The organism is Spirillospora sp. CA-108201 (assembly GCF_050936235.1).
Lineage (GTDB): Bacteria > Actinomycetota > Actinomycetes > Streptosporangiales > Streptosporangiaceae > Spirillospora.
Window position 1 is genome coordinate 4,199,804 of record NZ_JBNJNE010000001.1, and the last position, 114,598, is coordinate 4,314,401.

Consider the following 114,598-nt stretch of genomic DNA (forward strand, 5'->3'; position numbering starts at 1 on the left):
CTGCTCGGTCTGGGTCTCGCATCGCCAGGCCGTGCTCGTCAGGGCCTACGTCGAGCACCGCCACGTCGATCCCCGTCGTCTGCTCGATGACCGTCACCAGGTCCCCGAGCGGCTGCACCCCGAGATGATGCTCGTGACGGAACCGCTGCGCAGCTGCTCGACCTTCGGCTTCGACGTTCACCTCGCTCCGGCCTCCAGCTCAGACCGTCGCGGGAACGGCCTGATCGTCCAGGTAGTCGTTCAGTTCGAGGAAGCCGAGGAGCGCATCGCGCATCTCCTCCATGCCGGAGCCGTTCGTCGCGCGCGCCGCGTACTGCACGCGGTCCGCCACGGTCCCGGTTCCGGTCAGCTGCGGGATGGTGTGCCCGGTCGCCTGGGCGATCAGCACGATCTCCGGCATCTTCGCCACCCGGCCACCGGAGATGATCCGCGACAGGGTGGACTGGGAGATGCCGGTTGCCTCCGAGAGCCCTCGCTGGCTGAGCCCGGCCGCCACGCGGGCGCGTTCGATGAGCGCGCCGACTTTTGCCATGACCACTCCTGAATCACTATGTCGATCTGTGATTCAGAATAGGCGCGGCCGACATGACCGGTCAACTGTGGGGCCACTTCTGAGGTCCGAGTCTGGTGGCCGACGTCGGTCATCGTGCGTACGCTGGCGCGTCAAGATCGAGATGGGGGGGCGCGGGGCGTATGGGGTGGCGGATCGAGGCCGGTGGGTATACGGCGGAGTTCACGGACGGTCTGGAGGTCGTCTACCGCAATCCTCATGGGCGGAGACTCAAGCAGGCTCCGGAGCAGCTGGGGGGCGCGCCCGGCCTGGCCGCCATGTACACGGTGCGGCGGTACCTGAAGCGCCACGAGGAGCAGTGCGACGAAGCGGCACGCTCCTGGGCGGCCAAGGGTGTGAGTGTTCCACGCGCGCTGGCGGACGCCGACCCGTTCTGGGCGGCGGCGCTCGACGAAGCGGGTGTCGCCCTCACCACGGAGCCGGTCGAAGGCGGGCTGTGCGCGCGGACCTACGTCGGCCCCGACGACCGCAGGCTCACCCAGGTGCTCGGCGAGTCGACCGTCCGCTACCGCGACATGCTGATGGCGGTGGACGGGTGGGAGCCGGAGGGCCTGTTCGAGACCGGCCTGCCCGCCCCCTACGCCAGCGTGGTCCCCTTCCCCGAGCGCGTCGTCGAGGCGCACCCCGAGGCGGAGCGGCTCGCGGTGGAGAAGGTCCACACCCTGGAGGTCCGGACCGGTCGCTGGCGCTCCTTCTACAAGCCGGCCGTGGAGGAGATCCTGTCGGGCCTGGAGGAGTCGGCCCCCGGACTCCTGATCACACTTCTGGACGAGGTGGCCGATGCCGCCCTCACCCACGAGCCGAACCTGGCCGCCGCCTGGTTCGGCCGCGCACGCAAGCTCGAACGGACGCTGGCGCGTCATCCCGATCCGGAGTGGCTGGCCGACCGCTACGAGGAGCACGCGGAGGTGGTGTCGGCGACGATCCTGCGGGCCTGGGCGCGCGACCTCGGCGCCAAGGGCGCGGCCACGCCGGAGGGCCTCGCCCGCTTCCGCGAGGTGATGGTGTGGCGGGTCGAGGCCGGCGGCGACGTCTACCCCCGGCTCGCCTCCGACCTCCGGAAGATCGCCAAGGCCGCGGGGCTGGATCCCGAGGAGGAGCTCGCGGAGTTCCTGCGGTCCCCCTTCGCCGCGGACGAGGTGTCGCTGAGCGACGACGCGTTCTGGAACGACGCGCTGAAGGGCCGCGCCATGGACCTGGTGTCCGGGCCGGAGACGGCGCGGCGGGCGCTGGAACTGCGTCCGAGATATCCGGCCCATGGGCCGCTGTGGCTGAAGCTGCTCGACCGCAGCGGCGCCCTGGCGATGCTGGCCGGGGAGGCCCCCGGCCTCCAGCGCGGGGACGCCGCCGCCTGGCTGGTCGCCTGCGTGCAGCGACGTCAGTGGAGGGATCCGTTCGGCGAGCTGTACGAGGTGGCCGAGCGGATCGCCCCGCGGCTCGCGTCCGACGGGGTGCCGGTGGCGTTCCGTTTCTGGCGGCTCGACGAGACCGGCCGCAGTCGGACGCCCCTGGACATGATCGACATGTTGCTGGAGCACGGTGTCCCCGTCGCCGACCCGCCGGAGCGGCTCGGCCCCGCGTTCCTGCCCGACCTGGTGATCGACCGCCGCCCCGAGCTGCGGCACGTGCTGGCGGACGAGCGGTTCGCGCGGGAACTGCGCGCCCGGGCGCGGGGCGACCTCGACATGACCGTCGGGGACCAGGCGTCCAACACCTGGTACGAGCCGCACGAGACCAAGGGCTGGGGCAAGCTCCCGGTGCTGTTCGACAACCCGATCGGGCACGAGGAGGTGCGCGCGTGGTGCGCCCGCGAGCGCGCCCTGCTGCGCGAGGGCGTCGACCTGTACGGGCTGCGGATGCTCCTGGCCCGGTTCGTGCACGTGGGCGCGGCCGTGGATCTGCTGCTCAAGGACGCCGAGGCCGCGCGGGAGTTCGCGGCGGTGGACGTCATGGCGCTGCTCATGGCCGACCTGCCGGAGGAGTTCACCCGCGAACGGGTCGAGGAGCTGATGAAGCTCCTGGAGCCCCACTACATCAACCGCTCGGTGTCGGGGCCGAACTTCGCGGCCCTCTCCGAGGCGCTGCCGGAGCTGAAGGAGCAGGACAGGGGCACCTTCGACAGGGTCGCGTTCTCGCTGGTCACGGCGGTCAACTGCCGGGTGGGGCTGGAACGCCTCGTCCGCCGCCTCACTCCGGGAGAGGAGGCGAAGGAGGCGGCCCCGGCGCGGACCGTCGACCCGGTCGTGCGGCAGTGCGGCTGGCTCATGGACCTGGCGGGCTCCGGCACGCCCGTCTGGGACGGCGACATGGGCACGCCGAGCGGCAAGTTCGACGGCAACCTGATCGGCCTGGAACTCCGGCCGAACCACGTCAACACCACCGTGCACACCGGCGTCGCCTCAAGGTCGAGGGCGCGTTCGTACCAGAGGCCGGCCGCCTACGCGTCCTACCCCTTCGTGTCGGGCGAGCCAGGCCGCTGGCGGGTGGTGCGCTGCGAACTGCCCGAGGACACGAAGGGCGGCATGGCCACCCCTGGGATGGCGTTCCGCACGACCGCGTCCGTCGCCCTGGTGGTGAGCGCCAAGTACGGGGTGCCCCCGGAACGGCTGCTCCTGGAGTACGCCCCCGAGGGGAAGTTCGCCGAGGAGGGCCCGCTGGCGGCGGCCGGTGCGCGCCTGCTCGACGCCTGCGTGCTGGAGCCGGTGCGCTCCCGCGACTGGTTCGCGCGTTTCAGCGAGCTCTGGCGCGAACGGGACCGCCCCCGGATCAGGCCTGAACTGGCGGCCGCGTTCGCGGAGAAGACGGGCCTGTCGGAGACCGAGGCGGCCGTCGTGCTCCAGGGGGCGGTCTCGTCCGCGCCGTACCAGCTGGGCGAGGACGACCCCGTCCGGCTGGTCCACTTCGGTTCGGGGTGGCACTCGGGGACGGACCAGGTGAAGGAGGGCCTCAGGGCCCTGCAGCCGGCCGAGTTCTACACCAGGCTCTACGAACGGCTCCTGCCGGACGACCCGGAGGAGCTGTGGACGTCGGGCCCGGCGGTCGACCGCGCGCTCGCGTGGTGCTCGGAGCGGTCGGGAGCCCCGTTCCCCGTGCCCGCCGGGCTGCTGCCCCGCGCGCTCAAGGAGATCACCCGGCCCAAGGGCGAGGTTCCGCTGACACGCGCGGACCCGAAGGCCCCGTGGCCCTGGCGGAGCGGCCGGGCGCCGCTGCGGCCGTGGGTGCTCATCGGCCGTGTCGCCGCCGGCGCGGACTGCCTCGCGGACGCCTCGGCCTTCTCCGGCGAACCGGACCCGCTCGCCCTGCCGCGCGTCGCCGCCTGGCTCGCCTACCGGACCCCGGCCGGCGATCCGCTGCGCCCCGCGATCGGCGCCGCGATCTCCCGGCTGCGCGAGGCCTCCGGTCCGCGCACCCTGTTCTCGCTGCAAAGCAACCACCTCATGGGCGACCCGCCGCCCACCGACGTGCTCACCGCCCATCCGGCGGTGACGCTCGTCGAGGACGACCTCCTGCGCCTCCGCCACCTGCGGGTGGATCCGGCCGCGGTGAAGGGGCCGGACGACCCGCTGCTCGACATCCTCGACGACTACTACGACGCGACCCTGCCGTCCCAGGTGGTGCCCGGCGGTTCCGGGCTTCCCGCACTGGCCGACCTGCGTCTTCTGCTCAGCGACGACTTCGCCGCGCTCGGTGCGCACCTGGCCGGCGGCGCGGACCTTGCGCCGGGCTGGGAGCAGCACCCGGCACGCTCGGTGCCGCACCTGGTGGAGGAATGCGCGGAGACCCACCGGCTGGGCGAGGACGCGGCGGCCCTCTACCTGATGCTGCTCGCCCTGCCCGACCCGTCCGACCGGAACGTGAAGGAGTGGACCGGCTGGAAGCCCGCCCGGTTCAAGGCGGCGGTGGCCGAACTCGGCGGTACGGGCCTCGTGCTGAGCGCCACCAGGGCGCGTGCGGGACGTTCGCTGTTCGTGCACGGCGCCTGGCGGGAGCACAAGGCGCCGCGCCTCCCCATCGAGGCGCCGAAGATCCGTCTGCTGCCGTTGGCGGACGAGCGCCGCTCCCTGGCGAACATGGCCGCCGTCCCGTCCGGCCCCGTCCCCGTCCTGTTCGACCGCGCGTGGAGGGACGCGCAGCCCCGCGGGCCGCGGTAGGCCGGTTCAGCCGCCTGAGCCGGGGTCGGGCTCCGCGCCGGTGACGGCCTTCATCTCCTGGCCCATGACGTCCACCAGTGAGCCGCCGTCGACGTCCCGGTTGGTGAGGATGACCCCGACCCAGCCGGTGTCCGGGTAGATGCTCCAGTTGGCGCCGACACCGGGGTTGCCTCCTGCGCGCTGGTACATCCACTGGCCCTCGACGATGCTGATCGGGATCCCGTACGCGCCGAACGACGCCGGCCCGTGAGGGATCTTGGCCGAGGTGAGCACGTCGGCCCAGGGCCGCTCCAGCACCGTGCCGTCGGTCAGGCCGCGCGCGAACCGGGCCAGGTCCGGCGCGGTGGCGAAACCGCCGTCGCCGGGGGCGTCGATGAAGGCGCGGCCCGGGTTCTTGCCGAGCACGTACGGGTTCGGGCTGCCCTTGTCCAGGTTGTGGAGTGCGTCCACGATGCCGCCGCCGTCCACCTTCATGTACGGGTGCGCGATGTGCCTGTCGGTCGTCCACTGCGGACGGGTGTAGAAGCCCGAGCCGGTCATGCCGCAGCGCTTGAAGATGTTCTCCTGGACGTAGTCCCAGTACGTCATGCCGGCGACGGCCTCCACGATCAGCGCGGAGATGGTGACCTCCGGTTCCGCGTGGGCGGTGTTCGGAACGCCTGGGACGCCCACCGGCCTCGCCTGCCGGGCGCGCCGCTCGTAGTGCTCGTGGACCTCGTCGCGGCTCTGGAAGACGTGCCGCACGTCCTCGTCCGGCGCGTCCAGCCCGGAGGTGCCGGACAGCAGGTGGTGGATGTTCACCTTTTCGGCGACGTACTCGGCGAAGCCGGTCAGGTGGGCTCCCACGGTGTCCGTCAGGCGCAGCTTGCCCTGCTGGGCCAGTTGCAGCATGGCCACCGCGAAGAACGGCTTGCCCGCCGAGCTGAGGGTGAACGCCGTGCCCTCCTGGTTGCGGATCCCCCTCGCCTCGTCGGCCATGCCGTAGCTGCGGGACATCACCGTCCGCCCCCGGTGCGCGAGCAGCACCCGGCCGGAGAACTTGCCCTCGGCGGCGAGCTTCGCCACATACCGGTCGTAGGCCCCGCCGGGCAGGGTGTCCGGCGGGATCTCGTCGCGCCTGGACGGGGGCGGAGCGGCGTGGCCGGTCCCGGCGCTCGCCAGCGGAAGCCCGGCCGCCGTCCCGGCGGCGGCCAGACCGCCCCAGGTGACCAGCCGCCGCCGTCCGATACCGCGTCCCGGATTCGAGTCCATGCCCACAGTCCTTTCCAGGTTCGAGATCTGCGCCGTGAGGGATGCGCCGCCGTGGCGGCGCGGAGCTCACCAGTCGATTTCCGTCGCCACCGGAAGGTGGTCGCTGCCGGTGGCCGGCAGGACCGACGCGCTTCTCGGCTCCACGCCGCGGACCAGGATCTGGTCGATGCGCGCCATGGGGAACGCCGCCGGCCAGCTGAAGCCGAAGCCGTCCCCGGCCTCGTCCTGGACCGGGCGAAGCCGCGAGGTGACGCCGGCGAACGCGCGGTCGTCCATGGTGCCGTTCAGGTCGCCGAGCAGGACCACTCGCTCGTTCCGTTCGGCGGCGACCGCCTGGCCGAGCGCCTGCGCGCCCCGGTCCCGGTGGGTCGTCCAGAAGCCCGCCCTGGGATTGACGCGGACGGACCCCAGGTGGGCCACGTACACCGCCAGAGGCCCGTGTTCCGTGGCCACCGTGGTGCGCAGCGCCCGGTTGTATCCCATCTTGACCGCGGCAGGCTTGGTGTCCCCCAGCGGCCCGGTGTCGGTCTTGATGTCGACCGGCCGGGTGTCCGACAGCGGCAGCCTGCTCCACAGCCCGACCGTGCCCTGCACCGTGTGGTACAGGTACGCCTCGGCCAGCTCCTTCTCGTAGGCGCCCTTGGCCTGCTCGCTCAGCTCCTCCAGCGCCAGCACGTCCGCGCCGGAGGCGACGAGGGCGCGGGCGGTGCCGGCCGGGTCGGGATTGTCGGCGCCGACGTTGTGACTGACCATGATCAACTCGCCGCCCGCGTGGGACTTGTCGCCGAGCAGCCCGCCGAAGAGGTTCAGCCACACCAGGACCGGCAGCAGCAGCGCGGCGACCGCGGAGGCGGAGCGGCGCCACAGCGCCCCGGCCAGCAGCACCGGGACGAACAGGCCGAACCACGGCAGGAAGGTCTCCACCAGGCTGCCGGCGTTCCCGATCCGGTTCGGGATCTTCGCGTGGAGCAGCATGAGCAGGCCGAGCAGCAGCGCCAGTGCCGCGAGCACCAGGCCGCGCCTCCAGGGCCCCGGCCCGGAGCAGGCACGGATCGCCCGGTCGACGCCCGAGCGCCGGGTTCCGGCATCGGCGACCCGGGGCACGTCGGCGGCGTGCGAGGTCACGAGATCGGTGGGCAGGGGCATGGCGTCGGCGTGCCCGTCGGCGCCGTCCCGTCCGGTCTCCGCCGGGTCCGCCGGCGCCATCGTCGGTCCTCGCTCGCTGCCGGTCACCGCCGCGTCCTCGGGTCCTGGGCGGGGCCGGCGTCCGTGCGCGGGCGGGCACGTGGATTTCGAGTCACACCGCGAGTCAACGCGGCGCGATGTTGCGGGCGCGTATGAAGTTTCCGATATGCCGACGATATGGAGCGGTCCGTACCATCGAGAGCATGCGTGCGTGCACCGTCGAGCCCGTCCACCCCGGCGGCACCCGTGGATAGGCGCCCGGGGCTCAGCGCCCGGCTGAAGCTCACCATCAGCTACGCCGGATTCGTCCTGCTGGGCGGCGCCCTCCTGCTGGTCGTGGTCTGGGTGTTCGTCCTGCGCTGGATGCGCGACATCGACGCCGGAGCCATCCAGAGGGGCCACGGCATCGTGATCGTGGTCGGGCCCGACCGCTCCGACCTCCTGCGCGGCTTCTATCCCGCCGCCACCGTGGCGATGGCCCTCCTCCTGGTGTTCGGCCTCCTCGGCGGATGGTTCCTCTCCGGCCGGATGCTCGCCCCCCTCAACCGGATCGCGGACGCGGCGCGGATGGCCTCCGGCGGATCCCTGTCCCACCGGATCCGGCTGGGGGGCCGCACGGACGAGTTCCGCGAGCTCGCCGACGTGTTCGACGCCATGCTCGAACAACTCGAATCCCATGTCGCCGAGCAGCAGAGGTTCGCCGCGAACGCCTCCCACGAACTGCGGACGCCGCTGGCCATCTCCCAGACCCTCCTGGACGCCGCCCGCGACGACCCCGCGCGGGACCAGGGCGAACTCATCGAACGCCTCCAGACCGTCAACACGCGGGCGATCGACCTCACCGAGGCCCTGCTGCTGCTCAGCCGCACCGACCGGGGGAGCTTCACCCGCGAGGTGGTCGACCTGTCCCTCGTCGCCGAGGAAGCCGCCGAGACGCTGCTCCCCTTCGCCGAGGAGCGCCGGATCACGATCGAAGTCACCGGCGAGGAGGCGCCGGCCCTCGGCTCCGGGGAACTCCTCCTGCGGCTGGTGACCAACCTCGTCCAGAACGCCATCGTCCACAACCTCCCGGACGGCGGCACCGTCACCGTCCACACCGAGACGCGGCACGACGCGAGCGTGCTGCGGGTCGAGAACACCGGCCGGACGGTCCCGCCGGACCTGGTCCCGACCCTGACCGAGCCCTTCCAGCGCGGAACGCAGCGCACCCGCACCAGCGGGCACGCCGGCGTCGGCCTCGGGCTGGCCATCGTGCACAGCATCGTCCGGGCTCACGACGGGACCCTCGACCTCGCCGCCCGCCCCGCCGGCGGCCTCCTCGTCACGATCCGCCTTCCCGGCGGGCGCGCGGCGGCGACCCGGCGGGAGGCGTCCGCCAGCGGGCCCTACAAGATCCGCTGAGGGGGACCCGCTCGCCGGGCTCCGGGCCTCACTCCGGTGTTCCGTTCGCCGGCGGAGGGCGGGTGAAGGCTCCGGCGGCCGCGGCCAGGGCGGCGGTTCTGGCCGCGTGGGCGGGGAGGTCCGGGTCGTGGGGCGTGCGCAGAAGCACCAGGTGGTGGTACACGGGCGCCGTGGCCGCGACGAGCAGGCGCCGGGCGTCGGTGTGCGGCGGGAGCTCGCCGCGGTGGACGGACCGGCCGACGACGACCTCGCACCGGGCGTAGCGGTCCTCCCAGAGTCGCCGCTGGGCCTCGGCGGCCTTCTCGGAACGGAACGAGGCGGCGATGAGGGCCGCCATGATCGGCGGCTCCGCGGCCATGGCCGTCTGGATCTCCTGGTTGAGGGCCGCCAGGTCGCCTTCCAGCGAGCCGGTGTCCGGGGGGCGCCAGTCGTCGTCGCCGGCCGCGTCGAGGACGTCGGCCAGCAGTCCGCCGACGTCGGTCCAGCGCCGGTAGACGGTGGCGCGGTGCACGCCCGCGCGGGCGGCGACGGCCTCCATGGTGAGCCCGTCGTAACCGTGCTCGCCGAGCTCCGCGAGGACCGCGTCGAGCACCTGCGCACGGGTGCGGGCGGTCCGGCCGCCGGGGCGGCGCCGGGGCGCGGACCCGTCCCGCGGCGGGGGCGCCCCGGGAGTCGTCGCTGGTGAGCCGGTTGCTCGGCGGGACGAAGTCATGGCAGTATCCTAACGTAACACTTGTCGCATTAAGAAGGCGCTCCGTCATGCCGCTCGTTCCCGCCGACCCGACCGCCCTGCACCCGATGCCCGGCCAGCCGCGGGTGGTGCTGCTGAAACCGCTGGTCACCTCGCCGCTGATCGAGGTCGGCGAGTTCTCCTACTACGACGACCCGGACGACCCGACCGCGTTCGAGACGCGCAACGTGCTGTACCACTACGGGCCGGAACGGCTGGTGATCGGGAGGTTCTGCGCGCTGGGCGAGGGCGTGCGGTTCATCATGAACGGCGCCAACCACCGCATGGACGGGCCCTCGACCTTCCCCTTCCCGATCATGGGCGGCTCCTGGGCCGAGCACGTCGACCTCATCGCCGGCCTGCCCGGACGGGGCGACACCGTGGTCGGCCACGACGTCTGGTTCGGCTACCGGGCCACGGTCATGCCCGGCGTCCGGATCGGTCACGGAGCGATCATCGCCTCCGGCTCCGTCGTCGTCGACGACGTCCCCGACTACGGCATCGTCGGCGGCAACCCGGCCAAGCTCATCCGCCGCCGCTACGACGACGCCGACGTGGCCCGCCTCCTGGCCGCCGCCTGGTGGGACTGGCCGCTCCAGCACATCACCGAGCACGTCCGCACGATCATGTCCGGCGGCGTCGACGACCTGGAGGCGGCGGCCCGCCTGGAGTAGCGCCGCCCGCTCGGGGTAACGCCGCCCCTTCCCCCTCCGACCTGGAATCGAGCCGTCGGCATGCCTTCCCGGTCTCAGCACGCCTCGTTCGCCGACTGGCTCGGCGCCCATGCCGTCCCGCTCGCCCATCTCGACCGTGATGCGCCGCTGGACGACCTGGAGCCGCTGCGCGACGTCGTCGGCGACGCGCGCGTCGTCGCGATCGGCGAGAACTCCCACTTCATCACCGAGTTCTCGCTCATGCGCCAGCGCATCCTGCGGTTCCTGGTCGAGCGCTGCGGATTCGGCGTCCTGGCCTTCGAGTACGGCTTCAGCGAAGGCTTCCCGCTGGACGCCTGGGCCCAGGGCAAGGGGGCGGACGAGGACCTGTCCGCCCTTCTCGCGGCGGCGATCCCGGTGGGCGTCGACGAGCCGCTGCGCTGGATGCGCCGGCGCAACGCCACGCGCGAGACGCCGGTGCGCTTCGCCGGGATCGACATCCCGGCGGCCGGTGGGTCGCTGCTGCCGGCCCTGGCCCCGGTCGCCGACTACCTGCGCCAGGTCGACCCCGAGATCGTCCCGGCGGTCCAGGAGGCCGTGCGGATCGCCGGGACGTTCGCCGGGCCCTCGGCGGCCGCGGCCGCACCGGCCTGGACGCGTCTGGACGCCGCCGAGCAGGACGCTCTCAGCGCGATCCTGATGCGCCTGCTCATCCGGTTCCGTGCCGTCGCGCCGCTGTACCTGTCGCGCGGCGGCCGGCACGGCTACGACGTCGCCCTGCGTCGCCTGGAGGCCGCCTGCCACGCCGACTACGGCTTCCGCGCCATGGCCGGCCTGTACGCGGGCAACGGCCTGACCGCCGACACCTCGGCCCGGGACGTCTACATGGCCGGGTCGGTCCAGTGGCACCTGGAGCACTGCGAGCCCGGGACCCGCATCGTGCTGGCGGCCCACAACGCCCACATCCAGAAGACGCCGGTCTCCTTCAACGGTCATCTCACAGGGCTTCCCATGGGGCAGCATCTGCACGACGCCCTGGGCGACGACTATGTCGCCCTCGCCCTGACCAGCGTCACCGGACACACCGCCGACATGCGTCCGGACGAGGAGGCGCGCTTCGGCTTCACCGTCCACGCCACCGCGCTGCAACCGCCCGAGCAGGGCAGCATCGAGGCCGCCTTCGCCGACGCCGGGCTCGGGCCGAGCATCACCGACCTCCGGCAGGCGCGCGCCCAGGGCCCCGGCCCGGACCGCATCCGGATCCAGAGCGCCTACGTGGAGACCCCCGTCCTCGACGCGTTCGACGCCGTCATCACCACCCCGGCCTCCACCGTCGCCGACGGCCTCGCGGACACGTGAGGGCCGCGCCCGGACTCAGGCGCCGGACTCAGGCGCCGGAGCCGGTCGGTTCGACGTTGCGCTCGGGGCGGCTGATCTCGGCCCACACCTCGTCGAGGGAGAGGCCGAGGACGCCGGCGATCGCGGCGATGGTCGAGAAGGCGGGGGTGGCCACACGGCCGGACTCGATCTTCCGGAGGGTCTCCGGGGAGACGCGCGCGTCGAGCGCGGTGGCGAGCATGGAGCGCTCTCCCCTGGCCCGGCGCAGGAGGGCGCCGAGGCGTCGTCCGCGTTCGACCTCCGCGGGAGTGTGCGGCAACCTGACCATGGCCCCTATTCTAGTACCGGTATAGTAAGGCCGGTATAATTATTGGTTGCGTGAGGCGGGCGCCGCATGATCGAGATCCTGAACCCCAGCGAAGTGGCCCGAGCGAAGGGCACCGGCGCCCTGGTCGCCGAGATCCTGCAGACGATGAGGCGCCGCACCACGGTCGGCACGAGCCTCCTGGACATCGACCGGTGGACCCAGACCATGATCGCGGAGGCCGGGGCGGAGTCCTGCTACGTCGACTACGAGCCGTCCTTCGGGCGCGGGCCGTTCGGCCACTACATCTGCACCGCCGTCAACGACGCCGTGCTCCACGGGCTCCCCCACGACTACGCGCTCGCCGACGGCGACCTGCTGACGCTCGACCTCGCCGTCTCCCTGGGCGGAGTCGCCGCTGACTCCGCCATCAGCTTCATCGTGGGCGAGTCGAAGCCCCCGGAGAGCGTCGCGCTGATCAGCGCGACCGAGCGCGCGCTGAGCGCGGGGATCGCCGCCGCCGGCCCCGGGGCCCGCGTCGGCGACATCTCCCACGCCATCGGCTCGGTCCTCCGCGAGGCGGGTTACTCGATCAACACCGAGTTCGGGGGCCACGGCATCGGCTCGACGATGCACCAGGACCCGCACGTCTCCAACACCGGACGGCCCGGCCGCGGGTACAAGCTGCGTCCCGGGCTGCTGCTCGCGCTGGAGCCGTGGGTCATGGCCGACACCGCCCAGCTCGTCACCGACGCCGACGGCTGGACGCTCCGGAGCGCGACCGGCTGCCGGACGGCCCACAGCGAGCACACGATCGCCATCACCGACGACGGCGCCGAAATCCTCACCCTGCCGAGATAGGCGCGGCGCGCCGCGGTCGGATGCCACCCGCGCCATGGACACCTCGCCGTTAAATCGACACAAACCTAGGACAATGGGGGTTTTTGGCCCGCTCGGGCGGGCGATGGTGACGACCGCATGGTGTGAGGTGGTGCGGTTGGCACGGCTGGTAGCGGTCAACGTCGGTATGCCCAGGGACGTCCCCTGGGAGGGGCGGACGGTGCGCACCGGAATCTGGAAGGAGCCGGTACGCGGCCCGGTCATGGCACGCCGCCTGAACCTGGACGGCGACGGGCAGGGAGACCTGGCGGGGCACGGCGGCGAGCAGCGCGCCGTCATGGTCTACCAGACGGATTCCTACCGCTACTGGGAACGGGTGCTCGGGCGTGACGACCTCGTGGACGGGCACTTCGGAGAGAACTTCACCGTCGACGGCCTGCCCGACGACCAGGTGTGCATCGGGGACCGCTACCGGATCGGCGAGGCCGTCTTCGAGGTCACCCAGCCCCGGGTGACCTGCTACCGGGTCGGGCTGCGCCTGGGCGAACCGCGGATGGCGGCGCTGCTGGTGGCCCACCGCCGTCCCGGCTTCTACATGAGAGTGATCACCGAGGGCGCGGTGGAGGCGGGGCAGGAGATCGTCAAGATCGCCGGCGGGCCGGGCGCGATGAGCGTCACCGAGGTCGACGGGCTGCTGTACCTGTCCGAGCATCCCCGCGACCGTCTGGAGAGCGCGTTGCGCGTCGGGGCCCTCAGCCCCGGCTGGCAGGACTCGTTCCGGGCCCTGCTCCAGCAGGCCGGCGGGCCGGGCGGCAACGCCGGGCTGACCGCCGAAGCCGCGGTGCCGCCGCCCGCCTGGACGGGGTTCCGGGCCCTGCGGGTGGCGCGCATCCAGCGGGAGAGCCGCGGCATCGTGTCCCTGTGGCTGGCCGCCGAGCAGGACGCTCCGCTGCCGCCCGCCCTGCCCGGCCAGTTCGTGACCGTCATGCTGGACGCCGACGACCACGGACCCGCGCTGGTCCGCGGCTACTCGTTGTCGGGCAGGCCCGGCGACCCGCAGTACAGGATCAGCGTCAAGGCCGAGCCGCACGGCGCCGCCAGCACGCGGCTGCACCGGTACCTGAAGGTCGGTGACACCCTCCAGGTGGCCGCGCCCCGGGGCACGTTCGTGCTCCCCGCCGGCGACGGGCCCGTGGTCCTGGTGTCGGCGGGCGTGGGCGCCACCCCGGTCCTGGCGATGCTGCAGGCTCTGGCCGAGTCGGGGACCTCACGGCCGGTGTGGTGGCTGCACGGCGCCCGGGACGGCGCCGAACACGCCTTCGCCGACGAGGTCCGCACCCTGCTGGGCAGGCTTCCCCACGCCGCCCTGCGCGTGTGCTACAGCCGCCCGCGCCCGCAGGACCGCCTCGGCACCGACTACACCGACCCGGGTCACCTGGACGCGGCCGTGCTGCGCAGCGCCGGAGTGCCGGCCGACTCCGACGCCTACGTCTGCGGTCCGCCTTCGTTCATGGCCGCGCAGACCCGCGCGCTCGCCGAGCAGGGGCTGGCCACCGGCCGCATCCACATCGAGACCTTCGGCGCCGGGCCCTCCGTCACACCGGGCGTCGCCGCCTCCGCCGACCGCCCGCCTCATCCGCCGCCGGGACCACCGGGCGCCGGATCGGCGGTGTCGTTCGCCCGCAGCGGCGTCCGGGCCCCGTGGGACGAGAGCGCGTCCAGCCTGCTGGAGTTCGCGGAGGCATGCGACGTCCCCGTCCGCTGGTCCTGCCGCACGGGCGTCTGCCACACCTGCGAGACGGCCATGCTGTCGGGCGAGGTGGCCTACGACCCCGACCCCGTCGCCCCTCCCGCCGACGGCAACGTCCTGATCTGCTGCTCCCGCCCGACGCGGGAGACCGTCCTGGACCTGTGAGGAGAACGTCATGGAGTACCTGGTCCGGTTCCAGGTCGACATCCCCGCCGGGGCCTCCGACGCCGAGATCGAACGGCGCCGGGACGCGGAGGCGGACGCGGCGGCCGACCTCGCGGCACAAGGCCACATCGCCCGCATATGGGCCGTGCCCGGCACATCCCCGATCATGGGGTTGTACCGCGCCGACGACCGGGCGGAGCTCGACGCCCTGCTCCAGGGGCTGCCGCTGTACGACTGGATGCGCATCACCGTCACACCGCTCGGCCCCCACCCCAACGACCCCGCCCGCGCCGGCGCCGCGGGCCCCGCCGGCGGCCGCCTGCCCCAGCCCCGGCTGACGCTGGTGTACCGGCTGGAGGCCGCTCTCGATCCGCCACTGGACCTCGGTGAGGTCGCCGCGGGGCATCGGCGCATCGTCGCCCTGACCGGCGGGACCTTCACCGGACCCGGCATCCGGGGCGTCCTGCTGCCGGGGGCCAGCGCCGACTGGCAGGTCGCGCTGGCGGACGGCACCGCGCTCGGCGACATCCGCTACACCCTGCGGACCGACGGCGGCGACCTGCTCTACGTCCGGTCACGTTCGGTGCGCCACGGGAGCGCGGAGGTGCTCGCCCGGCTCGGCCGCGGCGAGGACGTCGACCCGGGTGAGTACGTCTTCCGAGCGGCCACCGAGATAGAGACCGCCGCCCGCGCTCTCGACTGGCTGAACAAGGGCGTCTTCATCACCGTCGGCGGGCGCCGCCCCGCGGAGGTCGTCTACGAGACCTATCTCGCCGGATGATCCGGGCAGATGGATGACGCCGATGACCCAAAACCATAGAAGCGACCCGAGGGGGCCGCTCCTACAGGTTTCCGGCCGGCAGGTACGGTCGCCGGCCGTTGAGTTGATCAGGCGCCGTCTCGCAGCGCCTGCCGCGCCGCCCGCATCGCGGGTGTGACCTCGTTCCTCGGGTCCGTCAGCGACTCCAGGAGCGTCTGACCGGCGCTGCGATTGCTCGCAGCGGCCATCTCCCGGGCGCCTTCCCTGACGACGGGGTCGGTCGTGCGCAGGGCCAGGAGCGTGTACTCCTCGGCCCTGGTCCCGCTGGCCTGCTGGCCTGCGCTGACCCTTGCCGCTTCTTCTCGATCTCGCCTCGATGTCATGGCGGGACTCCTTAGGGGTCTTTTCTTTGTGGAAAGGGACGGCTCGTCCCGGCCCCTACCGTCCCGCATTCCCGACCACCGTCAACACGGCCGCCCACGCGACACGGCAGCCGGGCCCCGAAGCCCGGACGGCGGCTCGGGATTGTCTACCGTCAGGGGGAGCTGCGAAAACGGGGGCGCGGAATGCGTGTGGTGTTGTCGACGTGGGGGTCGCGCGGGGACGTCGAGCCGCTGGCAGGGCTCGCGGTGCGGCTGCGGGAACTCGGCGCGGAGGTGCGGGTGTGCGCGCCGCCGGACGAGGAGTTCGTCGCGCTGGTGGCGCGCGCCGGGGTGCCGCTGGTGCCGCTGGGACCCGAGGTGCGCTCGGTCGTCACCGCCACGAGGCCGCCAACCGCCATCGGGAGGCGGTGGGCCTGCCGCCGGTGGGCGACGTCCGCGACCACGTCTTCACCGAGCGTCCGTGGTTGGCGGCCGATGCGACGTTGTGTCCGGCGCGGGGGGTGACGGACTTCGACGTCGTGCAGACCGGAGCGTGGGTCATGCCCGACGAGCGTCCGCTTCCGCAGGGGCTTGAGGCGTTCCTGGACGCGGGTGCGCCGCCGGTGTTCGCGGGCTTCGGCAGCGTCGCCGCGCGTGCTCCGAAGAACCTCGGTCAGATGGCCGTCGAGGCCTGCCGCGCGCACGGGCGCCGCGTGGTCCTCGCCGGCGGTTGGGCCCGCGAGGCCGGCGAGGCGGACGACTGCTTCGTCGTCGGCGAGGTCAACCAGCAGGCGTTGTTCGGACGGGTCGCCGCCGTTGTGCACCATGGCGGCGCCGGCACCACGGCGACGGCCGCGCGGGCGGGCGCGCCGCAGGTCGTCGTGCCGCGGATCGTGGATCAGCCGTACTGGGCCGCCCGGGTGGCCGAACTGGGGATCGGCGCCGCCCACGATGGGCCGAGCCCGACCGTCGAGTCCCTGTCGGCCGCGCTCACCAGGGCCCTCGCTCCTGCGACCGGGGCCCGGGCGAGGGCCGTCGGCGGGACGGTCGGCGCCGACGGGGCGATCGTGGCCGCGAAGCTGCTGCTGGACGCGGTCGGCCGGTAGAGGCCGACCCGCCGGACGCCGCCGTCACCTGGCCTTCCACGGGGGAGCCGGGGCGGCGCTGATAGGATCTCGGCCGATACGCGGGCGGCAGTGAGTGACGTAGTGACCCGCCCCGGCGTGACACCGCCGGTCCCGGACCGGCGCAGGATCCTGTCCGCCCGCACGTCCCACAGTTAGGTTCCCGGTGTCGTTCTCCTTTTCGGCCGTCCGCCGCAACTGGCTGTTCTTCGCGGTGCTGCTCGCGGGCGTCGCGCTGAGGGTGCTCGCCATGGCGGGGTTCCGGGGCGTGCTGTGGTTCAACGACAGCTACGACTTCGTCCGGATCGCGGACGATCCGTTCCCGCACCCGCTGAGGCCGTCCGGGTACGGGCTCTTCCTCTGGGCGCTGAAGCCGTTCCACAGCCTGGCGCTGGTGACGGTGCTCCAGCACGCGGCGGTGCTCGGGCTGGCGGTGCTCGGGTACCGGATGCTCGTCCGCGACTTCGAGGTGCGGCGGACGTGGGCGGCGCTGGCGGTCGCCCCGGTGCTGCTGGACTCCTTCCAGGTCGAGCTTGAGCATCTGCTGCTGTCGGACACCCTCTTCACCGTCCTGGTGTTCGGCGCGATGCTGCTGCTGGCGAAGCCGGGCGAGGCCGGGTGGCGGCGGGCCGCGCTCGTGGGAGCGCTGCTCGGCGTGGCGGCCGTCACCCGGACCGTGGGGGTGCCGCTGTTCCTGATCGCCGTCCTCTACCTGCTGCTCAGGCGGACGCGGTGGCCGGTGTACGTGGCCCTCGCCGTGACGTTCGCGCTGCCCGTCGGGGCGTACGCGACGTGGTTCCAGCGGGAGCACGGCCGGTTCCAGATGACGGGCGTCGACGGCGTCTTCCTGTGGGGGCGGACGGCGGCCTTCGCCGACTGCGACGCGTTCACGCCCCCGCCGGATCTGGCGAGCCTGTGCCCGTACGGCGCCACGGGCGACCGGCCCGCCTCGTCCCACCAGATCTGGGAGGACAACTCGCCGCTCGGCTGGTCCAACGGGCAGGCGTTCGACGAGGAGACCAACGCGCGGGCGCAGCGGTTCGCGGTGTGGGCGATCAAGAACCAGCCGCTGGACTACCTGCGCGTGGTCTCCTACGACTTCTTCGTCCGGACGTTCGCGTGGCACCGGTCGCGCTACCCGACCGTCGGCACCGAGGCCAGGTACCACTTCCCCACGCGGCCTACGGCGCGCAAGCCGCGACTGCCCGTCTACGGGGGCGGCGACCGAGGGGCCGTGGTGTACGAGTACTCGCACGGCACGGGCCGCACGCACGTCGTCGAGCCGTACGCCGGTGTGCTGCGCGGCTACCAGAAGCGTGTGAGCGTGCCGGGGACGGTGCTCGGCGTGGTGCTGCTCGCGGGAGCGGCCGGGATCGTGTGGCGGCGGGCGCGCGCGCGGACGGCGCTGTTCTGGACGTCCGGGCTCGCCCTTCTCGCCGTCCCTCCGATCACGGTCGACTTCGACTACCGCTACATGCTGCCCGCCCTGCCGTTCGCGTGTTTCGCCGCCGCGCTGGCGTGGGGCCGCCGCCCCGTCCCGGCGGCGCCGGAGACCGAGCCGGCCGAGGCGGCGCCCGAGGCGCAGCCGGCGGAAGCCTGACCCGGGGTTGAGTACGAGAGCGGATACCGCCGCGCCGCGGCCGCCGCGATCATTGGGCGCATGCGCCGCTTCGTGATCCCGCTGGTCGTCCTGCTCGCCGCCGGCTGCGGGCTGGTGAGCCGGAGCCCCGAGGACGTCGCCACCGCCGACGCGCGGAAGGCCGCGGAGCGGGCCGGGGACCGGGTCCACGACTCCCGGGTGCGGCCCGCGCGGGACATGGCGCACCGGGCGGCGGACCTCGACGGCGTGGAGGTCATGCGGATGACCGGCGCCTCGACCGCCGGGGACGGGGTGCGGCTCGTGCTCCGGACGTCCGGGACGGCGCCGGACGGCGGCTGGTTCGCGACCTCGACGATCACCGTGACGCGGTGCTTCGAGCTGCGGTTCTCGACGACCACCGAATGGCGGCGCTACGGGACCCGGCAGGTGAGGTGTCCGTCCGGGGCGCCCCTGGCGTTCGGGCCGTGGCCGAAGGCGCCCGACATCCCGTTCGAGCGGCTGCGCAGGGCGCTGCCCCGCGTCCCGAAGGGGGGCGGGGCGGACGAGGCGAAGGTCCGCGCGGCGGTCGAGTCGCTGCGGCTCGATCCGCGGATCCGGCGCGAGTTCGGGACCGGGGGCGACGTGGTCGGCGTGGCCCTCGTCGTGAGGCCCTACGGGTCGGACGTCTTCGACTGCGTCCTGGCGCGGGTCGCGCCGGGCCGCACGAACGTGTGGACGCCGCCCCGCATGCAGCGGATGGCGGGCGAGGGCGGGTGCAGCGCCGGCAACGCCGTCGACCCGCTGCCGCCGCCGCACTGAGAGCCCCGCCGGTCAGCGCATGGAGGGGCGCGGAGGCGGGATGGGCGTCATCCGTCCCGAGGGCCGAGACGGGCGGCGGCGACCTTCTTCGGGACGACCATGCGCCACGCGTCGATGACGAGCTCCTCCATCTCGGCCTCGTCCAGCGCGGTTGTCCAGGCGTGCACCCAGTTGAAACGCATGTCGGATTCACCGGGCAGGTGGAACTTGTCGGGCTCGGACTCGACGAGGGCGAGCCGCTCCTCCTTGGGGAACGCGAAGCCCATGACGGTCTCGTCCCGGGAGAAGGCGACGTAGACGATGGAGCCGACGCGGAACTTCACCCGGTCCCTGATCAGGTGCTCGGACGTGCGGGGCAGCGTCGCCGCGAGCCCCCGCACCTGCTCGACAGTGATCATCCTGTCCTCCTGTGGCCGCGCCGCGTCCGGCGCGGCCCTCCCAGCAAAGCACCCCCCAACGCATGATCTTGTTAGATTTGCCGGGTGAACGAACTGGTGCGCTGGCAGACCGAGAACGGGACCATCGTGGTGGAGACCGACGACCGGGAGCCGGGGTTCCAGTCGGTGTCCCGCGCCGGCGACCTGATCCACGACGCGGCGGGCAAGCTGGAGGACGCGTTCCAGAACGTCCGGGAGGCGGCGCAGGCCGCGCTCGCGTCGCTGCGCGGGGGCGACCTGAACCCCGACGGCGTCGAGCTGGAGTTCGGTGTCAAGCTGAACGCGGCGGCCGGGGCCGTCATCGCGAAGACGACCGTCGAGGGCCACCTGAAGGTCAAGATGACGTGGGGGCAGCCGCCGCGCGCCGCGGAGGAGGCGTAGCCGCATCGTGGACGACTGGCAGTGGCGCGCCTGGGTCGGCCCGCCGTCCGGCGGCAAGCTCGGCGCGGCGTTCCTCGTCACCCCGACGAGGCTGCTGACCTGCGCCCACACCGTCCACGGCCTGGACGAGGCGCGCGTCGGGTTCCCCGGCCTGCTGGAGGACCTGCCCGCCGGGGTGGTGCGGCGCGGCGGCTGGCGGCGGGCGGGCGACCCCGGCGACGTCGCCGTCCTCGAACTGCGCGAGCCCGTCGCGCTGGCCCCCGCCACGCTGGCCGCGCCGGGCGGCCTGCACGAGGGGAGCCTCGGCGAACGGACGTTCGGGGTGTGCGGGTTCCCGCGCCGTGCGGACCAGAACGAGCGGCACGCGTCCGTGACGACGTTCCCGTACCGCGGGATGCGCAACGAGTGGTGGGAGCTGAAGACCGGTCAGGGCGACTGGCTGGAGGAGGGCTACAGCGGGTCCGCCGTGTACGACACCGCGACGGGCGAGGTCATCGGCATGGTGACGAACGCCGAACTGCGGGACGGCGACCGGGCCGACCTCGGCTGGATGCTCCCCGTCGAGCACATCCGTAAGTACTGGGAGGAATTGGACGACCTGCTGCCGCTCCGGTGGCTCACCCCCGACGCCCGCCGCGAGCTGCGGGAACTCCTGGACGGCGTCCGCTACACGGGCCCGCTCGCCGCCGACCTCGAACGGATCACCGGCCGCCGGGCGCTCGGCGATCTCCGGTCGGCGTGGGGCTCGGTGCGGTACGTGGCCGAGGGCTGGGAGCCGGACCGGCTCGCCCGGTACACGGCGGCGCTCGGGCCGCACCTGCCCGAGTCCGCCCGGCGGCGGCTCGCCGCGTGGTCCGCGCGGCACCTGCCCGGCGCCGCGCCCGCCGCCCCGCGCCCGGGGCCCTCGTCGGTGATCGTCCGGCTGGAGCGGGTCACGTTCGACCACGCCTTCGACGTGACCGTGCACACCTGGATCGACGGGGCCGAGGGGCCGGGGCGGCCGACCGAGCGCGTCCCGGACCGCCGGGTGCGGCCGGTGGTCGAGGCGGGCGTGGCGGCGCTCGCGCCCGCGCTGTTCGGCCGCGACTGGATGATCGAGTTCGCGGTGCCGGAGAGCTGGCTCGGCAAGCCGTTCGAGCAGTGGTACGTCGACCCGCGCAACAGGATCCCCATGCGCAAGTACCCGGTGGTGGTGCGGGACGTGGAGCGGCTGCGGCCCGACTCGATCCGCCGCGACCAGGCCCACCACCGCTGGCGGCTGCTGAACGAGCGCGGCCGCAGCGACCCGCGCCCCATCGCGTGCGACGCGCCGCGCAGGGGCAGCGACTTCCAGGACTGGCTGGAGGCCAACGTCGACTTCTGCGTCCTGGTGTACGGGTCGCGCCCGGTGAGGAGCTGGCTGACGGCCGCGCTCAACAACGGCATCCCGGTCATGCTGTGGACGCGCACCCCGTGCGACGCGTCGTCGCACGGGGACTGCCAGGGGCACCGCCTCCTCGACGAGCTGACCGCGGCGGTCGGCGACCGGCACCCCGGCGACCTCCCGCAGCTGGCGCTCGCGCTGCGCAGGGCCGCGCTCGTCGCCCCCAAGGACGCGCCGCACTGCGGGCGCGACCTGACGCTGCTGTGGGACGATCCGTCCCGGCTGCCCGACCCCCCGCTCGCGATGGAGGCATAGGTGCCCGACTGGCTGCTCTACACAGGGAGCCGACGCCCACACGACGGCATCGACCGGCTCCCTCCGCCGCCGCCGTGGCGCGCGTTCGACGGCGAGCCCGCCCTGGAGTCCCCTTCCGGCGGTTCAGGGAACGAGCACCAAGCGACCACGTACCGTCCGTCCGACGATGCCGTGCAGCAGGTCAACGCCGCCCTGTACCTGCGCCGCCCGCTGCTGGTGACGGGGCCGCCCGGCACCGGCAAGTCGACGCTGGCCTACGCCGTCGCCCACGAACTCGGCCTCGGGCCCGTCCTGCACTGGCCCGTCACCAGCCGGACCACGCTCCGCGACGGCCTCTACCAGTACGACCCGCTCACCCGCCTGTACGCGGCGGGGCGGCATGACGCGACCGGACGGGACGACGCGGCGCGCGACGAGGACATCGGCCGCTACATCCGCCTCGGCCCGCTCGGCACGGCGCTGCTCCCCTACCGGCGGCCGCGGGTCCTGCTGGTCGACGAGATCGACAAGAGCGACATCGACCTGCCCAACGACCTGCTCACCGTCTTCGAGAAGGGCGAGTACGAGCTGCCCGAGCTGACCCGGCGGGCCGACCCGGTCGCCGAGGTCATGACCGCCGACGGGCCGGGCGCGCGGGTCGCCGTCACCGCCGGTACCGTGCGCTGCCGCGCGTTCCCGCTGGTCGTGATGACCAGCAACGGCGAGCGGGAGTTCCCGCCCGCCTTCCTGCGGCGCTGCGTGACCGTGGAGCTCCGGCAGCCGTCCGGCGAGGCCGAGCTGTCGGCGATCGTCCGCGAGCACCTCGGGCCGCTCGCCGACCGGAGCGACGACCTCGTCCGCCGCTTCTTCGAGCGCTCCGCGTCCGGCACGCTGGCCACCGACCAGCTCCTCAACGCCGTCTACCTGTGCCGCCACGCCGGCGCCGAGGACCGCCGCGCCCTGGCCGACCGCATCATGCCCTACCTGACCGGGCCCATCGATGACGAGTAGCCGATGACGAGTAGCCGATGACGGTCGACCGGCTCCGGGGCGTCCTGTCGGCGGTCGGGCCGCCGCCGGACGCCCGCGAGCTGAGCGAGATGCTGTGGCTCGCCTGCCACATCTCCCCGTCCGAGGAGCGGCCCGCCGCCGTCCCGCCGGCGCCGCCCGCGATCGTGGACGAGCCCGTGGAGGCCCCCGCGCCGTCCAGGCCGCCGGAGCCCGCGGCCCCGCGCCCGCCCGAACCGCTGACCGGGCTCCACCCGCCCCCGGGCGCCGGAGCCGAGCCGGCGGGCCGCGCGTCCGAGGTGCTCGTGCCGACCGCGCCGATGCTGGCCGACCCGCTCGGCGTCCAGCGGGCGCTGCGCCCGCTGAAGCGGCGCGTCCCGTCCCGGCACCGCGCCGAGCTGGACGAGGACGCCACCGCCGCGCGCATCGCCGACACCCGCCTGTGGACGCCCGTCCTCGTCCCGTCGCCCGAGCGCTGGCTCGGCCTCAGCCTCGTCGTCGACACCGGCCCCACCATGCGGCTGTGGCGGCCCCTCGCCCGCGAGCTCGCCGAGACGCTTCTCCGCCAGGGGGCCTTCCAGGACGTCCGCCTCAGCCACCTCGACGGGAACGGCCGCATCGCCTCCACGCCCGAAGCGCCGCCCCAGGACGCGGGTACGCTCCTGGACGCGTCCGGACGGCGGGCCGTGCTCGTGCTCAGCGACTGCTCGGGCCCCCACTGGTGGAACGGGCGCGCCGCGCGGGCCGTGCGCCGCTGGGCGCAGGCGGGGCCGACCGCGATCGTCCAGCCGCTCGCCGAACGCCTCTGGCGCCGCACCGCCGCCCCCGCCACCCCCGGCCTCGCCGTCCTCCCCCGCCCCGGCGCCCCGAACACCGACCTGCGCTTCACCCCCTACGACGGCGCCGCCGGGCCCGGCGTGCCCGTCCCTGTCCTGGAGATCGCGCCGCGCTGGTTCGGCGCGTGGGCCCGGCTGGTCGCCGGCTCCGAGCCGCAGCCCGCCGCCGTCGCGACGCTCCCCGCCCGCCCGTCCGGGGCGGCGCCGGTGCGGCGCGAGCGGGAGCTGCCGGTCGCCGAGCGCGTCCGCCGCTTCCTCGCCACCGCCTCCCCCGGCGCCGCCGAGCTCGCCGCCCACGTCGCGGTCTCCGTCCCGTCGCTGCCGGTGATGCGCCTGATCCAGCACCGGATCCTCGGCGGCTCGGGCCCCGGGCAGCTCGCCGAGGTGCTGCTCAGCGGGCTGCTCCGCCCGGCCGGCGGCGTGCGCTACGACTTCGTCCCCGGCGCCCGCGAGGCCCTCCTCGACACCCTCCCGCGCCCCGAGGCCCTGCACACCCGGCACGTCCTGGAGGCCGTCTCCGCCGAGATCGAGCGCCGCGCCGGAACGGCCGCCGAGACGTTCCGCGCCCTCCTCCCGGCGGACGGCGGCCCGGTCGTCCTCACCGCCGGCACCGACCACTTCGCGCTCCTCACCCCGCAGACCCGCTCCCACCTCACCCCCGCACCCGCTCCCCCGGCCTCCGCCCCGGACCTGCTGGAGCTTCTCGGCACTCCGGTCGAGGAACTGGTCGGCGACGGCTGGGACCGAGGCCCGCGCCCCGTGGTGATCGGCGTAGACGGCGAGGACCTCGTGTCGGTGGACGTTCTGCACGGCAACCCCGACCTGCCGCACGGACTGATCACCGGCCCCATGAAGTCCCGGTACCCGCTGCTCCGGACCCTCGTCCTCAACCTGGCGCTCACCCATTCCCCGAACGTCCTCAGCTTCGCGTTCACCGACCTCAATTCGGGCACGCCCTTCATCAACCTGGGAGCCCTTCCCCACGTCGCAACCAGCGTCCACACCGATTCGGCGGACTCGCCGCATATCAGCAGGCTCCCGGAGATTCTGGAGAACGAGCGGAGGCGCCGCGAAACCGTCCTCGAAGCCGCCGGGGTCACCACCTGGGACGAGTACCAGGCGGCCATCGCGGGCGGCCGGCCGCTCGACCCGCTGCCCGCCCTCGTCGTGATCATCGACGACGCCGGACCCCTGCTGGACGCGCGCCCCGAATTCCTCGATCCTCTCGCCGCGCTCTGCGAGGCGGGGCCGCCGCAGGGGATGCGGTTCGTCTTCTGCTCGCCGAGCGACTCCCTCACTCCGCCGGAACTCTCCGGCTTCGCCGGCTGGAACGTCGGCCTTCCCAGCCGAATGGGCGACCATCTCGCGTCCGTCCACATCTTCGCGCAGGAGGCCCGCCCCGCCTTCGAGCCCGCACACGTCCCACTCGACACCAGCGCCGTCATCGTCGAACTGATGCGGCAGCGCGGCATGTGGGCGCGCGAACTCCCCTGGCCGGGGGGACCCGCGAAGTCCGAGCCCGCAGCGCAGGTGGACTCCCTCCAGCTGACTGTCGAGTTCGACGTTCTGCGGTTGAACGGGGGCGGGCCGAGCGGGATGCTGCACGAGACGTGGGCGCTGCCCGCCGACATGCCGCGCACCCCGGCGATCGGTTACCGGCCGGGCGGCCATCTCCTCAGCCTCCATCCGCTCGACATCTCGTCGGGCATTCCGCACGGCCTGGTCGTCGGCGGTCCGGAGGCCCGCCAGAAGGTCGTTCGCGCGATCACTCTGGCCCTCGCCGCGGGGCACTCTCCGGCGGATCTGCACTTCGTCTTCGCGGGGCTGGGCGAGCATCCCCTCGGTGAGCCCATCGACCTTCCGCACGTCCGCCACTCCGAGGAAGAGCTGCTGGGCTCGCCGGAGAGGCTCCGGCGGTTCTTCGACCTCCTGTCCGGCGAGCTCGAAGCACGGTCCGCGGGCCCGCCTCAGGACGTGTCGCGGCCCTGGAGTCTCGGCACCGGCCAATTCACGGTCGAGGAGATGTACGAGCGGTTCCGCCAGGACCCCCATTCGGTCGCCCCGGTCTGGTTCCACTTCTTCGAGGACTACGAGCCGGGCGAGCAGCCCGCCGCCCTGCCGCCTCCGCCGCCCGTGACGCGGCCCCGGCTGCTGGTCGTGGTCGACCTGTCGCTCACGTTCCCGCCCAGCAGGCGCGAGGTGGGCGAGACGCTCCTCTCGCTGGCGCAGCGAGGCAGAGCGCTCGACGTCCAGCTGCTGCTCACCTCGTCCACCGTCGAGAACACCACGATCTGGGACCGCTTCCTGCCTCTCCTCGGATGGCGTATCGCTGCGAACCGCCTACCGCCCGACCAGCTCCGGCGCGTCCTCGGCCAGGCGAGCCTCCCGTTCCCGGACGACGGGCGAACCGCCTACCTCCTCGCCGGAGGCGGCTCCCCCCAGCGGTTCACCGTGGCGCCCGAACCTCCCCGGGACGCCATAGACGACTTCGTCCGCCGGACGCGCGAGCCTCCCGAGCGCCCCTCGCCGGAAGCCGAACCGGAGGAGCCCGACCCGCAGGACATCGTCCGCCTCCTGGAAGGCCTGGACGAGACGATCGGGAGCGAGCCGCGGATCATCGAGGGCGAGCCGGTCGACGGCGCCGTCGTGCGGGCGGCGCTCCGCGAGATCCTCCAGGCCGACGCCGAGTCCGCGCGCTCCGGCGGCCTCCGCCCGATCCGTCACCTCATCTTCCCGGGCCCGTTCAGGCCGGAGATGAGCGTGGCGGCGAGCCGGTACGGCGACATGCTCACCACGCTCGGCGTCCTGCGGCACGGCGACCGCAACTTCGTCACCCTCGCGCACGTCGAGTCGGCCGGTCCGACCCTCGACCCCGCTGCCAAGGCCGCCGAACTCTTCCGGATGAACCGGGGCAGCGTGTCCTTCCTCCGGGACGGACCGGGGCAGGACCCCGAGACCGGCTACCTGCGCCCGGAGACCATCCGCAACCTGATCTCGGTGATGCGGGAGGAGACCGAGGAGGCGCTGGTCGTCCTCTGCGGGGAACCGGAGCGATTCCAGGAGCTGCTCCGGGCCGTTCCCGAATTCGCCGAACGGTTCAGGTGGGTCCACGCCTTCGACGCGGAGGCGGAGCCGCGTCCCGCCGAGGCCCCGCGAGGCCGGACCGTGCGGCTCGGGAGCGACCCGGAGACCGGAGAGGCGGTGCTCCTGGACTTCGACGTCGACCGGCATCTGCTCATCAGCGGCCCGTCCGGTTCCGGGAAGGCGACGCTGGTGCGCGAGATCGTCGACGAGCTCGTGTCGAGGGGCACCACGCGGGACCGGCTCGTCTACTTCCTGGACATGCACATGAGCCCGCGCGATCTGGCGCGTGCGGAGTCGTGGGGGCGGGCGGGCGTGCGGCACACGTCGTCTCCGGAGGAGTTCGGCCGGCTGCTCGCCGAGGCCGTGTGGAGCACCCGGGCCTCCCTGCTCAGCGGTGGCGGGCCCGAGATCTACGTGGTCGTGGCGCACCGGCAGCGGCTCCTGCGGGACGACCCGCTCGCCGCGGCCATCCCCGACCTGCGGACGATGCGCGAGCAGGGCGTCCACCTCGTCCTCGCACGGCACCAGATCACGTTCGGCGAGCCGCTCGACCCCGTCGTCGCGCTGCTCCGGAGACTCGGGGCCCCCGCCCTCCTGACCGGCAACGTGGGCGGCCAGGAGGCGGATCTCTGGGACGTGCCCTCCTCAAGGCATGGGCGTCTGGGGTCCGGCGAGGCGCTGCTGGTGGAGCCCGGACGGCGGCGGCTCGTGCGGCTCGGCGACTCGACCGGATGATATTGGATCGAACTGTCCATAACGTGTTACGGTGACTCCATGGCACGGCCGAGGAAGTTCGACGAGGGGCTGGCCGTGGAGGCGGCCATGCGGGCCTTCTGGACGGACGGCTACGAGGCGACGTCGACGCAGGAGCTGTGCGCGGCGACCGGCCTCGGGCGCAGCAGCATCTACAACACCTTCGCCAGCAAGCGCGACCTGTTCGTCAAGGCGCTGACGCACTACATGGAGGTGCGGACCACCCGGCTCGTCGACCACCTCCAAGGCGACGAGGGCACCGTCCGCGAGCGTCTCCGAGCGGTCATGGACTGGGCCGCCGAACCGGACGACGACGACCCGTCCGGCTGCCTGGTCGTGAACGCGACGGTGGAACTCGGACCGCACGACCCCGACATCGCCGAGCGGCTCGAACGGGACCGGCGGCGGCGGTTCGGCACCCTCAAGGCGGCGATCGAGGACGGCATGCGCGCGGGCGAGATCGACGCCGCCAAGGACGCCGCCGCGCTGGCGCACTTCATGATCTCCACGATCAGCGGCATCCAGGTGGCCGCGCGCGGCGGCGCCGCCCCCGACACCCTGAGGTCCGTCGCGGACACCGCGATGCTCTCCCTCTGACCCGGGCGGCCGAGCGCCGCCCTTCCGCACGGCGCAGTTTTGTACTGATCTATCCAATACACAGGAGGACACCGATGCCACTGGCCGTCTACGTGCTGGGAGTGGCGATCTTCGCGCAGGGCACGTCGGAGCTGATGCTCGCGGGGCTGCTGCCCGGCATGGCGCACGACCTCGGCGTCTCCGTGCCGGCCGCCGGATGGCTGATCTCGGCGTTCGCGATCGGGATGCTGGCCGGGGCGCCGCCGCTGGCCGTCCTGACGCTGCGCTGGCCGCACCGGCGGGCGATGCTGGCGTTCCTCGCGGTGTTCGCGCTGACCCACGTGGTCAGCGCCCTCACGCCCGGATACTGGACGCTGTTCGCGATGCGGATCGTCGGGGCGTTCGTCTACGCGGGCTTCTGGGCGGTGGCGGCGGCGACCGCCGTGAGCCTCGTGCCGCGCGACGCGCGCGGGAAGGCGATGGGCGTGGTCGCGGGCGGGCTCACGGTCGCGGCGATCGCGGGGCTGCCCGCCGGGACGGTGGTCGGGCAGCATCTCGGCTGGCGGGCGGCGTTCTGGGCGGTCGCGGCGATGTCGGCCGCCGCGATGGCCGGGGTGGCCGCGACGATCCCCGCCGCGCGCGCGGACACCGCGCCGCCCCGGGTGCGGGACGAGGTGCGCGCGCTGGCCGTCCCCCGCCTGTGGCTGCTGTACGGGACGACGGCCCTGGCGACGAGCGGGCTCCTCGCCGTCTTCGGCTACCTCGGCGCGTTCCTGACGGAGACGACGGGGATCGCGGAGGCGTGGGTGCCCGGCGTGCTCGCCCTCTACGGCGCCGGCGCGCTCATCGGGATCACGCTCGGCGGGCGCACGGCCGACCGGTGGGGCGTCCAGACGCTGTACGCGGGCTTCGCCGGGCTGACCGCCGTGTCCGCGCTGCTCGCCCTGGCGGCGAGGTCGCCGCTGCCCGTGGTGGTCCTGGTGTTCCTCCTCGGCTTCGTCGGATTCGGGACGAACCCGACGCTGAACTCGCGGGCGTTCGGGCTGGTGGACGGCGCGCCGACGCTGGTCGCGGCGGGGAACGTCGTCGCGTTCAACATCGGCATCACGGTGGGCCCGTGGCTCGGCGGGCTCGCCCTCGACGCGGGGAGGGGCTACCCCTCCACGGCCTGGATCGGGGCGGCGCTGGGCATCGCGGCGATCGGGACCGTGGCGGTCGGCACCGTGGCGGGCGGCCGGGCCCGGCGACGGGCCGCCGAGGAGCCCGAACGGGCGGGCTCCCCGGTCGGCGCCTGAGGAGCGGCGGTCAGGAGCAGGCGGCGGCGCGGAACGCCCACAGGGCGCGCCGCCCCGGGTGCTCCGCGAGCGTGAAGACGCGGTGGCGGCCCCGGTAGCAGGACAGGTCCTCCGGTCCGTAGGAGACCGTGCGGCGCCGCACCGGGGCCCAGCCCCGTCCGGTGTAGCGGGTGGAGAAGAGCCGGCCGCGCTTGCCGCTGCGGCTCTGGGTGAACCACCACTGCCCGTGCGCCCTGACCGCGCCCTGGACACGGTCCACCGGGAGCCGCGAGCCGCCGTCGGCCCTCACGGCGCCGCCTCCGGCCAGTGCCCGCAGCGGCCAGGTGACCACCCGTCCCCGGGGCCAGCTCGGGCGGCAGTACTCCCCCGCGATGAGGACGTGCGGCCACGTGGTGCGGTCGACCGCCGCCCACGACATGCGCGGCGGGCCCGATCCCCTGCACTTGCCGCCGACCCGGCCTCGGGCGAACTCCCAGCTGCTCGTCTGCGCCATCACGTACCGGAACCCGTGGGCGTAGTAGGTGCCGCCGTGCAGCCCGACCCGCTCGGGGTGGCGGGTCGAGCCCGCCCCGTTCGCGGTCAGGTCGAAGATCTGCCGCATGTCGAACTCGCGCAGCCCCTGGCGGGTGTCGGCGACATAGAGCTTGTCGCCGTACCAGGCGATGCCGCCCGCGTGGATGCCGACGTCGGTGTAGGTGGGCCGCCCGTCCCGCGTCCCCGGCGCGACGAGCAGGACGTGCCGGTACGCGCGCCGGTCGGGGTCGACGAACGTGAGCCTGACCCGGCCGCCGTTGTGCCAGGACACGAGGATCGGCCGGACGCCGCCCGCCCATCCCTCGCCCGCCGCCGCGTCCGAGACGGACGTGACGCCCTGCGGAACCCAGTCCTTCGTGGTGCTGTCCGCCCTGTCGAAGCAGTAGACGAGCGAGCGGGCGGGGACGCCGGCCGCCCGGCCGCAGCCGCCGCCCAGCCTGGCGCGGCCGGGCGAGCGGAGCAGCGCGCCGACGCCTGCCCTGCGGAGCCTGCCGCCGAGCGCCCTGACCGGCCCGCTCCGGTCGGCGCCGCGCCGCAGATCGAAGTCGCGCGGGTCCAGGGGCGCCGCGACGCCTCCCGCGTGCGCCGCGGCCCGCGACGGCGCCGGCACGGGTGCGGGCGCGGCGTGGGCGATGCCCGGGGTGGCGGCCGCCAGGACACCCGCCGCGACGGCGGCGGTCCCCGGCGACCGGACCGCCGTCACCGTACGTTGCAAGATCGTCACAGTGCGCCATCTACCCAGGCGGGGCGCCCTGGACGACCCCGGCAAGACCTAGGGAGAGACAACTTAAGTTGTGTGGCCCATTACTTCGGCGGCGCCGGCCCGCGCACCCCCCACGGCACGGACCGGGACGGCCCCCGCCCGGGGAGACCGTCCCGTCCGGGGCGGGTCAGCGCAGGGCGCACGTCCCGGAGTCGGACTTCGACGGGTCGCTCTCCGAGGTCCCCGTCAGGCTGAGCCGCGCGTGGCGGGCCGCGCCCGGCTTCGCCTTCGCCCAGACCTCGACCTTCGTGCGGCCGCCCGCCGGGGCGGTGGCCAGCTCGTTCGGCAGCGACGTCGTCCAGCCGCCGCCGGACACGGCCGCCTTGAGGCGGAACACGTCGGAGCCGTGGCGGCCGTCGCCGCCCCGGCCGGTGTTGGCGAGCGTCATCGTGCACTTCGTCCAGCCCGCGCCGGTCGGCCGGGCGGGGCCCGAGTCGACCCGCACGCCGCGCCGCTGCGACCCGGCGCCGTCCAGCGAGCCGACCGCGACCGTGTAGGACAGCACGCCCCTGCGGTCCCGCCTGAGGTTCAGGACGTAGAAGTGCAGCCGGTTCGCCTGGTCGACGTACTCGTACTCGCTGCCGGAGTTCGTCCCCGCGTGGTAGAGCGCGTCGGAGAGCTGGCGGTAGTCGCCGATCGTCATCTTCTTCGGGGTGCCGTCGGGCAGGACGAAGTCGACCTTGTCGATGTCCTGCGGGTTGGCGTCCTCGACCCAGATGAACGGGGCGTCGTCCTCGTTCTTGGTCTTGGCCAGCAGGACGCCGGAGTCGGGCGTGAAGGAGTCCGTGCCCATCCGGTCGACGACTTCGAGGGTGTAGTTGTCGTAGCCGCCGCCGTCGCACAGCGGGTCGGCCGCGGTGTCGCACTTCGGGCTCTTGTCGCCGCCCTCGCCGAGCTTGACGTTGATGCCGGTGAGGCCGTTCTCGCCCGGGTCGGCCGACCGGGCGGTCACGTTGGCGACGACCATGCCGGACGCGGCGAGCTCCTCCGGGCTGAGCTGGAGCACGTCGGCGTTGTTCACCATGCCGAGCTTCAGCTTGTTGCGGAGCATGTGCTGAGCGCCCATGGACCCGCCGCCCGTCGCCGGGATCGTCCACCGGCTGTGCGGGCCGCCCGGCCCGTTGAACGTGCCGCGGCTGAGCATGTCCCACGGGCCGCTGTAGGCGCGGCGCGGCGGATCCCCGTAGGGGTTGTTGTAGTTGTCGCCGATGCCGAGGATGTGGCTGAACTCGTGGGCGTACACCGACATGCCGGAACTCTCGGCCTGCGTCGAGGAGACGCCCGGGATGGCGTTCGGCCAGATCGTCGAGCCGGCCTGCCAGGACGTCCAGGGGACGTACCGGGTCCTGACCCAGTTCGTCAGGCTCGGGTCGCCCGGCCCCCACTCGTCCGGCACCCCCTCCTTCGTGCCGAACTTCATCTCGCCGAACTCCTGCCAGGTGGACGACTCGTCCTGCCCGGCGCTGAGGAAGAAGACGAAGTCGAACTCGTTCGCCGCCTCCTCGCCGATGTCGGCGACCCACGCGTCCCGCGCGTCCTTGCGCAGGTCCCGGTTGCAGGTGTCGCCGGCCGGGCAGCCCGTCCCGCCCTGCATGCGGTCCACGCCGTACTCGTGGTCCTTGGCGGGCATCTGGTAGGCGCCGAAGCCCGTCAGGTTCACCCCGAACCGGCCGCCGGAGTCCTCCATCCAGTACTCGTGGAGGGTGTGGCCGTGGTTCAGGTCCTGCGGCTTGTTGAGGAAGTCCTGGTAGAACCTCGCCACCTGCGCGCGCGGAACGTCGCCGACCTTGACCGGGTTGCCGAAGACCGACGAGTTCACCGGCTGCGTGACCTCGAACGGCTGGTTCGGGTAGTCGGCGAGGACGACCGCGACGTTGAAGTTCCGCTCCGAGCCCTTGCGGGCCGGGTCCGACCAGGAGGTTCCCGGGATCGCGCGGTAGTCGTCCCAGGTCATCGTGTCGGGAAGCTCGTAGTTCTGGGGGTCGATCGGGCGCGGGGCGCCCGCCGTGAACGTGTGGGCGGACGGCTGCTCCCGCTGCCACGGCTGCGTCTGCGGCCAGTGCCGCATCTGCCAGGGGTTCGCGGTCGGTTTCGGGACCCGGGGCCCCGGCTGCGCGGCGGCGGGCACGGCCGCGAGGCCCACGACCAACCCCAGCGCCGCCGCGGGCACCAGCAGAATCTTCTTGGCGCGCATGTCTCCCCTACCTCAGGTGGGTTGCGGGGAGACGGTAAGGAAGGGCGGCCGCGCCCGGCTACGGCCGACATATACGATCTTGTGCAGGACGCCCTGGCATCTCGCGCCGGGCGCCCAGGTCAGAGCGGGAGTTCACGCTCCGCGACGACGATTCCGTCCTCGTCGCTGTAGAGCCAGTCGCCCGGACGGAACTCCACGCCGCCGAACTCCACCGGGACGCCGGTCTCGCCCGCGCCGTCCTTGGCGCTCTTGCGCGGGTTCGACCCGAGGGCCTTCGCGCCGAGGTCCAGCCCGCGCAGCGCCGCCACGTCCCGGACCGCGCCGTTGATCACGACCCCGGCCCAGCCGCCGGCCACCGCCGCCGCGGCGATCATGTCGCCCATCAGCGCGGACGCCAGCGACCCGGCGCCGTCCACGACCAGCACCCGGCCCTCCCCCGGGGAGTTCAGCAGCCGCTTCACCAGGCCGTTGTCGCGGTGGCAGCGCACGGTCGCGACCGGGCCGGCGAACGCCGTCCGCGCGCCGTACTGCCGGAACTGCGTCTCGCAGCTGCGCAGCTCGTCCCCGAAGTCGTCGATGAGGTCAGCGGTCGCGAAGTCCATGGCGGCAGCCTACTGGGCGGTAACCGCTCAGCCGTAGGGCGCGTCCGTCGGGCGGCCGATGAGCCGGGACAGCACGATCGCCGTCTTGGTCGCGGTGATGTTGTCCTCGCGGCGGAGCCGTTCGAGGGCCTGCTCCAGATGCTGGATGTCGCGGGCCCGCACGTGCACGAGCGCGCTCGCGTCCCCGCTGATCGTGTACGCCGCCACGACCTCCGGATGGCCGCGGACGCTGGAGTAGATCTCGTCGGGGGACGTCGCCCCGGTGCAGAAGATCTCGATGAACGCCTCGGTCGTCCAGCCGAGCGCGGCCGGGTCGACCACGGCCGCGAAACCGTTGATCACGCCGTCCGCGCGGAGCCGGTCGACCCGCCGCTTCACCGCCGGCGCCGACAGCCCCACCCGGTCGCCGATCTGCGCGTACGAGGCGCGCCCGTCCTCCAGCAGCCGCGCAACGATTCGCCGGTCCAGTTCGTCAAGACGCAACAAATAACACCCCCTAAGTCGGTTTTCATCATTGGTCGCTAGTCATTTCCGAACATACGCTGGGTACGGACCGGCGGCCACCTGATCCGACCGGCCTCCTCCCCCTCGGCACCGGGAACGCGCCCGGTGTCCCCGCCATGCCCCGGCCGGACCGGCCGGGCCGAGCCGCGAAGGAGCGTCGTGACGCCGACCGACCAGCTGCGAGCGATGTCCGAGGACCACAGCGCGCACAACTACCACCCCCTCCCCATCGTGGTCTCCGAGGCCGACGGCGTCTGGCTGACCGACGCGGAGGGCCACCGCTACCTCGACATGCTGGCCGCCTACTCCGCCGTCAACTTCGGGCACCGCAACCCGCGGCTGACCGAGGCCGCGCGGCGGCAGCTCGACCGCGTCACGCTGGTGAGCCGCGCGTTCGACCACGACCAGTTCGGCCCCTTCGCCGCCGAGCTCGCCGAGCTGTGCGGCAAGGACATGGTGCTGCCGATGAACAGCGGCGCCGAGGCCGTGGAGACCGCCCTGAAGACGGCCCGCAAGTGGGGCTACGAGGTCAAGGGCGTCCCCGCCGGCGAAGCGAACATCATCGCGTTCGAGGGCAACTTCCACGGCCGCACGACCACCATCATCAGCTTCTCGACCGACCCCGACGCCCACGACTCCTACGGCCCCTACACGCCGGGCTTCCGGACCGTCCCGTACGGGGACGTCGAGGCGCTCAGGGCCGCGATGGACGCCAACACGGTCGGCGTTCTGGTCGAGCCGATCCAGGGCGAGGCGGGCGTGAACGTCCCGCCGAGCGGGTTCCTGCGCGCCGTGCGCGAGCTGTGCACGGCGGGCGGCGCGCTGATGATCGCCGACGAGATCCAGTCGGGCCTCGGCCGCACCGGCACGACCTTCGCGGTCGAGCACGAGGGCGTCGTGCCCGACGTCTACATCCTCGGCAAGGCCCTCGGCGGCGGCATCATGCCGGTGTCCGCGGTCGTCGCCGACCGGGACGTCCTCGGCGTGTTCAAGCCGGGCCAGCACGGCTCGACGTTCGGCGGCAACCCGCTCGCCTGCGCCATCGCCCGCGAGGTCATCGCGATCCTGAAGACCGGCGAGTACCAGGAGCGCTCCCGGACACTCGGCGCGCACCTGCACGACCGGCTCGGGCGGCTGCCCGGCGACCTCGTCCGCGAGGTCCGGGGCCGCGGCCTGTGGGCGGGCGTGGAGCTGCACGGCAGGGCCCGCCCGGTCAGCGAGCGGCTGATGGAGCTCGGCGTCCTCGCCAAGGAGACCCACGAGACCACGCTCCGCCTGGCCCCGCCGCTGGTCATCGAGCGCGACGAGCTCGACTGGGCGCTCGACCAGCTGGAGATCGCCCTCAAGGGCTGAGGCCGGACCCGCCGACATGGCGGGGGACGCCGCCGGCCAACGGCGCCCGGCGGCGTCCCCCGTCGACCAGCCTTCTCGTCCAAACCCCTCGTTTCCGTCATCGCAAACCCCGGTCTCGTCCAAGCCTCGGCCGACGCCCGCACGGCGCGCCGCCTCCGCCGCGTCCCGCCGTGAGGGTGAGGGGATGCTGCGGAACAGGAGTCGGCGCCGGGTGATCATCGGATGCGGGGGGCTGGCGACGGGCCTCGTGCTGCTGCTCGCGGGCGGCCTGTACTTCCTGCAACGCTTCTACGACGGCGAGGTCAGGCGGGTCTCGGGCGCGCTGCCGACCGCCGGCGGGCGCCCGGCCTCCAGCGGGCGCGGCGAGAACTGGCTGCTGATCGGGTCCGACCGGCGCGCCGACATCCCCTCGATGGGCGCCCGCGCCGACACGATCATGCTGGTGCACCTGTCCGGGCGCGGCGACCGGGTGTCGGTGATCGCCATCCCCCGGGACGGCTGGGTGCCGGTCCCCGGGCACGGCCTCACCAAGATCAACGCGGCGTTCGCCTACGGCGGGCCGTCGCTGCTGATCCGGACGGTGGAGCAGCTCACCCGCGTCCGCGTCGACCACTACGCGGCGCTGGACTTCGGCGGGTTCGTGAAGATGACCGACGCCCTCGGCGGCGTGGACGTCACCGTCGCCAAGACGACCCACGACCCCAAGCACGACCGGACCTGGCAGGCGGGACGGCACCACCTGGACGGCGTCGAGGCGCTCGACTTCGTCCGGCAGCGCTGGAACCTGCCGGGCGGCGACCTCGACCGGATCAAGCGGCAGCAGGCGTTCCTGCACGCGCTCGCCGCCAAGGCGCTGGACACCCGCAACCCGATCAGGATCGACCGGTTCGTGCGGGCCGCGACGCGCTCGGTGACCGTGGACGACTCGGTCGGGTCCGGCACGACGCGCGGGCTGGCGCACCGGCTGCTCCAGACCTCGCTGATGGAGTACCTGACGGCCCCGGTCGACCGGACGGCGGAACGCGACGGGCAGAGTGTCGTACTCCTGGACGAGGATCGCGCGGGAGAGCTGTTCACCGCCGTCCGCGAGGACCGGGTCGCCGACTACGTCTCCCGCAACGGCGCCGCCAACACCGTGGACTCCGTGCGCTGACATGCCCGGATATGCCCGTTTCCTTAAGAAGGTGACGAAGGCGGTCTGAGTGGATTAGTCTACGTGGACTAATCGAGTTCGACCATAAGGGCCGCACGCATGTCCCGACCCCTCACACCGCTCGCGCTGACCGTGCTGCGCATGCTCTGCGACGGGCCCATGCACCCGTACGAGATGCAGCAGCGCATCCGCGACCACGCCTACGACCAGGCCGTCAAGATCACGCACGGGTCGCTCTACCACTCGGTGGAGCGGCTCGCCGCGGGCGGGCTGATCGAGCCGCTGGAGACCAGCCGGGAGGGCCGCCGGCCCGAACGCACCGTCTACGCGGTGACCAGCGCCGGGCGCGACGCGGCGCAGTTCCGGCTCGCCGAGCTGCTCGTCCGCCCCGCGGAGGAGTTCCCGCTGTTCGGCACCGGCCTGGCGTTCGTCAACCTGCTCCCCGAGGAGGAGGTCGCCCGCCTCCTGCGCAAGCGGACCGTCGCCCTGGAGGCGGCGCTCGCCGGGCACCAGGCGGCGCACGACTCGCTCCGCAAGCAGGGCATCGAACGCTACAAGCTGATCGACCAGGAGTGGCTCATATCGCGCGTGCGGTGCGAACTCGACTACGTACGGGGGCTCGTCGAGGACCTGGCGTCCGGCCGGCTCACCTTCAACGACACCGAGCCGCGGGCGATCTGCCATCCGCGGCCACGACCACGACGCACTGACGAGATGGGGGCCTGATGAAGAGATGGAGCGGCAATCCCTGGGCGATCCTGCTGACGCTCTCCCTCGGATTCTTCATGACGCTGCTCGACCTGACGATCGTGAACATCGCGATCCCGAGCATGATCGACAAGCTTGACGCCTCGCTGGACGAGGTGCTGTGGGTGGGCAACGCCTACATCCTGGTGCTGGCGGTGCTGCTCATCACCGCCGGCCGCCTCGGCGACCTGTGGGGCAAGAAGAACCTGTTCATCGCCGGCGTCGCGCTGTTCACGCTGTCCAGCCTGGCCTGCGGGATCTCCCAGGACCCGGCGCAGCTGATCGCGGCCCGCGCCGTGCAGGGGCTCGGCGCCGCGCTGCTGATGCCGCAGACCATGTCCATCATCATCAGCGTGTTCCCGCCGGAGCGGCGCGGCGCCGCGCTCGGCGTCTGGGGCGCGGTGGCGGGCGTGTCCACCATCGCCGGGCCGACGGTCGGCGGCCTGCTGGTCACCAGCCTCGACTGGCGGTGGATCTTCTTCGTGAACCTGCCGATCGGGATCCTCGTGCTCGCCATGGCCGTGCCGATCCTGCCCGGCCACACCCGCACCGTCCGGCACCGCTTCGACGTGGTGGGCGTGCTGCTGGCGTCCGCCGCCCTGTTCTGCCTCACGTTCGCGCTGACCGAGGGCCAGAAGTACGAGTGGAACGAGGGCATCTGGGGCCTCGTCGCCGCCGGGCTCGCCCTGTTCGTGATCTTCGTGGTCTACCAGCGGGGACGCCAGGACCGCGAGCCGCTCGTGCCGTTCTCGCTGTTCAAGGACCGCAACTTCACGATCCTCAACCTCGTCGGCGCGGCCGTCTCGATCGGCATGATCGGCATGTTCCTGCCGATGACGATCTACCTGCAGTCGGTGCTCGGCTTCAGCGCCCTCAAGGCGGGCCTCGTGATGGCGCCGTCCTCGCTGGTGTCGATGTTCCTCGCCCCGGTCGCGGGCCGGATGTCCGACCGCATCGGCGGCAAGTTCATCCTGATGACCGGCCTCACCCTCTACGCCGTCGGCATGGCGTGGATCGTGCTCATCGCCGGCGTCGGCACGAGCTGGACCTCGTTCATCGCCCCGCTGGTGGTGTCCGGGCTCGGCATCGGCGGCGTGTTCGCGCCGATGGCCACCGAGGCGACCCGCAACGTCCCGCCGCACCTCGCGGGCGCCGCATCCGGCGTCAACAACACGATCCGGCAGATCGGCTCGGTGCTCGGCAGCGCGGCGGTCGGCGCCGTCCTGCAGAACCAGCTGGCGTCGTCGCTGCGGGACGAGGCGGCCACCCGGTCGGCGGCGCTCCCGCCCGACGTGCGCGGCGGCTTCGTGAAGGGCTTCGCGGGCGCCGCCAAGGGCGGCCTGGAGGTCGGCGCCGGGCAGAGCGGGGCCCGGCAGCAGCTGCCGCCCGGCGTCTCGCCGGGCGTCGCGCACCGCGTCCATGAGCTGGCCGGCCAGGTGTTCTCGCACGGCTTCGTCCACGCGATGAAGCCGACGATGTGGCTGCCGGTCGGCGTGGTCCTGCTCAGCGCGGCCGCGTGCCTCACCCTCAAGGGCCACAGCGCCGGCGCGGCCGTCAGCAAGGACCCCGAGCCCGCCTCCGTGGCGAGCTGAGACGGGCGCTAGCCGCGGGTACGGCCCGCCTTGCCGAGCATCCATTCGCCCGGCGGGCGGGCCGGCGGCACCAGCATGATCCCGATCACGGCGGCGAGCATGCCGCCGATGACGAACACGTACCCGGGCAGCGACGCCGGGACGACCAGGTCGCCCTCCGGGCGGCGCATCTGCAGGACGAACACCACGACGCCCCAGGCCAGCGCCGGGATGAACGCGCCGAGCCGCCCGCCCATCGCCTTCCCCGACGCCCACGCCATCGCGAAGACCAGCGCGACCAGGACCAGCGCCGCCAGCGGCACGGGCCCGACGGTCCAGTCCTGCGCGAACGCGCCGACCACGCCGAACACGCCGCCGAGGACGCCGAGCGCGGCGTAGGCGGCGCCGGACACGAACGCGTCGCCGGGGCGCTCGCCGTCCGCCGGCTCCAGGGCGGACGCGCCGGCGGGCTCGGCGCCGTCGGTCCCTGCGTCGTCGGACCGGGCCTCGGCGTCACTCGCCGCGGAGCCGTCCTTGGCGAGCCGCACCCGGGCCTGGTCGTCCTTGTCCACGGACGCCAGCGTACCGGGGCCCGTCAGTCCCCCGCGCTCGCCAGACCGGCGAACAGGTCCCGCTCGCGGCGGCCGGGGCCGACCGGGCCGAGCTCGCCCGCCTGGAGGATGAAGTACTCGGTGCCGAACGCCTGCTGCCCGAGGTTGTTCGACAGCGCGAAGAAGGGCCCGACCTGCTCGGGCGCCACCGTGATCTGGGTGTGGTGGGCGCGCAGCGCGGCCAGCTTGGCGGGCAGGTGGGCGCGGGCGTCCACGACCGTGGTGACCTCGCCGTCCGGGACGCCGGAGCCGAGCTCCTCCAGCCCGGCGACGCGGGCGAACGGCAGCCGGGCCTCGCGCATCACCGCGATCGCGCGGGCGAGGACCGTGCGGGGGGCGGCGTAGGCGTAGACCTTGGCCGCCCGCCACGGCTCGGCGCCGTCCTCGTAGGAGGCGTCGGCGGCCATCTCGAACGCCCGCCACGTGACGCGGTTCGCCTGGATGTGGTCGGGATGGCCGTAGTTGCCGCGCTCGTCATAGGTGACGATCACCTGCGGGCGGACCTCCCGGATGACGGTCACGAGGTCGCGCGCCGCGGTCGTGACGTCCGCCTGCCAGAAGCAGCGCGGGTCGTCGTTCGTGGGGGCGCCCATCATGCCGGAGTCGCGCCAGCGTCCCGGACCGCCGAGGAAGCGGTGGTCGCGGACGCCGAGCGACTCGCAGGCCGCGGCGAGCTCGCCGATCCGGTACTCGCCGAGGGCGTCCTCCTTGTCGGAGGCCAGGTGGCGCAGACCTTCGGGGATGACCTCGCCCTCCTCGCCCAGCGTGCAGGTGACGAGGCAGACGTGGGCGCCCTCGGCGGCGTATTTGGCCATGCTCGCCCCGGTCCCGATGGACTCGTCGTCCGGATGGGCGTGGACGAACAGGATCCGCGGCTCCTTCATAGTCCACGAGCCTACTCAGAGCCCGGCATCGCGGCGATGACCGCCCTGCCCCGCGCGACCCGGAGGCCGCCGCCGGGCCACGGTCAGCGGCCGGTGCCGGTGCCCGTGCCGCCGGCCCCCGTCCCGGTGCCGCCGTCGCCGTTGCCGTTGCCCGTGCCGCCGGTGCCGCCCGTCCCGCCTCCGCCGCCGCCGGGGAGGGTGGGCGTGGTCGGCGGCGTGTCGGTGGTCGGCGTGTCGGTCGGGGCCTCGGTGGTCGGCTGCGGCTGCGTCGGCTCGGACGTCCGGGGCGGCGGGGTGTTCTGGCGCGTCCGGGTACGGGTCGGCGCCGGCTCCTCCGGCTGCTCGGTCGTGGGCTCCTCGGACGGCGATCCGGAATCGCTGACCACGGGGGTCACCTGGGGGTCGGTGGAGTCGTCGCCGCCCCGGGCCGCCATGAACAGGCCCACGACCAGCGCCAGCACGGCGATCGCCGCGATGGCCCCGAAGATCGGCGCCTTGGACTTGCGTTCGGGCTCCCAGTCGTCGTACCGGGGACGGCCGCCCCTGGGCGGGCCGCCCGCCGGGGGCAGGGTCCCGGTGTAGTCGCGGGGCGCGACCGGGCCGGCCCCGCGGCCCGGGTGCGTGGCGCCCATCATCCCGGCGCCGGCGAGGCCGCCCGCGGCGAGCGTCGACCCCTCCGCCAGCATCGTGGTGGCCTGGGCCGGGTCGTCCATGCGGGTCTGGCCGGCGCCGCCCGGGCCGCTGCCGATCAGCGCCATCATGATCTGCTGCGCGGTCGGCCGCCGCTCCGGCTCCTTGGCCAGGCAGGCCGCGATGAGCCGGTGCAGGTCGGCGGGCACGCCGTCCAGCGACGGCGGCTCGTGCATCACCCGGTTGATCACCGCGACGACGGTGTCGTCGCCGAACGGCGGGTGCCCGGTCGCGGCGAACACGATCGTGGTGGCCCAGGCCCACACGTCCACGGCCTCGGTCAGGGTGGCGCCCGCCACCTGCTCGGGCGCCATGTAGGACGGGGTGCCGATCGCCTTGGTCGCGTTGGTCTGCCCGGTGTCCAGGGCCCGCGCGATACCGAAGTCGATCACCCGGGGGCCGTCCGGCGCCATGATGACGTTGTGCGGCTTGAAGTCGCGGTGCACGATCCCGGCCTGGTGGATCGCGACCAGCGCGGTCGCGGTGCCGATCGCGAGCCGGTCCAGCGGCGCCCCGCTGATCGGGCCGGTCTCGGTGACCTGCTTGTACAGCGACGGCCCCGGCACGTACTCGCTGGCGATGTAGGGCTGGTCGCCCGCGACGTCGGCCTCCAGGACCTGCGCGGTGCAGAACCGGGCGACCTGCTTGGCCGCCTGCGCCTCCCGGACGAACCGGTTGCGCGCCATCGTGTCGCCGGCCAGGTCGGCGCGCAGGAGCTTGATCGCGGCACGGTTCCCGGAGGCGTCGACCCCGCCGTAGACGACGCCCTGGCCGCCCTCGCCGAGCCGGTCGACGATCTCGTAGGAACCGAGCCGCCGGGGGTCTCCCGGCTGCAGCTCAGGCATTGACATACTCCTCAGCCCGCGACGACAGAAAGTGCTTGGGGAAGCTTTGAGCTTACGCGAGCGCGGACACGGGCACGGGACATTCCCGTCCACCACGCGACGACCCGTGATCATAGAGGGCAGGAGGCCGCCGTGCGCCGCGCTTCGGGACCGTGCTGGCAGACTCGGATGCCATGAGCATCAGCTATCCGCGGCAGAGCGCCCGCACGCGACGGTTCAGCCTCGGCGTCCCGCGCGCCTTCCAGATCGCGCCGGACGGCTCGCGCGTCGCGTTCCTGCGCACCCGGGCGGGCGACGACCCGGTGACCTGCCTGTGGACGCTGGACACCGCCACCGGCGAGGAGGAGTGCGTCGCCGACCCCGCCGCGCTGGACGTCCCGGGCGAGGAGAACCTGCCCGCCGAGGAGCGGGCCCGGCGCGAGCGGGCCCGCGAGCAGGCGGGCGGCATCGTCGGGTACGCGACCGACCGCGCCATGGGGCAGGCCGTCTTCACCTTGGGCGGGCGCCTGTACGCCGTCGACCTCGACACGGCACTGGTGCGCGAGCTGCCCGCGAGGCCGCCCGTCTTCGACCCGCGCCCCGACCCGGCGGGCCGCCGCGTGGCCTACGTGTCGGGCCGCACGCTGCGGGTCGTCGAGTTGGACGGCGGAGGCGGCGGGGAGGCGGACCGCGCGCTCGTCGAGCCCGAGTCCGACCAGGTCTCCTACGGCCTCGCCGAGTTCGTCGCGGCGGAGGAGATGGACCGGATGCGCGGCCACTGGTGGTCGCCCGACGGCGGGACCCTGCTGGTCGCGCGGGTGGACGAGACCCCCGTGCACCGCTGGCACATCGCCGACCCGGCCAACCCGGACCGGCCGCCGTCCGAGATCGCCTACCCGGCGGCGGGCACCCCGAACGCCCTGGTGTCGCTCGTGCTGCTGAGGGTGGACGGCGGGCGGATCGCGGTGGGGTGGGACCGCGGCACGTTCCCCTACCTGGTGACCGCCGGCTGGGACCGGCACGGCCTGCTGATCGTCGTGCAGCCCCGCGACCAGCGCTCCCAGCGGGTGCTGCGGGTCGACTCGACCAACGGCGAGACCTCGCTGCTGCACACCGAGCACGACCCGGTCTGGACGGAGATCATCCCCGGCCTGCCCGTCCGCACGAACGGCGGCGACCTGGTCTGGGCCACCGAGGACGCCGGGACCGACACCCGCCGCCTCACCGTCGCGGGCGAGCCCGTCACGCCGGGCGGCCTCCAGCTGCGCTCCGTCCTCGGCGTGGACGGCGAGTCCATCCTGTTCACCGCCTGGGAGGAGCCCACCGAGGTCCACCTCTACTCCTACGAGAACGGCGAGGTGACCCGGCTCAGCGAGGGCCGGGGCGTCTTCGGCGGCACACGGTCCGGGGGCGTCACCGTGGTCTCGGGCGCCCGGCTGGACCGGCTCGGCTCGCAGGCCGAGGTGCGCACGCCGACCGGGGTCCACCCCGTCGCCTCCTTCGCCGAGACCCCCGTGATCACGCCGCGGGTGGAGCTGCTGCGCTCCGGCGACCGCGAGCTGCGCACCGCCGTGGTGCTGCCCACCGGCTGGGAGCCGGGGCACGGGCGCCTGCCCGTCCTGATGGACCCCTACGGCGGCCCCCACGCGCAGCGCGTCCTCGCCGTCCAGCGCTCGTACTGCGAGGCGCAGTGGCTCGCCGACCAGGGCTTCGCCGTCGTGATCGCGGACGGGCGCGGCACCCCCGGACGCGGACCCGCCTGGGAGCGCGCCGTGCGCGGCGACTTCGTCGGCCCCGTCCTGGAGGACCAGATCAGCGCGCTGATCGAGGCGGCCCGCCGGCACCCCGCGGCGCTCGACCTCGACCGCGTCGGCATCCGCGGCTGGTCGTTCGGCGGCTGGCTCGCCGCCCTCGCCGTCATGCACCGCCCGGACGTCTTCCACGCGGGCGTCGCGGGCGCCCCGGTCACCGACTGGCGCCTCTACGACACCCACTACACCGAGCGGTACCTGGGCCACCCCGACGAGGAGCCGGAGAACTACGCCGACAACTCGCTCCTCGGCAGGGCCGCGGACCTGAAGCGGCCACTGATGATCATCCACGGCCTGGCGGACGACAACGTGGTGGCCGCGCACACGCTGCGCCTGTCCTCGGCCCTCCTGGCCGCCGGCCGCCCCCACACCGTCCTCCCCCTGTCGGGCGTCACCCACATGACCCCCCAAGAGGTGGTCGCCGAAAACCTCCTCCACATCCAAGTCCACTTCCTGAAGGAATCGCTAGCGCGTGTCTAAGGCGTTTTTCTCCTCCTTCGGGCCTGGCGGCCCTCCATCGTCGATAAACGCGGGCGATCGCTGGCATCGCTCCGGCTCGCCTGGCGGCTCGCTGCGCGATCAGATTCTTGCTTCGCTCGAATCTGCCTTCGGACGCGATCGCAACCATTGGGGTTGTTGCGGGGTTGCGAGGGTGGCTGAGGTCGGTGTGTTAGGAGGGGCGCCCTACTAGCTCCGCCAGGAAGCCCAAAGCGCTGCATAGGAACCTTGGGCGGCTAGGAGTTCTTCGTGGGTGCCCAGTTCGGTGATGCGGCCGTCCTCGACCACGGCTACGCGGTCGGCGTCGTGGGCGGTGTGGAGGCGGTGGGCTATGGCGACGACGGTGCGGCCGTCCAGGACGGCGGCGAGCGAGCGTTCCAGGCGGCGGGCGGCGCGCGGGTCCAGCAGGGACGTCGCCTCGTCCAGGACGAGGGTGTGCGGGTCGGCCAGGACGAGCCGGGCCAGGGCGAGCTGCTGGGCCTGGGCGGGTGACAGGGGCTCGCCGCCCGAACCGACGACGGTGTCGAGGCCGGGGCCGTCCCAGTCGACGGCGGCCAGGACCTGGCGGATGTCGTCGTCGGAGGCGCCCTCGCGGGCCATCGCGAGGTTCTCGCGGAGGGTGCCGCGGAACACGTGGTGCTCCTGGGTGACCAGCGCGACATGGCCGCGCAGGTCGTCCAGGGGCAGCCTGACCAGGGGGACGCCGCCGCCCGAGCCCACGGTGACCGCGCCCGCGCGCGGGCCGTCGACGCCGGCGAGCAGGCGGCCGAGCGTCGACTTGCCCGCGCCGCTGGGCCCGACCATCGCCAGGCGCTCGCCCGGCCGCAGATCGAGGTCCACGCCGTGCAGGACGTCGTGGCCGGGGCGGTAGGAGTAGTGGACGTCGCGGGCCGCGATCCGCTCGCCGGCGGGCCGGCCCCCGTCCGGCGTGCGGTCGGGCGGGACGTTGCCGACGCCGAGCAGCCGGGCCAGGGACGCGCCGCCGAGCTGGAGCTCGTCCAGCCACTGCATGAGCGTGTCCACCGGTTCGATGAGCTGCTGGGCGTACAGGGTCGCGGCGGTCACCTGCGCGAGCGTCGCCATGCCGTTGATGTAGAGCAGGCCGCCGACGAGGAGCGTCGACACCACGGGCAGGACGAAGCTCATCTCCATCACCGGGAAGAGCACCGTGCGGAGCCGCAGCGTGTACCGCTCCACCTCGTAGGAGGCCGCGATGTCGGCGTCGCCCCGCTCGTGCCGGCGCTCGGCCAGCCCGAGCGCCTCCACGGTCCGGGCGCCCTGGACGGTCTCGGTCAGCCCGTCGGCGATGCGCGCCCACGTCGCGTTCTCGCGCAGGTAGCCCTTGTGGGCGCGCGGCAGGTACCAGCGCATCACGGCCACCAGCATCGGCACGGCGACCAGGGCGGGCAGCGCGACGAGCGGGCCGTTCAGCATCAGCGCGGCGACGGTGAACCCGCCCACGACGACGGCGACGAGGGTCTCCGGCATCGCGTACCGGACGGAGGTGCTCAGCGTGTCCACGTCTCGGGAGGCGCGGGTCACCAGGTCGCCGGTGCCCGCGCGCTCGACGGTGGACAGCGGCAGGGCCATGACGCGGTCGACGAACTCCTCGCGGAGCTCGGCCAGCACCCGCTCGCCCAGCTTCGCCGACGCCAGGTAGGCGTACCGGATCAGCACGCCCTGGACGACCACGAAGCCGGCGATGGCCAGGCCGGTGGTGTCGATGTCGGCGCGGCCGTCGCGGACGCCCTCCACCAGCGAGCCGAGCAGCCGGGGCGTGACGAGCCCGGTCAGGGCGGCCAGCGCGTGCAGGGCCAGCACCGCGGCGAGGTCGCGGGGGTGCCGCAGGACGAGCCGCCGCGCATAGGCCCGCACCTGCGCGGGGGTCGCGACCGGCAGGATCCGAGCGCTCACGTTCCCGCCCTTTCCGCGGTCTCTCCTCTGGTGACGGTCGCCGCATAGCGCGGCTCGGCGTCCAGCAGTTCCCGGTGCGTCCCCTCCGCGACGACCGTGCCGTCGTGGACGAAGGCGACGTGGTCGGCGCGGTCCAGCATCAACGGGCTCGTCGTGCAGACCACGGTGGTGCGGCCCGCGCGCGCTTCGGCGAGCCTTCCGGCGATGCGCGCCTCGGTGTGCGCGTCCACGGCGCTGGTCGGCTCCACCAGGACGAGGACGTCGGGGTCGGCGGCGAGGGCCCTGGCCAGGCGGAGACGCTGCTGCTGGCCGCCGGAGAACTCCCGCCCGGCCTCGGCCACGTGCGCGCCGAGCCCGGCCGAGTCGACGACGTCCTCGGCGCAGGCGGCGCGGATCGCCGCCCGGAGCGCGGGCTCGTCCGCGTCGGGCGCGAGCGACTCGTCCAGCGGGCCGGAGAACAGCCGGTCCTCGTTGACCGCGACCAGGATCCGCCTCCGGACGTCCCCGACCGCGCGCAGCGGGACGCCTCCGAAGTCGACCTCGCCGTCCTCGTACCGGCCGAGGCGGTCGGCGACGGCCTGCGCGTCGCGCGGGTCGGCCGCGGCGATCGCGGTGACCCTGCCCGGCCGCACGACCAGCCCGGACGCGATGTCGACCAGCTCGGCGCCCGCCGCCGGGCGGGCCGTCCCGGTGGCGGGCAGCTCGGGGTCGAGCCGCAGCAGCGCGGTGACCCGGCCCGCCGCCACCAGTCCCTTGGTGATCTTGCTGGCGGCCTCGCCGAGGGTCTTCAGCGGGACGATGAGGAACACCGCGTACCCGTAGAACGCGACCAGCTCGCCGACGCCGATCCCGCCCCGCGCGGCGAACCGGGCGCCGGCCCAGGTGACCAGTGCGATCAGCAGGCCGGGCAGCAGGACTTCGGCGCCGTTCATCCGCGTCTCGGCCCGCGCGACGGCCACCCCGGCCGCGCGCACCCGCTGCGACTCCGCGCGGTAGCGGCGGGAGAACAGCGCCTCGCCGCCGATGCCGCGCAGCACCCGCAGCCCCGCGACCAGGTCGGTGGAGTGCGTGGTCAGCTCGCCGACGAGCTCGCGGTGCGCCTGCTCCCGCTCGCGGTAGGGGCGCAGCAGCGGCGCCGCGGCCACCAGGATCAGCGGGACGCCGACCAGCACGATCAGGCCGAGCGGCGGCGACGCCGACAGCAGGACGCCGGCCACGACGACGATCGCGACCACGGCGCCCGACCCGCGCGCGACGATGTCGACGGTGTCGCCGATGTGCGACACGTCGGAGAGGCCGACGCTCACCACCTCGCCGGCGCTCAGCCGCTTCGGCAGCGTCGAACCGAGGCGGGTGGACTGCCGGGTGACGAGCTGGACGGTCCGGTACGCGGCGGACAGCCAGTTGAACACGGCGCAGCGGTGCCGGAGCACGCCGGTCAGGGCCTGCGCGGCGCCGAGGCCGAGCAGGACGGCGGCCCACGTCACCAGGGCGCCCTCGTCACGCGCCGCGACGCCGTCGCCGATGGCGCGGCCGAGCGCGGCGGGCATCAGGGCCTGGCTGAGCATCCAGGCCACGCCGAGCAGGGCGCCCGCGGTCACGCTGCGCCACTGGGCGCGCAGCAGCGAGAGCAGGTAGCGCGCGGGGGCTCCGCGGTCGGCGCGGGAGGCGCTCCAGGGGTCGAGGGACGTCGTCCGCCCTCGCGGTGCGTGGTCGGGGCCGCCAGGATCTTTCACCGGCAACGGCTTCACGCGACGAAGGTTATGCAGCCCGGCCCTCGATGCACGACTGGTTTTTCAGCAGCGGAAACGAGTTTCGGTCAGTCCGGAAACAGCGGCGAAGGCGGGCTCGGGGGGTGCGCCCCGGCGGGGGGACACGCTAAAGTCGTCACCGTACGGAGCGACGCTTCCTCCGCTCCATGAGCCGGGACACATGGCGGCTAGGCCCTTGCCGCTGCCCCGGCGCGGCCAGTACCGCTCCCTGCGGCCGCAGGAACGAGCGGGACGACGCGGCCGTTGCCAGTGCCGTCGCCAGCCCGACATCCCGGAAGCCCTGTGAGCACCATCAGTCATCAGACGCATCCCCTCACGCCAGGTACCGAGGACAGGATCGAACTGCTCCTCATCGACGACGACCCCACCGACGTGCTCATGGTGGAGAAGATGCTCGCCGACAGCGGCCTGGACGCGGGGATCACCGTCGCGGGCGACCTGGACGCCGCGAGGCGCATGCTGACGCGGCGCACCCAGTGCATCATCGTCGACCTGTCCACGCCCGGCATCGACCGGCTGGAGGGGCTGCGGCGCGTGCTCGCCCTGTCCGGCCCGGCCGCCGTCGTCGTGCTGACCGGCCTGGACGACGGCCGCCTTGGCGTCCAGGCCGTCGCCGCGGGCGCCGAGGACTACCTGGTCAAGCAGGAGGTCGACGGGCCCCTGCTGGCCCGCGCGATCCGCTACGCCATAGAGCGCAAGCGCTCGGAGGAGACCGAGCGGCGGCTCGTCGAGGCCCGCATCCTCGGCCGCGAGAACGCCCGGCTGGAGCGCGGCCTGCTGCCGGTCCCGCTGATCGAGGACCCGACGCTGCGGCACCACACCCGCTACCGGCCCGGCCGGCGGCGGGCGCTGCTCGGCGGCGACTTCTACGACACCGTGCAGACCGAGGGCGGCGCCGTCCACCTGATGATCGGGGACGTCTGCGGCCACGGCCCCGACGAGGCGGCCCTCGGCGTCCAGCTCCGCATGGCGTGGCGGACGCTCGTCCTCGCCGGGCACACCGGCGAGCAGCTGCTCGGCACCCTCGACACCGTCCTCGGGCACGAGCGGCGCAGCGAGGAGATCTTCACCACCCTCTGCATGGTCACGATCGCGCCGTCCCGGCGGACCGCCCGGATGCACCTCGCCGGCCACCCCGCTCCGCTGCTGTTCCGCGGGGCGCCGGGCGCGGGCGGCGAGGTCGCAGCGCTCCCCGACTACGCCCACGGCCCGGCGCTCGGCCTGGTGCCCGGCGCCGAGTGGCCGACCACCGAGATCGACCTCGGCGAGTCCTGGGGCCTGATGCTCTACACCGACGGCCTGATCGAGGGCCGGGTCGGCGAGGGCTCGGACCGGCTCGGCACCGACGGGCTCGTCGGCCTGGCCCGCACCGCGCGCACCGGCGGCGCGGCCGGACGGTCGCTGATCGACGCCCTCGTGACCGAGGTGGAGCGCCTCAACGGCGACGCCCTCACCGACGACCTCGCCGTCCTGCTGCTGTCCCGGCAGCACGAGCCGGACCGCCCAGGGCGCTGACCACAAGCCGCCGACCTCCGTCAAGGTCGCCTGGATCACTCCCCGGCAGAGTTCCCGGACCCCCTGTGAAGTCCCTCACCCGCGCCGGTGTCACGGAACGGACACAAGCCCGGTGCGGCGTGTGCTCATAGCCTGCGGCTATCGCCACAAGTGCGCTGATGACTTGGAACGAATCACCGAACCGGACATAGCGTGCAGGTCGTGGCTATAGCGATACCTGCGATCTACCGATCGACCGTCGGCAAGAAGGCCGTGATGGCCGTCACCGGCGGCGTCCTCGTGCTGTACCTGGTCGCGCACATGATCGGGAACCTGAAGATCTTCCTCGGCGCGGAGGATTTCAACCACTACGCCGAGTGGCTGCGCACGATGGGCGAGCCCGCGGTGCCGCGGCGGACGGTGCTGACGGTCATCGAGCTGGTGCTCGGCGTCTCCGTCGTGCTGCACATGTGGTCGGCGGTGTCGCTCGGCAAGCGCGCGGCGCACGCGCGTCCCGTGAAGTACCAGTCGAAGAAGAAGTCGCACGCGCAGGGCTACGCCGTCCGGACGATGCGGTACGGCGGGATCATCATCGCCGTCTACATCATCTGGCACCTGCTGGACCTCACGTTCTTCGCCCTGAACCCCAAGGGCGCCGACGCCACCCCCTACGAGCGGATGGTCGCCGACTTCGACCCGTCCCGCTGGTACATCACGGTCTGGTACGTCGTCGCGATCCTGCTGGTGGGCCTCCACCTCAACCACGGCATCTGGAGCGCGTTCCAGACGCTGGGATTGCGCACCCCGCGCAGCCACAACGCCCTGCGGGGCCTCGCCGCGACCACCGCCGCGCTCGTCACGCTCGGCTTCGTCGCCGTCCCCGTCTCCATCACGTTCGGATGGGTGAGCTGATCCATGGCAGCTGACGACATGACCCACGGCTTCTACGAGTCCGGCGAGCCGATCGCCGACGCCAAGGCTCCGGCCGGCGCCATCGAGGAGCGCTGGACGACCCGCAAGTTCGAGGCCAAGCAGGTCAACCCGGCCAACAAGCGCAAGAAGAAGATCATCATCATCGGCACGGGGCTGGCCGGCGGCTCGGCCGGCGCCACCCTCGGCGAGGCCGGGTACCACGTCCAGCAGTTCTGCTTCCAGGACTCACCGCGCCGCGCCCACTCGATCGCCGCGCAGGGCGGCATCAACGCCGCCAAGAACTACCGCAACGACGGCGACAGCGTGTACCGGCTGTTCTACGAGACGGTCAAGGGCGGCGACTTCCGGTCCCGCGAGTCCAACGTGTACCGGCTCGCCGACATCTCCCGGCAGATCATCGACCAGTGCGTCGCGCAGGGCGTCCCGTTCGCCCGCGAGTACGGCGGCCTGCTCGACAACCGCTCCTTCGGCGGCACGCAGGTCTCCCGCACCTTCTACGCGCGCGGCCAGACGGGCCAGCAGCTGCTCCTCGGCGCCTACCAGGCGCTGATGCGCCAGGTCGACGCCGGGAACGTGGAGCTGTACCCCCGGCACGAGATGCTCGACCTGATCATGGAGGACGGGCGGGCGCGCGGCGTCGTCGTCCGGAACCTGATCGACGGCGAGGTCAAGCACTACACGGCGGACGCGGTGGTGCTGGCGTCCGGCGGCTACGGCAACGTGTACTTCCTGTCCACGAACGCGATGGGCTCGAACGTCACCGCGTCCTGGCGCGCCCACCGGCACGGCGCCCTGTTCGCCAACCCCTGCTACACCCAGATCCACCCGACGTGCATCCCGGTCAGCGGCGACCACCAGTCGAAGCTGACGCTGATGTCGGAGTCGCTGCGCAACGACGGCCGCGTGTGGGTGCCGAAGAAGGCCGGCGACACCCGCCGGCCGTACGACATCCCCGAGGACGAGCGCGACTACTACCTGGAGCGCATCTACCCGTCCTTCGGCAACCTCGTCCCGCGCGACATCGCCTCCCGCGCGGCCAAGAACGTCTGCGACGAGGGGCGCGGCGTCGGCCCCGGCGGGCTCGGCGTCTACCTCGACTTCGCCGACGCCATCGGGCGCCTCGGCCGGGACAAGGTCGAGGCCAAGTACGGCAACCTCTTCGACATGTACGAGCGCATCACCGGCGAGAACCCCTACGACACGCCGATGCGCATCTACCCGGCCGTCCACTACACGATGGGCGGCCTGTGGGTGGACTACGACCTGGAGTCCACGATCCCGGGGCTGTTCGTCATCGGCGAGGCGAACTTCTCCGACCACGGCGCGAACCGGCTGGGCGCCTCCGCGCTGATGCAGGGCCTCGCGGACGGCTACTTCGTCCTGCCGAACACCGTCGGCGACTACATCGCCCGCACCAGCCTCCCCCCGGTCGCCGAGACCGCGATCGGCGAGGCGGAGGAGCGGGTGCGGACGCGGATCGAGCGGCTGCTGTCGATCGACGGCGACCGCTCCGTCGACTCCTTCCACCGCGAACTCGGCCACATCATGTGGGAGTACTGCGGCATGGAGCGCACCGAGGAGGGGCTGCGCAAGGCGCTGGACCTCATCCCGGCGCTGCGCGAGGAGTTCTGGACGCGCGTCAAGGTCACCGGCAAGGGCGAGGAGCTGAACCAGCAACTGGAGAAGGCGGGCCGCGTCGCCGACTTCTTCGAGCTGGCCGAGCTGATGGTCGTCGACGCGCTGCACCGCGCCGAGTCCTGCGGCGGCCACTTCCGGGCCGAGAGCCAGGACGAGGACGGCGAGGCCAAGCGCGACGACGACAACTTCGGCTACGTCGCCGCCTGGGAATGGGCCGGGGAGGGCGCGCAGCCCGTCCTCCACAAGGAGGCCCTCAACTTCGAGTACGTCAAGCCCACGCAGAGGTCGTACAAGTAATCATGAAGCTCACACTGCGCGTCTGGCGCCAGAGCGGCCCCCGGGACAAGGGCGGGATGGTCGAGTACAAGCTCGACGACGTCTCCCCCGACGCCTCGTTCCTGGAGATGCTGGACGTCCTCAACGAGAAGCTCATCGCCTCCGGCGAGGAGCCGGTCGCGTTCGACCACGACTGCCGCGAGGGCATCTGCGGCATGTGCTCGCTGGTCATCAACGGCACCCCGCACGGCCCGGAGCGGGCCACCACCACGTGCCAGCTCCACATGCGCAAGTTCAAGGACGGCGAGGTCATCGACGTCGAGCCGTGGCGGGCCAGGGCGTTCCCGGTCGTCAAGGACCTGGTCGTCGACCGGTCGGCGTTCGACCGGATGATCCAGGCGGGCGGCTACATCACCGCGCCGACCGGCACCGCCCCCGAGGCGCACTCGACGCCCGTCCCGAAGCCCGACGCCGACGAGGCGTTCGAGGCCGCCGAGTGCATCGGCTGCGGCGCCTGCGTCGCGGCCTGCCCGAACGGCTCGGCCGCGCTGTTCCTCGGCGCCAAGGTCACCCACCTCGGCCTGATGCCGCAGGGCCAGCCCGAGCGCTGGGACCGCGTCGTGTCCATGCTGGACACCCACGACGAGGAGGGCTTCGGCGGCTGCACCAACACCGGCGAGTGCACCGTCGCCTGCCCGAAGGGCATCCCGCTGGACGTCATCGGCCGCCTGAACCACGACTACCTGAAGGCGACCGCCGGCGGCAGGAAGCGGTAACCGCACCCCCTTGTTCTCGGTCCCGCCCGGAGTACCGGGCGGGACCGTTCTAATGTGTCCGCATGACGGTCACCCTTCTGCCCTACCACCAGGACGAACGGCTCCCCGACGCGTCCTTCCCCCTGTCCGGCCTCGACGTCGTCGCCGTGACGCCGCCCCTCCCCGACGGCGACGTGTGGCAGCGTGTCGCGGCGCTGTTCGAGCCGCTCGTCGCCGAGGTCGCCGGCCAGATCGACGGCGGTTCCATGCCGCGCGTGGTGTCGGGCGACTGCCTGACCGCCGAGGCCGTCCTCGCGGGCGCGCAGAAGGCGGGGGTCGACGCCTCCGTGGTCTGGTTCGACGCGCACGGCGACGTCCACACGGTGGACAGCTCGACGTCCGGCTACCTCGGCGGGATGCCGCTCCGGCAGATCCTCGGCGCCGACACCGCGCTCCTGCCCGACCGGCTGGGCCTGCGCACCCTGCCGGAGGACCGCGCCGTCCTGGTGGACGCCCGCGACCTCGACCCGGCGGAGGCGGAGTTCCTCGCGTCCTCGAAGGTCCGGCGCTGCCCGGTCGACGACGTGGAGACGCCCCCCGGCCCCCTGCTGCTGCACGTCGACGTGGACGTCGTCGACGCCGCCGAGCTCCCCGGTCTGAAGTTCCCCGTCGGCGGCGGCCCCTCCCGCGACGCGGTCGTCGCGTCCGTCCGGCGGATCATGGCCACCGGCCGCGTGGCCGCCCTGGACATCGCCTGCCCCTGGCATCCGCCGCGGGGCGGCGAGGACGCCGTCCGCGCCCGGCTGCTCAAGGATCTCCTGACCGCCTGATCCGACCGCCGGCCGGTCCGCTCAAGCGCTTCGACAGGCGCTGATCTTGCCGTAACATGCGCCGCACATGCATGAGGGGGTGCATATGCACGAGCTAATGCACTGTGCAGGCGGCGCCGGCCCCGCGGTTCACCGGACGATCCTGTGTCTGGACGTCGAGGGCTACGGGCGCCGGACGAACGGGGACCAGCTCGCCGTACGGGCGGGCTTATACCGCGCCCTGCGGAGGGCCCTCGACGAGTCCGGCGTGCCCGCGGCCTCCTGCTACTGCGAGGACCGGGGCGACGGGGCCATGATCCTCATCCGGCCCGACGTGCCGAAGGAGCTGCTGGCCGGAGCGTTCCCCGCACGGCTGGCCGCCCTGCTGGAACGGCACAACGACGGCGCCCCGCCGGACGCCCGCATCAGGGTCCGCGTCGCCGTGCACGCCGGCGAGATCCACCACGACGACCACGGCGTCGCCGGAACCGCGATCAACAAGGCGTTCCGGCTGCTGGCCGCCGGCCCCCTCAAGGACGCGCTGCGCGCCTCCCCCGGCGTCCTCGCGCTGATCACCTCCGACTGGTTCTTCGAGGAGGTCGTGCGGCAGAACCCCGCGTGCCGCGCGGCCGACTTCCGTCCCGCGCGGGTCGAGGTCAAGGAGGTCCGGGAGCGGGCCTGGATGCGGCCGCCGGACTCCTGGCCGCCTGCGGACACCGCCCGGACCCTCCGGCTGCTCGCCCTGCACCCGGGCGAGGAGATCTCCGTCCCGGCCGCGGCCGCCCTCATCGACGTCCCCGACGCCGAGGCGCGCCTCCTGCTCGGCGACCTCGGCCTGGCGGAGCGCGCCGACGGCCGGTACGGCGTGCCCGGCCGCGACCCCGGCCCGGGGCTCGGGCCGCGGGAGCGCGCGGCCGCCGTCCGCCGCGTCCTCGGCTGGTACCTCGGCACCGCCGACAACGCGCGCCGCCTCCTGTGCCCCGACCGGATCACCGCCCCGCCCCTGCCGGACGAGCAGCGCCGCGCCCTCCGCTTCGCCTCCGCGGACGAGGCCCGGCGCTGGTGCGAGACCGAGCGCCCGAACCTGGTCGCCGCGGCCCGCGCCGCCGCCGACGAGGGCCACCACGACATCGCCTGGCGGCTCCCGCTCACCCTCTGGACGTTCTTCTTCCTCCGCGGCGCCTGGACCGACTGGAGCGAGGCGCTCCGCGGCGGCCTGGCGTCCGCGCGCATCCTCGGCGACGACCGCGGCGCCGCCTACGTGCTCGGCGGCCTCGGCTACGCCAGCCAGAACCGGTGGCGGTTCGAGGAGTCCGCCGAACTGTTCACCGCGGCGTGCGAGGCGTTCTCCCGGCTCGGGGACGTCCGGGGCGAGGCGTGGGCCCTGCACGGCCTCGGCTACGCCTGCCGCCGCCTCCACCGGTACCGCGAGGCCGTCGTCCACCACCGCCGGTCCGTGCTGCTGGCCGCCGCGGCGGGCGACCGCCGCAACACCGGGCGAGCGCTGACGGCCCTCGGCTACGCCTACGCCGGGCTCGCCGACTTCGGCTCGTCCCTGGACCACTTCGAGCAGGCCCACGGCATCGCGCTGGGGGCCGACGGGCGCACCCTCGGGTGGACCCTGCACGGGCTCGGCTACGCCCACCACGGCCTGCGCCGCCTGCACACCGCCATCGTCCACTACGAGAAGGCGCTGGACGTCTTCCGCGAGTTCGGCGACCGCCCGGGCCAGGGCGAGACCCTCTACAACCTCGGCCGCGCCCACATGCAGATGTCCCGCCCGGACGCCGCGCGCGACTGCTGGCTGCGCGCCCTCGCCATCTTCGAGGACCTCCGGACCCCGCAGACCGACGGCGTCCTCGCGCGCCTCCGCTCCCTCGATCCGCGATCATGACGGGATGACCCTCCAGCAGCACATGCGCCGGGCCGCCGAAGACTCCCTGCGCTCGTTCCCCGAGGCCCTCCTCCCCGACGTCTACGTCCTCTCGCTCCGGATCTCGCACGGCGAGTTCTCGACCGTCCACGAGCTCTGGGACTACCCCTACGACCCGTACATGGCGATCGGCTACAACACCGAGAGCAACGTCCGGCAGAACCTCGAACGCTCCTCCGCGGACCCGGTGGAGGCGCGCTGGAGCTACGCCTACATGCTGCTGGAAGAGGCCGCCCCCGCGGGCCACCACCCCGCCGACCCCGAGGGCACCGCCCTCTACCTGGACGAGGTGAAGCGCCTCGGCCTCTGGTACGAGCCCGGCGACGACGACGCGGAAGAGGAGCAGGACGAGAAACTCTGCGCCCACTTCGACGACCTCTGCATCGACGCCGCGCGACACCTGCACTCCACGGGCCTCGTCCAGAGGATCCTGGGCCGCGAGGTACCGATCGTCCTCTTCGACATGTTCCGCATCATCGAACCCGACGCCACCCAGGCGGCCAACCCGCCCCACCTCGTCCCCGCCGACTACCTGACCTTCCAACAGGGCTGACGGACGTCTGGCCGGGGCCCTGACACAGGGGAGCGGCGGGGAAATTCGCCCTTCCCCACCTCCGCGTTCTACCGGGCATGCGGGATTTCAAAGCCGGCGGACGCCTGAACTGCGGCCCTGGTCAGCTCCGCCTTGTTTCCGAGTTTGAGTTTGCCGCGTATGCGCTTGACGTAGGTGTCCACCGCGTGTCGGCTGATCCCGAGATGACGGGCGATCTGGCCGTGCGTGTATCCGTCGGCGATGCAATCGAGGACCTATTGTTCGCGAAGTGACAGTTGGTCGGTCGCGGCGGGAGTCTCGAGGGACGATGAAACACCGTTCGGAATCACCATCCGTCCCGCCGCCGTTCGTACGGCGTCCAAGAGGATGTGGGCTGGAGCATCAGGATGTAAGACGCCGCGGGCTCCGGCACGTAAGCACCTCGCGGCCTCCTCCCTTTCCTCGGGCCCGCGAGCCCAGCTCAGGATGAGGACCGAGGTCTTGCGGGACAGCTCCGTGATCTCCCGTTGGCGTGCGGTGTCGTCGGACGAGCAGAACCCCAGAAGGGCGACGTCGAGTGCGTTCGACGGCACACCGTGAGCATTCGTTTGAGAAAGCTCAATTGTTACCTCATGCGCCTTATCGAACACATATCGTAGTCCATGCAGGATGACGGGTCGCGGATCGATGATGCCAAGACGGATCACTTCACCCCCAACGACTGCGGGCTTCTACTCTTCTCGCATGCCGGGAAGATCTCATCCGGGCCACGTCAGAGAACAGCAAATCTCCGCAAGGGAACTCACGAGGAAGGATTTTCTGCAGGGGTTTTAGATTGTTCCGCCCCAATGATCTACGACATACGCCAGTTATTCAAGGCTCCCGAGCAATAAATGAGAGGACCTTCAGGGCCATCGAATAACTGCAGGTAGATCAACCTCCGGCGCGAATCACGGCCCGCGTCCGGTCATCCGTGCCGTCTCGATCCGCCCGTTCGACCGGTTCGCAGCCGACCCGTCCGGCGGCGGACGTCCGTCACGCCGCCGAGTCGGTCGGCCAGACCGCCGGACCGCGGACCGCGTGTTCCCGGCGCGGCACCGTCGTTCACCACATTCATCGCCGGACCTTCGATTCGCCATCCGGTCACCGGGAATCAGCGCTTCGTTTCCGCCTGGCCACGGACGGAAGGTGCGGCAGGCGCTCCCTCAGCCGGTCGGGGAGCAGGGCCGGCCAATTCACGTCCACGCCTTCCACCCACAGGCGGCCCATCGCCGTGAGCACGCCGGCCACGTCCGAATCGCGGGCCGCGGTGGTGGGGAGAGTGCTCAGAACCGTACCGTCCGGTCGTCGGCCGGGATGTTGCTGAACCAGCGTGCCGAGCGTCCGGCCCGCGCCGACCTCGACCAGTATCGGCGCCGGCAGGCGCCACAGTTCGGCCAACTCGTCCTCGAAGCGGACGGTCCGGGACATGTGCCGTGCCCAGTAGTCAGGGCTGGTCGCCTGGACATCGGTCAGCCACGTTCCGGTGACGTTCGACAGCAGCGGAATGGTGGGCGGGCGCAGCGGGGCCCCGGCGGCCAGTTCACGCATCGCCTCCTCCAACGGTTCGAGCATCGCCGAGTGGAAGGCATGCCGGGTGGGCAGCCTCAGGCTGGCCACCCCCTCGGCCGCGAGCCGTCGTTCAAGGCGTTCCACCGCCGCGATCGGGCCGCCGACCACCGAGAGCCGCGGGCCGTCGGCCGCCGACAGCGACAGTTCACCGTCGAGGTGGCCGGCGAGGTGGCCGGCGCCCAGCATCACCGCGACCATCGCACCCTCGGGTGCGGTCTCGATCAGCTTCGCCCGGCGGGCCACCAGTTCCAGCGCCTCCTCCGGTGCCAGTCCCCCGCCGCACAGGCGGCGACGTACTCCCCAAGGCTGTAGCCGGCCAGTGCGGTGGGACGGATGCCCGAACCCGTCAGGAAGCTGGCCAGCGCATACTCCACGGCGAAGACCAGCGGCTGGGCCACCGCGGTCCGGTCCAGTTCGCCTGACCGTTCGTCCCCGCCGAGAAGCCGGGCCAGGTCGAGCCTGCCGTGCGGCCCGTCCGACGGCGGCGCCTGCTCGCAGTCCTCCGGATAGAGGATTTCGCGCAGATCCCGACCCAGCCGGTTCATGAGGATCTCGGCGCAGTAGTCGAGCGCGCCACGGAAAAGCGGCTCGCTCCGGTAAAGGCCCGCCGCCATTCCGGCATAGTGGTCACCGACGCCGGGGAAGAGAAAGGCGACCGGACGCTCGGCCGCCGTCACGTGTCCGATGTGCGTTTCGCGAGCGGCCGGGGCCTGGAGACGCCGCGCGGCGTCGGCGCAGTCGCGCGCCACCAGCGCCAGTCGGTGCGGCAGCTGCGGCCGGTCATGGACCAGGGAGCCGGCCACCGCGGCCAGCGGAAGGCCAGGTCGGCCGGTCAGGAATCGCGCCAGCCCGCGTGCGGCCGCGCCGAGTTCGTCGCTGGACGAGGCTGACAGGACGACGAGCTCGTATGGCCTGGTCACACTGTTCCTCTCGGTGCGGGGCCCGGGGACGGGCCCTCCGGGCGGTCCCCGGGCCCACGGTGTTTCCGGCTGGATCAGGAAGAGTCGGGGACCGCCTGGGAGTCCATCTGCCTGCGCAGGCTCAGTGGCCGCATGTCCGTCCACGCCTGGTCGATGTGGGCCAGGCACTCCGGTTTGGTCCCCTGGGTGCCCTCCGCGCGCCACCCCGGCGGGATCTCCCGGTCCTCCGGCCAGATCGAGTACTGCTCCTCGTGGTTGATCACGACCCGGTAGGTCCGCTCGTCGTCGTCATCGAACATTTCTCTCTCCTCTCGCGTTTCCCGAAAATCCGTGCCGCTCAGTCGTGCTCCACCCGGCCGGCGTGCGCGTCCTTGGGAACGGATTCGTCGGCCTCCCACAGATGGCGCATCTCCGCACTGTTCTCCAGCAGTTCGTCCAAAGTGCCGACGGCGGTCACCTCGCCGTCGACGAGCACCACGATCTGATCGGCTCGGCGGAGAATGGACGGGCGGTGCGAAACGGCCAGGATGGTGGCGCCGCCGTGGTCCAGAAGCCGGTCCCACAGCCGGCGCTCGGTGGTGACGTCCAGCGCGTTGGACAGGTCGTCGAAGACCATCAGGTCGGTACGGCGCACCGCCATCCGGGCGGCGGCGATCCGCTGCCGCTGGCCGCCGGACAGGCGCAGACCCCGCGGCCCGATCACGGTGTCCAGGCCCTTGTCCAGGCCGGCGAGGTCGTCCTCGAGCACCGCGAGGCGCACCGCCTCGGCCATCTCCGCCTGCGAGGAGGGGGCCCCGAGCATGATGTTCTCCCGGATCGTGCCGCTGAACAGCCGGGGGACCTGCGGCACGAAACTCGACCGCGGCGGGGTCAGGAACGTCTCGGGACGGTCGACGGGCATGCCGTTCCAGAGGACCGTGCCGCGGTCGGCGGGGAGCAGCCCGAGGAGCACCTGCAGGAGGGTGCTCTTGCCGGAACCGACCCTGCCGGTGACGACCGTGACCGTGCCGGCGGGCAGGTGGAGATCGATGTCGCGGATGCCGCGTGAGGTCCCCGGGTGGCGCGAGGTGAGGCCGCGGGCCTCCAGCAGGCGCAGCGGCGCGGACCGGTCTTCGCGGGGTGCCGGCCGCGGCGGCTCGCGCCGCAGGTGAGTCCGCGTGCGGGCGATCACCGCTGATTCGTCGTCGGCGAGTTCGGCCACCCGGCGCATGGAGAGTTCGGCTTTCTGGGACCGCGCGAAGAACATGCCCAGCGCGGTCACCGCCTCGGTGATGAACTGGATGTAGAAGACGAAGAGCGCCAGGTCGCCCACGGTGAAGTCGCCGCCGCGCATGCGCGCCGCGGCCAGCAGCAGCACGAACCCGGTGCCGAGCGCGGCCGTGCCGTTGAACAGGGACGTCTGCACGGTGGTCAGGAGCACCTCGCGGGCGGCGATCCGGAGCCTGACGGCGTTGGCCTGCCGCAGCCGCGCGACGAACCGTTCCTCGGCACGTCCGACCTTGATCGCCTGAACCCCTCCCACCGCCTCCCCGACGACGCTGCTCACCTCCGCGGCCGCCCGTCGACCGGCGTTCTGGCAATCGCGCAGCGGCCTGGCCAGCGCCCGGCTCGCCACCACCATGACCGCCACCGGGCCGACGAGTCCCAGGGTCACGACGGCGTCGATGCCGAGCATGATGACCAGCGCCGCCACAGCGATGATCAATCGGGAGAGGTTGGACGCCGACCAGATCGCGAAGACGCCCACCTCGTCGGTGTCGGCGCCGAACCGGCTGACGGCGTCGCCGCCGGTGCGGTCCAGCGCTCGTCCGGCCGGCTTGCGCAGGATCGCGCGTAGCGCGTTGACCTGCAGGGCCGCGCGGATCCGGTAGGTGAAGCGGGGTTCGACCCGGCTGAGGATCACGCCGTACCAGAGGGCCACCTTGGTGGCCTCCGCGGCCGCCACCAGGGCGATCAGCGACCATGCCGACATGCCGGCCCGATCGGTGCCGCTGAGGGTGTCGAAGATCATCTGGAGCAGCAGTCCGGTGGCCAGCAGCGCGCCCCGCAGCAGGACCCACAGTCCGGTCAGGCCGAGGTAGGTGGGCGCCGATCGGGACAGCATCGGGACCAGCAGCGGTGTCCTCATGCCAGTGCCTCGTCGGCGGCGAGCAGGCGGGAGAACCGCGAGGACGGATCCCCGGCCAGCCGGTCCCGGGGGCCGTGCTCGACGACGCGGCCACCGCTGAGCAGCAGCACCTCGTCGACGGTGCCGAGGGTTTCGAGACGGTGCGCCACGATGATCGCGGTACGTCCGGCGAGCAGGCGTTCCATGGCCGTCTCGAAGACCCGGAGGCTCGCCGGGTCCAGCCGCGACGTGGCCTCGTCCAGGAGCACCAGGCCGGGATCCTGGATCAGGACGCGGGCGAAGGCCAGCAACTGCTCCTGCCCGGCCGACAGCCCGGTGTCACCCGGGCCGAGAAGGGTGTCCAGCCCCGCGGGCAGGCTTTCCAGCCACGGTCGCAGTCCCACCCCCGCGAGCGCCTCGCGCACGCGGGCGTCATCGATCGTGTCGCCGAAGAGCGTGACGTTGTCGCGGACCGTGGCGGCGAACAACTGGACCTCCTGCGTGACCAGACCGACCTGGCCTCGCAATGAGTCCACGGAGATCTCTCGCAGGTCGCGGCCGTCGAGCCGGACCGTCCCCCGGGTGGGGTCGGCGAACCGGAACAACAGGCGTATCAGGGTGCTCTTTCCGCTGCCCGTACGGCCGACGACGGCCAGCCGGGTCTCCGGCCGGAGGCGGAGCGAGATATCGCGAAGCGCGTCTTCTTCGGGCCGGTAACTGAACGAGACGCGCTCGAACTCCACGGCGGGCGCCCCGGCGGGCAGGGCGGCTTCGCCGGTGCGGACCACGCTGCGCTCGTCGAACAGGCCGTGGATGCGGCGCAGCGCCCCCAGCGCGGCTTCGAGATCATGGAACTGCGAGGTGATCACGAGCATCGGGGTCTGCACCATGACCGCGTAGACGACCAGGGTGTAGGCCGCGCCGAGGGTCGTCTGGCCGGTCGTGTAGAGCCATACGCCGGCCCCGAGGGCCATGACGAACCCCGCCGACGCCAGTGACTGCGCGGCCGCCGGCCATCGCACACCCAGCAGCGCGGCGCGGCGGCTGGACCGGAACAGCGTTCCCGCGTAGGTCCAGAAGCCGTGCACGGTGTGTTCTCCGGCCCCATTGGCCCGCAGGTCGGGAAGTCCGTTCAGGCGTTCCTCGAAGAACCCGAGCAGTTTCGCGTTGGCCTCCCGCTGTGCCGCCATCGCCGGAACGGCGGTGCCGACCAGTCTCCGTAGCAGGAAGAAGGAAGCGGTGACGAACGGGGCGTACACCAGACCGATCCTCCAATCCTGGACGAAAAGCACAACCCCGATCCCGACCACAAGCAGCGCGTTGGACAGCACGAGCAGGAACATCTGCGAGAAATAGTTGGCCAGCTTGCTCACATCTCCGTCGATCCGGTCGATCAACTCGCCGGGAGCGTGCCGCTCATAGAAGGACATGTCCAGCCGAAGGCAGTGCTGGGTCAGATCGGCGCGCAACTCGTTCGTCGCGTGCCAGGCCACCCGGGCGCCCCTGTACTCGGCGACGATCCAGATCACCTGCGCCACCACCGCGACCGACAGATAGGCCGCGCCGAGCCCCAGCAGAGTCGACAGCGGGGCACCGGAGCGGACACCGTCGATGAACCTCCCCAGCAACTGCGGGTTGGCCACCTGGAGGGCCGTGGAGACCAGTGTCGTCACCGCGAGCACGGCGGCGACGGCCCGGTGCGGCCCCAGGTAGGTGCGAAGTGTTCTCGCGGCGTTCGATCCCACGGTGCCGTCCGCGTTCCCGGTACTCGAAGGCTCGGCACTCGCATGCGGCATACAACGGTTCCTTCGGACGATGGGTTCTTCCAGCATTCGGGGCGCTCGCCCCAGAGCCATGATGTCGGTCAACGCTCCTCGGTCAGCGCGGTCAGCAACGTGTCCAGCCGGTCCTGGTCGAGTCCCGACTCGGGGAAATCGGAGGGGGTGTAGCCGCCGGCATCCGGCCGGGTGCAGTGCGAGATCAGTTCGCGGAGGCTAGATAGTTGAAGCCGATGCGCGGCGGCGGCTGTGCCGCGAGGGTCGACGCGTGCGCCGAATGCAGATGGCGCAGCAGACCGTAGCTCAATTGACGGGCAGGGCCAGCGGTTCCGGGGCGCCGGCGAGCTCCTCCCTCCAGAAGTCCGCCAATCCGGCGACCAGGTCATCGGTCAGGCGCTCGCGCTGCCAGACCGCGAAATCGCCGTACTGCAGGGGCAGCGGCGGCAGCACCGGCCCTTCCTGCGCCGGGTCCTTTCCCGATGCGGTGTAGAGCCGCCCCAGTTCGGAGAGGAACACGCCGACCGACCATGCGTCGGTGATCGCATGGTGCATGGCGACGCCGAACAGGTGGTCCCGCGGGCCCATCCGCACGAGCCGCGCCCGCCAGAGCGGCGCGGTCGTGAGATCGAATCCGCGCTCGACATCGCCGGCCAGGATCCGTTCGGCGGCGGCGCGCGGGTCTGGTACGTCCGACAGGTCGGTCATCTCCCAGGGCACGGCCACCGAGTCGTGAACGATCTGCGCCGTTCGGTCACCGGTCCAGGCCAGGGAGGTCCGGAGGATCTCGTGCCTGGCGGTCAGGTCGGCGAGTCCGGCGCGCAACCGGTCGGCGTCGAGGTCGCCGCGCAGCCGTCCGGCGGTCGAGACGACATAGGCCGCCGATCCGGGCCGGAGCCGGTCCAGCAACCACAGCCGCTCCTGGGAGAAGGACGCGGGCAGTGGGGCACCGGTGCGCGGCACCGGCCGCGGGTCCGCCGGGCTCGTCGCCTCGGCGCCGTCCCGCGCCGCGCCGCGCATCCGGCGCGGGACGAGTTCGCGTGCCTGCGGGCTGAGCGCGGCCAGCCGCTCGGAGAGGCCGGACGTACCGGACGTCGCTTCATTCATGTGACTTCTCGCCTTCCGCGAGCCGGGCGGCGACCTCCTCGTCGGACAGCCCGGCCACCTCGTCCACCAGCGCGTCCAGGTCGGCCGCGTCGCTGAGCAGGCGCTCGACCGCGGCCGCGCATCCGTCGATGGAGGGGGCGGCGAACAGCTCCGGCAGGGTGTAGTCGGCCGGGAACGCCTCGCGGATCCGCCCCACGACGCGGACGGCCGTGAGGGAGTCTCCGCCGAGGGTGAAGAAGTTGTCGTGGACGCCGATCCGGGAAACACCCAGAACCTCACCCCACAACTCCGCCAGCACCCGCTCCGCCGACGTCCGCGGCGCCACGAACCGCTGCCCCAACCGCGGACGATCCCCCACCGGAACCGGCAACGCCCCCCGATCCACCTTCCCGTTCACCGTCAACGGCAAAGAACCCAGCCACACGAACACCGCCGGCACCATGTACTCCGGCAACCGACCCGCGACAAACCCCCGCAACTCCTCGACCCCCACCTCACCCCCCACCTCCGAAGCCACCACATACGCCACCAGACGAACCACCCCACCCCCACCATCAGACCGAGCCACCACCACCGCATCCCGCACCCCCCCGATGCCCCCCAAAACCGACTCCACCTCCCCCAACTCCACACGAAAACCCCGCACCTTCACCTGAAAATCAGCCCGCCCCACAAACTCCAGGCCACCACCAACCGACCACCGCACCAAATCCCCGGTCCGATACAAACGACCCCCCGAACCACCACCCCCGAACAAATCCGGAACAAAACGCTCCGCCGTCAACCCCGGCCGCCCCAAATACCCGCGCGCCAGACCAGCACCACCCACGAACAACTCCCCCACCACACCCGGCGGCACGGGATGCAGTTCTCCATCGAGTACGTAGGCGCTCAAATCCGGGAGCGGGACTCCGATGGGGCTCCGCTCCGAGGACGGGGAATCCTCCGCCTCCGCGGAATCGGCCGCGGGAACGTCGTCCGCCGAAAGCGGGTAGTAGGTCGCGTGCACCGTGGTCTCGGTGATGCCGTACATGTTGACCAGCCGCGGCGCCCGGTCGCCGTGGCGGGCGAACCAGCCGGTGAGCATGCCGGGCATCAGGGCTTCGCCGCCGAACACCACCACGCGCAGAGCCGTCCGTCCCCCGGTGGCGTCCGCCTCCTCGGCGGCCAGCAGGTTGCGGAAGGCCCCTGGCGTCTGGTTGAGCACGGTCACCCGCTCCCGCACCAGCAGGGCGCGGAACTTCTCCGGCGACCGCGCGACGGCCGCCGGCACGACGACCGCCCGGCTGCCGCTCACCAGCGCGCCCCAGAGTTCCCAGGCCGCGAAGTCGAACGTGGCGGTGTGGAACAGCGTCCAGACGTCGTCCGGCCCGAAGGAGAACCACGGCCGGGTGGCGGTCAGCAGCCGGACGAGAGCGGCATGGGTGACCATCGCCCCCTTGGGCCGTCCGGTCGAACCGGAGGTGTAGATGACATAGAGCAGGTTGCCGGGCACCGTGTTCCGCGGCGGCGCCCCGGCGGGCCGGCGGTCGATCTCCGCCGCGTCCTCGTCCATCCGCACCGTCGGCAGATCCGATCCCGCGGGTGCCCGCTCGCCCGCCCGGCCGGAGGTGAGGAGGATCCGCACGCCGGCATCGTCGAGGACGTAGGAGATCCGCTCCCCGGCGTGATCCGGATCCACCGGAACATAGGCCCCGCCCGACTTGACGACGGCGAGCAGCGCGATGACCAGGTCGATCGAACGAGGCAGGCAAACCCCCACCCGCACCTCCGGCCCGGCCCCGAGCGCGCGCAGGTGATGGGCGAGCCGGTTGGCCCGGCGGTCCAGTTCCCCGTAGGTCAGCCGCCGCGCGCCGCACACCACGGCCACGTCCTCGGGCCGCCGCGCGGCCTGCTCGGCCACCAGTGCCCCAAGGCACGCCGGGGGTGGGCCGCTCTCCGGCTCCCCGCCCGCTCGGAGCAGCAGCCGTCGCCCTTCCGGCCCCAGAAGGTCCAGGTCCCGGCAGGCGCTGCCGGGACGGTCCAGCGAGTCGGCCACCAGTGCCAGGAAGGACTCCATCAGTTGCCCGGCCGCATGACGCGGCGGTGGCGGCCCTCGTGATCGGCGAGAGCGGCGTCATCCTCCAGCTCTTCTTCAACGTGATCAAGGAGGAGGGCGCCATCAGGGATCGTCCGTGCCCGGCTGTGGAAGGCGCTCGTCTGGCCGCTCATGGCCACGGGATCCGTCTTCCTGCTGGTCGACGGACTGGGATCCGGTGACATCGCGGGCTTCGGCCTCATCGCGCTGGTGGCGCTCGCGTACCACGTGTACGCGACGACCACCTCCGGCCTCGAGAGAGACGAGGTCAACACGGTGGCGACCTTGGCGAGGCTGCCCACCGTGCTCCTCCTGACGGTGATGCTCATCTCCGCAGAAGAGCCCGGTGCGTTGCTCCGTGTCAGCGCGGAAGCCTGGTGGGTCTGCTCGGTCTCCGGCGCCGTCGGCGTCGTGGCCCTGCTGATGATCAACGCGGCATGGAAGCGTGGCCTCACGGTCGCGACCCACGCCAGCGTGATGCCCGTCGACAACGGGCTCGCAATGGTCGACGGCATGATCGCCGGCCAGATACCGACCCTGGCCAACTGGCTCGGGGCCGGACTGGTCATCTTCGCGGAAGTGGGCGCCGTGCGCGCCCGGATCCCGGACCGGAAGGAGCCGCCGAAGTTCTCCAAGTGGCTTGACGGCCAGATGACCGGCTGACTCGGCGCAGGATCACGCGTTCGAGTAACGAGGTGAGGCCCTAGGGCCGATCCGCCAGCCGCGGCGGGGAGGAGTCTTCCTCCCCGCCGTTCCTTGTGCGGCCCGCCCGGCTCCTGTGCGACCGGCGGCTCCCTCCGACAGGGCCGGCAGGCGTCCGGTCAGGCCGTCACCAGGGTTTCGACGCCGGCGGGGAGGCTGCCGGCCAGGGCGGCCTCTACCAGGAACGTCTGGAGGGTCTCCTGGAACGCCCGGGCGGCGTGGGTGAGTTCGACGTCCTTGCGGTGGGCGAGCGCGATGGTGCGGAGCAGGCCGGGGCCGTGGCGGCCGCGGCGCGCCTCCTCGTCCGCCAGGACGAGCGGGGTTCCGCGCAGGCCGGGGCGTCCGGCCAGCACCATGCTGGGGACGACCGCGATGCCGAGCCCGACCTCCACGAACCGCAGGACGGCGTCCATCTCGCCGCCCTCCACGGCGAACCTCGGCTCGAACCCGGCGTCCCGGCACGCGCTGATGGTCGCCTCGCGCAGGTCGTATCCGGGACGGAACATCACCAGCGGGCGGTTCTGCAGGTCCTCGATGCGCAGGTACGAGCGGCGCGGGAGCGGCGCGGTCCTCGGGGGGCGTTCCGCGGCGCCCGGCTCGGGCCCCGCCGGGGACGCCACCACCAGGTACTCGCGCAGGATCGGCGTCGTGTCCAGGGGCGGGTCGCCGTGCAGGGGGAGGATGACCAGGGCCATGTCCAGCGAGCCGCGCGTCAGCTCCCGGACGAGGTCGCGCGAGCCGCCCTCCTCGACGAGGAGCTGGATCCCCGGGTAGGCGTCGTGGAAGCGGCGCAGGACGTCCGCCAGCAGGCCCGCGCACAGCGACGGCGTCGCGCCGAGCCGTACCCGCCCGCGCTTGAGGCCGACCAGCTCCTGCACTTCGAGGCGTGCCGTGTCGACGTCGGCCAGGATGCGCTTCGCCAGAGGGAGCAGCGCCTCACCGGCGGGAGTGAGGGTGATGTTGCCGCGCGCGCGGCTGAACAGCGACACGTTCAGCTCGTTCTCCAGCGCGCGGATCTGCTTGGACAGCGATGGCTGCGCGACGCGCAGCAGCTCGGCGGCCTGCGTGAAGTGGCGTACCTCGGCGACCGCGGTGAAGTAGGCGAGCTGCTGGAGCTGCATCCTGCACAGCGTACGGGTCGCCGCGGCGCGCTCCCCGCACCGGGTCAGCGCGCATGGCGGCGCAGGGCCTGGAGGTCGTGGACGATGAGGCGGCGGCGGCCCGTCTCGATCCAGCCGTGGCGGCGCAGCGTGCGCAGGGCCTTGCTGACCGCCTCGCGGGACGCGCCCACCCAGCCCGCCAGTTCCTCCTGCGACAGGTTCAGCGTGATCTGGACGCTCTCGCCTTCCGGCGCGGCGCCCGTCCGGCCGTCGTAGGGCACGCCGAACCGCTCCGCCAGTTCGACGAGGCGCTGCGCCACCCGTCCGGTCGCGTCGAACATGCCGAACTCGACGCGCTTGCGGTCGGCGTCGCGCCAGCGCTGACACAGCATCCGCATGATGAGGATGGAGATGCGGCCGTGCACCTGTAAGAACGCCATGAACTCGTCGGCCGTGACCGCGAGCGCACGCACCGGTTCGAGCGCCGTGACCGTCGCCGACCGGGGCAGCCCGTCGATCGCGGCGACCTCGCCGAGCAGCGCCCCCGGGCCGCGCACCGCCAGGAGCGTCTCGCCGCCGAGCTCGCGGTAGGAGCACGCCTTGACCCGGCCCTGGAGCAGCACCGCCACCCAGCCGGGGGCCTCCCCCTCGATGAAGAGGGTCTCCCCCCGGTCGAACTCGCGGACGCGGCCGCGGGCCGCCAGCTCCTCGCGTTCCGCCGGGGTGAGATCGCCGAGGAACGAACCATCGAGGGCGCTCATGCCCACAACGCTAAAGGGCCTGGAGCGTTCCCGCCTCCCGGGAGGGAATCACGGTTCAATCACGCGTTGTGTGCACTTATCCCTACTCGAACGTTCCAGGGTGCGTCAGTGTGGGACGCGGCGTGCACGGCCGGCGGTCGTCCCGGCGTCCACGGCGTTCACGCGGAACGGCGGAACGGCGGAACGGCGGGCGGCGGGCCGGGGGCACGCCGCCCGCCGGGCCACGGAACGCCGCCTGCCAGAACGGCGTCCCGTGACGGGAAGCGGCGGAAAACGCGAACGTCCCCCGTCGCGCGGGGCGGCGGGGGACGTTCGCGAAGAGCCGTGCGGCCGGGTCAGGCGGACGGGGTGTCCTCGCCCTTGCGCACGATGCCGAGCTTGCTGCCGAGCCACACCAGCGGGTCGTACCTGCGGCCGACCACACGCTCCTTCATCGGGATCAGCGCGTTGTCGGTGATCTTGATGTGCTCCGGGCAGACCTCGGTGCAGCACTTGGTGATGTTGCAGAAGCCGAGGCCGTGGTCCTCCTGCGCGATGTTGCGGCGGTCGGCCTGGTCCGCGGGGTGCATCTCCAGCTCCGCGATCCGCATCAGGTAGCGCGGGCCCGCGTACTCGGGCTTGTTCTCCTCGTGGTCACGGATGACGTGGCAGACGTTCTGGCACAGGAAGCACTCGATGCACTTGCGGAACTCCTGCGAGCGCTCGACGTCCACCTGCTGCATGCGCAGCTCGCCCGGCTCGGCGTCGCCCGGGTCGAACGAGGGGACCTCCCGGGCCTTCTGGTAGTTGTACGACACGTCCGTGACCAGGTCGCGGATGACCGGGAACGTGCGGACCGGGGTGACGGTGATCGTCTCGTCCGGGTCGAAGGTCGACATCCGGGTCATGCACAGCAGCCGCGGCATGCCGTTGATCTCCGCGGAGCACGAGCCGCACTTGCCGGCCTTGCAGTTCCACCGGACGGCGAGGTCGGGCGCCTGCGTGGCCTGGAGCCGGTGGATGATGTCGAGGACCACCTCGCCCTCGTTCACCTCGACCGTGTAGTCGGTGAGCTCGCCCGTGCCGTCGTCGCCGCGCCAGACCTTGAACTTCGCCTCGTAGCTCATCGGCCGTCCTCCTCGTTCTCCGCGGCGTCGGCGGCGGCGGCGTCCGGCTCCGGCGCGTCCTCCGCGTCGCCGGCGGGCGCCTGCCCGGCGGGGGCCGTCGGCAGCTCCTCGGCGGTCAGGTACTTCTTCAGCTCGTCCGCGTCGAACAGTTCGAGCAGGTCCGTCCGCATCGGCGTGAGCGGCTGGCGCCGCAGCTCGACGTGCGGGGACGCCGGGTCGCCGGCCAGCGAGCAGATCAGGTTGATCTTCCGCCACTCCGCCGACATGCCCGGGTGGTCGTCGCGGGTGTGGCCGCCGCGACTCTCCTGGCGCTCCAGCGCCGCCTTCGCGACCGCCTCGGACACCAGCAGCATGTTGCGCAGGTCCAGCGCGAGGTGCCAGCCCGGGTGGTAGCCGCGCCCGTCGCCGACCGCGACGGGGTCGACGCTGACGTTCGCGACCCGCTCGCGGAGCTTGCCGAGCGAGGCGATCGCCTGCTGGAGCTCCTCCTCCTTGCGGATGATGCCGACCAGCTCGTTCATGGTCTGCTGCAGCTCGGCATGGACGGTGTAGGGGTTCTCGCCGCCCTCCCGCTCGAACGGGGCCATCGCCTCGGCCGTCGCGGCCTCGATCTCGGCGTCGGGGACGCCCGGACGCGCGGGAAGGGCGTCCACGTACTCCGACGCTCCGAGCCCCGCCCGGCGGCCGAACACCAGCAGGTCGGACAGCGAGTTGCCGCCGAGCCGGTTCGAGCCGTGCATGCCGCCGGAGACCTCGCCCGCCGCGAACAGGCCGGGCACGGCGGCCGCGCCGGTGTCGGGCTCGACCTCGACGCCGCCCATCACGTAGTGGCAGGTCGGGCCGACCTCCATCGGCTCCTTGGTGATGTCGACGTCCGCCAGCTCCTTGAACTGGTGGTACATCGACGGCAGCCGCTTGACGATCTCGGCGGCGCCGCCCGGCATCCGGTCGACGACGGTGAGGAAGACCCCGCCGTGCGGCGACCCCCGTCCCGCCTTGACCTCGGAGTTGATCGCGCGGGCCACCTCGTCGCGCGGCAGCAGCTCGGGCGGGCGCTTGTTGTTGTCGGGGTCGTCGTACCAGCGGTCGCCCTCCTCCTCGGTGGTGGCGTACTGGTTCTTGAAGACCTCGGGGATGTAGTCGAACATGAACCGCCTGCCCTCGGAGTTGCGCAGGACGCCGCGGTCGCCGCGCACCGACTCCGTCACGAGGATGCCCTTGACGGACGGCGGCCAGACCATCCCCGTGGGGTGGAACTGGACGAACTCCATGTTCAGCAGCGATCCGCCCGCGAGCAGGGCCAGCGCGTGCCCGTCCCCGGTGTACTCCCAGGAGTTGGACGTGACCTTGAACGCCTTGCCGATGCCGCCGGTCGCGAGCACCACCGCGGGCGCCTCGAACACGACGAACTTGCCGGTCTCCCGGACGTAGCCGAACGCGCCGGAGATCTTCCCGTCGGGGTCCTTCAGCAACCGGGTGACCGTCGTCTCGGCCCAGACCTTCAGCCGGGCCTCGTAGTCGCCGTGCTCGGCGTGGTCCTCCTGCTGGAGGGCGACGATCTTCTGCTGGGCGGTGCGGATCAGCTCCAGGCCCGTCCGGTCGCCGACGTGCGCCAGCCGCGGGTACTCGTGCCCGCCGAAGTTGCGCTGGCTGATCTTGCCGTCCTTGGTGCGGTCGAACAGCGCGCCCCACAGCTCCAGCTCCCAGATGCGCTCCGGGGCCTCCTTGGCGTGCAGCTCCGCCATCCGCCAGCTGTTCATGAACTTGCCGCCGCGCATGGTGTCGCGGAAGTGGACCATCCAGTTGTCGTTGGCGTTGACGTTGCCCATCGCCGCGGCGGCGCCGCCCTCGGCCATCACGGTGTGGGCCTTGCCGAACAGCGACTTGGAGATGATCGCGGTCTTCTTGCCCTGGAGGCGCGCCTCGATCGCCGCGCGCAGCCCGGCGCCGCCCGCGCCGATCACCACGACGTCGTAGAGGTGCCTCTCGATCTCAGTCATGATTCCTTGGCCTCAGTTGAAGATGCGCAGGTCGGAGATGGTGCCGCTGGCGACCAGCGCGACGTACAGGTCCGCTGCCACCAGCGAGCCCAGGGTGATCAGGGCGTACGTCCCGTGGCGCTGGTTGATCTTGGACACCCAGCCCCACATCCGGTAGCGGAAGGGGTGCTTGGAGAAGTTCTTCAGCCGGCCGCCCACGATGTGCCGGCACGAGTGGCACGACAGCGTGTACAGCCAGAGCAGCACCACGTTCGCGACGAGGATGACCGTGCCGAGCCCGATGCCGAACCCGCCGTCCTTGCCGTGGAAGGCGCGGACCGCGTCCCAGGTGTTGATGAGGGAGATGGCGAAGGCGGCGAGCCAGAAGTACCGGTGCAGGTTCTGGCCGATCAGGGGGAAGCGGCGCTCGCCGGTGTACTTGCCGTGCGGCTCGCGGACCGCGCACGCGGACGGCGACGCCCAGAACGAGCGGTAGTAGGCCTTGCGGTAGTAGTAGCACGTCAACCGGAACAGCAGCAGGAACGGCAGCGAGATCGCCGCGAAGGGGATCCAGCCGCGGGTGGCCGCCGGCAGGAAGGTCCCGAACTCCGCCGCGTCGCCCGTGTGGCCGTCCACCGTGACGTTGTTGCAGATGTCGTTCAGGCACGGGGAGTAGAACGGCGTCAGGTAGTGGAACTCCGGCACGTAGAAGGCCGCGCCCCAGAAGGCCCGGATCGTCGCGTACACCACCCACGCCGTGAAGATCACGAAGGTCGTGATCGGATACAGGCGCCAGTTGTCCTTGCGGAGGGTGCGTTCCTTGATCTGGGCGCGCGACTTGGCCGGCGCCTCCACAGTGGTCATCGATCGCTCTCCTGAGCTCGGGTCGTCGTGTCCCCGTACCACGGTCCGCGCGCACCGTGCGGCCGTCGCGCCCCGGCCGTGTCGCGCGCGGCGGGCGGAGACCGTGCCGCATGCGGGCGGTGACGCCTCGTGTGCGCTTCCAGTGGAGCGACCCTACGCCACCCGCCGGGAGCTGTGACATACATAACAGGCACGCCCGCATGTGACCCTGACCACAGACTTCAGCCCGCTCAGCACCCTTCGGCGGCCCTGGGAACCCATAACCAGTCGTTATGATCAAAGTGAATCGAGACGAGACCGCCTCGGCATGGCCGTCCGGTCGTCCGGCGTCTGCTTCAGCACGGTACGGGCGAAATGCTCCTCGGCCTCGCCCGTGCGGCCCGCGCCGTACACCCGCAGCACCTCGGCGAGATCGGGGAAGCGGCCGGCGATGAGCCCGGCGGCGGCCTCGATCTCGGCGGCGGACGCCACCTCGCGCAGCAGGGCCTGGACCAGCCGCGCCGCCTCGGCCGCCCCGCGCTCCGCCGCGCCCTCGGGGCCCGCGGACCCCACCGGGACGCGCCCGGAGACCGCGCCGCGCATCCCCGTCGTGGCGGCCGCCGACTCCGCCCTGATCTCCTCCAGGCGCGCCTGGACCCCGGCGGCGTTCAGCGCGTCGAAGCCGGGCCCGGCGACGAGCTCCTCGACCGCCATCAGGCGGTGCAGGACGGCCGGGTTGCTGATCTTGGCGCGCTGGCCCGACATGAGCTGGGAGAGCATCGGCGCCGAGAGCCCGAGCACGCCCGCGAGCCCCGACTGCGACATCCCGAGGCGGCCGAGCAGCGGCCGGACGCGGTCGCCGAGCGGCTCGCCGTACCACTCCGTCTGGAGCGCGCGGTTCCGGGCGATCGTGTCCTCGGCGACGCTCACCCTCGTGGACCCCCTTGACGATTCACAGATGCAAACGCTAGATTCCCGACCGCACACAGCACTGCGGTCTCCGGGGCCATCGTGCCACGGACAGCAGTATTTGCATATGCGACGAATCGGAAGGAATGACGATGGGCCTGGCACACCGCCTCGCCGCCGCCACCGCGACGGCCCTGCTCCTCACCGGCGGCCTGGCCGGCTGCTCGCCGCCCGGAACGGACTCGGCACCGGCGGGCTCGGGCCCGTCCTCCTCCCCCGGCGGCAGGAAGGCCGAGGGGGCGGCGCTGGGCAAGGCGAGCTTCGACAACGCCGCCGAGCCGATCGTGAAGGGCACGTTCGACAGCCCGGCGGCACAGGGCGCCAAGATCGACATCGCCCTGATGGGCCTCAAGACGAGCGGGAAGCTGGCGACCCTCACCGCGCAGCTCACCCCGCACGTCCCCGCCGGCGGGCCGACCCGCCTCAACGCCTACGTCCTCAACGGCGAGCACGGCCTCGGCACCGCGCTGATCGACCCGGTCAACCTCAAGAGGTACGTCGTGGTGAAGGACTCCAGCGGCAAGGAACTGGCGACCGACGACATCTTCACGCACATGACCAACGACCAGGCCACCCCCTTCTACTTCACCTTCGCCGCCCCGCCCGAGAACGTGAAGACCATCGACGTGCAGATCGGCACATGGCCCACGTTCCGCGACGTCCCCGTCGGGCGATGAGCCGCCTGCGCCGCCCGGCCCTCCTCGCCGGCGCCCTGGCCCTCGTGCTCGCCGTCCCGGCCGTCGCCGGGGCCGACCCCGGAGCACCGGACCAGAACCTGGCCCAGAGCGTCCTCTCCATCGAGACCGACGCCTCCGTCCACGACATCGATCTCCAGGAGGCGGTCATCCCCCTGGAAGAGGAAAAGACCAACGGCGGGCAGATCACCGTCCGCATCTCGGCGGACGTCCTGTTCGACTTCGGCAAGGCGACGCTCACCGGCGCGGCCCGCAGCCGCATAGCCGCGCTGGCCCCGCGCCTGCGCGGCGCCCGGGGGGCCGTCCAGGTGGCAGGGCACTCCGACTCCATCGGCGAACCCGCCTACAACCTGACGCTCTCCGAGCAGCGCGCCGAAGCGGTCAAGGCCGAACTGGCGAAAGCCCTGACGGGGACGAGCCTGCGGATCGAGGCCAAGGGCTACGGCGAGACCAAGCCCGTCGTCCCCAACGAGCAGGGCGGCAAGGACGACCCCGCAGGCCGCGCCAAGAACCGCCGCGTAGAAATCACCTACGAGAAAAGCTGATCGGTAATGCAGCGAGAATCCCGAGTACTCGCCGTCTTCCCGGCCGCCGGGCTGTGCCTGGCCGCATGGGGCGGCGACGGGCGGCCGAAAGGATCCGAAGGCGGCCACGACCGGCCGGGCGGCGGGCCTTCGCCGCCCACCTCGCCACCGGTCGCGACTCCCACCGGGCCTGAACCGACCAGGGAGGTGTGCCAGAGCAAGCCGTCCAAGGGAGGTGAGTACGTCAGCTCCGTGTACCGGGCCTCGCTCCACCGCAGCTCCCTCTACCGCAGTTCGCTTTACCGGAGCTCGCTCTACCGCTCCAGCGTCTGCGATGACAAGCAGGAGCGCATCCCGGCGGTCAGCGTCCCAGGCGTGTCGGTACCCGGGGTAGGCGTTGACGGGGTCAGCGTTCCCGGAGCGTCCCTCAAGGCGTACGTCGCCGGTCCCGGGGAGGTCATCAGGGGCGACGACAGCATCGCCTACACCATCAATGCGGACGTCCTCTTCGACTTCGGCAAGGCCGGCATCAAGCCTGCCGCGGAAGCCGAACCGACCAAGATCGCCGAGTCGATCGGCAAGGAGGTCCCGGCGGGCGCCGCCATCCAGGTCGACGGCCGCACCGACGCCAAGGGCGACCCGGCGTCCAACCAGACCCTCTCCGAGCGCCGCGCCCAGGCCATCGTCGGCTGGCTGGCCGCCAAGGGCGGCATCGACCGCTCCCGCCTCAAGGCCACCGGCTACGGCGAGACCAAACCGGCCGCCCCCAACACCCGACCGGACGGCTCCGACGACCCCGGCGGCCACGCCAAGAACCGCCGCGTCGTCATCTCCGCCACACGCTGAGCCCACAGCCCACGAGCACCGCCCCTCTTCCGGCAGGAAACCGGTTGAGTGCGGCTCGTTCTCAGTGACCGGATTGTTCAGGCAGAGCCGGGTGGACGCCGCACGATGGCGGTTCCGGCGTCGAGGTCGACGCGGGTGCGCGGCGGCCCACCGTCGTTCTCCTCGTCCCGCTTCCAAGGTAAGCGGAACCTGCGGTGCGCCCACAGGCCCGCACGATCAAGGACGGCAAAAGCGAACAGCGCGATCACAATGGAAAGGCTCAGTGACGATGCATGCCCACTACCAGCGGTGAGCATGAGGTAGTCCACGGGCGTCTTGTCGTCACTCGCCAGAGACAAGCACACGGTCTCTTCTGAATCCCGGTACCGATACTCGATCAGATGCTCGGTGCGCGGCACCAGCGCGTCGTAGATGAGGTCGATCCCCTCCTGCTCCTCCAGATCGGCCAACAGATCATCGATGTCGTCCACGACGTCGGGACCCTGCGTCGGAGGGGCGAGTACCAGGTACGAGACTGCCATGTGGCCGAAGGTCCAATCTGTCGTCTTCCATGAACACTGCTCATGATGTCAGGTTGGTTATCGCCCCTCGCCCGAACACGATCATGCTCCACGCAATGGGGGACTGGCGCCCATCCCCGAAAGCAGTGCCGACCATTCGCACTCATACCACTAGCGACCCGCCCTGGCCATTCACCCGGGGCAGGCCGACCTGCCGATCTGCACCGGCTCGATCCACGCCCGCCGCTCGTCGGATAAGTCGGACGAGACCTGTGCCGCCGCCAAGGCTTCATTCGGACCTGGTGCGGCGTGTGGTCAGCGAGGTGGCGGGCCCAGGTGGTCGAAGATCTGGAGGGGCTCGCCGTCCAGCGTGCGGACGGGGAAGCGCAGTTCCAGGCGGCACGCGGCCAGCGCCCGGCGTGCCGCTTCGGCGTGGGCGGGACGCTGCGCCGGGTCGGCGGCGCACAGGTGGGCGACCACCGCCCACAGCAGGGGCGGCACACCCGGGGGCGGGACCCCGAGCCGCTGGCGCGGCTCGGGGTCCCCGGCGCCGGTCAGCATCCGCCAGGCGACCATGCCGGCGGCGTACAGGTCCTGGCGGGGGCCGGGCCGGTCCCAGTCGAGCACCTCGGGCGCGAGGTATCCCGGCGTCCCCACGACGAAGCCGGTGGTGGTGAAGCGCTGGTCGTCCTCCCCCAGCGCGATGCCGAAGTCGGCCAGCCGCCCGTGCGGCGCCCCGACCGGACTCGGCTCCAGCAGCAGGTTGGCGGGCTTGACGTCGCGGTGGACGACCCCGGCGGCGTGGATGTGGCTGAGCGCGGCCAGCAACTGGTCCAGGATCTCGGCCGCGTACTCGGGCGGCAGCCTGCCGTAGTCGCCGAGGAGCGTCTCCAGGGAGCCCCCGCGCACGAGGTCCATGGCCAGGAGCACATCGTCGTACGCCATGCACGAGGCGTAGGGCGTCAGCACGTGGGGGTGCGCCATGCGCATCGCCCGTTCACGGACGACCCGCAGCATCGACGTGGGGCCCTGCTGCCGCACGAGCTTGGCCGCGCAGTACCGTCCCTCCGCGTGGTCGTAGGCGCGCCACACACGGCCCGTTCCCCCCGCCCCGATCCGGTCGAGCATGCTGAACCGCCCGCCGATCACCCACCCCGCGTCCACGGCACCGATCGTACGGAAGACGCCCGGCCGCGGGACGCCTGATTTCCGCACGCTGTCAACAGAACGGGCGATCTGCGCATCTAACAGAAGGAGGTACGGGCTCCCCCGGGCGGCCGCCTCCCTAGACTGATCGATCACGCAGACCACGTGCCCTCCCCAGGGCCCGCCCCGAGACGGGACCGATGAACGACGAAGACCCGCGCCGCGACGACCTCGCGGGGGACGAGGCCGACCACCGACCACCGGAGGAGGCCGGCGACACCGCATCGGGTTCCCCCGGAACGGGCGACGATTCCGCGGACGCCGGAAAGACGCCCGGCACCGGCGAGCCCGGCTCCGGGGAGGGCGAAACGGCCTCGGCGTCCGGCGGCGCGGTGGACGAGGGAGGCGCGGCCGAGAGGCGCGAGGAGGAGGTCGACGCCCCGCAGGGCGACGACGCCGAAGCGCCGGACGAGCCGGGGGACGGCGCCGCGCCCTCCGAGACCGCTGCCGCCCGGCGGGGCGGCAGGCGCCGCAAGGGGCTGCGGTGGGTCGCGGTCGGGGCGGTCGCGCTGCTGCTGGCCGCGGGGGGCGGTGCGGCGTGGCTCTACCACGACCTCGTCGGCGGGATCGAGCAGAAGCACGTCAGCGACAAGCTGGGCGCGAACCGGCCGAAGAAGCTGAACAAGTCGCTCAACATCCTCCTGGTCGGTTCCGACACGCGGGAGGGCGAGAACTCGGAGTACGCGGTGCCGGGGATGGCCGGGGCGCGGTCGGACACCACGATCCTGCTCCATCTCTCGCCGAACCGGGACCAGGCGGTCGGGATCAGCTTCCCGCGCGACTCGATGGTGAAGATGCCCGCGTGCAAGAAGGAGAAGGGCGGCACCGTCCCGGCGCAGTTCGGGATGCTGAACGCGGCGTTCGCCTATGCGGGGCCGACGTGCACGTGGAAGACGCTGGAGTCGCTCACCGGCATCCACATCGACCATTTCGTCCAGGTGGACTTCGCCGGGTTCAAGCGGATGGTGGACGCCCTGGGCGGCGTCGAGATCTGCGTCGACAAGCCCGTGAACGACCCGAGGGCCGAGCTCCACCTGAAGGCCGGGAAGCAGACCGTGAAGGGCGACGACGCTCTCGGCTACGTGCGCGCGCGCTACTCGCTCGGTGACGGCTCCGACCTGGAGCGCATCGAGCGGCAGCAGAAGTTCATGGCGGCGGTCGTCGACAAGGCCACCAGCGGGTCCGTCCTCACGGATCCGGCGAAGACGTACAAGTTCCTCAAGGCCGCGACCAAGTCGATGACGACCGACGACGACCTGGACCTGGCGGGGATGCGGAAGCTGGCGGACGGGCTGAAGGGGATGAGCGCGGGCCAGGTGCGCTTCGTCACCGTCCCCGTGCAGGGGTACGCGCCGGACCCCAACCGCGTCCAGTGGAACCAGGAGCTCGCGCGACCGCTGTTCGACGCCGTCCGGCACGACGACGAGCTGCCCGCGGCGCCGGCCGAGCCCGTCCCGGCGCGACCGGCGGTGCCGGCGCCCGGCAAGGTGCACGTCACCGTGGTCGACGCGGGGGCCCGCGACGCGCAGGTGAAACGGATCGTGAACCAGCTCCGGCAGCGGGGGTTCGCGGTGGCGAAGAAGGTCGAGAAGGCCGCCGACGCGCCGGAGAGCCGCCTCGTCTACGCGCCGGCCGCGGAGGCGCAGGCGTCGGCGCTCGCGCGGGACGTCCCGGACGCGCTGCTCACCTCGGACCCGGCCGGTCCGCGGGACGGCGTCCGGCTCGTGCTCGGAGCGAAGGGGGCGCGCCTCGCGCCGCCCGCCATCAACAAGATCGGCGGAGGCGTCAAGGCGGGTCGCGAGCTCTGCGGCTGACCCTCAGGCGGCGGCGGAGAGGATCGCGGCGAGCGCGCCGGCGAGCATGCAGGGGCCGAACGGGAACTCGCCCTTGCGCGACCGGCGGGCGATCATGATGACGACGGCGGCGAGGCCGCCGAGCAGGTAGGTCGACAGGAGGCCGATCGTCCACGCGTCCCGCCCGAACCAGCCGAGGTAGAGGCCGAGCACGCCGGACAGCTTGACGTCCCCCAGGCCGATCCCGGACGGGACGAGCAGCGCCTGAGCGAAGTACACCGCGAACAGCGCCGCCATGCCGATCAGCGCGTGCCCCAGCCGTTGCGGGCCGTCCTCGGTGAACGGCGCGGCCGCGCCCAGAAGCGCCGCCGCGACGCCGTAGGAGGGGAGTGTGAACCGGTCGGGCAGCCGCTTGACGCCGACGTCGATGAAGCCCAGGAGCGCGGCCACGGCCGCGAGGTACAGCAGCGCGGGCAGGACGGGCTCGAACCCGGCCCGCCACCCGAGCAGGCCGAACAGGGCCGCGGTGAGCAGACCGACCAGGACCCGGCTCCGGCGCGGAACCCCGCCCACGTACGGCGCCGCCAGCGGCGCCGCGAGGACGCCGACGACGAACCCGACCGGCACCAACACGAACGCGACCATCGACCTCGCCCCGATCCGGCATCCGCACCGCCCCCGGCACTCTAACCGCCCGGACGGGCCTTCATCCGCGCCCCGCAGAGCCCGGTGGGGGTCAGCGTCGCTCAGCGGCGGTGATAGCGGCGGTCATAGCGAGGATGATATCGGTCGTCGTAATCGTCATCGCCATTCACCAGAAGCCAGACGAAATAGAGCAGCAGCAGCCCGGCGAGCACGCTGCCGATATCGATCGCGCCGCCGCCGGTGAACGACTTCGCGGTCGCGGGGGCGGTGCACACCTTGTTCTTGCACTTCGCGTCCTTGTGGTTGTCGTGCCACTCTTCGGGCGGCGACTTCACGCGGACGTGCGGCTTGTCGTCGATCATCACGGCGGTCTGCTCGACGCCGTCCTCCACCGCGGTGGCGCCGGCCTTGAAATACTTCCCGGCGTGGATCTGGGGCCGGTCCTCATAGATCGCGTTGACGGCCTTTGCCTGCAGCCAGGAACGGTTGGCCACACAGATGATCAGCACGATGCCCATCATCACGAGAAGCACGATGCGGGCGATCAGGCCGATGCAGCCCAACCCGGCACTCCGACGGTAGAACACAGGGAGGACCCGTCCGGAGACCGGAGCGAAGCGCAACCGGTTCCGGTCGACGCGGAAGCGGCCGGACGAGAACGAGACGGCCAAGGCAACGGGGCCGCCTCTGGTCAGGACCTCACGTGGAGGCTCTCAGATGGAGCCGCCTCCCGGGGTTCGTCGCCCCGGGGAACGGCAGGTCGTCCGTTCAGCCGCTGATCGCGTGCCAGGCCGCCTCCGCGGCCTGCTTCTCGGCCTCCTTGGACTTCGTGCCCCGGCCCGGTCCGTACTCGACGCCGCCGACCAGAACCCAGGCCGTGAACTCCGCCCTGTGATCCGGTCCGCTCCGCCCGGTGCGGTACCGAGGCTCTCCCAGCCCTTCGCGGAAGGCATAGGCCTGCAGAGCGGTCTTCCAGTCCAGGCCCTCGCCCAGCAGTGCCAGCCGTTCGATGAGGTCGTCGAACAGCCGGTTCACCAGCACGTCGACCGCGTCGATGCCGCGCCGCCCCGCAGCTTGCTCAGGGGGCCTCCGCGTCCTGGGGACGGCGGTGGAACACGATGTCGGTGATGCTCATCCGCAGAGCCGCCTCGCCCACGAAGGCCAAGCCCTGGCCAGCGGGCAGACCGCCCTTCTCGTTGGCGAAGGAACGGTGCGTGAGCGCCTGCTCGAACAGCGGGTCGTCGTGCGCGACCTCAATGCACCGCCTGCGTGGCGGTGGCCACCTTCCAGGTCGTCCCGGCCGCGGCCGCATGCGCCGCCCCGGCGCGTTCCTTGCTCGGCTCGGCGGCGGGCGGACGGTCAAACCCGCGAGACCTCCGAGGTCTCGCGACAACCCGTCCAAATCAAATCCAGAAGGAGGGGACCTCATGGTTGAGGACTCCGACCAGGGCTTCACACTCGTGGGCTCCTGGCACTACAGGCTGGGCCCCGGGCCCGCCGCATCCAGCAGGCTGGTGAAGGGTCTCCTTTCCGGCCAGCCGGACAAGGCGAAGAAGGTGGAGCGCGGCGTGACCGCACTCGTCACCAACGTCTACCGGCACTGTCTGGGCCTGACCGCCGAGGAGATCCAGCGCATGGAGACGTTCCCCGAGGACGTCGTCCTGAGGCTGGCCTGCATCCGGCGCGGGAGGTCCTACCACCTCCGCATCGAGGTCTACGCCCCCAACCCGGCACCGCCGGACTTGGCACGCTGCCTCGATGACGCCCCCGCCGCCAACGGCCGAGCGTCGGCACCGATCCGCGATGATCTCTCTCGGTACGGGGCCGTCTTCGCCAAGGACTGGAATTGCGTGATGGTCGAGTACGAGCTCGACCACCCCGTCTCCTGACCGCACGCCCGAGCCGCCTGCCAAGGCGACTCCGGCGTCCGGGCACGGCGCACCGACCGGCCTCCACCCTCACAGGTGGGGGCCGGTTTTTCGTGTGCACCACACGCCACAGGAGTTGCCCCCCGTGACGGCGTCCGGACGGTAGACCCCGCGAGGGCCTTCCCGGTCCCCGCAACGCAACGAAGAGAAGGAGTTTTTCCATGAACGACCTGACCGGAGTCATCGGACGCCGTCCGCAGCCGTACCTCGAGTTCGAGGTCGGCGTCGCCGCGCCCCCCTTCCACGGGGACGAGCGGAACACGTACGCGGCCCCCACGGCCAAGACGGTCGAGGGTGCGATGTCGGGCATCTACGCCGACCTCTCGAGCACGGCGCAGGACCGCGTGCGGGACGTCGCGATGGAGCTGATCGGCATCGCCAAGGGGGACTGGCGGCCGATGCCGTGGGTAATCGACTCCTCCGGGCCGGCCTACACCGTGACCCTGGGCTGGTTCGAGAACGAGGGGCACTACCCCTACCCCCTCATCACGGTGTTCAGCCGTGACCCCGAACTGCCCGAGATGCCCGACGCGGCGGGGTCGCTGCGGAACTGGGTCGCACGGCTGATCACGCGCACCTTCCGGTGCGGCGCCATCGGCCACGGCGGCCGCGGCAAGACCTTCTGGGCCGTTGTGGACTTCCAGGAGTCCCTGCCCACCGCCTGAACGACACCCGGCATCCACCGATCCGGGTGATGCAGTGGCCGGCCTCCACCCCTCAGGGTGGGGGCCGGTTCTTTTTGGGGTGAACCGCACATCTCGCGCCGATTCGAAGGAGCGGGTTGCCGATTCGGCAGGGCTCTGTACAGTCCACTGCGCGGGTCCTCACGACCCGTCATTTTGTTCACATTGATTGCAAATGAAACGGGGTTATTACCATGTCCAAGGAAATCGGAAAGAACGACGAGGGCGCCATCATCATCACCGACGATGGCGTGATCGACGTCGAATCCAAGTGACCAGCGTGGCCTGAGGCCGCGGTGATCTGATTAATAGGCCGCTCTTTTTCTGCGCACGGCGGGCGGGTCAGTCGCGGAGGCGGACGCGGCAGGCCAGGTGGAGGGCGAACGCGGTGTCGGGGTCGGTCAGGTCGGCGCCGAGCCTCTCGACGATCTTCCTGATCCGGTAGTTGACCGCGTTGGGGTGCAGCGCCAGCCGGGACGCGGCGGCCTTCAGCGAGCCGCGCGCGTCGAGGTAGGCGCCCAGCGTCGCGATGGCCTCGGCCGAGCGCTCCGGGCCGAGCGCGTCGAGCGGCCGCAGCAGGTCGTCGACCACCCGGCGGCTGAGCGGCGAGGCGGCGATCTGGGCGAGCACCCGGTTGATGCCCGCGGCGTCGAAGGTGTGGACGAGTTGGCGGGAGCGGACGGCGATCGCCGCCGCGGCGCGGGCCTCCGTGGCCGACTGGCGCAGCCCCTCGATCCCGCGCTGCGGCGTGCCGATCCCGAAGCGCAGCACCGTGCCGGGATGCTCCTCGGCGACGGCCGCGCGCACGGCCTCGATCATCCGCAGGGCGCGCGGCGGGCGGATCTCGGCGCGGGCGGTGCCGACCAGCACGATGTCGGCGGCGAGGCGGGCCAGGTTCCACGACTCGCCGGACGGCAGCGGGGCCTGGTGGGTGCGCAGGGTGAGGGTGTCGAACAGCCGCCGCCGTTCCGCGAGTTCGGCGGGGTCGGGACCGGGCGGGCGGTCCGGGGTCATCCAGATCGCGGTGTGCAGGTCGTCGACGGCCAGGCCGAGCAGCCGGGCCCGGTCGGCGAGCGCCCCCGCCTGGGCGCGCTCGCTGACGATCAGCTCGGTGACGATGTCGGACCGGGTCTGGCCGGGCGCCGTCGCCCGCTCCAGCGCGAACTGCCGCATCCGGCCGATCGCGGCGGCCACGGCGGGCAGCACCAGCCGCACGGCGTCGTCGGGCGGACCCGTCACGCCGCCCTGCCGGCGGCCCGCCACCCAGATCGGCTCGGCGCCGGCCGGCTCGTCGGTCGTCGTCAGGGTGCGGCCGAGCACGGCCCCGACCCGTTCCAGCAGCGCGACCACGCGGAAGTCGGCGTCTCCCGGGCCGGGGGCCTCGCCGACCTCGCGGACGATCCGCAGCGCCGCCTGCGCGCGGGCGAGCGAGTCGGCGGCGTCGCCCCGGATGACCTGGCCGAGGTAGAGCACGACCTCGGCGACGTCGCAGTCCTCCTCGGCCGTGAGGACGGCCAGGCGCGCCCGGTCGGCCAGCCGGGCCGCGGTGATCGGCAGCGGCCCGCAGCCGATGAGGACCAGCGCGGGCACGCCGCGTTCGGCGGCGGTCCTCATGGCGATGTCGAGCTCGTATCCGGCGGCCCGCGCGGCCGACCGTCCCGTCACGACGACCAGCGCGCCCTCGGGGGCGCGTTGCAGCCGCGCCAGCGCCTCGACGGCGGTGACGGAGGTGAGCGGCACGGCGTCGGCCGGGCCGGCGAGCAGGGTGAGGGGGATCCGGGAACCGGTCCCGACCAGGTCCGCGACGAAGGACACACCCGCATTGTGCCATCAGCACAAACACTCGCGAAATCTTGTGCCCTCCACCCTTCCGCCAGGTCAGACGGTGGGACCATTCTTCCAGCATGCAGATGACACCTTCGAGGACCGGTCACGTGACGCTCGACGACGTTCCGGCGCTCGCCCGCGGCTGCGCGATCCTGGGAACCGGGGGCGGCGGGGACGTCGAGACGGGCACGCTGACCGCGGTCCGGGCGATCGACGAGTACGGCGAGGTGCCGCTCATCCCGCTGTCGGAGGTGCCCGACGACAGCCTCGTCCTTCCGCTGTCGGGGATCGGAGCGCCCACCGTCGCCCACGAGATGCTGATGAGCGGCGAGGAGCCGCTGCTCATCCGGGACGAGGTCGAGCGGATCCTCGGCCGCCCGGTGGCCGCGGTGATGGCCTGCGAGATCGGCGGGTCGAACGGCGTCGGGCCGGTCGGCTGGGCGGCGCGGCTCGGCCTGCCGCTGGTCGACGCCGACGGCATGGGACGGGCGTTCCCCGAGGTCCAGATGGTCTCGATGTACGTGGCGGGACGGCCGGTGAACCTCGTCGTCCTGGCCGACGTGCAGGGCAACGTCACCACCGTCCGCCCGATCGACGGCCTGTGGTCGGAGCGCATCTCCCGCGCGGTGTGCATCGCCAGCGGGGCGTCGGCGCTGATGGCCGACTACGTGCTGACCGGCGCGCAGGCGCGGGGCGCGGTCATCGAGGGGACGGTGAGCAAGGCCCTCGCGATCGGCCACGCCGTGCAGGAGGGCGCCGACCCGCTCGGCTCCCTGTGCGCGACGCTGGACGCCAGCGTCCTGATCACCGGGAAGGTCATCGACGTCGAGCGGCGCACCGGCGGCGGCTTCGTCCGCGGCAGCCTGGTCGTCGACGGCACGGGCGACGACCGCGGCCGGCTTCTCCGGGTGGAGATCCAGAACGAGAACCTGATCGCGCTGGAGGACGGCCGGGCGCGCGCCTGCGTCCCCGACCTGATCACCGTGGTGGACGCGCAGACCGCCGGCGCCATCTCCACCGAGTCGCTGCGCTACGGACAGCGGGTGGCGGTGCTGTCCTGGCCGTGCGACCCGATCTGGCGGACCGAACGCGGTCTCGCCACGGCCGGCCCGCGGGCCTTCGGCTACGACATCGACTACACGCCCGTGGAGGAGCTCAACCATGGCTGACCGTACGTCCGGCGGCACCGTCGCCCGCGACCTGCGCATCGGCGTCGACGTCGGCGGCACCAACACCGACGCGGTCGTCCTCAGCGCCAAGGGCGAGGTCCTGGCCAGGACGAAGCAGGCGACCAGCGCCGACGTCTCCTCGGGCCTGCACGCGGCGCTGACCGCGGTGCTGGACCAGCTCGGCGACGACGTCCGGCGGGTGGGCCGGGTCATGCTCGGCACCACGCACGCCACCAACGCGATCCTGGAGCGGCACGGGCTCGGCAAGGTGGCCGCCATCCGGCTCGGCGGGCCCGCCACCACCTCGGTCCCCCCGGCGCAGTCCTGGCCGGCGGACCTGTCGGCGGCGATCACCGCGCGCACCGCCGTGCTCCCCGGCGGCCACTACGTCGACGGCAGGCCGATCTCCAAGCTCGACCCCGGCGCGCTGCGCGCCGTGCTCGCCGAGGTCGCCGGCGAGGTCGACGCGATCGCGCTGACGAGCGTGTTCAGCCCCGCCTTCGCCGACCAGGAGATCGAGGCGGCGGAGATCGCCCGCGACGAGCTCGGCGACGCGGTGCCCATCTCGATGAGCCACGAGATCGGCACGCTCGGGCTGCTGGAGCGCGAGAACGCCACGATCCTCAACGCCGCCCTCTACCGGGTCATCAGCGCCGTGTGGGACGGGCTCCAGCACACCCTCGCCGAGCGCGGCCTGGACGTCACCACCTACTTCGCGCAGAACGACGGCACCCTGATGGCGATCGACTACGCCGTCCGGTACCCGGTGCTGACGATCGGCTCGGGCCCGGCCAACTCCATCCGGGGCGCGGCGTTCCTGTCCGGCCTCACCGACGCGATCATCGCGGACGTGGGCGGCACCTCGACCGACTTCGGCGTGCTGTACGCCGGCTTCCCCCGGGAGTCGTCCGCGGGCGTGGAGATCGGCGGGGTGCGCACCAACTTCCGGATGCCCGACATCCTCGCGCTCGCGCTCGGCGGCGGCACCGTCATCGGGCCGGACGGGGCGGTCGGGCCGCAGTCGGTCGGCTACCGGATCACCGAGAAGGCGCTGACCTTCGGCGGCGACATCCCCACGATGACCGACGCGGGCGCCCTGGCCGGCCGCGGCGCGCCGGCCGGCGCGGCGATCCCGGACCGGCTGCGCGGCGTGCTCGGCTCGGCGGTGGAGACGGCCGACCAGATGCTCGCCGACGCGGTCGACCGGATGACCCTCGGCAAGACCGACCAGCCGCTGATCGCGGTGGGCGGCGGGTCGTTCCTGATCCCCGACGCCCTGGCCGGCGTCGCCGAGGTGATCCGGCCCGCCCACGGGGACGTCGCCAACGCCGTCGGCGCGGCGATCGCCATGGTCAGCGGAACCATTGAGACCATCATCCCGGCAGGCGAGGGCCGCAGGGAGGCCATCGCCGAGGCGTCCGGCGTCGCCGGCCGCCGGGCCGTGCAGGCCGGAGCCGATCCGGCTGGAGTGGAGGTCGTGGAGATCACCGAAGTACCGATGAGTTACCTGCCCGAACCCGCGCTGCGGCTGCGGGTGAAGGCCGCCGGCCCGCTCGGCAACCTCTAGCCCGGCCCCCGAACTCCCCTGTCCGGTCCCCCTGCAAGGAGATCCCCGTCATGTCCTGGCGCATAAGATCACTGGCGCTCGCGGCGGCAGTCGCCGTGACCGTCACCGGCTGCTCGGGCGGAGCCGTCCGCAAGACGGCCTCCTCGTCCAGCGCGTTCGTCTACTCGTTCAACCTCAACGTCGTCACCGACTGGGATCCCGCGACCTCGTACTCCAACGAGATCATCGCGATGCAGAACGTCTACGAGTCGCTGACCCGGTACGACACCGAGTCGAAGAAGGTCGAGCCGCGGCTCGCGACCAAGTGGGCCTCGTCCGACGGCGGCAAGAAGTGGACGTTCACCCTGCGGGACGGCGTGAAGTTCCACACCGGCACCGCGCTGACCTCCAGCGTCGCCAAGGCCGCGATCGAGCGGACGATGAAGATGAAGGGCGGCGCCGCCTACATCTGGGACCCGGTGAAGTCGATCGAGACGCCGGACCCGCAGACGCTGGTGTTCGAGCTGAAGTACGCGGCGCCACTGGACCTGGTCTCGTCCTCCGGATACGCCTCCTACATCTACGACACGAAGGCGCCCGGCGGCGGCGACCTGAAGGACTACGTCGCCAAGGGCCACGACACCGGCACCGGCCCCTACACCGTCGCCTCCTGGAACAAGGGGCAGGAGGCCGAGGTCCGGCTGGGCCAGTACAAGGAGTACTGGGGCGGCTGGAAGGGCTCCCACTACACCAGCATCGAGTTCCGCAACACCCCGCAGGTCACCACCGCGTGGCAGCAGTTGCAGGCCGGTGACGTCACCTACGTGCACCGGCTCAACCCGCAGCTGTTCGCCCAGGCGAAGGGGATGAAGAGCCTCAAGACCGACTCGGTGCCGTCGTTCCAGAACCTCATGGCCTTCTTCAACACCGAGGCCGGTCCGCTGAAGGACGTCAAGCTCCGCAAGGCCGTCCAGGCGGCGATCGACTACAACGGCCTCGTGTCGACGCTGAAGGGCTCGGGGACCGCCGCCAGCGGCGTCGTCCCGACCGGGCTGACCGGGGCCACCCCGGGCCTGGCCGGACGCCAGAACACCGCGGAGGCGACGCGGCTGCTGAACGAGGCCGGGTACGGTCCGGGCAAGAAGTCGCTGACGCTCGACCTCACCTACGCGCAGGGCGACGACGACCAGCAGAAGTTCGTGACGCTGCTCAGCTCCGCCCTCAAGGGCCTCAACGTGAAGCTCCAGGCCAAGCCGATGCAGTGGGACGCCCAGTGGGACCGTGCCAAGAGCAAGGACGCGTCGAAGCGCCAGGACCTCTTCGTCATGTACTGGTACCCGGACTACCCGGACGCCTACAGCTGGTTCCTGAACCTGTTCCGCTCGGCCGACCCGGTCAACTTCAACCTCACCTACCTCGACGACTCCGCCGTCGACGGTGAGATCGACAAGCTGCCGGAGCTGACCGCCACGAACCGGACCGCGGCCGAGGCGTCGTACGCGTCGCTGCAGCGCAAGCTCCTGGTCGACCAGGCCGTCGCCGCGCCGCTGTTCGTCCAGCAGTACCAGCGGGCGTACTCGGCGGACGTCGACGGCTACACCGACGACCCGGCGTATCCGAACGTCGTGTTCGCGCACGAGCTCACCCCGGCTGCGTGATATGACCCGCTACCTGCTTCGACGCCTGGCACAGGCCGCGTTCGTCGTGGCCGGTGTCGTGGTGCTCACCTTCGTGGTGATGCGGCTGGTCCCCGGGGACCCGGCGGTGACGTACGCCGGGCCCCGGGCCTCCGCCGCGGAGCTCGCCCGGACCCGCGCGGAGCTCGGCCTGGACGACACGCTGCCCGTCCAGCTCTGGGACTACCTCACCTCCCTGGTCCAGGGCGACTGGGGAATCAGCCTGCACACCCGCCAGGACGTGCTCGGCGACATCTCCACCGCCTTCCCCGCCTCGCTGGAGCTGGTCGGCACCGGGGTGATCATCGCGGTGCTGGTCGGCATCCCGCTCGGGGTGCTCGCCGCCCGGTTCCGGGGCCGGCCGGCCGACGGATCCATCCGGATCACCTCGATGGCGGGCGTGTCGGTGCCGGTCTTCCTGCTGGCGCTCTTCGCGCAGAACGTGTTCGCCACCAAGCTGGGCTGGCTGCCCGTCGCGGGCGAATACGATCCCAAGCTGGACGGCACCAGCCCGCTGCACCTCTACACCAACATCACGGCGGTGGACGCGCTCATCACCGGGAACTGGGCGATCCTCGGCAGCACCCTGTCCCACCTGGTGCTGCCCGCCGCCGCGATCGCCGCGTATCCGACCGGCGTCGTCGCCCAGATGACGCGCGCCGCGCTCATCGAGGAGTCCACGCAGAACCACGCGCGGCTGGAACGGGCGCTCGGGTTCACCCGCTGGCAGGTGCTGACCCGCTTCTCGCTGCGGCCGGCGCTGAGCCCGGTGCTGGCGCTGCTGGCGCTCGTCTTCGCCTTCTCCCTGGTGAACGCCTTCCTGGTGGAGGCCATCTTCAACTGGCCGGGGCTCGGCCGGTACGCCGCCGACTCGATCCGCTCGTCCGACGCCCCCGCCATCGCGGGCGTCACCATCGCGATCGCGTTCACCTACGTCGTCGTCAACCTGCTGGTGGACCTCGCGCAGGCCGCCATCGACCCGCGGGTGAGGATCAGATGACCGCTCTCGACACCCCCACCGCCGCGCCCCTCCGGGACCGGCCCGTGCACCGGGTGATGCGGGCGGCCCGCACCGACCGGCTGGCCGCCGTCGGCGCCGTGGTCCTCGCCCTGATCGTGGTCGCGGCGCTCGCGGCGCCGCTGCTGTCGCCCTTCCCGGGCGACGGGACCGACGCGACCCACCCGGCGCAGGCGCTGCGGGCGCCCGGCGCCGAGCACTGGTTCGGGACGGACGGCGTCGGCCGCGACATGCTCACCCGGGTGCTCTACGGGGCGCGCACCTCGCTGACGATCGCTGTCTCGGTGCTCGCCCTGTCCGCCGTCATCGGCGTGCTGCTCGGCGTCGTCGCCGGCTACGCGGGCGGGATCGTCCGGGACGTGATCATGCGGGTCACCGACGTGTTCCTGGCCTTCCCGGCGCTGCTGCTGTCGGTCGCTCTGGCGCTCGTGCTGCACCCGGGGACGCAGGGGGCGATCATCGCCATCACCGCCTCCTGGTGGCCCTGGTACGCCCGGATGAGCGCGGTCGCCGCGACGTCCATCAGGTCGCGCGGCTTCATCGACGCGGCCCGCTGCCTCGGCGGGTCCCGGACGCGGATCGTGCTGCGGCACGTCCTGCCCAACTCGCTGACCCCGGTCCTGGTCCAGCTGTCCCTGGACGCGGGCGGGGTCATCCTCACCGCGGCGGCGCTGTCCTTCCTCGGCCTCGGGCCGCAGGAGCCCACCGCGGAATGGGGGCTGATGGTCCAGCAGGGGCAGAGCCTGTTCACCACGAACTGGTGGGTGGTGGCCTTCCCCGGCCTGGCCATCGTGATCACGGCGTTCTGCTTCAACGTGCTCGGCGAGGGCCTGCGTGCCGCCCTCGACCCCCGGCGGGAGGTCACCCGATGAAAGCGGTGCTCACTGCGGAGAACCTGCGGGTGCGGGCCGGCGACCTGCTGCTGGCCTCGCTCGACGAGCTGAGCGTCGGCCCCGGCGAGTGCGCCGCGATCGTCGGCGAGAGCGGCTCGGGCAAGACCACCGCGCTGAACGCGATGCTGGGGCTCACCGACGGGCTGCGGGTCAGCGGGAAGATCGTCGTCAACGGCACGGACGTCGTGACGGCGGACGACCGGACGCTGTCGAAGATGCGCGGCTCGGTCATCGCCCTGGTCAGCCAGAGCCCGCAGGCGTCCCTCAACCCCACGATGCGGCTCGGGTCCCTGCTCAAACGGGTCCTCGCCCGGCACGGGCTGCGCGGCGCCGAGGCCCGCGAGCGGACCGAGGAGGCGCTGCGCAGCGTCCTGCTCGACCCCGGGCTGCTGCGCCGGTACCCGCACCAGGTGTCCGGCGGCCAGGCGCAGCGCTTCGCCATCGCGATGGCCGTCGCCCTGCGCGCCGACGTGATCCTCGCCGACGAGCCCACCAGCGCGCTGGACGTCACCGTGCAGGCCGCCGTCCTGGACCTGCTGGCCCGGCTGCGCGACGAGCACGGCATCGCCCTGGTCTTCGTCTCGCACGACCTGGCCGTCGTGTCCGGCATCGCCGACCACGTCGTCGTCATGCGGCAGGGCAGTGTGGTCGAGGCGGGACCGGCCTCCGACGTCCTGCACAGCCCCTCCGCCGCCTACACCCGGGAACTGCTCGACGCGGTCCCCGCGATCGGGGAGTGACCATGCTCAGCGCGGACAACCTCACCGTCAGCTACGACCGGACCCCGGTGGTCCGCGGCGTCTCCCTCACGGTGCCGGAGAACTCCGGCGGGGTCGCCGTCATCGGGGAGAGCGGCTCGGGGAAGACCACCATCGCGCGGGCCCTGCTCGGGCTGGTCAAGCCCGAGCAGGGCCGGGTGCTGTTCCGCGACCGCGACATCGCCAAGCTCGACCGGCCGGGACGGACGCTGTACCGGTCGCAGGTCCAGCCGGTGTTCCAGGACGGCAACGAGGCCCTCGACCCCCGGATGCGCATCGGCGCCTCGATCTCCGAGGCGCTGCGGGTCCGGAGGCGCCGCGCCGGCGGCGAGCCCGCGGGGAAGGACGGGGACCTCCCGTCGGTGACGGAGCTGCTCACCGACGTCGGCCTCGATCCCGACCTCGCCGGGCGCCGTCCCCACCAGCTGTCGGGCGGGCAGCGGCAGCGCGTCGTCATCGCGCGGGCGCTGGCGGTCGACCCGCGGCTGCTCGTCCTGGACGAGCCGACCAGCGCCCTGGACGTCACCGTGCAGGCCCACGTGCTGGACCTGCTGGCGGGGCTGCGGGACGAGCACGGGCTGAGCTACCTGCTGATCACCCACAACCTGGCCATCGTCGACCGGCTCTGCGACACGGTGCACGTCCTGTTCGCCGGGCGGATCGTGGAGTCCGGCCCGATCGGCACCGTGCTCGGCGCCCCGGCGCACCCGTACACCGCCGCGCTGCGCGACGCCGTCCCCCGGCTGGGCGCGGCGCAGCGGACCGCCGGCGCCTCGGACGCGCTGGCCGCCGCGGACGGCTGCCCCTTCCGGCACCGCTGCCCGATCGCGGTCGACCGGTGCGCCACCGAGGATCCGCGGCTGCTGCCGCTCGCCGACGGGCACGGTTCCGCTGCTGTCGAACACAGCGTCGCCTGCCACGAGGCCGTCCCGGCCAAGAACGACGCGGCCGTCCCGGCCAAGAGCGACGGGGCCGCCGCGGCCAAGGACGAGGGCACGCGGTCCGGCGCCGAGCTGTGAAAAAGGGACGGCGGGAGGATGCATCCTCCCGCCGTCATATGAAGACGTGACGCTGGCCGGCGTCACGCTGTCATCGGTTCCACGGTTCGGGGGGCACGGGTTGGCCGGCCCGGCCCCGAACTGTGTTCAGAGGTGCGGGGACGGCGATCCCCGCACCCTGCTCCGCTTCAGAGCGGTGCACGTCCCGCCGTCGGGCGGGCGATGTGCCCCCGCCGCGACCGTGACTAGGACGACGTGGCCGGGGCCTTCTCCTGAGCGAGACGGACCCCCTCCTCCGCCGTCCTGACCGCGGCCTCGGCGGCGTCCTTCTGGGCCTCGGCGGCCTCCGCCTGACCCGTGGCCCGGTCCGCCTCGGCCCGGGTCTTCGCCGCGGTCGCCGTCGCCTTCTTCGCGTCGGCGCGAGCCTTCGCGAGCCTGGCTTCGGCGACCTTGTGTTCGGCCTTGGCAACGGCCTTCTCGCAGTCCCCGTACTCCTGGGTCAGCCTTTCGAGCGTCTCCAGGATGGTGGCGCGCTCGTCCAGAGCGTGCTGCAGGACGGCCTCGGGTGTGGCCGACGACAGCTCGATGAGCGGCGCGTGGCTCCGGTCCCTGAGGCTGAAGCTCATCTGCGCGACCGCCGCCGCGGCCACCGTGATGACGATGACCCCGGCCCACTGGATCGGGATCAGTTGCGTGTCCAGGAAGGCCAGCCCGACGAGCGTGGCGATCAGCGGACTCGCGGTGAGGAACACCGCGTACACGGCGTCGCCCGCGAGCTCCCTCGCCGGCATCTGGATGATGCGGGGCAGCGTGTTGTTCAGCAACCCCACCAGCAGCGCCCACAGGACGATGGGCCAGCTCAGGAAGGCGAAGCCCCCGGTGAGCATGACGATGCCGCCGGCGATCAGGCCGACCGACAGCGTCGACCAGGCGATCACCTTCTCGGTGTAGAACCGGCCCGCGCCCTGGATGAGGCGGTCGGTGACGGGGAGGTACAGGGTCCGCAGGACGCCCGCGCCGAGGGCGCAGATCACGCCGATCAGGTAGCCGCTTCCCGAGGCCGGCCCGTCCCGCTGGACGAGTAGGACGACGCCGACCGCGGCGGCCGCCGCGAAGAGCGTGAGGAGGGCGGCCCGCCCCCTGCTCCCGTGCCTGAACCCCGCGATGACGGGGATGAGGAGCGGGACGGTGTAGTAGATCCCGCCGGCGACGCTGAAGGGGATGATCGCCAGGGCCGCGAACAGCAGCGCCTTGTCGATCCCGATCACCCCGAACGTCAGCAGGGACCAGATCCGCCTGGACCGCGCCGGCATCTCGGTGGTCGGCTCGTCCCCGCCTTTCCAGAAGACGAGGCGGAGCAGGAGCAGGAGACCGCCGAAGGTCGCCTCCAGCGCCGTCGCCTGGTGCACCTGCAGACCGTTCGCGCCGATCAGCCGGTTGTCCAGGAGGGCCTTGCCGGACGCGGAGCTGAACCGGTCCGCGCCTCCGAGCGCGACCCCGAGCCAGGGGTAGCGCCTGCGTTCAGAACTTTGGTTTGTCATTTCTGGAACTCCTCGTGTGAGGTGCGCACAAAGAGAACCGGTAGCGACCCGGCTCCCTTTGTCGCACCGATGAACGGATACGACTCCGTGGAGCCGGGTCGTGCACGACGACCCTCGCGCATGCCGACTCAGCTGCGGAGACCTTCAGGTTGCCGCCCGGTGAACAGGCCCTTACGAAACGCCTGGGACACCTTTCCCGGCGCTAGGCTGCGGGCACGCGCGCCCTCTTTCGACAGCGGCGGCGCCGTCGAAACCCACGCACGGGCACACGAAAACGGCGGGATACCTTCCGAAAGAAATCACGGAGGCTCCCGCCGTTTTCCATCACATCCCGTACTCGGACCATCGCACTCAGGGATGGCGCCGCCCGCCCGAACGGGATCCGCCAGCAGCCGGAACGCCACGATCAGGTGACACTTCCGTATTGGCTATTGACTGCACAACGGATTGCCTACTCACACATCTCACCTCTCTTGCAAGTCGCCGCACTTGCGTTTCCTGAATATTTCGGCACTGTTAAGAGTGTCCGGCGAAGTCGGACCCGTCCGCGGTTCTAGGAGCCGCGGGTGGAAAGTTTCAACCCACAAGGAGGAAAGGGCTCATGCACGTTCAGAGTCCCCTCGAGCAGTGTCATCGATGGCGGTCCCCCGCGATCGACGACGTTGCCGTCATCTCCAACGGTCTGGGCGAGCTCGCTCTCCTCGACCGCCGGGGAAACGTCGTTTCGTGGAACCTGCCGGACGCCGACGGCGTGCCGGTGGCCCACGACCTGTACGACGCACCCTGGAAGACGTCGCTCAGGCTCGGCCTGGACGACAAGGACTTCCAGACCAGCCGCAGGCTGGAGGACATGTCGCACACCCTGGTGTCGACGTGGGCGAACAAGACCGGAACCGCCCGGGAACGGGCGGCGATGGTGGGTTCCCCCAGCTCCTCCGACCACGGCCAGATGGTGCGCCTGCTCACGTGTGAGCGGGGCATCGTCAACGCCGGCCTGGACCTCAACCTGGTCCACGGCTACCGGGGCGAGGAGCCGGTCCGCTGGACCGTCGAACGCCGCAGGCCCGACTACCTGGAGCTCGTGGCGCAGGTAGGGGGCAGGAAGCTGTTCCTCGCCACCAACATGGTGATCGAGCTCGCCGAGGACCAGACGTCCATCACGGGCGGTATGGCCTTGGAGCCCGGGCAGAGCGCCTGGGTCTGGCTGGGGTGGAGCGGCCACGCCTCACCGCGGAACACCGAGGAGGTCGAGCACCTCCTCAAGGAGTCCGACGAGGGGTGGGCCCGCTGGGTCCAGTCCCTCAACATCCCCGACGACGAGTACGCGGCCCTCGTGATGAGGTGCGCCATCTTGCTGCGGGGACTCGGCCACCGTGCCGGATCGTTCTACGCGGCTGCCTCGCGCAGCCTCCCGGAGGACGACCCGGACGAGGTCGGCATGGCGGTCCGCTGCTGGGACTACCTGTTCCACTGGCTCCGCGACGGCGGACTCACCGTGTTCACCCTCGACGACCTGGGAGACCGTGAGGTCCTCCCGGCCCTCGTGCGGTGGTACGACAACCTCCCCGACCTTCGTCCCTCGACGAAGATCATGTACGGCGTCAGGGGAGAGGACGTGGCCCTGCTCGGCGAGCACATCGTCGACGAGCTGGGCTACCGCGGTTCCGTCTTCCGCTACGGCAACGGCGCGGGATCCCAGAGGCAGATCGACTCGCTCGCGTACGAGGCCAAGGCGCGCATGCGTCTGGCCAAGTACGGAACGGTCGACCTGGAGCAGGCTCAGGCTCTGGGCGAACAGGCCGGGGCCGCCAGGTTCCAGCCGTGCTGCGGAGTCTGGGAGGTCCGCCCGACGGACGGCGAGGCCCTCGTCGTCTGGGCCTCGGCCCAGATCCTCAACGCGCAGGCCCTGTGCTCCATCGCCAAGATCTGCAGGATCGCGGGGATGGTGGCCCTGGCCCGCCGGTACGAGGAGATGGCCGCCGAGGTCAAGCAGTGGCTCCTGGACAAGTGCGTCTGGGACGGCGTCATCATGGCCGCTCCCGACCTGCGGGTCCTGGACTCGTCGATCCTCCTGGCCATCCTTGAGTGCCCGGATGTGTTCGACCTCCGGAACTCCGGCGACCGGGAGCTGGTGCGCGCCACGGTGGAGGCGATCGACACCTCCGCCGACGACCCGAACCCCGTCCGGGGCCTCCGGGTCGGCAAGGGGCACGTCCGGTACCACACGGACGTGTTCAACGACGGGATCTCCCTCGACAGGGAGGCGAAGTTCGTCTTCGTCACCGGCCAGGTGGCGCAGGTGTTCCTGCGGCTCGGCGACTTGGAGCGTGCCGACGCCATCATGCGGGAACTCCTGGACGGTCTCAACGACCTGGGGATGTCGCCCGAGGAGCGCACGGTCGACGGCCGTGGGCTGGGCAACGTGAACCAGGCGTACGTGTACCAGGTAGTGATCAACTACTACCTGGAGCGCGCGACCTTCGTGGCGGCGCTCGCTCGCCGCACCGAGGGTCAGGCCGCCTAGGCCCGTCACACCGGTCCGCGCCTTCACCGGCGGGCCGGTCCAACTGAAACCGTCGGACCGGTCCGGGCCTCACGGCCCGGACCGGTCTCGACCAGAACAAAACGGCGACGAACCGGCTCGCGCCCCTCGGGGCGCGGTCGGTGAGACGGTTGCTAAAAGACCGGCCCGTACCCCTCAAGGTGCGGGCCGGTTCTTTTTCCCGGCCGGTTCGAGCCGGGTGAGCGGTTCTGCCCGGGAAAGAGAAACGGCCGGTCTGGCAAGGACCGGCCGTAAAGGTGATGGCCGTCCGGGGTTGCCCCCGGACGACCATCGAGAAGCGGATGGGAGTGGCGCTCCCTTCCGCTCGGTGCTGAGGTCGGAGGCGGCCAGCCTCCGACCCTCGCGTGAGTTCCGGGCCGCACTCGGCTCGGACACTTACGGTTCGTCGGATTCGACGGAGGGCGGCCGACCCTCCATCTCATCCGACTGCACCGAAGTGCCCGCCAGGCGGACGCCACAGTTTCGCCAGATGCGAAGGGAGGGTTGGCCGGCCCTCACCTCGCACCCGACTACGCCGTGACGCCTGCCGAGGCCGACGCTGCGGTTCACCGAGATGCGGAGGAGGGTTGGCCGGCCCTCGCCCCACACTCGGGAGAACCGCGGCATCTGCCGAGGCCGACACCGTGATTCGCCGAACGCGAAGGGAGGGTTGGCCGGCCCTCACCTCGCATCCGCCTAGTCGCGGTGCCGGTTAAGGCCGGAATTCTGGGTGGAAGCCCTACTCGGCGCTCTGGGCGCCGATCGAGCTCCCGGAGGACACCCGCTCGATGCGGTAGTTCCCGTCGGGGTCGGCCTCCACGGCCTCGCCGTCCTGGAACCGGAACTCGCGACCGCCGCACGTGACGGAGCCGCGAGCCATGTGGTCGCCCCTGAAGCTCCCGTCGTTGCCGACGGTCGCTCCGTGGACGCCCTTGCCCTCGATCACGAGGCCGTCGCCGGTCTCGACGGTGAGCCCGCCGGCGAAGCCGAGACGGATCTCTCCGTCCGACGTGCCGACCAGCCCGGTGGCCTCGATGTACTTGACCGACTTGGCGCCGTTGGCCGCGGGGGGCTGTGCCTCCGCGTTCCTGGCGTCGAGTTCGGCCTGGAGCCGCTCGCACTCGGCGTTCGCCTCGCTCAGCTGGGTGTTCACCCCGCTGAGCTTGCCGATCGCCGCGTCACGCGCGCTGTTCGCCGCTTCGACCAGGCGGTTGGCCTGGTCGCGCTCGCCGATCGCGCGCTCGCGCTCGGTGTTCGCCGTCTCGGTCTCGCGCCAGGCGATCCCCAGCTCGGCGTTCTTCTGGCGCAGCATGGTCTCCCACTTGGTACGGGCCGAGGCGTCGAGCCCCGCCCCGAGTGCGGCGAGGACGACCACACCGATGCCGACCCACTGAGCGGAGTCGAGCGTCGGGGGGTTGACCCAGCCGAAGGAGGCCAGCATGAGCGCCGCGAGGGCACCCCACACGGGGGCCGTCGAGGTCAGCATCGCCTGACCGCCCTCGTCCAGCCGGTTGCGCGCCCAGTTCATCCCCAGCACGGGGAGGACCATGACCGTCGCCGGGATCGCCAGGTACAGGATCCACAGCGGCAGCGGCGCGCCCTCGAACTTGTCGGGGGTGGGCAGGGCGTCCTTCCACCCGGCGTAGGCCAGGATCAGGAAGAACGTGATGCCGTTCGCCAGCGTCATGCCGATGTCCCGGTAGCGCTGGCTCAGCTCCTTGTTGGTCTCGGCGTCGAAGGCCTTGGTACCGAAGGCGGTCAGCGCCTTCTGCACCGCGAACATGTGCAGACCGACGACCGCCGCCCACACGAGGCCACCGACCTCGATGTGCCCGCCGCTGCTGAACAGCGCGACGGCGAACACGACGCCACCGAGCAGGACGACCCTCAGGACGAGCTGGTTCCAGTGGCGGTTGACCACGTAGACCGTGACGCCCGCGAGGAGCGTGCCCAGCGTCATGATGGCGGTACGGGGCCCGGTGCCGATGCTGCGATCGGCCTCGGCGATCCCGATGTTGATGCCCAGGCTGGTGATCCCGATCACGACGACGAAGACCCATCGCAGGATCGCCGCGTCGACGGTGAAACCGCCGCCCAGCGACTCGAAGATCCTCGTCCTCTCCTCTCCGCGGGTCCCCATGCTGAGCATCGAGAGCCCGTGCTTGCGGTACGCCCAGGCCGAGTAGGCACCCAGGATGGGCGACCCGACCAGGACGATGAGGGCGGCGCTCGCCAGTGCGACCGTGGCCGACGTGGTGAGGGCGCCTCCCACTCCCTGGGAGAACATGCTGGCGAGCAACACGATGCTCGGCACCAGCACGGCGATCGCCCCCCACCAGCGGGAGGCACCGCGGTTGCTACCAACCGCAGCAGTGTTGATGGACACGAAGGTCCCTCCTTTGTTGCGTACCACCCGGCCCTAGACCGGAGTGGATTTTGATGTCTCGCCTGCCCCTGAGGGGTCGAGGCGAGCCGACTGATGAGTCGGCTCTGTTAACCGTCCCGAAACAGGCCGCGACGGCAACCCGGCGTGTCTCCTTGCGGACCGGAACCGGAGCCTCCCGCGGGGCGGCCGGGCGCGGCTCCTGGCCTCACCGCCCGGTCAGGCGTGGGATGGGTTGCGCCCCTGCGCTGGTCAGGGACGGTCTTGAGCGAGACCCCCGACTCGGCAGGGAACGGGTCTCACCCGGGTGGCGCGCATTACAAGGGCGCCACAAACCAAAGCAGAAGGAGCAAACAGCTCATGCACGCAGATAACAACCACGTGCTCACCTTCGTCACGGAGGAGGGCAAGAAGGCCTGGGAGGCCTTCGCGGAGAACCCCGAGCGGGCCGTCGTCATGCTGGACGGGGACGGGACGATGTGGGACATCGTCAAGTTCCCGACCATGCCGAGCGTCGACGGCCGGTACCGCCCGGTGCTCGACAGGCTCATCGCGCAGACCGGCGCCACGGGCATGCTCACCGGACGTTCGGTCGGGCAGGTCCAGAGCCTCGGCCTCCTCGGCGAGGGCCTGCACGTGCTCGGCCAGTTCGGGTGCGAGTGGTACCACCACGGCCGGCTCACCCAGCCGGTCGAGCGCCCGGCCACGCTGTCCGTGGTCGACGCGAAGCTGTCCGAGGTGCTCACGAGGGCCGGCCTGGCCGACGCGAGCATCGAGGGCGTGAAGTCCCACTTCCGCGCCGTCCACTACGACGTCGGCACGGACCCGGAGATCGTCGCCGGGCTCGTCGCCGGCCTCACGGACCTGGCCGACGACACCGGCCTGGTGTGCCTGCCCGGTCACAACGTGATCGAGCTCGGCCCGAAGGTCAACAAGAGGGAAGCCCTCGCCTGGTTCGTCGCCGCCCTCCCGTGGACCCCCTCGGTGGTCCTCTACGCGGGCGACAGCGAGCCGGACCTGGCGGCCTTCGACGTCCTCGACTCGTTGAGGACCAAGGGCGTGCGCACCCTCAAGGTGGGCACGTCCGACAACGCCGCCGTGAAGGCGCGGTCCGACCTGCTCGTGCACGGCCCCCTGGGGACGCTCACGATGCTGCTCAGGCTGTGCAACATCACGCGGTGACCGCCGTGCCGTAGTCGCTGACTGCGGCGCGACCACCCCCCGTGGCCCCTGGAGCGATCCAGGGGCCACACTTCGTGGGGGCCGCCGACTCCCCTCCCCACCTCTGTTGACGGCGTGGGGCGGCCTCGTACGGTCCTTGGTGAGCGCCCGTGTCCGGTCGGCGCGGTGAGGACAGGGGTGTGCGATGCGGGAGCTGGTTGCCGGGGGGAATCTCGCGCTGCCCGGCGGGGTCGTCTCGATCGAGGTGCCGGGGCCGTTCGACCTGTCCGCGTTGATCACCGGGGACGACCGGAAGGTGAGCGGCGACCAGGACTTCGTGTTCTTCAACCAGCCCTCCGCTCCGGGCGCCCAGCTCGGGGCCGGGGCCGTCATGGTGGATCCGCCGCGGCTGCGGGCCGGGGCCAGCCGGGTCACCGTGGTCATCAGCGCCGCCGAACCCGGGACGCCGCTGAGCCGCCTGCCCGCCCCCGCGCTACGGGCCGTCGGGAGCAACGGCGCGGTCGTGGCCCGGTTCAACCCGCCGCGCCCGGCGACGGAGACGGTCCTGCTGCTCGTGGAGATCTACCGGCGCGGCGACCTTTGGAAGCTGCGCGCCATCGGCCAGGGGTACGCCGACGGCCTGGCCGGGCTCGCCCGCGACTTCGGCGTCGACGTCACCGACGACGGCTCCCAGGCACCGCCTCCTCCCCCGCCCCCGGCCATGCCACCCCGGCCTCCGGCCATGCCGCCCCCGCCCCCGGCCGCGCCACTCCGGCGGCCGGCCACGCCGCCACCACCTCCGCCTCCCCCGCCTCCGCCCGCCGTCTCCCGGCCCGCCCTGCCGCCGGTCTCCGTCCGGCATCTGAACCCCTTCGCACACGAGGTCGCCTCCCGGCGGGCCCGGAACGGGCTTCCGCCCGTCAACCTGGACGGCCGGCTCACCGCGGCCGCGCAGGCGCACGCCGCCGTCATGGCCGCGGAGCGCCGGCTCGACGCCGAAGGACCGGACGGCACGTCGGTCTTCGACCAGGTCGCCATGCACGGCTACGTCTACCTGACCGTCGACGAGCAGTTCGTGTCCGGCCCGCGCTCGCTGGAGGAGTTCACCCGCTACCACCTGGACGGCGGGCAGCCGGTGGACGCCCTGCGCAACGGGGAGTTCTGCGACGTCGGCATCGGCCACGCGGCCGGGAGGGGCCGCGACCGCGACCTCTACTGGACGATCCTGTGGGCGACGCCGTTCACCCCGGCGGGCCTGTCGCGCTTCGCCGCGGAGGTCGTCTCGCTCACCAACGCACACCGCGCCGCCCACGGGCTCCGGCCGCTCGCCGACGACGCGCACCTGACCGCCGCCGCCCAGGCCTACAGCGCGGACATGGTCGCCCGCCGCTTCTACTCCCACACCTCCCCGGAGGGGACGCAGCCCTGGGACCGCGCCCGCGCCGCAGGCTCCACGCACCTCGGCATCGGCGAGAACATCGCCTGCGGCCAGCGCTCCCCCGCCGAGGTCGTCCAGGGCTGGATGGACAGTCCCGGGCACCGCGCCAACATCCTCAAGCCCGACTTCACCCACATCGGGGTCGGCTTCCAGGGCGGCGGCAAGGTGGGCACCTACTGGACGCAGCTCTTCGGCTCCGTGTAAGCGCATCGCATCTCCATCCCGGTAACGGTCCAACGGCCTGACGGCGTTGCCGGTCGCCACGAACACGGCACGGTCACCCTTGCCCGGTCCTCGGACCGGGCCGTCCGCATGAAGCGTGCGGGCGAGCGACAACAACCGAAATAGGGAGGGTTGACGTATGTCATACCCGATCAGGCGGCTCCTCGCGGAGTCCCAGGGCCAGCGGATGCCCGAGCTTCCGCAGGTCCTCCGGCCGGTGGAGATGCCGGCGGGCAAGAACCTCGCCGGCCTGCGGCGCGAGGTCGGCGGACCGCGCCGGCCGCTGCGGGGCGCCTCGCAAGAGGCGTGCCTTCGGCTGCAGGCCGTCGTGGACGGACTCGACCTGCACGGCATGTTCGCCAAGCAGGAGGCCGTCATCGACACCGCCACCGGTCCGGACGGTCTCGCCTACGCGGGGTACCGCAACGGCGAGGAGACGGACCACTGGTGGATCGGAGGCGACCTGGACCACGCGTTCGGGGGCCCCGCCCCCGAGGTCATCACGCTCCTCGTGGGCGCCGGCAACCTGCGCGGCAGGCGCCGTCCGGTCGCACGGACGGAGAAGGCCGAGTTCCCGCTGGACCTGCTGGCCTCCGAACGGTTCCTGAGCAGGATGAACGAGCCCGTCTCGTCCATCAGCTTCGGAGCCAGGGGCCACCGTCTCGGGACGCAGGAGTCGATCTGGCTCCTCGCCGGCAGTGTGGCGAAGCTGGTTCGCGCCCTGCCCGGCGACGGGCCCAAGGTGCGAGTCCTGTTCCGCGTCCCCGCCGAGGAGCACTGGCTTCCGCTGCTCCCCGCGCTGCAAGAGAACCTCGTCTCACCCGAACAGTGCGCCATCTGGTTCGAGAGGACGGGGCGAGACCGCACTCTCCTCTTGCGGCAGTTCACCCGGATCCTCGACCGGATGCTGGGCGAGGACGGGGACCGTGTGACGGTGCTCGCCTGCGACGCGCTTCACTACGTCGGGAACCGGCTCGAAGCAGCCGTCGCCCGGGGTGAGAAGCCGATGGTGTCCGACCTCCACGACGAGCTGCGCGAGAGGGACGGGCTCTGGAAGTTCGTCCTGTACTCGCACGTCCAGGAGAGGGTCAGCCGCGAACTCGCCGCCGAGTGGCGGTTCGCACTGGAGGACCTTCCCCGTCTGGACGGCCTCGCCGGGCTCGTCAACGCGACCGACGTCGTCAAGCTGCTGAGGTACGGCAGCGACGGCCCGGTCATCGTGGTCGACGATGCGGGCGCCGCGCGGCGCATGCTCGGCCTGGCCGAGCGCTTCGCGCAGCACCACCCGGGCGGAACCGCTCGGATGGCGGGGATCGGACCGCTGGGCAAGATCCTCGGCGGGTCGTCGGGACCGTGCGGTCCCTTCGGCCTGTTCCGGGGAGACGCCAGTCACCTGGTCGTTCTCGACCCCGACGACCCCTCCGGGGGCAAGCGGGTGCCGAGCGGCGACCTGTTCGAGGAGCTCTACTTCGTGCGGTGACCGCATCGGAGTGAGCTTGATCCCGGTGCCCCGGTGGGGGCGGCTTCGCGCCGCCCCCACCGGGGCACTTTTGCGTGTCCGCGCGTATCGCCTTCCCCGGCGCCGCGGTTGCCGTTTCCCCTCCGCTTCGCACGGTCGTCACTGCCTACCGAGTCCTCGGGACCGGAAGATCCCGCCACAACCCACATAGGGAGACGAACATGTCTGCAACCCGTTCCTGCAGGACTCGCAACGCCGCAGTCCTGTTCACCCCGCTCAGCTGGCTCATCGTCCTCGCGACCGCCTTCGGCGTCTCGGCGGCGCTGGCCAAGGGAAGCACGAACAACTTCACCGGAATGTTCACGGCCGCGCTCGACATCACCGCCGTGTTCTTCCTGATGGCCCTGCGCTGCCCGTGGTTCCGCAAGACGGCGGGCGTCCGACGGGCCGGACTCGCCGCGAGTTGGACGGTGTTCCGCAGGGAGATCATCCAGTTCGCGATCTGCGCCATCACCGGCACCCTGATGGCGCTCTTCACCATCGACCTGAGCCTCTACCTGATCCTGGCCAGGTCGGCGGAGAACCAGGGCTTCGACGCGCTGGGCGGCCTCTTCCTCTTCGGAACGGCCATCGGCCTCTACGTCCTGGCCGAGAGGGCGTTCCAGTCCATGCGGAAGAAGACGAAGAACGGCGCCTCCTGCCACTACGTGCAGGGCATGGTGCTCGCGAGCATGCTCGTCGTCGTCATCAGCCTGGTGGCCCTGTTCCTCATGTCCCTGTTCACGGCCCTGGCCTGGTACTTCGCTGTCCCCTGCGTCATCGCGGGGGTCACCCTGTTCGTCGCCGCGCTGCTCACGCTCGACGTGATCTCCACGGCGAAGAACTGACCGAACGCGCTGCGAGGCGCACCCAACGAACCCAGGCGGGGAGGAGCCATCCTCCCCGCCATCTTCGTTTCTCCGGCCCCGCCTCACGACTTCACGTCGTTCACCTGAGGATTCACGGCGCCCGCCTCATTGCATTCTTCGTGCCTCTCGGCACTGTCTTCTCCAACTGGCTCTCGAAGTCAGTCGCTGTCCTGGCCGCGTGCGGCCGGGATGTATCCGAGGTTCCGAGGAACCGACGATGCGTCCTGGCCTCCCGGTCATGGACGCATGGCGGTTCCTCGGAACCACCACCTGTGCTCCGGCTAGGCCGGGGCGCCACGCAAAAGGGGTCCCTCATGTCAGGGGAAGCAGTATCCCGCAGCCTCCGTCTGGTAGGCGGCGGGCTGATCGTGCTCGAACTCACGATCCAGCAGGCAGGGTTCGCGGTGAGCAGTCGCATCGACTCGCTGGCCGCGGCGCTGTGGATGGCCATCTTCGGAAGCCTGCTGCTCTTCGGGTACGTACGCGCCAAGGGAAGTCTCGGTGTCAGTGAGTTCGGCGCCGCGATGTGGCGGCCGATCGTCCGCACCGCCTTCTCGAACAGCGTGATCGCGGTGGCCTACGTCATCGCGGTCGACAAGCTCGGTCTCGGCGTGACCGCCGCGATCGTGGCGCTCGGCCCGCTGTCCGTCGGGCTGTGGGGCATCTTCAAGATGCTCAAGGACGAGGAGCACCCGCGCCGGGTCTGGGCCAGGGAGCAGCTCGCGCTGCGAGCTGCTGCCTTCGTCGGCGTCGCGATGGTCAACCAGCCGTGGAAGTGGCTGGAGGACTTCAGCGCCGACACGCTCATCGGCCTGGTCGCCGCCGTCGCGTCGGCGGCATGCTTCTGGAACTACATCACGTGCGTCTTCGGCAAGATGGACGAGACGAAGACCAAGGGAGGACTGGCCGTCGCCAACCTCCTGTCGGTCCCCCTCACCGTCTTCGCCGTCTGGCTCACCGGGATGTTCATGGGCGGCGGCCTGGAGGTGGCGCTCTCCACGGAGGTCGTCGTCACCGGGCTCGTGGCCGGTGTGCTCGCGCTCACCGTCCCCGCCCTGCTGCAAGACCTCGCCACCGGCAAGGTGAGCGACCGCGTGACGGGCGTCCTGTACCTCCTGGACTCCCCGATCGCTGCGGGCCTCGGTGCCGCGGGCGTGTTCTTCGGACTCCTGTCCGAGAACCAGGCCTCCGACATCTGGGTCTGGAGCGGGATCGCGATGGTGGTCCTGGCGGCGCTGCGCGTCACGCTGAAGGGCGATCAGCCCGCCAGCGAGGCGCCCGGCGCCTGATGCGGCCGGCGGCCGTCTGACGGCCGCCGACCCACCCCTGAGGCGGGAACGGAGCACTGCTCCGTTCCCGCCTCTTCCTGTGTGCCCTGACCGCCAATCCGTTTGTTACTTCGGTTACACAGGCGTCATATCGATTTTCCCTTGCCGATCCGCTTTCGATCGACACAGTCAACTATGCGTGGCTCACCCACGTGAGTGGTTTCCGAGCCGCGCCGTCCGGACTCAGTCCCGGGCGCAGAACAACCCAAAGGAGGTGTGCCATATGGCACGCCCGGTTTCTGGCGGTCTCATCCGCTGGACAACAGAGTCGGACCCCGACGGGCCCGACTCGTCCCGCATCACCCCTGTCCTGTTCCAGGGACAGGAGCCCTTCCGGGTCACGCCGGACTGGCTGTGGTCGCCCTATGCGTTGAATGGTGCCTTCGAGGACCTGGACTTCGGCAAGGGCAAGGCCACGAACAGGGCGCGCACCAAGGTCGCGGACCTGGTGAGGGGTCTTCGGCTGTCGGCGGATCCGCGAACCGTCGTGGACGAGAGCGTCGTCTACGAGCTCCGGGTCGCATCGGGCGGCAACCGGTACGTGCAAGGTGCCTACCCCGCGCTCAACCTCGGCGGGGCCTCCGAGCACGTGCTCATCGCCGGCGAACCGGGGAAGGCTCTGGCCGACAGGCCGGAGACCGTGTCCATCGTCCTGGGCGTCTGCAACGGCTCCAACCGGGCCACCATCTCGACCGACCGCGAGGGCCGACGGACTGCGTTCCAGTTCGGCTCGCACGGCGCGGCCGGGAGCACGCCCGAGTTCATCACCTCGGCCGGCTTCGTCCGGTCGCTCTCCTTCTACGAGGAGAACCTCGCGCGCCTGTCGGCGGTGTTCGCCGGGAACGTGATGGTCCACTCCCCGGAGAGCATCCGGTACTCGGTCGTGGTCGATGTGCCGTGGCGGGGCTACTGGCTGTACATGTACCCGGAGCTGCAGCAGGAGCAGACCTCCGCCCGCGCCTACAACCGGTGGCGTGAGGAGGTCACCCGGCGATCCCGTCTCCTGACGGACCGCACCACGGAACTCCTTCGGGAGGTCCTCGGCGAGCGGTTCGGCCGGACGGACATCATCTACCGGGACGAGTTCGAACCGCTCGACGAGATCCTCGCGGACATGGGGCCGGGACGCGTCCCGGGCATCCAGGTCCTCGTGGACACGCTGCGGAACTCCGGCGAGCTCTGGAACCTGATCCTGGATCCGGAAGTCCGGAGCCTCGTGAAGGGCAGGGACAACAAGCCGATCGCTCCGGAGGTCCACACGGTTCAGGAGCTGTGCCGGGCCTCCTACGTGGTGGCGGTGCTCCGGCGGATGCTCGAAGGCACCGTCATGTCGGTCAACGACTACGTGGAGATGCCCATCGAGCAGTCCGTGCAGCCGTGGACCGAGGTCCTCGTCAAGCACGGCAAGCTCGGGTTCCGCGGCACGTCGTTCGCCGTCTACCCCTTCTCGCATTTCGTTCCCCTCGAAGAGGGGGCGATCCTGTACCACAGGGACCCGGGACGGATCGTGACGGTCAACGACCGGCACGGCATCTCGGGCTTCGACCACGGAGAGTGGGCCGACCCGGTCGACCTGCTCCCGAGGAGCTACGTGTGGTAGCCGCCTAGCGGCCGCCGAAGGGAACCACCGTCTCCGGCGGAACGGCCACGGCCGTTCCGCCGGTGACACCCACGCTTCCTCCAGCCGGAGGAAGTGAGCACACCGGTGCCCCGGTGGGAGCGGCTGACGCCGTTCCCACCGGGGCTCCTTTGCGTTCCGGGAAACAGATCTGCCCAGGGCAAGCCGCCATAGCAGGTTGCCGGAACGCTCGGAACCCGTACGGTCAATTCTGCGTGGCTCAGCCGCGTGAGCGGTTCCCGAAGCCGCGCCGTCCCGGATCGACCGGGGCGAGGACAAACAAAAGGAGTGATCGCGTGTTGCGCGAAAACCAGAAACTGGGGTGGCGGACGCTGTCGCGTCCGGGTGCCCTTCCCCTCATCTCCCCCGTGGAGGTGCCGGCGGACCAGCGGCAGCCGTTCGAGTTCGCCCCCGGGCGGACGCTCGTGACGGGTCTGCAGGACCTGTCGCGAAAGCCGTACGGGAAGCCGGCGCGCTCGATGCAGGCCAAGGCCGACCGCTGGCTGACCTGGATGGAGGCGCAGGCCCTCGCCGCGGACGCCGCCATCTGCCACCACCTGGGAAACGAGGTCCGGGTCTTCACCGAGATCTCCCAGCGTGGCCGGGTCGGGTACTGGGCGCTCGCCGGTGAACTGCCCAAGCGGCAGGTCGGCACCGACAAGCGCGCCGAGCCCGAGACCATCCCGCTGTCCGAGATCGACAAGGTCGTGATCAAGTCCGGGCCGTGCCTGGTCAGTGGGCGGGGTCTCACCCTGCACACCGCCGACGGGCCGTTCGAGCTGGTCCTCAGCAAGGCCACGACCGACGAACTGGCCTCCGACGTCCACGGCTTCGAGTGGACGCAGGGACCGACGGTGTACGAGATCGAGAGCACCGCACGCCAGGCCAGTGCGATCGGCCTGATCGTTCTCAGCCTCCTGTCCGCCAACCCCGGGCTGGAGATCGAGATCGTGCTCAACATCCCGAACACCGGGTACGACCTGTACTTCCTGCCGGGAGCGCGGAAGGGGCACATCCCGAACGGGCTGTACCTCGACCTGATCTCCCTGTGGGACGGTCGGACCAGCCTCGTCGAGGGCCTGTTCCGCGAGAACCTCGTCAACGTGCTCCGCGGTGAGACCACCCCGGAGCAGCGGGCCCGCCTCAAGGTCCTGCCGTATGAGGAGGACCTCGACATCGTCCGGGAACTGCTCCGCGAGGAGCTGGAGTCCGGGCGTCGCGCTCCGGCGCTGGAGACGCTGTTCGACCAGCAGATCCGGCACGGGGACGAGACCTGGCGGGCGATGGGGAGCACCGGTCGCCCGAGGGACGTGCACTCCGGCGCGAGCTGGGGTTACGTGCACGCCGTCCTCAAGCACTCGATGTCCAAGGACCCGGCCGGCGAGCGTGTGCTGCTGATCGGGGTCGAGAACGCGAGTGAGGGGCGGATCAAGGCCGAGGCCGACAAGATGGCCACGGCCATCGTCGGCGGCGGCTCGGAGCTGAGCGCCGCCTACCCGGAGCTGACCTTCGACAACGTGACGATCCACCCGTACGAGGGGATCCACGCGGAGACGGAGGGCGACCCCGGGTCGGGCGCGAGGCTCACCGCGCTGTACTACAACGACCCCGGAATGATCGGGGTCCTGCCCGACGGGCAGCAGGTCTACATCCCGGATCTGCTGGCCAAGTGACACCCGATGACCGTGCGCAAGTGACGGTCGACGGGTAAGCACACCGGTGCCCCGGTGGGACGGCTCACGCCGTTCCCACCGGGGCATCTCTTCTTTCCGACAGGACTTCCGAATTTCAGAAGAAAAGCGCCCCACGTCGTCGACGTGGGGCGCCTTCTCGGTCGGCGTCCGGGGCCCGCCTGCCTAGCCGCCGTCCAGGCGCATTTCGGGTGGTCCGGCGGTGGAATGGCCAGATTGGGCTGGCGTCCGAGGAGCCGCTTGTCGAAGCCTTCGTCGCCGGGGAAGCCCTCGGCGTCTTCGGCCCAGATGAGCTGGCGGTACTCGGGCAGTTCACCGCAGTAGAACGCACGGGCGGTGCGCAGCAGCGGCGAGCCGTGCCAGCTCTCGTGGACCTTGACCGTCTTCACCTTCCGGGACGTCAGCTCGATGTCGACCTCGCCCAGTCTCGGCAGGCCGTGCCCCATCGCGTTGACGGCCGCCCGGAGTGCGTCGCGGCTCTCCGGACGGGGAAGGCCGCAGATCACGAACTCCGGATGGGCGAAGTTGTGCCATTGGCCCACCGTGCAGAAGGCCCGCCGGCCGTCTTCGACGATCGCCCAGCGGCGCGAGATCACCAGGCCGACGACGACGTCGACTTCCGGATCGCCCGCCCGTGTCTCGCGGTGGATCAGACAGTTGCATAATGCCCGAACAGGTCCGGTCATTAGCAGAACCCCCTTCTGGTTTGTAGTGACCTACTGGAAACCGTCCGGGCGGAGGCGCCGCCGACCACGCGGGCCCGCGTGCGGGACGACGCCGGCCGGGCGGCGCACGCGGCGGCGCGAAGCGACGAGCCGCCGGGCGCGAACCACGGACGGTCGGGATGGAGGACCGATGAATGGGATGCCATGAGGAATGACGAGCCGGACTACTACGAGCTCCTCGGCGTGGAGCGGACCGCGGAACCGGAGGAGATCACGCGGGCGTACCGCAAGGCGATGCGCGCGGTGCATCCCGACGCCAGCGGCACCTCCGGGCTGTTCCGGCTGGTCAAGACGGCGTACGACACGCTGAAGGACCCGGCGTCACGGGCCGCCTACGACGCTCGCAGCCGGACGGTCCCGCCCGAACCGCCCCGCCCCCGGCCGGAGCCCGAACCGGCCCCCGATCCGGGGCCGCGGCCGGGGACGGACAGCGGGGGGCGACAACAGGGCGCGAGCACCGGCGGCACCTCCGGCGCGTCGCGGCCCGGCCCCTCCGGTCCCTCCGGCGCGTCCCGGCCCGGTCCTTCCTTCACCAAACCGCAGGCCCCCGGACCCGCGGCGGTCCCGCGCGTCCGCCCCCGGTTCGGCTCCCACTGGATCCGCGTGGCGGCCGTCGCCGTCTGGACGGTGGTGTTCCTGGTGGCGGTGTACGCGCTGTGGCCCTCCGGGCTCCCGGTCGGGTTCCTCCTCCTGCTGGTCCTCCCGCTGGTCGCCCTGCCGCTCGTCGCCCTGGAGCCCACGCTGCGGTCCCTGTCCTGGCTCTGGGCCGTGTGCGTGCTGACGTTCGCCGGGGGCGTCGCGCTCGCCGCGTCCGAGGCCGACGGCGGCGGCTTCTGGACGCTGTGCGGCGCGCTGGCGGGACTCACGGCGGGGGGCGCGGGTCTGGCCGCGGTGCCGCACCTCGTCCGGGAGGGCCGCGCGCTGGACCGGCTGATCGACCCCGAGTCGCTCGGCTACCAGATCTTCAACGTGCCGGGGGCGGGGCTCGACGGCGACCTCGCGCGCCAGGTGGTGGCGAAGGAGAGCGCCGCCGGGCTGGAGAGGCTCGCGCAGCTCGACGGGGTCCGGATCGTGCACTCGCTCACGGCGCCCGAGCCGTCCGGGCAGGGCCTGCACTATGTCGAGCACGTCGTCATGCGGGGCGGGCGGCTCGCCGTCGTCATGGCACGCCGCTGGCCCGCCGGGACCTACGCCTGGACGGGCAAGGGCGCCATCACCACGGTCGGGCGCCCGTTCCCCGGCGGCGACACCGGCATCGGCGCCGCGGTGAAGGAGATCCGCAAGGTGGTGCCGCGCGGTGTGCGGGTGCGCGGGTTCGTCGCCGTCATTCCGGAGGATCCCGTGCGGTCGCCCTGGGTGAAGTTCCCGGAGCCCGAGTACGGCGACCTGCACGCCGGTGACCTCACGCAGGTCCGCGAGCGGATCGCGGCCTGGCTCGGGGAGAGCGACCCGGTCGTGGACCGGCGCGTGCTCGCCGCGCTGCTGCCCCACCTCCGCCACCCCTGAGCGGACCGGCCGGCACGGCCGAGCGCGCCGGTCAGCACATCGGAGCGCGTCCCCCGCCGGCGCAGAGCGCGGCGACGGCCTCCGACACCGTGTCGACCGGCACGATCCGCAGGCCGGTGCCCTCGGCCGCCGCGACCGCCGCGGAACGCTGCCAGACGGGCACGAAGAACACGTCCATGCGCGCCTTCACCGCCGCGCGCACCTTCTCGGGGATGTCGCCGACGGCGGTCACGTTCCCGCTGAGACCGATCCCGCCGGTTCCGGCGACGCGGCGCCCGCCGGTCAGGTCGCCCGGGGTGAGCGCGTCGAGGCGCGCCAGCGCCAGGACGAGTCCGGCCGACGGTCCCTCGACGGGGCCGAGCGGGTAGGCGGTGAGCGAGACGGTGGGACCGGCCTCCGTACCGGCGAGGCCGCCGACGGGCAGCCGCCGGACCTCGGCGCTCCCCCACGCGTCGGCGGACGTGCGCGGGACGACGAGCACGTGCACGGTCGCGTGCCCGGCGACCGCCGTCTCCAGGTCGGCCGGCGCGCGCAGCGGGGTCAGGGCGTCGGCCGCCGCGCCCGCCGCGAGAAGCACGTCGCCGGGGCGCAGGCCGCTGCCGCGGGCCGGTCCGCCGAGGGCGCTCACCTGGAGACCGGCGGCGCTCACCGGCGCCCGCCCCGCGGCGAGCTGGGCGGCGACCAGCGCGGCGTGCGTCTGCGCGGTGCTCATGGCGTCGCCGCCCGGCGCCCGGCCCGCGCCGCCCTTCCCGCCCCCGCCGTCCCGGATCAGGCGTTCTCCCGTGAGCCGGGCCTTTCCCCACTGGAACCAGTTGCCGCGCTGGACGCGGGCCGTCATGACCGACCAGGACCCGCCCTCGGGGTGGCCGACCTGGATCGCCGGCCCGGGACCGACGCGGTTGTACGGCGAGCCCCTCATCCCGAAGACGGCCAGGATGACGGCGGCCGCGACCACGCCGTACAGCAATCGGCGCCCCACCGGCACCCCGCTCTGCTCGCTGCCCCTCCGGATGGCCGTCGCACCCCCGATATCATGGCGCCATGGCGCGGATCCTGGTCGTAGATGATGATGCGCGTCTCGTGAAGCTCGTGTCGGGTCTGCTGCGCAAGCGCCATTACCAGGTGGAGTCGGTGGCCAACGGCGAACTGGCCCGGCTGGCGCTGCGCCGCGGGGACATCGACCTCGCACTGCTGGACATCAACCTCCCCGACATCGACGGGCTGTCCCTGATCGACCAGTTGCGCGACCAGGGGAACACCACGCCGATCATCCTGCTGACCGCCCGCTCCGAGCCGCACGAGCAGGCGCTCGGGCTGCGGCTCGGCGCGGACGACTACGTCGTCAAGCCCTTCCATCCGGAGGTGCTGATCGCCCGGATCCAGGCGCTGCTGCGGCGCAGCGCGGGGAGCATCGCCCGGCACGCCGGCGAGACCCGCGGCGATCTGCTCGACATCCCGCCGGTGCGGGTCGACTTCACCGCCCGGCAGGTGTTCAGGGAGGGCGAGGAGGTGCGCCTGGCCCCCATGGAGTACGCCGTCCTGGAGTTCCTGGCGGTGAACCGCGGCCGGGCCGTCTCGAAGGAAGAGATCATGCTGCACGTGTGGGGCACCGACCGCGGCGTCTCCCGGACGCTGGCCGAGCACGTGTCCCGGCTGCGCCGCAAGCTCGGCGACGGCGTGATCGTGACCCGGACGGGTTTCGGGTACCTCATCCCGGCGGCTCCGGAGGATTCCGCAGCCACAGCTCGGTGACCAGGACGTTCTGCGCTTCGAGCCGGCACCACAGCTGGTCGCCGTCGGACTGCATGGTGGCCCGCCACCGGGCCAGCCCGAGCTGGTCGCCGACCCCGCTGGTCACGCGTGCCGGCCACGGCAGCCCGATCCGGGCCCGCATCGGCTCCAGATCCGAGCGGGTCAGGTGCCGGGCGACCGAGCGCACGGTGTGGACGGTGAAGTCGTCCTGCTCCCGCGCCGAGACCTGCTGGTGGGCGAGCACGCCCAGGAGGGCGGAGTGGGTCCGGACCGTGTCGGCCACGATCCGGTCCGCCTTCTCGCCGGGCGACCTCGCCTCCTCCAGGTCGGTGAGCAGCCGGGCGAGCCCGTCGATCGCCGAGCCGAGCAGCTTCGCGTCCTCGTCCCGGTTCCCGGTGGCCGTCTCGCCGAGCAGCCCCGCGGTGACCGAGGCGATGGTGAGCTCGCCCGCCATCCGGTGGGCGAAGCCCCGGGTGAACCTGTCATGCCACAGCTCCGGCGGCGTCTCCGCGTCGTGGCCGATGATCACGGCGGAGGCGGCGGTCAGCGGGATCGCGGTGAGCGACCCGCTGGTGAAGACCGACCGCCAGGTCAGCGCCTGGCCGGCCGCGACGAGCGTGTCCCGGTCAAGGGTCCCCCCGCCCGGACCGCTCAGATCCTCTACGCCGCAGGGCGGGACCCCCGCCCGGGCGTGCACGACCACCGGAACCACGGTGGACCCTCAGGCCTTCTCCGCGGCGGCCTTGTCGGCCACGAGCTGGTCGAGCGCCTCGCGCAGGTCGGTGCCGGTCTTGACGACCCGGACGTAGTGCCCGGTCAGCCGGCCGGCGAGCTGGGCGTTCAGGCCGCCCTCCCCGATGCCGCCGGAGAGCTGGTGCTCCTCGACGGCCACGATCGCGTTCCCGCGCTCGGCGAGCGCGTCGGTGACCTGCACCGGGTTCATCGCGTTGACCAGGAAGGCCGCCGGGTCCATGGCGTACTCGATGATCTCCAGGCGCTCCCTGCCGTAGCCGTGGTTCAGCAGGCTCTGCGCGCCCTTGAGCCGGCTCGCGCCGCGGCCGATACACGCGCCCCGCGCGTCGACCCCCGTGACGGTGGGCGCCACGGCGATCTTCGTCTTGGTCCCGGCGACCCGGGCGATGGCCTTGATGACGACCTTGCCGTTGAGCAGTTCGTCGACGAACCCCGCCAGCAGGCGTTCGACGAGCTCGGGCGCCGTGACCGAGAGCATGAGCCGCTCGGAGCCCGGCTCGGAGCCGGCGGTGACGCCGACGACCAGGGCGATGACCTTGCTGCCCGCCGCCAGTTCGGGCGGGGCGGCCCCCTCCGGGAGGTCGAAGGCGTCGGCGCGCGGCAGAAGTGCGTCGCGGGCCTCTCCGGTCGCGACGTCATAGACGGCGCAGCGGAACCCGTCCGGCCCGCTCGACTTGATGTGTGCGGTCACCGTCGTCCCGACGAGCGGGGACTCCAGACCGAGATCGCTGAGGATCGTTTGCACCGTCACTCTTCCTTTCGTCGGCAGACGAGGCCCGTGGCGTCGCCCGTTCCTACCGCAGCCTAAGCGCGCACCCCCTGACCTCTAGAGTCCGTGCGTTCCGCGATCCGCAACCCGACGCGGCGAACTGGTTCCGCGTTCCCTCGATCGGCACACCGCGTGTACACCAAACAACCATCAGCGCGGCAACATCAGATCTATGGAAGGTCAATTTTCTGTCAACGAACTTGTCGCGGCCTTTCCTTCCCGGACAGTTGCGCCCCCTCCCGGCGAAGCGCTCAACTGCGATCTTCCGCCGAGGCCGGTCCGAGAGCCCGTTTTCACCGGCCGACCAGCGCCCTCGCGACCGTCCGAACGGCCTGCGAACGTATCAACGATCTGTTTCAGTTCCGACCGTTCCCGGGCCGTCCGGCATCGAACGTGCATAGCTACAACTCCAGCCTCGCAATCCCGACTAGCCAGAGGGAGACGGATGGACATCGAGCAGCCAGCGCGTGGCGAGCGCCCCACCGCCGACGAGTTCCGTACCCGCAACGACGAACTCTTCGCGCGGCGCCACGAGCTCCAGGATCGGCTCAACGCGCTGCGCGCGCGGGCCGACACCGGTGAGCTCGACATGCTCTCGGAACTGGTGCTGCGGCGTGTCGAGCGTGAGTTCGACGACCTCACGCTGGAGATCATGATCGCGAACTTCGGCCTGGTGCGCCGGTACGTGACCATGTTCACCTCGAAGTCGAGCGAGCACATCGAGGACTTCGAGAGCGCGGGCAAGGTCGGACTCCTGTGGGCGATCGCCTCCTACGACCCGAACCGCGGCCCCTTCGCCAGCTGGGCCTTCAAGCCGATCCAGCGGGAGGTCCTGCGCGCGGTCCGCGACGCGGACCACCCCAACCTCAACCCGGGCGACTTCGAGAAGCGCCCGGCCATCCTGTCCGCCGAGCGGGCGTTCCTGGAGGAGGCCGGGCCGGACGCCCCGGTCGACCACGCCGACATCGCCCGCCGCGCCGGCGTGACCGAGGCCCAGGTGCGCCGGGTGCTCGACGCCCCCCGGCTCGACAGCCTGCACACGGTGGCGGGCGGCCCGGGCGAGGACGACGTCGCCTGGGAGGACCGGCTGCCCGACGCCTCCCCGAGCATCGAGGACGAGGTGCTGCTCCGCTTCGACCTGCGCGCCCTCAGCAGCCGGGGCTTGCCGTTGCTCGACCCCCGCGAACGGTACGTACTGACGCGCCGGTTCGGACTGGACGGCGAGCCGGAGCAGG

General features: G+C 72.1%; 97 protein-coding genes and 1 pseudogene (2 of these 98 cut by a window edge). 54 read left to right on the forward strand and 44 right to left on the reverse strand.

The features are described from left to right. A protein-coding gene (locus tag ACQEU6_RS20455; RefSeq protein WP_499334053.1) for an ImmA/IrrE family metallo-endopeptidase crosses the window boundary here: on the reverse strand, positions 1 to 181 show its start. 758 nt of this gene lie to the left of the window's left edge; only the first 181 of its 939 coding nucleotides appear in the window; the start codon lies at positions 179 to 181; its stop codon lies beyond the left edge, outside the window. 18 nt (positions 182 to 199) lie between these two features. After that, positions 200 to 532, reverse strand: coding sequence for a helix-turn-helix domain-containing protein (locus tag ACQEU6_RS20460; RefSeq protein WP_499334055.1), 333 nt, complete (start codon positions 530 to 532; stop codon positions 200 to 202). Positions 533 to 693: 161 nt separating this feature from the next. Between ACQEU6_RS20460 and ACQEU6_RS20465 the strand changes: the two genes are divergently transcribed. After that, positions 694 to 4,722, forward strand: a complete 4,029-nt coding sequence (locus ACQEU6_RS20465; RefSeq protein ID WP_499334056.1) for an HU family DNA-binding protein — start codon at positions 694 to 696, stop codon at positions 4,720 to 4,722. Positions 4,723 to 4,728: 6 nt separating this feature from the next. Here ACQEU6_RS20465 and ACQEU6_RS20470 read toward each other — a convergent pair whose 3' ends face one another. Both ACQEU6_RS20470 and ACQEU6_RS20475 read right to left on the reverse strand, forming a co-directional pair. Continuing rightward, a complete protein-coding gene (locus tag ACQEU6_RS20470; RefSeq protein ID WP_499334058.1) occupies positions 4,729 to 5,973 on the reverse strand; it encodes a serine hydrolase domain-containing protein in 1,245 nt (414 codons plus the stop codon). 66 nt (positions 5,974 to 6,039) lie between these two features. Next, the gene (locus ACQEU6_RS20475) at positions 6,040 to 6,948 is read right to left on the reverse strand and encodes an endonuclease/exonuclease/phosphatase family protein (protein WP_499340273.1); all 909 of its coding nucleotides are present in this window, start codon (positions 6,946 to 6,948) and stop codon (positions 6,040 to 6,042) included. Positions 6,949 to 7,404: 456 nt separating this feature from the next. On the opposite strand from ACQEU6_RS20475, the gene ACQEU6_RS20480 reads away from it, so the two are divergent. Beyond that, positions 7,405 to 8,559 (forward strand): sensor histidine kinase, encoded by a 1,155-nt coding sequence (locus ACQEU6_RS20480; RefSeq protein ID WP_499334060.1) that lies wholly within the window; start codon positions 7,405 to 7,407, stop codon positions 8,557 to 8,559. A 28-nt stretch (positions 8,560 to 8,587) separates the two neighbouring features. Here ACQEU6_RS20480 and ACQEU6_RS20485 read toward each other — a convergent pair whose 3' ends face one another. Then, positions 8,588 to 9,271: a TetR/AcrR family transcriptional regulator gene (locus tag ACQEU6_RS20485; RefSeq protein ID WP_499334062.1), complete on the reverse strand. Its 684-nt coding sequence runs from the start codon at positions 9,269 to 9,271 to the stop codon at positions 8,588 to 8,590. Positions 9,272 to 9,318: 47 nt separating this feature from the next. Between ACQEU6_RS20485 and ACQEU6_RS20490 the strand changes: the two genes are divergently transcribed. Together ACQEU6_RS20490 and ACQEU6_RS20495 are read left to right on the forward strand one after the other, a co-directional pair. Continuing rightward, on the forward strand, positions 9,319 to 9,963 hold the full coding sequence (locus tag ACQEU6_RS20490) for a CatB-related O-acetyltransferase (protein ID WP_499334063.1): 645 nt from the start codon (positions 9,319 to 9,321) through the stop codon (positions 9,961 to 9,963). A 60-nt stretch (positions 9,964 to 10,023) separates the two neighbouring features. Further along, complete coding sequence (locus ACQEU6_RS20495) at positions 10,024 to 11,301, forward strand: erythromycin esterase family protein (RefSeq protein WP_499334065.1); 1,278 nt, start codon at positions 10,024 to 10,026, stop codon at positions 11,299 to 11,301. Between the two features lie 28 nt (positions 11,302 to 11,329). On the opposite strand, the gene ACQEU6_RS20500 is transcribed toward ACQEU6_RS20495, so the two are convergent. After that, positions 11,330 to 11,608, reverse strand: coding sequence for a helix-turn-helix domain-containing protein (locus tag ACQEU6_RS20500; protein ID WP_499334066.1), 279 nt, complete (start codon positions 11,606 to 11,608; stop codon positions 11,330 to 11,332). Positions 11,609 to 11,674: 66 nt separating this feature from the next. Here ACQEU6_RS20500 and map point away from each other — a divergent pair, with 66 nt between their 5' ends. The 3 genes from map (at position 11,675) to ACQEU6_RS20515 (ending at position 15,120) form a co-directional block, all read left to right on the forward strand. Next, positions 11,675 to 12,445: a type I methionyl aminopeptidase gene (map, locus tag ACQEU6_RS20505; RefSeq protein ID WP_499334068.1), complete on the forward strand. Its 771-nt coding sequence runs from the start codon at positions 11,675 to 11,677 to the stop codon at positions 12,443 to 12,445. A 136-nt stretch (positions 12,446 to 12,581) separates the two neighbouring features. Then, on the forward strand, positions 12,582 to 14,339 hold the full coding sequence (locus tag ACQEU6_RS20510; RefSeq protein ID WP_499334070.1) for an MOSC domain-containing protein: 1,758 nt from the start codon (positions 12,582 to 12,584) through the stop codon (positions 14,337 to 14,339). Between the two features lie 10 nt (positions 14,340 to 14,349). Next, complete coding sequence (locus ACQEU6_RS20515; protein ID WP_499334071.1) at positions 14,350 to 15,120, forward strand: muconolactone Delta-isomerase family protein; 771 nt, start codon at positions 14,350 to 14,352, stop codon at positions 15,118 to 15,120. 107 nt (positions 15,121 to 15,227) lie between these two features. Here the strand turns inward: ACQEU6_RS20515 and ACQEU6_RS20520 are convergent, their stop codons facing one another. Beyond that, positions 15,228 to 15,482 carry a hypothetical protein gene (locus ACQEU6_RS20520; protein WP_499334072.1) on the reverse strand — a complete coding sequence of 85 codons (255 nt, stop codon included), beginning with the start codon at positions 15,480 to 15,482 and terminating at the stop codon, positions 15,228 to 15,230. A 183-nt stretch (positions 15,483 to 15,665) separates the two neighbouring features. Between ACQEU6_RS20520 and ACQEU6_RS20525 the strand changes: the two genes are divergently transcribed. The 4 genes from ACQEU6_RS20525 (at position 15,666) to ACQEU6_RS20540 (ending at position 18,983) form a co-directional block, all read left to right on the forward strand. Further along, positions 15,666 to 15,986, forward strand: coding sequence for a glycosyltransferase (locus ACQEU6_RS20525; protein ID WP_499334073.1), 321 nt, complete (start codon positions 15,666 to 15,668; stop codon positions 15,984 to 15,986). Beyond that, a complete protein-coding gene (locus ACQEU6_RS20530; protein ID WP_499334074.1) occupies positions 15,983 to 16,567 on the forward strand; it encodes a glycosyltransferase in 585 nt (194 codons plus the stop codon). Before ACQEU6_RS20525 ends, ACQEU6_RS20530 begins: the two co-directional genes overlap by 4 nt. 184 nt (positions 16,568 to 16,751) lie before the next feature. Further along, positions 16,752 to 18,185 carry a hypothetical protein gene (locus ACQEU6_RS20535; protein WP_499334076.1) on the forward strand — a complete coding sequence of 478 codons (1,434 nt, stop codon included), beginning with the start codon at positions 16,752 to 16,754 and terminating at the stop codon, positions 18,183 to 18,185. 60 nt (positions 18,186 to 18,245) lie between these two features. Then, positions 18,246 to 18,983: a hypothetical protein gene (locus tag ACQEU6_RS20540; RefSeq protein WP_499334077.1), complete on the forward strand. Its 738-nt coding sequence runs from the start codon at positions 18,246 to 18,248 to the stop codon at positions 18,981 to 18,983. 47 nt (positions 18,984 to 19,030) lie between these two features. Here the strand turns inward: ACQEU6_RS20540 and ACQEU6_RS20545 are convergent, their stop codons facing one another. Next, entirely contained in the window at positions 19,031 to 19,381 is a 351-nt protein-coding gene (locus ACQEU6_RS20545) for an MmcQ/YjbR family DNA-binding protein (RefSeq protein ID WP_499334078.1), read from the reverse strand. 84 nt (positions 19,382 to 19,465) lie between these two features. On the opposite strand from ACQEU6_RS20545, the gene ACQEU6_RS20550 reads away from it, so the two are divergent. The 6 genes from ACQEU6_RS20550 (at position 19,466) to ACQEU6_RS20575 (ending at position 29,010) form a co-directional block, all read left to right on the forward strand. Continuing rightward, positions 19,466 to 19,801: a CU044_2847 family protein gene (locus ACQEU6_RS20550; protein WP_499334080.1), complete on the forward strand. Its 336-nt coding sequence runs from the start codon at positions 19,466 to 19,468 to the stop codon at positions 19,799 to 19,801. A 7-nt stretch (positions 19,802 to 19,808) separates the two neighbouring features. Continuing rightward, on the forward strand, positions 19,809 to 21,479 hold the full coding sequence (locus ACQEU6_RS20555; protein ID WP_499334081.1) for a VMAP-C domain-containing protein: 1,671 nt from the start codon (positions 19,809 to 19,811) through the stop codon (positions 21,477 to 21,479). Continuing rightward, the gene (locus ACQEU6_RS20560; protein WP_499334083.1) at positions 21,480 to 22,469 is read left to right on the forward strand and encodes an AAA family ATPase; all 990 of its coding nucleotides are present in this window, start codon (positions 21,480 to 21,482) and stop codon (positions 22,467 to 22,469) included. A 17-nt stretch (positions 22,470 to 22,486) separates the two neighbouring features. Then, positions 22,487 to 27,121 carry an SAV_2336 N-terminal domain-related protein gene (locus ACQEU6_RS20565; protein ID WP_499334084.1) on the forward strand — a complete coding sequence of 1,545 codons (4,635 nt, stop codon included), beginning with the start codon at positions 22,487 to 22,489 and terminating at the stop codon, positions 27,119 to 27,121. A 39-nt stretch (positions 27,122 to 27,160) separates the two neighbouring features. Beyond that, positions 27,161 to 27,736, forward strand: a complete 576-nt coding sequence (locus ACQEU6_RS20570; RefSeq protein WP_499334085.1) for a TetR/AcrR family transcriptional regulator — start codon at positions 27,161 to 27,163, stop codon at positions 27,734 to 27,736. Between the two features lie 74 nt (positions 27,737 to 27,810). Further along, positions 27,811 to 29,010: a Cmx/CmrA family chloramphenicol efflux MFS transporter gene (locus tag ACQEU6_RS20575; RefSeq protein ID WP_499334087.1), complete on the forward strand. Its 1,200-nt coding sequence runs from the start codon at positions 27,811 to 27,813 to the stop codon at positions 29,008 to 29,010. 10 nt (positions 29,011 to 29,020) lie between these two features. Here the strand turns inward: ACQEU6_RS20575 and ACQEU6_RS20580 are convergent, their stop codons facing one another. From ACQEU6_RS20580 to ACQEU6_RS20595, 4 genes are all read right to left on the reverse strand, one after another. Continuing rightward, positions 29,021 to 30,259, reverse strand: coding sequence for a hypothetical protein (locus ACQEU6_RS20580; RefSeq protein WP_499334088.1), 1,239 nt, complete (start codon positions 30,257 to 30,259; stop codon positions 29,021 to 29,023). A 175-nt stretch (positions 30,260 to 30,434) separates the two neighbouring features. Next, positions 30,435 to 32,501 carry a M6 family metalloprotease domain-containing protein gene (locus tag ACQEU6_RS20585; RefSeq protein ID WP_499334090.1) on the reverse strand — a complete coding sequence of 689 codons (2,067 nt, stop codon included), beginning with the start codon at positions 32,499 to 32,501 and terminating at the stop codon, positions 30,435 to 30,437. Between the two features lie 119 nt (positions 32,502 to 32,620). Then, on the reverse strand, positions 32,621 to 33,103 hold the full coding sequence (rraA, locus tag ACQEU6_RS20590; protein WP_499334092.1) for a ribonuclease E activity regulator RraA: 483 nt from the start codon (positions 33,101 to 33,103) through the stop codon (positions 32,621 to 32,623). A gap of 27 nt (positions 33,104 to 33,130) precedes the next feature. Further along, on the reverse strand, positions 33,131 to 33,586 hold the full coding sequence (locus tag ACQEU6_RS20595; protein WP_499334094.1) for an Lrp/AsnC family transcriptional regulator: 456 nt from the start codon (positions 33,584 to 33,586) through the stop codon (positions 33,131 to 33,133). Between the two features lie 207 nt (positions 33,587 to 33,793). Here ACQEU6_RS20595 and rocD point away from each other — a divergent pair, with 207 nt between their 5' ends. From rocD to ACQEU6_RS20615, 4 genes are all read left to right on the forward strand, one after another. Beyond that, the gene (gene rocD, locus ACQEU6_RS20600) at positions 33,794 to 34,960 is read left to right on the forward strand and encodes an ornithine--oxo-acid transaminase (RefSeq protein WP_499340275.1); all 1,167 of its coding nucleotides are present in this window, start codon (positions 33,794 to 33,796) and stop codon (positions 34,958 to 34,960) included. A 211-nt stretch (positions 34,961 to 35,171) separates the two neighbouring features. Next, positions 35,172 to 36,113 carry an LCP family protein gene (locus ACQEU6_RS20605; RefSeq protein ID WP_499334096.1) on the forward strand — a complete coding sequence of 314 codons (942 nt, stop codon included), beginning with the start codon at positions 35,172 to 35,174 and terminating at the stop codon, positions 36,111 to 36,113. 99 nt (positions 36,114 to 36,212) lie between these two features. Beyond that, positions 36,213 to 36,839 (forward strand): PadR family transcriptional regulator, encoded by a 627-nt coding sequence (locus ACQEU6_RS20610; RefSeq protein WP_499334097.1) that lies wholly within the window; start codon positions 36,213 to 36,215, stop codon positions 36,837 to 36,839. Continuing rightward, the gene (locus ACQEU6_RS20615) at positions 36,839 to 38,452 is read left to right on the forward strand and encodes a DHA2 family efflux MFS transporter permease subunit (RefSeq protein WP_499334098.1); all 1,614 of its coding nucleotides are present in this window, start codon (positions 36,839 to 36,841) and stop codon (positions 38,450 to 38,452) included. Before ACQEU6_RS20610 ends, ACQEU6_RS20615 begins: the two co-directional genes overlap by 1 nt. An 8-nt stretch (positions 38,453 to 38,460) precedes the next feature. Here ACQEU6_RS20615 and ACQEU6_RS20620 read toward each other — a convergent pair whose 3' ends face one another. The 3 genes from ACQEU6_RS20620 to ACQEU6_RS20630 all read right to left on the reverse strand — a co-directional run bounded on the left by ACQEU6_RS20620 (position 38,461) and on the right by ACQEU6_RS20630 (position 41,461). Then, positions 38,461 to 39,003: a DUF6113 family protein gene (locus ACQEU6_RS20620; protein ID WP_499334099.1), complete on the reverse strand. Its 543-nt coding sequence runs from the start codon at positions 39,001 to 39,003 to the stop codon at positions 38,461 to 38,463. Between the two features lie 23 nt (positions 39,004 to 39,026). Continuing rightward, on the reverse strand, positions 39,027 to 39,926 hold the full coding sequence (gene mshB / locus ACQEU6_RS20625) for an N-acetyl-1-D-myo-inositol-2-amino-2-deoxy-alpha-D-glucopyranoside deacetylase (protein ID WP_499334100.1): 900 nt from the start codon (positions 39,924 to 39,926) through the stop codon (positions 39,027 to 39,029). An 83-nt stretch (positions 39,927 to 40,009) separates the two neighbouring features. Continuing rightward, on the reverse strand, positions 40,010 to 41,461 hold the full coding sequence (locus ACQEU6_RS20630) for a serine/threonine-protein kinase (RefSeq protein ID WP_499334101.1): 1,452 nt from the start codon (positions 41,459 to 41,461) through the stop codon (positions 40,010 to 40,012). 173 nt (positions 41,462 to 41,634) lie between these two features. On the opposite strand from ACQEU6_RS20630, the gene ACQEU6_RS20635 reads away from it, so the two are divergent. Beyond that, entirely contained in the window at positions 41,635 to 43,731 is a 2,097-nt protein-coding gene (locus ACQEU6_RS20635; RefSeq protein WP_499334103.1) for a S9 family peptidase, read from the forward strand. Positions 43,732 to 43,938: 207 nt separating this feature from the next. On the opposite strand, the gene ACQEU6_RS20640 is transcribed toward ACQEU6_RS20635, so the two are convergent. Further along, positions 43,939 to 45,663 carry an ABC transporter ATP-binding protein gene (locus tag ACQEU6_RS20640; RefSeq protein ID WP_499334105.1) on the reverse strand — a complete coding sequence of 575 codons (1,725 nt, stop codon included), beginning with the start codon at positions 45,661 to 45,663 and terminating at the stop codon, positions 43,939 to 43,941. Continuing rightward, positions 45,660 to 47,414 carry an ABC transporter transmembrane domain-containing protein gene (locus ACQEU6_RS20645; protein WP_499334106.1) on the reverse strand — a complete coding sequence of 585 codons (1,755 nt, stop codon included), beginning with the start codon at positions 47,412 to 47,414 and terminating at the stop codon, positions 45,660 to 45,662. Before ACQEU6_RS20645 ends, ACQEU6_RS20640 begins: the two co-directional genes overlap by 4 nt. A 303-nt stretch (positions 47,415 to 47,717) precedes the next feature. Between ACQEU6_RS20645 and ACQEU6_RS20650 the strand changes: the two genes are divergently transcribed. From ACQEU6_RS20650 to ACQEU6_RS20680, 7 genes are all read left to right on the forward strand, one after another. After that, on the forward strand, positions 47,718 to 48,950 hold the full coding sequence (locus tag ACQEU6_RS20650; protein ID WP_499334108.1) for a PP2C family protein-serine/threonine phosphatase: 1,233 nt from the start codon (positions 47,718 to 47,720) through the stop codon (positions 48,948 to 48,950). A 201-nt stretch (positions 48,951 to 49,151) separates the two neighbouring features. Beyond that, positions 49,152 to 49,841, forward strand: coding sequence for a succinate dehydrogenase cytochrome b subunit (locus ACQEU6_RS20655; protein ID WP_499334109.1), 690 nt, complete (start codon positions 49,152 to 49,154; stop codon positions 49,839 to 49,841). Positions 49,842 to 49,859: 18 nt separating this feature from the next. Then, positions 49,860 to 51,797 (forward strand): fumarate reductase/succinate dehydrogenase flavoprotein subunit, encoded by a 1,938-nt coding sequence (locus ACQEU6_RS20660; protein WP_499340277.1) that lies wholly within the window; start codon positions 49,860 to 49,862, stop codon positions 51,795 to 51,797. A gap of 2 nt (positions 51,798 to 51,799) precedes the next feature. Further along, positions 51,800 to 52,552: a succinate dehydrogenase/fumarate reductase iron-sulfur subunit gene (locus ACQEU6_RS20665; RefSeq protein ID WP_499334110.1), complete on the forward strand. Its 753-nt coding sequence runs from the start codon at positions 51,800 to 51,802 to the stop codon at positions 52,550 to 52,552. A 62-nt stretch (positions 52,553 to 52,614) separates the two neighbouring features. After that, positions 52,615 to 53,361, forward strand: a complete 747-nt coding sequence (locus tag ACQEU6_RS20670; RefSeq protein ID WP_499334111.1) for an arginase family protein — start codon at positions 52,615 to 52,617, stop codon at positions 53,359 to 53,361. Between the two features lie 97 nt (positions 53,362 to 53,458). Continuing rightward, positions 53,459 to 55,234: a tetratricopeptide repeat protein gene (locus ACQEU6_RS20675; RefSeq protein ID WP_499334112.1), complete on the forward strand. Its 1,776-nt coding sequence runs from the start codon at positions 53,459 to 53,461 to the stop codon at positions 55,232 to 55,234. A gap of 4 nt (positions 55,235 to 55,238) precedes the next feature. Then, positions 55,239 to 55,826 (forward strand): hypothetical protein, encoded by a 588-nt coding sequence (locus tag ACQEU6_RS20680; protein WP_499334113.1) that lies wholly within the window; start codon positions 55,239 to 55,241, stop codon positions 55,824 to 55,826. Positions 55,827 to 55,894: 68 nt separating this feature from the next. Here the strand turns inward: ACQEU6_RS20680 and ACQEU6_RS20685 are convergent, their stop codons facing one another. From ACQEU6_RS20685 to ACQEU6_RS20720, 8 genes and pseudogenes are all read right to left on the reverse strand, one after another. Beyond that, positions 55,895 to 56,068 (reverse strand): response regulator transcription factor, encoded by a 174-nt coding sequence (locus ACQEU6_RS20685; RefSeq protein ID WP_499340279.1) that lies wholly within the window; start codon positions 56,066 to 56,068, stop codon positions 55,895 to 55,897. A gap of 880 nt (positions 56,069 to 56,948) precedes the next feature. Then, positions 56,949 to 58,504, reverse strand: a pseudogene (locus ACQEU6_RS20690) (acyltransferase domain-containing protein). Then, positions 58,411 to 58,635, reverse strand: a complete 225-nt coding sequence (locus ACQEU6_RS20695; RefSeq protein WP_499334115.1) for an MbtH family protein — start codon at positions 58,633 to 58,635, stop codon at positions 58,411 to 58,413. Before ACQEU6_RS20695 ends, ACQEU6_RS20690 begins: the two are co-directional and overlap by 94 nt. A gap of 38 nt (positions 58,636 to 58,673) precedes the next feature. After that, positions 58,674 to 60,464, reverse strand: coding sequence for an ABC transporter ATP-binding protein (locus tag ACQEU6_RS20700; RefSeq protein WP_499334117.1), 1,791 nt, complete (start codon positions 60,462 to 60,464; stop codon positions 58,674 to 58,676). After that, positions 60,461 to 62,311 (reverse strand): ABC transporter ATP-binding protein, encoded by a 1,851-nt coding sequence (locus ACQEU6_RS20705; RefSeq protein WP_499334119.1) that lies wholly within the window; start codon positions 62,309 to 62,311, stop codon positions 60,461 to 60,463. Before ACQEU6_RS20705 ends, ACQEU6_RS20700 begins: the two co-directional genes overlap by 4 nt. A 213-nt stretch (positions 62,312 to 62,524) precedes the next feature. After that, a complete protein-coding gene (locus tag ACQEU6_RS20710) occupies positions 62,525 to 63,325 on the reverse strand; it encodes a condensation domain-containing protein (RefSeq protein ID WP_499334121.1) in 801 nt (266 codons plus the stop codon). Then, a complete protein-coding gene (locus tag ACQEU6_RS20715; RefSeq protein WP_499334122.1) occupies positions 63,318 to 65,228 on the reverse strand; it encodes an amino acid adenylation domain-containing protein in 1,911 nt (636 codons plus the stop codon). Before ACQEU6_RS20715 ends, ACQEU6_RS20710 begins: the two co-directional genes overlap by 8 nt. A gap of 155 nt (positions 65,229 to 65,383) precedes the next feature. After that, positions 65,384 to 65,536, reverse strand: a complete 153-nt coding sequence (locus ACQEU6_RS20720; protein ID WP_499334123.1) for a hypothetical protein — start codon at positions 65,534 to 65,536, stop codon at positions 65,384 to 65,386. On the opposite strand from ACQEU6_RS20720, the gene ACQEU6_RS20725 reads away from it, so the two are divergent. Next, a complete protein-coding gene (locus tag ACQEU6_RS20725) occupies positions 65,535 to 66,065 on the forward strand; it encodes a hypothetical protein (protein WP_499334124.1) in 531 nt (176 codons plus the stop codon). The two genes, ACQEU6_RS20720 and ACQEU6_RS20725, sit on opposite strands and share 2 nt — an antisense overlap. A gap of 158 nt (positions 66,066 to 66,223) precedes the next feature. On the opposite strand, the gene ACQEU6_RS20730 is transcribed toward ACQEU6_RS20725, so the two are convergent. From ACQEU6_RS20730 to ACQEU6_RS20755, 6 genes are all read right to left on the reverse strand, one after another. Continuing rightward, positions 66,224 to 67,225, reverse strand: a complete 1,002-nt coding sequence (locus ACQEU6_RS20730) for a LysR family transcriptional regulator (RefSeq protein WP_499334125.1) — start codon at positions 67,223 to 67,225, stop codon at positions 66,224 to 66,226. Between the two features lie 44 nt (positions 67,226 to 67,269). Continuing rightward, positions 67,270 to 67,965 (reverse strand): Crp/Fnr family transcriptional regulator, encoded by a 696-nt coding sequence (locus tag ACQEU6_RS20735; protein ID WP_499334126.1) that lies wholly within the window; start codon positions 67,963 to 67,965, stop codon positions 67,270 to 67,272. A gap of 335 nt (positions 67,966 to 68,300) precedes the next feature. Beyond that, a complete protein-coding gene (locus tag ACQEU6_RS20740; protein ID WP_499334128.1) occupies positions 68,301 to 69,071 on the reverse strand; it encodes a succinate dehydrogenase/fumarate reductase iron-sulfur subunit in 771 nt (256 codons plus the stop codon). Then, positions 69,068 to 71,071: a fumarate reductase/succinate dehydrogenase flavoprotein subunit gene (locus tag ACQEU6_RS20745; RefSeq protein ID WP_499334129.1), complete on the reverse strand. Its 2,004-nt coding sequence runs from the start codon at positions 71,069 to 71,071 to the stop codon at positions 69,068 to 69,070. The genes ACQEU6_RS20740 and ACQEU6_RS20745 overlap by 4 nt, the downstream gene beginning before the upstream one ends. Positions 71,072 to 71,083: 12 nt before the next feature. After that, positions 71,084 to 71,914, reverse strand: a complete 831-nt coding sequence (sdhC, locus tag ACQEU6_RS20750) for a succinate dehydrogenase subunit SdhC (RefSeq protein WP_499334131.1) — start codon at positions 71,912 to 71,914, stop codon at positions 71,084 to 71,086. A 276-nt stretch (positions 71,915 to 72,190) separates the two neighbouring features. After that, a complete protein-coding gene (locus ACQEU6_RS20755) occupies positions 72,191 to 72,823 on the reverse strand; it encodes a hypothetical protein (protein WP_499334132.1) in 633 nt (210 codons plus the stop codon). Positions 72,824 to 72,954: 131 nt separating this feature from the next. On the opposite strand from ACQEU6_RS20755, the gene ACQEU6_RS20760 reads away from it, so the two are divergent. The 3 genes from ACQEU6_RS20760 to ACQEU6_RS20770 all read left to right on the forward strand — a co-directional run bounded on the left by ACQEU6_RS20760 (position 72,955) and on the right by ACQEU6_RS20770 (position 74,927). Beyond that, entirely contained in the window at positions 72,955 to 73,539 is a 585-nt protein-coding gene (locus tag ACQEU6_RS20760; protein ID WP_499334133.1) for a hypothetical protein, read from the forward strand. Continuing rightward, positions 73,536 to 74,102, forward strand: coding sequence for an OmpA family protein (locus ACQEU6_RS20765; protein WP_499334135.1), 567 nt, complete (start codon positions 73,536 to 73,538; stop codon positions 74,100 to 74,102). Before ACQEU6_RS20760 ends, ACQEU6_RS20765 begins: the two co-directional genes overlap by 4 nt. 186 nt (positions 74,103 to 74,288) lie before the next feature. After that, positions 74,289 to 74,927 carry an OmpA family protein gene (locus ACQEU6_RS20770; RefSeq protein WP_499334136.1) on the forward strand — a complete coding sequence of 213 codons (639 nt, stop codon included), beginning with the start codon at positions 74,289 to 74,291 and terminating at the stop codon, positions 74,925 to 74,927. A gap of 77 nt (positions 74,928 to 75,004) precedes the next feature. On the opposite strand, the gene ACQEU6_RS20775 is transcribed toward ACQEU6_RS20770, so the two are convergent. Further along, the gene (locus tag ACQEU6_RS20775; protein WP_499334138.1) at positions 75,005 to 75,397 is read right to left on the reverse strand and encodes a DUF6191 domain-containing protein; all 393 of its coding nucleotides are present in this window, start codon (positions 75,395 to 75,397) and stop codon (positions 75,005 to 75,007) included. A gap of 345 nt (positions 75,398 to 75,742) precedes the next feature. Further along, complete coding sequence (locus ACQEU6_RS20780; protein ID WP_499334139.1) at positions 75,743 to 76,591, reverse strand: serine/threonine-protein kinase; 849 nt, start codon at positions 76,589 to 76,591, stop codon at positions 75,743 to 75,745. Between the two features lie 182 nt (positions 76,592 to 76,773). Between ACQEU6_RS20780 and ACQEU6_RS20785 the strand changes: the two genes are divergently transcribed. Beyond that, complete coding sequence (locus tag ACQEU6_RS20785) at positions 76,774 to 78,447, forward strand: LCP family protein (RefSeq protein WP_499334141.1); 1,674 nt, start codon at positions 76,774 to 76,776, stop codon at positions 78,445 to 78,447. Between the two features lie 3 nt (positions 78,448 to 78,450). On the opposite strand, the gene ACQEU6_RS20790 is transcribed toward ACQEU6_RS20785, so the two are convergent. The 4 genes from ACQEU6_RS20790 to ACQEU6_RS20805 all read right to left on the reverse strand — a co-directional run bounded on the left by ACQEU6_RS20790 (position 78,451) and on the right by ACQEU6_RS20805 (position 80,383). Further along, positions 78,451 to 79,071, reverse strand: a complete 621-nt coding sequence (locus ACQEU6_RS20790) for a prepilin peptidase (protein ID WP_499334143.1) — start codon at positions 79,069 to 79,071, stop codon at positions 78,451 to 78,453. 101 nt (positions 79,072 to 79,172) lie between these two features. Further along, the gene (locus ACQEU6_RS20795; RefSeq protein ID WP_499334145.1) at positions 79,173 to 79,742 is read right to left on the reverse strand and encodes a hypothetical protein; all 570 of its coding nucleotides are present in this window, start codon (positions 79,740 to 79,742) and stop codon (positions 79,173 to 79,175) included. 97 nt (positions 79,743 to 79,839) lie between these two features. Further along, positions 79,840 to 80,112 (reverse strand): putative dsRNA-binding protein, encoded by a 273-nt coding sequence (locus ACQEU6_RS20800; RefSeq protein WP_499334147.1) that lies wholly within the window; start codon positions 80,110 to 80,112, stop codon positions 79,840 to 79,842. Positions 80,113 to 80,149: 37 nt separating this feature from the next. After that, positions 80,150 to 80,383: a hypothetical protein gene (locus ACQEU6_RS20805; RefSeq protein WP_499334149.1), complete on the reverse strand. Its 234-nt coding sequence runs from the start codon at positions 80,381 to 80,383 to the stop codon at positions 80,150 to 80,152. A 115-nt stretch (positions 80,384 to 80,498) separates the two neighbouring features. Here ACQEU6_RS20805 and ACQEU6_RS20810 point away from each other — a divergent pair, with 115 nt between their 5' ends. Both ACQEU6_RS20810 and ACQEU6_RS20815 read left to right on the forward strand, forming a co-directional pair. Beyond that, entirely contained in the window at positions 80,499 to 80,960 is a 462-nt protein-coding gene (locus ACQEU6_RS20810) for a hypothetical protein (RefSeq protein WP_499334150.1), read from the forward strand. A 200-nt stretch (positions 80,961 to 81,160) separates the two neighbouring features. Then, a complete protein-coding gene (locus tag ACQEU6_RS20815; RefSeq protein ID WP_499334152.1) occupies positions 81,161 to 81,664 on the forward strand; it encodes a hypothetical protein in 504 nt (167 codons plus the stop codon). Between the two features lie 360 nt (positions 81,665 to 82,024). Here the strand turns inward: ACQEU6_RS20815 and ACQEU6_RS20820 are convergent, their stop codons facing one another. Further along, positions 82,025 to 83,497 carry a PucR family transcriptional regulator gene (locus ACQEU6_RS20820; RefSeq protein WP_499334153.1) on the reverse strand — a complete coding sequence of 491 codons (1,473 nt, stop codon included), beginning with the start codon at positions 83,495 to 83,497 and terminating at the stop codon, positions 82,025 to 82,027. Between the two features lie 119 nt (positions 83,498 to 83,616). On the opposite strand from ACQEU6_RS20820, the gene ACQEU6_RS20825 reads away from it, so the two are divergent. From ACQEU6_RS20825 to ACQEU6_RS20855, 7 genes are read left to right on the forward strand one after another with little or no spacing between them, the layout of a single operon-like run. Then, the gene (locus ACQEU6_RS20825) at positions 83,617 to 84,678 is read left to right on the forward strand and encodes an S-methyl thiohydantoin desulfurase family protein (protein ID WP_499334155.1); all 1,062 of its coding nucleotides are present in this window, start codon (positions 83,617 to 83,619) and stop codon (positions 84,676 to 84,678) included. Then, complete coding sequence (locus tag ACQEU6_RS20830) at positions 84,671 to 86,245, forward strand: hydantoinase/oxoprolinase N-terminal domain-containing protein (protein ID WP_499334156.1); 1,575 nt, start codon at positions 84,671 to 84,673, stop codon at positions 86,243 to 86,245. Before ACQEU6_RS20825 ends, ACQEU6_RS20830 begins: the two co-directional genes overlap by 8 nt. 50 nt (positions 86,246 to 86,295) lie before the next feature. Then, positions 86,296 to 87,882, forward strand: a complete 1,587-nt coding sequence (locus ACQEU6_RS20835; protein ID WP_499334157.1) for an ABC transporter substrate-binding protein — start codon at positions 86,296 to 86,298, stop codon at positions 87,880 to 87,882. Between the two features lies 1 nt (position 87,883). Then, positions 87,884 to 88,900 (forward strand): ABC transporter permease, encoded by a 1,017-nt coding sequence (locus ACQEU6_RS20840; protein ID WP_499334158.1) that lies wholly within the window; start codon positions 87,884 to 87,886, stop codon positions 88,898 to 88,900. Then, entirely contained in the window at positions 88,897 to 89,790 is an 894-nt protein-coding gene (locus tag ACQEU6_RS20845; protein ID WP_499334159.1) for an ABC transporter permease, read from the forward strand. Before ACQEU6_RS20840 ends, ACQEU6_RS20845 begins: the two co-directional genes overlap by 4 nt. Next, positions 89,787 to 90,551 (forward strand): ABC transporter ATP-binding protein, encoded by a 765-nt coding sequence (locus tag ACQEU6_RS20850; RefSeq protein ID WP_499334160.1) that lies wholly within the window; start codon positions 89,787 to 89,789, stop codon positions 90,549 to 90,551. Before ACQEU6_RS20845 ends, ACQEU6_RS20850 begins: the two co-directional genes overlap by 4 nt. A 2-nt stretch (positions 90,552 to 90,553) precedes the next feature. Then, a complete protein-coding gene (locus ACQEU6_RS20855; protein ID WP_499334161.1) occupies positions 90,554 to 91,588 on the forward strand; it encodes an ABC transporter ATP-binding protein in 1,035 nt (344 codons plus the stop codon). A 224-nt stretch (positions 91,589 to 91,812) separates the two neighbouring features. Here ACQEU6_RS20855 and ACQEU6_RS20860 read toward each other — a convergent pair whose 3' ends face one another. After that, positions 91,813 to 93,108, reverse strand: a complete 1,296-nt coding sequence (locus ACQEU6_RS20860) for a DMT family transporter (RefSeq protein ID WP_499334163.1) — start codon at positions 93,106 to 93,108, stop codon at positions 91,813 to 91,815. 601 nt (positions 93,109 to 93,709) lie between these two features. Here ACQEU6_RS20860 and ACQEU6_RS20865 point away from each other — a divergent pair. Then, the gene (locus ACQEU6_RS20865) at positions 93,710 to 95,632 is read left to right on the forward strand and encodes a glycoside hydrolase family 15 protein (RefSeq protein ID WP_499334165.1); all 1,923 of its coding nucleotides are present in this window, start codon (positions 93,710 to 93,712) and stop codon (positions 95,630 to 95,632) included. A gap of 757 nt (positions 95,633 to 96,389) precedes the next feature. On the opposite strand, the gene ACQEU6_RS20870 is transcribed toward ACQEU6_RS20865, so the two are convergent. Further along, entirely contained in the window at positions 96,390 to 98,036 is a 1,647-nt protein-coding gene (locus tag ACQEU6_RS20870; protein ID WP_499334167.1) for a hypothetical protein, read from the reverse strand. Positions 98,037 to 98,393: 357 nt separating this feature from the next. Here ACQEU6_RS20870 and ACQEU6_RS20875 point away from each other — a divergent pair, with 357 nt between their 5' ends. The 7 genes from ACQEU6_RS20875 (at position 98,394) to ACQEU6_RS20905 (ending at position 107,840) form a co-directional block, all read left to right on the forward strand. Next, positions 98,394 to 99,215: a trehalose-phosphatase gene (locus tag ACQEU6_RS20875; protein ID WP_499334169.1), complete on the forward strand. Its 822-nt coding sequence runs from the start codon at positions 98,394 to 98,396 to the stop codon at positions 99,213 to 99,215. A 184-nt stretch (positions 99,216 to 99,399) separates the two neighbouring features. Next, on the forward strand, positions 99,400 to 100,836 hold the full coding sequence (locus ACQEU6_RS20880) for a CAP domain-containing protein (protein WP_499334170.1): 1,437 nt from the start codon (positions 99,400 to 99,402) through the stop codon (positions 100,834 to 100,836). Between the two features lie 157 nt (positions 100,837 to 100,993). Next, a complete protein-coding gene (locus ACQEU6_RS20885) occupies positions 100,994 to 102,334 on the forward strand; it encodes a hypothetical protein (RefSeq protein WP_499334172.1) in 1,341 nt (446 codons plus the stop codon). 200 nt (positions 102,335 to 102,534) lie between these two features. Continuing rightward, positions 102,535 to 103,200 carry a hypothetical protein gene (locus tag ACQEU6_RS20890; protein WP_499334174.1) on the forward strand — a complete coding sequence of 222 codons (666 nt, stop codon included), beginning with the start codon at positions 102,535 to 102,537 and terminating at the stop codon, positions 103,198 to 103,200. A 335-nt stretch (positions 103,201 to 103,535) separates the two neighbouring features. Next, positions 103,536 to 104,510: a DMT family transporter gene (locus ACQEU6_RS20895; protein WP_499334176.1), complete on the forward strand. Its 975-nt coding sequence runs from the start codon at positions 103,536 to 103,538 to the stop codon at positions 104,508 to 104,510. Positions 104,511 to 104,772: 262 nt separating this feature from the next. Beyond that, the gene (locus ACQEU6_RS20900) at positions 104,773 to 106,149 is read left to right on the forward strand and encodes a hypothetical protein (protein ID WP_499334178.1); all 1,377 of its coding nucleotides are present in this window, start codon (positions 104,773 to 104,775) and stop codon (positions 106,147 to 106,149) included. A gap of 314 nt (positions 106,150 to 106,463) precedes the next feature. After that, positions 106,464 to 107,840, forward strand: coding sequence for a hypothetical protein (locus ACQEU6_RS20905; protein ID WP_499334179.1), 1,377 nt, complete (start codon positions 106,464 to 106,466; stop codon positions 107,838 to 107,840). Here the strand turns inward: ACQEU6_RS20905 and ACQEU6_RS20910 are convergent. Continuing rightward, entirely contained in the window at positions 107,813 to 108,454 is a 642-nt protein-coding gene (locus ACQEU6_RS20910) for a DUF4262 domain-containing protein (protein WP_499334181.1), read from the reverse strand. The genes ACQEU6_RS20905 and ACQEU6_RS20910 overlap by 28 nt on opposite strands. A gap of 273 nt (positions 108,455 to 108,727) precedes the next feature. Between ACQEU6_RS20910 and ACQEU6_RS20915 the strand changes: the two genes are divergently transcribed. After that, positions 108,728 to 110,089, forward strand: coding sequence for a J domain-containing protein (locus ACQEU6_RS20915; protein ID WP_499334183.1), 1,362 nt, complete (start codon positions 108,728 to 108,730; stop codon positions 110,087 to 110,089). A 31-nt stretch (positions 110,090 to 110,120) separates the two neighbouring features. Here ACQEU6_RS20915 and ACQEU6_RS20920 read toward each other — a convergent pair whose 3' ends face one another. Beyond that, positions 110,121 to 111,068 (reverse strand): S16 family serine protease, encoded by a 948-nt coding sequence (locus ACQEU6_RS20920; protein ID WP_499334184.1) that lies wholly within the window; start codon positions 111,066 to 111,068, stop codon positions 110,121 to 110,123. Between the two features lie 62 nt (positions 111,069 to 111,130). Here ACQEU6_RS20920 and ACQEU6_RS20925 point away from each other — a divergent pair, with 62 nt between their 5' ends. Beyond that, a complete protein-coding gene (locus tag ACQEU6_RS20925; RefSeq protein WP_499334185.1) occupies positions 111,131 to 111,841 on the forward strand; it encodes a response regulator transcription factor in 711 nt (236 codons plus the stop codon). Here ACQEU6_RS20925 and ACQEU6_RS20930 read toward each other — a convergent pair. Continuing rightward, entirely contained in the window at positions 111,798 to 112,544 is a 747-nt protein-coding gene (locus tag ACQEU6_RS20930; RefSeq protein WP_499334186.1) for a hypothetical protein, read from the reverse strand. The two genes, ACQEU6_RS20925 and ACQEU6_RS20930, sit on opposite strands and share 44 nt — an antisense overlap. Before the next feature lie 18 nt (positions 112,545 to 112,562). Continuing rightward, the gene (locus ACQEU6_RS20935; protein WP_499334188.1) at positions 112,563 to 113,345 is read right to left on the reverse strand and encodes a hypothetical protein; all 783 of its coding nucleotides are present in this window, start codon (positions 113,343 to 113,345) and stop codon (positions 112,563 to 112,565) included. Between the two features lie 463 nt (positions 113,346 to 113,808). Between ACQEU6_RS20935 and ACQEU6_RS20940 the strand changes: the two genes are divergently transcribed. Beyond that, positions 113,809 to 114,598: the 5' portion of a sigma-70 family RNA polymerase sigma factor gene (locus tag ACQEU6_RS20940; RefSeq protein ID WP_499334189.1), read on the forward strand. Its footprint extends 140 nt past the window's final position; the window shows 790 of its 930 coding nt (coding positions 1–790); its start codon is at positions 113,809 to 113,811; the stop codon falls past the right edge of the window.

What these genes read in the sequence shown, in the direction of transcription:
- ACQEU6_RS20460 (WP_499334055.1), bottom strand. Translation starts at nt 532, where the DNA reads ATGGCAAAAGTCGGCGCGCTCATCGAACGCGCCCGCGTGGCGGCCGGG.
- ACQEU6_RS20465 (WP_499334056.1), top strand. Translation starts at nt 694, where the DNA reads ATGGGGTGGCGGATCGAGGCCGGTGGGTATACGGCGGAGTTCACGGAC.
- ACQEU6_RS20470 (WP_499334058.1), bottom strand. Translation starts at nt 5,973, where the DNA reads ATGGACTCGAATCCGGGACGCGGTATCGGACGGCGGCGGCTGGTCACC.
- ACQEU6_RS20475 (WP_499340273.1), bottom strand. Translation starts at nt 6,948, where the DNA reads ATGCTGCTCCACGCGAAGATCCCGAACCGGATCGGGAACGCCGGCAGC.
- ACQEU6_RS20485 (WP_499334062.1), bottom strand. Translation starts at nt 9,271, where the DNA reads ATGACTTCGTCCCGCCGAGCAACCGGCTCACCAGCGACGACTCCCGGG.
- ACQEU6_RS20490 (WP_499334063.1), top strand. Translation starts at nt 9,319, where the DNA reads ATGCCGCTCGTTCCCGCCGACCCGACCGCCCTGCACCCGATGCCCGGC.
- ACQEU6_RS20495 (WP_499334065.1), top strand. Translation starts at nt 10,024, where the DNA reads ATGCCTTCCCGGTCTCAGCACGCCTCGTTCGCCGACTGGCTCGGCGCC.
- ACQEU6_RS20500 (WP_499334066.1), bottom strand. Translation starts at nt 11,608, where the DNA reads ATGGTCAGGTTGCCGCACACTCCCGCGGAGGTCGAACGCGGACGACGC.
- map (WP_499334068.1), top strand. Translation starts at nt 11,675, where the DNA reads ATGATCGAGATCCTGAACCCCAGCGAAGTGGCCCGAGCGAAGGGCACC.
- ACQEU6_RS20515 (WP_499334071.1), top strand. Translation starts at nt 14,350, where the DNA reads ATGGAGTACCTGGTCCGGTTCCAGGTCGACATCCCCGCCGGGGCCTCC.
- ACQEU6_RS20520 (WP_499334072.1), bottom strand. Translation starts at nt 15,482, where the DNA reads ATGACATCGAGGCGAGATCGAGAAGAAGCGGCAAGGGTCAGCGCAGGC.
- ACQEU6_RS20525 (WP_499334073.1), top strand. Translation starts at nt 15,666, where the DNA reads ATGCGTGTGGTGTTGTCGACGTGGGGGTCGCGCGGGGACGTCGAGCCG.
- ACQEU6_RS20540 (WP_499334077.1), top strand. Translation starts at nt 18,246, where the DNA reads ATGCGCCGCTTCGTGATCCCGCTGGTCGTCCTGCTCGCCGCCGGCTGC.
- ACQEU6_RS20545 (WP_499334078.1), bottom strand. Translation starts at nt 19,381, where the DNA reads ATGATCACTGTCGAGCAGGTGCGGGGGCTCGCGGCGACGCTGCCCCGC.
- ACQEU6_RS20565 (WP_499334084.1), top strand. Translation starts at nt 22,487, where the DNA reads ATGACGGTCGACCGGCTCCGGGGCGTCCTGTCGGCGGTCGGGCCGCCG.
- ACQEU6_RS20570 (WP_499334085.1), top strand. Translation starts at nt 27,161, where the DNA reads ATGGCACGGCCGAGGAAGTTCGACGAGGGGCTGGCCGTGGAGGCGGCC.
- ACQEU6_RS20575 (WP_499334087.1), top strand. Translation starts at nt 27,811, where the DNA reads ATGCCACTGGCCGTCTACGTGCTGGGAGTGGCGATCTTCGCGCAGGGC.
- ACQEU6_RS20585 (WP_499334090.1), bottom strand. Translation starts at nt 32,501, where the DNA reads ATGCGCGCCAAGAAGATTCTGCTGGTGCCCGCGGCGGCGCTGGGGTTG.
- rraA (WP_499334092.1), bottom strand. Translation starts at nt 33,103, where the DNA reads ATGGACTTCGCGACCGCTGACCTCATCGACGACTTCGGGGACGAGCTG.
- rocD (WP_499340275.1), top strand. Translation starts at nt 33,794, where the DNA reads ATGTCCGAGGACCACAGCGCGCACAACTACCACCCCCTCCCCATCGTG.
- ACQEU6_RS20610 (WP_499334097.1), top strand. Translation starts at nt 36,213, where the DNA reads ATGTCCCGACCCCTCACACCGCTCGCGCTGACCGTGCTGCGCATGCTC.
- ACQEU6_RS20615 (WP_499334098.1), top strand. Translation starts at nt 36,839, where the DNA reads ATGAAGAGATGGAGCGGCAATCCCTGGGCGATCCTGCTGACGCTCTCC.
- mshB (WP_499334100.1), bottom strand. Translation starts at nt 39,926, where the DNA reads ATGAAGGAGCCGCGGATCCTGTTCGTCCACGCCCATCCGGACGACGAG.
- ACQEU6_RS20630 (WP_499334101.1), bottom strand. Translation starts at nt 41,461, where the DNA reads ATGCCTGAGCTGCAGCCGGGAGACCCCCGGCGGCTCGGTTCCTACGAG.
- ACQEU6_RS20635 (WP_499334103.1), top strand. Translation starts at nt 41,635, where the DNA reads ATGAGCATCAGCTATCCGCGGCAGAGCGCCCGCACGCGACGGTTCAGC.
- ACQEU6_RS20660 (WP_499340277.1), top strand. Translation starts at nt 49,860, where the DNA reads ATGACCCACGGCTTCTACGAGTCCGGCGAGCCGATCGCCGACGCCAAG.
- ACQEU6_RS20665 (WP_499334110.1), top strand. Translation starts at nt 51,800, where the DNA reads ATGAAGCTCACACTGCGCGTCTGGCGCCAGAGCGGCCCCCGGGACAAG.
- ACQEU6_RS20670 (WP_499334111.1), top strand. Translation starts at nt 52,615, where the DNA reads ATGACGGTCACCCTTCTGCCCTACCACCAGGACGAACGGCTCCCCGAC.
- ACQEU6_RS20675 (WP_499334112.1), top strand. Translation starts at nt 53,459, where the DNA reads ATGCACTGTGCAGGCGGCGCCGGCCCCGCGGTTCACCGGACGATCCTG.
- ACQEU6_RS20680 (WP_499334113.1), top strand. Translation starts at nt 55,239, where the DNA reads ATGACCCTCCAGCAGCACATGCGCCGGGCCGCCGAAGACTCCCTGCGC.
- ACQEU6_RS20695 (WP_499334115.1), bottom strand. Translation starts at nt 58,635, where the DNA reads ATGTTCGATGACGACGACGAGCGGACCTACCGGGTCGTGATCAACCAC.
- ACQEU6_RS20700 (WP_499334117.1), bottom strand. Translation starts at nt 60,464, where the DNA reads ATGAGGACACCGCTGCTGGTCCCGATGCTGTCCCGATCGGCGCCCACC.
- ACQEU6_RS20710 (WP_499334121.1), bottom strand. Translation starts at nt 63,325, where the DNA reads ATGAATGAAGCGACGTCCGGTACGTCCGGCCTCTCCGAGCGGCTGGCC.
- ACQEU6_RS20725 (WP_499334124.1), top strand. Translation starts at nt 65,535, where the DNA reads ATGGCCACGGGATCCGTCTTCCTGCTGGTCGACGGACTGGGATCCGGT.
- ACQEU6_RS20720 (WP_499334123.1), bottom strand. Translation starts at nt 65,536, where the DNA reads ATGAGCGGCCAGACGAGCGCCTTCCACAGCCGGGCACGGACGATCCCT.
- ACQEU6_RS20730 (WP_499334125.1), bottom strand. Translation starts at nt 67,225, where the DNA reads ATGCAGCTCCAGCAGCTCGCCTACTTCACCGCGGTCGCCGAGGTACGC.
- ACQEU6_RS20735 (WP_499334126.1), bottom strand. Translation starts at nt 67,965, where the DNA reads ATGAGCGCCCTCGATGGTTCGTTCCTCGGCGATCTCACCCCGGCGGAA.
- ACQEU6_RS20740 (WP_499334128.1), bottom strand. Translation starts at nt 69,071, where the DNA reads ATGAGCTACGAGGCGAAGTTCAAGGTCTGGCGCGGCGACGACGGCACG.
- ACQEU6_RS20745 (WP_499334129.1), bottom strand. Translation starts at nt 71,071, where the DNA reads ATGACTGAGATCGAGAGGCACCTCTACGACGTCGTGGTGATCGGCGCG.
- sdhC (WP_499334131.1), bottom strand. Translation starts at nt 71,914, where the DNA reads ATGACCACTGTGGAGGCGCCGGCCAAGTCGCGCGCCCAGATCAAGGAA.
- ACQEU6_RS20760 (WP_499334133.1), top strand. Translation starts at nt 72,955, where the DNA reads ATGGGCCTGGCACACCGCCTCGCCGCCGCCACCGCGACGGCCCTGCTC.
- ACQEU6_RS20765 (WP_499334135.1), top strand. Translation starts at nt 73,536, where the DNA reads ATGAGCCGCCTGCGCCGCCCGGCCCTCCTCGCCGGCGCCCTGGCCCTC.
- ACQEU6_RS20785 (WP_499334141.1), top strand. Translation starts at nt 76,774, where the DNA reads ATGAACGACGAAGACCCGCGCCGCGACGACCTCGCGGGGGACGAGGCC.
- ACQEU6_RS20790 (WP_499334143.1), bottom strand. Translation starts at nt 79,071, where the DNA reads ATGGTCGCGTTCGTGTTGGTGCCGGTCGGGTTCGTCGTCGGCGTCCTC.
- ACQEU6_RS20805 (WP_499334149.1), bottom strand. Translation starts at nt 80,383, where the DNA reads ATGCGGCCGCGGCCGGGACGACCTGGAAGGTGGCCACCGCCACGCAGG.
- ACQEU6_RS20810 (WP_499334150.1), top strand. Translation starts at nt 80,499, where the DNA reads ATGGTTGAGGACTCCGACCAGGGCTTCACACTCGTGGGCTCCTGGCAC.
- ACQEU6_RS20815 (WP_499334152.1), top strand. Translation starts at nt 81,161, where the DNA reads ATGAACGACCTGACCGGAGTCATCGGACGCCGTCCGCAGCCGTACCTC.
- ACQEU6_RS20830 (WP_499334156.1), top strand. Translation starts at nt 84,671, where the DNA reads ATGGCTGACCGTACGTCCGGCGGCACCGTCGCCCGCGACCTGCGCATC.
- ACQEU6_RS20835 (WP_499334157.1), top strand. Translation starts at nt 86,296, where the DNA reads ATGTCCTGGCGCATAAGATCACTGGCGCTCGCGGCGGCAGTCGCCGTG.
- ACQEU6_RS20840 (WP_499334158.1), top strand. Translation starts at nt 87,884, where the DNA reads ATGACCCGCTACCTGCTTCGACGCCTGGCACAGGCCGCGTTCGTCGTG.
- ACQEU6_RS20845 (WP_499334159.1), top strand. Translation starts at nt 88,897, where the DNA reads ATGACCGCTCTCGACACCCCCACCGCCGCGCCCCTCCGGGACCGGCCC.
- ACQEU6_RS20850 (WP_499334160.1), top strand. Translation starts at nt 89,787, where the DNA reads ATGAAAGCGGTGCTCACTGCGGAGAACCTGCGGGTGCGGGCCGGCGAC.
- ACQEU6_RS20855 (WP_499334161.1), top strand. Translation starts at nt 90,554, where the DNA reads ATGCTCAGCGCGGACAACCTCACCGTCAGCTACGACCGGACCCCGGTG.
- ACQEU6_RS20860 (WP_499334163.1), bottom strand. Translation starts at nt 93,108, where the DNA reads ATGACAAACCAAAGTTCTGAACGCAGGCGCTACCCCTGGCTCGGGGTC.
- ACQEU6_RS20865 (WP_499334165.1), top strand. Translation starts at nt 93,710, where the DNA reads ATGCACGTTCAGAGTCCCCTCGAGCAGTGTCATCGATGGCGGTCCCCC.
- ACQEU6_RS20875 (WP_499334169.1), top strand. Translation starts at nt 98,394, where the DNA reads ATGCACGCAGATAACAACCACGTGCTCACCTTCGTCACGGAGGAGGGC.
- ACQEU6_RS20880 (WP_499334170.1), top strand. Translation starts at nt 99,400, where the DNA reads ATGCGGGAGCTGGTTGCCGGGGGGAATCTCGCGCTGCCCGGCGGGGTC.
- ACQEU6_RS20885 (WP_499334172.1), top strand. Translation starts at nt 100,994, where the DNA reads ATGTCATACCCGATCAGGCGGCTCCTCGCGGAGTCCCAGGGCCAGCGG.
- ACQEU6_RS20890 (WP_499334174.1), top strand. Translation starts at nt 102,535, where the DNA reads ATGTCTGCAACCCGTTCCTGCAGGACTCGCAACGCCGCAGTCCTGTTC.
- ACQEU6_RS20895 (WP_499334176.1), top strand. Translation starts at nt 103,536, where the DNA reads ATGTCAGGGGAAGCAGTATCCCGCAGCCTCCGTCTGGTAGGCGGCGGG.
- ACQEU6_RS20900 (WP_499334178.1), top strand. Translation starts at nt 104,773, where the DNA reads ATGGCACGCCCGGTTTCTGGCGGTCTCATCCGCTGGACAACAGAGTCG.
- ACQEU6_RS20915 (WP_499334183.1), top strand. Translation starts at nt 108,728, where the DNA reads ATGAGGAATGACGAGCCGGACTACTACGAGCTCCTCGGCGTGGAGCGG.
- ACQEU6_RS20925 (WP_499334185.1), top strand. Translation starts at nt 111,131, where the DNA reads ATGGCGCGGATCCTGGTCGTAGATGATGATGCGCGTCTCGTGAAGCTC.